The organism is Rhizobium sp. R635 (assembly GCF_002211285.1).
Taxonomy (GTDB): Bacteria; Pseudomonadota; Alphaproteobacteria; order Rhizobiales; family Rhizobiaceae; genus Rhizobium.
The window spans coordinates 1-112305 of record NZ_LOKX01000003.1 but is presented as its reverse complement, the minus strand read 5'-3'; the positions used below and the strand labels follow the sequence as shown (position 1 = coordinate 112305).

Annotated in this window: 112 protein-coding genes and 3 pseudogenes (1 of these 115 only partly in view); 45 read left to right on the top strand and 70 right to left on the bottom strand. The window is 61.6% G+C overall.

What is annotated here, in order from left to right; all coding sequences use genetic code 11:
• Positions 1-895, top strand: the 3' portion of a protein-coding gene (gene fumC, locus ATY78_RS04470) for a class II fumarate hydratase (RefSeq protein ID WP_088681140.1). It extends 497 nt beyond the left edge of the window; the window shows 895 of its 1392 coding nt (coding positions 498-1392); the start codon falls outside the window, past its left edge; the stop codon is at positions 893-895.
• A gap of 72 nt (positions 896-967) precedes the next feature.
• On the opposite strand, the gene ATY78_RS04465 is transcribed toward fumC, so the two are convergent.
• From ATY78_RS04465 to ATY78_RS04450, 4 genes are all read right to left on the bottom strand, one after another.
• The gene (locus tag ATY78_RS04465; RefSeq protein ID WP_088681139.1) at positions 968-1579 is read right to left on the bottom strand and encodes an ATP-dependent Clp protease proteolytic subunit; all 612 of its coding nucleotides are present in this window, start codon (positions 1577-1579) and stop codon (positions 968-970) included.
• 44 nt (positions 1580-1623) lie between these two features.
• Positions 1624-1983: an SRPBCC domain-containing protein gene (locus ATY78_RS04460; protein WP_088681138.1), complete on the bottom strand. Its 360-nt coding sequence runs from the start codon at positions 1981-1983 to the stop codon at positions 1624-1626.
• Positions 1980-2294 carry a metalloregulator ArsR/SmtB family transcription factor gene (locus ATY78_RS04455; protein WP_088681137.1) on the bottom strand — a complete coding sequence of 105 codons (315 nt, stop codon included), beginning with the start codon at positions 2292-2294 and terminating at the stop codon, positions 1980-1982. The genes ATY78_RS04460 and ATY78_RS04455 overlap by 4 nt, the downstream gene beginning before the upstream one ends.
• Before the next feature lie 116 nt (positions 2295-2410).
• Positions 2411-3238: a VCBS domain-containing protein gene (locus tag ATY78_RS04450; RefSeq protein ID WP_088681136.1), complete on the bottom strand. Its 828-nt coding sequence runs from the start codon at positions 3236-3238 to the stop codon at positions 2411-2413.
• Positions 3239-3495: 257 nt separating this feature from the next.
• Between ATY78_RS04450 and ATY78_RS04445 the strand changes: the two genes are divergently transcribed.
• On the top strand, positions 3496-5103 hold the full coding sequence (locus ATY78_RS04445; protein ID WP_088681135.1) for a fumarate hydratase: 1608 nt from the start codon (positions 3496-3498) through the stop codon (positions 5101-5103).
• Positions 5104-5387: 284 nt separating this feature from the next.
• Here ATY78_RS04445 and ATY78_RS28450 read toward each other — a convergent pair whose 3' ends face one another.
• Positions 5388-5552: a hypothetical protein gene (locus tag ATY78_RS28450; protein WP_190237387.1), complete on the bottom strand. Its 165-nt coding sequence runs from the start codon at positions 5550-5552 to the stop codon at positions 5388-5390.
• Positions 5553-5901: 349 nt separating this feature from the next.
• Between ATY78_RS28450 and ATY78_RS04440 the strand changes: the two genes are divergently transcribed.
• Positions 5902-6969 carry a GGDEF domain-containing protein gene (locus ATY78_RS04440; protein WP_088681134.1) on the top strand — a complete coding sequence of 356 codons (1068 nt, stop codon included), beginning with the start codon at positions 5902-5904 and terminating at the stop codon, positions 6967-6969.
• A gap of 53 nt (positions 6970-7022) precedes the next feature.
• Here ATY78_RS04440 and ATY78_RS04435 read toward each other — a convergent pair whose 3' ends face one another.
• Positions 7023-7634, bottom strand: a complete 612-nt coding sequence (locus ATY78_RS04435) for a pyridoxamine 5'-phosphate oxidase family protein (protein WP_088681133.1) — start codon at positions 7632-7634, stop codon at positions 7023-7025.
• A gap of 36 nt (positions 7635-7670) precedes the next feature.
• Complete coding sequence (locus tag ATY78_RS04430) at positions 7671-8645, bottom strand: alpha/beta fold hydrolase (RefSeq protein ID WP_088681132.1); 975 nt, start codon at positions 8643-8645, stop codon at positions 7671-7673.
• 47 nt (positions 8646-8692) lie between these two features.
• On the opposite strand from ATY78_RS04430, the gene ATY78_RS04425 reads away from it, so the two are divergent.
• The gene (locus tag ATY78_RS04425) at positions 8693-9160 is read left to right on the top strand and encodes a MarR family transcriptional regulator (protein WP_088681131.1); all 468 of its coding nucleotides are present in this window, start codon (positions 8693-8695) and stop codon (positions 9158-9160) included.
• Positions 9161-9163: 3 nt separating this feature from the next.
• On the opposite strand, the gene ATY78_RS04420 is transcribed toward ATY78_RS04425, so the two are convergent.
• Positions 9164-10354: a low temperature requirement protein A gene (locus ATY78_RS04420; protein WP_088681130.1), complete on the bottom strand. Its 1191-nt coding sequence runs from the start codon at positions 10352-10354 to the stop codon at positions 9164-9166.
• Between the two features lie 28 nt (positions 10355-10382).
• Positions 10383-10757, bottom strand: coding sequence for a DUF971 domain-containing protein (locus ATY78_RS04415; protein WP_088681129.1), 375 nt, complete (start codon positions 10755-10757; stop codon positions 10383-10385).
• A 176-nt stretch (positions 10758-10933) separates the two neighbouring features.
• Here ATY78_RS04415 and moaA point away from each other — a divergent pair, with 176 nt between their 5' ends.
• Positions 10934-11980, top strand: coding sequence for a GTP 3',8-cyclase MoaA (gene moaA, locus ATY78_RS04410; protein WP_088681128.1), 1047 nt, complete (start codon positions 10934-10936; stop codon positions 11978-11980).
• 365 nt (positions 11981-12345) lie between these two features.
• On the opposite strand, the gene ATY78_RS04405 is transcribed toward moaA, so the two are convergent.
• Positions 12346-13131, bottom strand: a complete 786-nt coding sequence (locus tag ATY78_RS04405) for a methyltransferase domain-containing protein (RefSeq protein WP_088681127.1) — start codon at positions 13129-13131, stop codon at positions 12346-12348.
• A 115-nt stretch (positions 13132-13246) separates the two neighbouring features.
• Here ATY78_RS04405 and ATY78_RS04400 point away from each other — a divergent pair, with 115 nt between their 5' ends.
• From ATY78_RS04400 to ATY78_RS04385, 4 genes are all read left to right on the top strand, one after another.
• Positions 13247-14383, top strand: coding sequence for an ABC transporter substrate-binding protein (locus tag ATY78_RS04400; protein WP_088681126.1), 1137 nt, complete (start codon positions 13247-13249; stop codon positions 14381-14383).
• A gap of 6 nt (positions 14384-14389) precedes the next feature.
• Positions 14390-15460 carry an iron ABC transporter permease gene (locus ATY78_RS04395; protein ID WP_088681125.1) on the top strand — a complete coding sequence of 357 codons (1071 nt, stop codon included), beginning with the start codon at positions 14390-14392 and terminating at the stop codon, positions 15458-15460.
• Positions 15454-16206 carry an ABC transporter ATP-binding protein gene (locus tag ATY78_RS04390; protein WP_088681124.1) on the top strand — a complete coding sequence of 251 codons (753 nt, stop codon included), beginning with the start codon at positions 15454-15456 and terminating at the stop codon, positions 16204-16206. Before ATY78_RS04395 ends, ATY78_RS04390 begins: the two co-directional genes overlap by 7 nt.
• 209 nt (positions 16207-16415) lie before the next feature.
• Positions 16416-19106 (top strand): S1 RNA-binding domain-containing protein, encoded by a 2691-nt coding sequence (locus ATY78_RS04385; protein WP_088681123.1) that lies wholly within the window; start codon positions 16416-16418, stop codon positions 19104-19106.
• A 325-nt stretch (positions 19107-19431) separates the two neighbouring features.
• On the opposite strand, the gene ATY78_RS04380 is transcribed toward ATY78_RS04385, so the two are convergent.
• The 4 genes from ATY78_RS04380 to ATY78_RS04365 all read right to left on the bottom strand — a co-directional run bounded on the left by ATY78_RS04380 (position 19432) and on the right by ATY78_RS04365 (position 23699).
• On the bottom strand, positions 19432-20382 hold the full coding sequence (locus ATY78_RS04380) for a sugar-binding transcriptional regulator (RefSeq protein WP_085737461.1): 951 nt from the start codon (positions 20380-20382) through the stop codon (positions 19432-19434).
• Positions 20383-20403: 21 nt separating this feature from the next.
• A complete protein-coding gene (locus tag ATY78_RS04375; RefSeq protein ID WP_088681122.1) occupies positions 20404-21870 on the bottom strand; it encodes an FGGY-family carbohydrate kinase in 1467 nt (488 codons plus the stop codon).
• Positions 21871-21933: 63 nt separating this feature from the next.
• Positions 21934-22890 (bottom strand): transketolase family protein, encoded by a 957-nt coding sequence (locus ATY78_RS04370; RefSeq protein ID WP_088681121.1) that lies wholly within the window; start codon positions 22888-22890, stop codon positions 21934-21936.
• The gene (locus tag ATY78_RS04365) at positions 22890-23699 is read right to left on the bottom strand and encodes a transketolase (protein ID WP_088681120.1); all 810 of its coding nucleotides are present in this window, start codon (positions 23697-23699) and stop codon (positions 22890-22892) included. Before ATY78_RS04365 ends, ATY78_RS04370 begins: the two co-directional genes overlap by 1 nt.
• A 211-nt stretch (positions 23700-23910) precedes the next feature.
• Here ATY78_RS04365 and ATY78_RS04360 point away from each other — a divergent pair, with 211 nt between their 5' ends.
• From ATY78_RS04360 to ATY78_RS04340, 5 genes are all read left to right on the top strand, one after another.
• On the top strand, positions 23911-24891 hold the full coding sequence (locus ATY78_RS04360) for an ABC transporter permease (protein WP_088681119.1): 981 nt from the start codon (positions 23911-23913) through the stop codon (positions 24889-24891).
• 104 nt (positions 24892-24995) lie between these two features.
• The gene (locus ATY78_RS04355; RefSeq protein ID WP_088681118.1) at positions 24996-25925 is read left to right on the top strand and encodes a sugar ABC transporter substrate-binding protein; all 930 of its coding nucleotides are present in this window, start codon (positions 24996-24998) and stop codon (positions 25923-25925) included.
• Between the two features lie 28 nt (positions 25926-25953).
• Positions 25954-27432, top strand: coding sequence for a sugar ABC transporter ATP-binding protein (locus ATY78_RS04350; protein ID WP_088681117.1), 1479 nt, complete (start codon positions 25954-25956; stop codon positions 27430-27432).
• A 22-nt stretch (positions 27433-27454) separates the two neighbouring features.
• Entirely contained in the window at positions 27455-28243 is a 789-nt protein-coding gene (locus ATY78_RS04345; RefSeq protein ID WP_088681116.1) for an SDR family oxidoreductase, read from the top strand.
• Between the two features lie 190 nt (positions 28244-28433).
• A complete protein-coding gene (locus ATY78_RS04340) occupies positions 28434-29216 on the top strand; it encodes a glucose 1-dehydrogenase (RefSeq protein WP_088681218.1) in 783 nt (260 codons plus the stop codon).
• Positions 29217-29525: 309 nt separating this feature from the next.
• Here the strand turns inward: ATY78_RS04340 and ATY78_RS04335 are convergent, their stop codons facing one another.
• Positions 29526-30293 carry an SDR family oxidoreductase gene (locus ATY78_RS04335; protein ID WP_088681115.1) on the bottom strand — a complete coding sequence of 256 codons (768 nt, stop codon included), beginning with the start codon at positions 30291-30293 and terminating at the stop codon, positions 29526-29528.
• A gap of 295 nt (positions 30294-30588) precedes the next feature.
• On the opposite strand from ATY78_RS04335, the gene ATY78_RS04330 reads away from it, so the two are divergent.
• Genes ATY78_RS04330 through mobB form a run of 3 tightly spaced genes read left to right on the top strand, consistent with a single transcriptional unit; the run spans position 30589 to position 32672 of the window.
• Positions 30589-31497, top strand: a complete 909-nt coding sequence (locus tag ATY78_RS04330; RefSeq protein ID WP_088681114.1) for a DMT family transporter — start codon at positions 30589-30591, stop codon at positions 31495-31497.
• Between the two features lie 21 nt (positions 31498-31518).
• Entirely contained in the window at positions 31519-32148 is a 630-nt protein-coding gene (gene mobA / locus ATY78_RS04325; RefSeq protein WP_088681217.1) for a molybdenum cofactor guanylyltransferase MobA, read from the top strand.
• Positions 32145-32672 carry a molybdopterin-guanine dinucleotide biosynthesis protein B gene (gene mobB, locus ATY78_RS04320; protein WP_088681113.1) on the top strand — a complete coding sequence of 176 codons (528 nt, stop codon included), beginning with the start codon at positions 32145-32147 and terminating at the stop codon, positions 32670-32672. The genes mobA and mobB overlap by 4 nt, the downstream gene beginning before the upstream one ends.
• Here mobB and ATY78_RS04315 read toward each other — a convergent pair.
• The 3 genes from ATY78_RS04315 to ATY78_RS04305 form a co-directional block, all read right to left on the bottom strand.
• Positions 32669-34678 carry a hybrid sensor histidine kinase/response regulator gene (locus tag ATY78_RS04315; protein WP_245313485.1) on the bottom strand — a complete coding sequence of 670 codons (2010 nt, stop codon included), beginning with the start codon at positions 34676-34678 and terminating at the stop codon, positions 32669-32671. The genes mobB and ATY78_RS04315 overlap by 4 nt on opposite strands.
• A 52-nt stretch (positions 34679-34730) precedes the next feature.
• Positions 34731-36242 carry an ATPase domain-containing protein gene (locus tag ATY78_RS04310; protein ID WP_088681111.1) on the bottom strand — a complete coding sequence of 504 codons (1512 nt, stop codon included), beginning with the start codon at positions 36240-36242 and terminating at the stop codon, positions 34731-34733.
• Positions 36243-36396: 154 nt separating this feature from the next.
• A complete protein-coding gene (locus ATY78_RS04305; protein WP_088681110.1) occupies positions 36397-37296 on the bottom strand; it encodes a LysR family transcriptional regulator in 900 nt (299 codons plus the stop codon).
• Positions 37297-37413: 117 nt separating this feature from the next.
• Here ATY78_RS04305 and ATY78_RS04300 point away from each other — a divergent pair, with 117 nt between their 5' ends.
• Positions 37414-37809 (top strand): cupin domain-containing protein, encoded by a 396-nt coding sequence (locus tag ATY78_RS04300; RefSeq protein WP_088681109.1) that lies wholly within the window; start codon positions 37414-37416, stop codon positions 37807-37809.
• 12 nt (positions 37810-37821) lie between these two features.
• Positions 37822-38810 (top strand): annotated as a pseudogene (locus ATY78_RS04295) (aldo/keto reductase).
• On the opposite strand, the gene ATY78_RS28955 reads toward ATY78_RS04295, so the two are convergent.
• From ATY78_RS28955 to ATY78_RS04275, 5 genes are all read right to left on the bottom strand, one after another.
• Positions 38800-38931 (bottom strand): hypothetical protein, encoded by a 132-nt coding sequence (locus ATY78_RS28955; RefSeq protein ID WP_280950431.1) that lies wholly within the window; start codon positions 38929-38931, stop codon positions 38800-38802. The pseudogene ATY78_RS04295 and the gene ATY78_RS28955 overlap by 11 nt on opposite strands.
• A gap of 69 nt (positions 38932-39000) precedes the next feature.
• Positions 39001-39417, bottom strand: a complete 417-nt coding sequence (locus ATY78_RS04290) for an organic hydroperoxide resistance protein (RefSeq protein ID WP_088681108.1) — start codon at positions 39415-39417, stop codon at positions 39001-39003.
• A 191-nt stretch (positions 39418-39608) separates the two neighbouring features.
• The gene (locus tag ATY78_RS04285; protein WP_088681107.1) at positions 39609-40931 is read right to left on the bottom strand and encodes a HAMP domain-containing sensor histidine kinase; all 1323 of its coding nucleotides are present in this window, start codon (positions 40929-40931) and stop codon (positions 39609-39611) included.
• Positions 40928-41668, bottom strand: coding sequence for a response regulator (locus ATY78_RS04280; protein WP_088681106.1), 741 nt, complete (start codon positions 41666-41668; stop codon positions 40928-40930). Before ATY78_RS04280 ends, ATY78_RS04285 begins: the two co-directional genes overlap by 4 nt.
• A 170-nt stretch (positions 41669-41838) precedes the next feature.
• Positions 41839-42891 carry an alpha/beta hydrolase gene (locus ATY78_RS04275; protein ID WP_088681105.1) on the bottom strand — a complete coding sequence of 351 codons (1053 nt, stop codon included), beginning with the start codon at positions 42889-42891 and terminating at the stop codon, positions 41839-41841.
• Between the two features lie 332 nt (positions 42892-43223).
• Between ATY78_RS04275 and ATY78_RS04270 the strand changes: the two are divergent.
• A pseudogene (locus ATY78_RS04270) lies at positions 43224-44531 on the top strand (cytochrome c biogenesis protein DipZ); the annotation flags it as partial.
• A gap of 172 nt (positions 44532-44703) precedes the next feature.
• Here ATY78_RS04270 and ATY78_RS04265 read toward each other — a convergent pair.
• Positions 44704-46872, bottom strand: a complete 2169-nt coding sequence (locus tag ATY78_RS04265; protein ID WP_088681104.1) for an OmpA family protein — start codon at positions 46870-46872, stop codon at positions 44704-44706.
• A 332-nt stretch (positions 46873-47204) separates the two neighbouring features.
• Between ATY78_RS04265 and ATY78_RS04260 the strand changes: the two genes are divergently transcribed.
• The 4 genes from ATY78_RS04260 (at position 47205) to ATY78_RS04245 (ending at position 50169) form a co-directional block, all read left to right on the top strand.
• Positions 47205-47978, top strand: coding sequence for a transporter substrate-binding domain-containing protein (locus ATY78_RS04260; RefSeq protein ID WP_088681103.1), 774 nt, complete (start codon positions 47205-47207; stop codon positions 47976-47978).
• A gap of 113 nt (positions 47979-48091) precedes the next feature.
• On the top strand, positions 48092-48898 hold the full coding sequence (locus ATY78_RS04255) for an ABC transporter permease (protein WP_088681102.1): 807 nt from the start codon (positions 48092-48094) through the stop codon (positions 48896-48898).
• Entirely contained in the window at positions 48895-49725 is an 831-nt protein-coding gene (locus ATY78_RS04250) for an ABC transporter permease (RefSeq protein ID WP_088681101.1), read from the top strand. Before ATY78_RS04255 ends, ATY78_RS04250 begins: the two co-directional genes overlap by 4 nt.
• 177 nt (positions 49726-49902) lie before the next feature.
• Positions 49903-50169 carry an usg protein gene (locus ATY78_RS04245; RefSeq protein WP_088681100.1) on the top strand — a complete coding sequence of 89 codons (267 nt, stop codon included), beginning with the start codon at positions 49903-49905 and terminating at the stop codon, positions 50167-50169.
• Here ATY78_RS04245 and ATY78_RS04240 read toward each other — a convergent pair whose 3' ends face one another.
• Positions 50170-50895 (bottom strand): DUF2270 domain-containing protein, encoded by a 726-nt coding sequence (locus ATY78_RS04240; protein ID WP_088681099.1) that lies wholly within the window; start codon positions 50893-50895, stop codon positions 50170-50172.
• A 114-nt stretch (positions 50896-51009) separates the two neighbouring features.
• Between ATY78_RS04240 and ATY78_RS04235 the strand changes: the two genes are divergently transcribed.
• The 4 genes from ATY78_RS04235 (at position 51010) to ATY78_RS04220 (ending at position 53428) form a co-directional block, all read left to right on the top strand.
• The gene (locus ATY78_RS04235; protein ID WP_088681098.1) at positions 51010-51828 is read left to right on the top strand and encodes a methyltransferase; all 819 of its coding nucleotides are present in this window, start codon (positions 51010-51012) and stop codon (positions 51826-51828) included.
• Positions 51829-51930: 102 nt separating this feature from the next.
• Positions 51931-52617 carry a glutathione S-transferase family protein gene (locus ATY78_RS04230; protein ID WP_088681097.1) on the top strand — a complete coding sequence of 229 codons (687 nt, stop codon included), beginning with the start codon at positions 51931-51933 and terminating at the stop codon, positions 52615-52617.
• On the top strand, positions 52614-52955 hold the full coding sequence (locus tag ATY78_RS04225; protein ID WP_088681096.1) for a metalloregulator ArsR/SmtB family transcription factor: 342 nt from the start codon (positions 52614-52616) through the stop codon (positions 52953-52955). The genes ATY78_RS04230 and ATY78_RS04225 overlap by 4 nt, the downstream gene beginning before the upstream one ends.
• A complete protein-coding gene (locus ATY78_RS04220) occupies positions 52952-53428 on the top strand; it encodes an SRPBCC family protein (protein ID WP_088681095.1) in 477 nt (158 codons plus the stop codon). Before ATY78_RS04225 ends, ATY78_RS04220 begins: the two co-directional genes overlap by 4 nt.
• Positions 53429-53439: 11 nt before the next feature.
• On the opposite strand, the gene ATY78_RS04215 is transcribed toward ATY78_RS04220, so the two are convergent.
• The 9 genes from ATY78_RS04215 to ATY78_RS04175 all read right to left on the bottom strand — a co-directional run bounded on the left by ATY78_RS04215 (position 53440) and on the right by ATY78_RS04175 (position 62150).
• Complete coding sequence (locus tag ATY78_RS04215) at positions 53440-53892, bottom strand: DUF1801 domain-containing protein (RefSeq protein ID WP_088681094.1); 453 nt, start codon at positions 53890-53892, stop codon at positions 53440-53442.
• Positions 53893-53927: 35 nt separating this feature from the next.
• The gene (locus ATY78_RS04210; RefSeq protein ID WP_088681093.1) at positions 53928-54398 is read right to left on the bottom strand and encodes a DUF1801 domain-containing protein; all 471 of its coding nucleotides are present in this window, start codon (positions 54396-54398) and stop codon (positions 53928-53930) included.
• Between the two features lie 11 nt (positions 54399-54409).
• Positions 54410-54631 (bottom strand): hypothetical protein, encoded by a 222-nt coding sequence (locus tag ATY78_RS04205; protein WP_088681092.1) that lies wholly within the window; start codon positions 54629-54631, stop codon positions 54410-54412.
• A 49-nt stretch (positions 54632-54680) separates the two neighbouring features.
• A complete protein-coding gene (locus ATY78_RS04200) occupies positions 54681-55091 on the bottom strand; it encodes an SRPBCC domain-containing protein (protein ID WP_088681091.1) in 411 nt (136 codons plus the stop codon).
• The gene (locus ATY78_RS04195; protein ID WP_088681090.1) at positions 55088-55411 is read right to left on the bottom strand and encodes a metalloregulator ArsR/SmtB family transcription factor; all 324 of its coding nucleotides are present in this window, start codon (positions 55409-55411) and stop codon (positions 55088-55090) included. Before ATY78_RS04195 ends, ATY78_RS04200 begins: the two co-directional genes overlap by 4 nt.
• A gap of 193 nt (positions 55412-55604) precedes the next feature.
• The gene (locus ATY78_RS04190; RefSeq protein WP_088681089.1) at positions 55605-58379 is read right to left on the bottom strand and encodes a hypothetical protein; all 2775 of its coding nucleotides are present in this window, start codon (positions 58377-58379) and stop codon (positions 55605-55607) included.
• Between the two features lie 4 nt (positions 58380-58383).
• Positions 58384-60066 (bottom strand): molecular chaperone HscC, encoded by a 1683-nt coding sequence (locus ATY78_RS04185; RefSeq protein ID WP_088681088.1) that lies wholly within the window; start codon positions 60064-60066, stop codon positions 58384-58386.
• A 293-nt stretch (positions 60067-60359) separates the two neighbouring features.
• Positions 60360-61535, bottom strand: a complete 1176-nt coding sequence (gene ssuD, locus ATY78_RS04180; RefSeq protein ID WP_088681087.1) for an FMNH2-dependent alkanesulfonate monooxygenase — start codon at positions 61533-61535, stop codon at positions 60360-60362.
• A gap of 243 nt (positions 61536-61778) precedes the next feature.
• Positions 61779-62150 (bottom strand): hypothetical protein, encoded by a 372-nt coding sequence (locus tag ATY78_RS04175; protein WP_088681086.1) that lies wholly within the window; start codon positions 62148-62150, stop codon positions 61779-61781.
• A 162-nt stretch (positions 62151-62312) separates the two neighbouring features.
• On the opposite strand from ATY78_RS04175, the gene ATY78_RS04170 reads away from it, so the two are divergent.
• Together ATY78_RS04170 and ATY78_RS04165 are read left to right on the top strand one after the other, a co-directional pair.
• Entirely contained in the window at positions 62313-63182 is an 870-nt protein-coding gene (locus ATY78_RS04170; protein ID WP_088681085.1) for an NAD(P)-dependent oxidoreductase, read from the top strand.
• A complete protein-coding gene (locus ATY78_RS04165) occupies positions 63179-63862 on the top strand; it encodes a DNA alkylation repair protein (RefSeq protein WP_088681084.1) in 684 nt (227 codons plus the stop codon). The genes ATY78_RS04170 and ATY78_RS04165 overlap by 4 nt, the downstream gene beginning before the upstream one ends.
• Positions 63863-63897: 35 nt before the next feature.
• On the opposite strand, the pseudogene ATY78_RS04160 reads toward ATY78_RS04165, so the two are convergent.
• The 5 genes and pseudogenes from ATY78_RS04160 to ATY78_RS04135 all read right to left on the bottom strand — a co-directional run.
• A pseudogene (locus ATY78_RS04160) lies at positions 63898-64188 on the bottom strand (LysR substrate-binding domain-containing protein); the annotation flags it as partial.
• A 285-nt stretch (positions 64189-64473) separates the two neighbouring features.
• Positions 64474-65496 (bottom strand): porin, encoded by a 1023-nt coding sequence (locus tag ATY78_RS04155; RefSeq protein WP_088681083.1) that lies wholly within the window; start codon positions 65494-65496, stop codon positions 64474-64476.
• A gap of 657 nt (positions 65497-66153) precedes the next feature.
• Entirely contained in the window at positions 66154-66642 is a 489-nt protein-coding gene (locus ATY78_RS04145) for an Lrp/AsnC family transcriptional regulator (protein WP_003540387.1), read from the bottom strand.
• A 69-nt stretch (positions 66643-66711) separates the two neighbouring features.
• The gene (locus ATY78_RS04140) at positions 66712-67344 is read right to left on the bottom strand and encodes a uracil-DNA glycosylase family protein (protein WP_088681082.1); all 633 of its coding nucleotides are present in this window, start codon (positions 67342-67344) and stop codon (positions 66712-66714) included.
• Between the two features lie 4 nt (positions 67345-67348).
• Positions 67349-67906, bottom strand: a complete 558-nt coding sequence (locus ATY78_RS04135; RefSeq protein WP_088681081.1) for a thermonuclease family protein — start codon at positions 67904-67906, stop codon at positions 67349-67351.
• A 106-nt stretch (positions 67907-68012) separates the two neighbouring features.
• Here ATY78_RS04135 and ATY78_RS04130 point away from each other — a divergent pair, with 106 nt between their 5' ends.
• Positions 68013-69548: a HAMP domain-containing sensor histidine kinase gene (locus tag ATY78_RS04130; protein WP_088681080.1), complete on the top strand. Its 1536-nt coding sequence runs from the start codon at positions 68013-68015 to the stop codon at positions 69546-69548.
• Between the two features lie 2 nt (positions 69549-69550).
• Here the strand turns inward: ATY78_RS04130 and ATY78_RS04125 are convergent, their stop codons facing one another.
• Both ATY78_RS04125 and cobT read right to left on the bottom strand, forming a co-directional pair.
• Entirely contained in the window at positions 69551-69934 is a 384-nt protein-coding gene (locus ATY78_RS04125; RefSeq protein WP_088681216.1) for a diacylglycerol kinase, read from the bottom strand.
• A 114-nt stretch (positions 69935-70048) separates the two neighbouring features.
• Positions 70049-71065, bottom strand: a complete 1017-nt coding sequence (gene cobT, locus ATY78_RS04120) for a nicotinate-nucleotide--dimethylbenzimidazole phosphoribosyltransferase (RefSeq protein ID WP_088681079.1) — start codon at positions 71063-71065, stop codon at positions 70049-70051.
• Positions 71066-71229: 164 nt separating this feature from the next.
• Between cobT and ATY78_RS04115 the strand changes: the two genes are divergently transcribed.
• The 3 genes from ATY78_RS04115 to ATY78_RS04105 are packed head-to-tail and all read left to right on the top strand — an operon-like array spanning position 71230 to position 72947.
• Positions 71230-72012: an adenosylcobinamide-GDP ribazoletransferase gene (locus tag ATY78_RS04115; protein WP_088681078.1), complete on the top strand. Its 783-nt coding sequence runs from the start codon at positions 71230-71232 to the stop codon at positions 72010-72012.
• Between the two features lie 18 nt (positions 72013-72030).
• Positions 72031-72249 carry a DUF1289 domain-containing protein gene (locus ATY78_RS04110; RefSeq protein ID WP_088681215.1) on the top strand — a complete coding sequence of 73 codons (219 nt, stop codon included), beginning with the start codon at positions 72031-72033 and terminating at the stop codon, positions 72247-72249.
• Positions 72246-72947, top strand: coding sequence for a TIGR02281 family clan AA aspartic protease (locus ATY78_RS04105; RefSeq protein ID WP_088681077.1), 702 nt, complete (start codon positions 72246-72248; stop codon positions 72945-72947). The genes ATY78_RS04110 and ATY78_RS04105 overlap by 4 nt, the downstream gene beginning before the upstream one ends.
• Before the next feature lie 2 nt (positions 72948-72949).
• Here ATY78_RS04105 and ATY78_RS04100 read toward each other — a convergent pair whose 3' ends face one another.
• Positions 72950-74221 (bottom strand): MFS transporter, encoded by a 1272-nt coding sequence (locus tag ATY78_RS04100; protein WP_088681076.1) that lies wholly within the window; start codon positions 74219-74221, stop codon positions 72950-72952.
• Positions 74222-74756: 535 nt separating this feature from the next.
• Between ATY78_RS04100 and ATY78_RS04095 the strand changes: the two genes are divergently transcribed.
• Entirely contained in the window at positions 74757-75194 is a 438-nt protein-coding gene (locus ATY78_RS04095; protein WP_088681214.1) for an EamA family transporter, read from the top strand.
• 6 nt (positions 75195-75200) lie between these two features.
• Here ATY78_RS04095 and ATY78_RS04090 read toward each other — a convergent pair whose 3' ends face one another.
• The 12 genes from ATY78_RS04090 to ATY78_RS04035 all read right to left on the bottom strand — a co-directional run bounded on the left by ATY78_RS04090 (position 75201) and on the right by ATY78_RS04035 (position 90377).
• On the bottom strand, positions 75201-75626 hold the full coding sequence (locus ATY78_RS04090) for a hypothetical protein (RefSeq protein ID WP_088681075.1): 426 nt from the start codon (positions 75624-75626) through the stop codon (positions 75201-75203).
• A 75-nt stretch (positions 75627-75701) separates the two neighbouring features.
• Positions 75702-76463 (bottom strand): ABC transporter permease, encoded by a 762-nt coding sequence (locus tag ATY78_RS04085; RefSeq protein WP_088681074.1) that lies wholly within the window; start codon positions 76461-76463, stop codon positions 75702-75704.
• Positions 76460-77386, bottom strand: coding sequence for an ABC transporter ATP-binding protein (locus ATY78_RS04080; RefSeq protein WP_088681073.1), 927 nt, complete (start codon positions 77384-77386; stop codon positions 76460-76462). The genes ATY78_RS04085 and ATY78_RS04080 overlap by 4 nt, the downstream gene beginning before the upstream one ends.
• Positions 77387-77888: 502 nt before the next feature.
• Positions 77889-79502, bottom strand: coding sequence for a glycoside hydrolase family 43 protein (locus tag ATY78_RS04075; protein ID WP_088681072.1), 1614 nt, complete (start codon positions 79500-79502; stop codon positions 77889-77891).
• 373 nt (positions 79503-79875) lie between these two features.
• Positions 79876-80907 carry an L-glyceraldehyde 3-phosphate reductase gene (gene mgrA, locus ATY78_RS04070; RefSeq protein ID WP_088681071.1) on the bottom strand — a complete coding sequence of 344 codons (1032 nt, stop codon included), beginning with the start codon at positions 80905-80907 and terminating at the stop codon, positions 79876-79878.
• A gap of 302 nt (positions 80908-81209) precedes the next feature.
• Positions 81210-82343, bottom strand: a complete 1134-nt coding sequence (locus ATY78_RS04065) for a Gfo/Idh/MocA family oxidoreductase (protein WP_088681070.1) — start codon at positions 82341-82343, stop codon at positions 81210-81212.
• Between the two features lie 8 nt (positions 82344-82351).
• Positions 82352-83113: a sugar phosphate isomerase/epimerase gene (locus tag ATY78_RS04060; protein WP_088681213.1), complete on the bottom strand. Its 762-nt coding sequence runs from the start codon at positions 83111-83113 to the stop codon at positions 82352-82354.
• A 42-nt stretch (positions 83114-83155) separates the two neighbouring features.
• Complete coding sequence (locus ATY78_RS04055) at positions 83156-85615, bottom strand: glycoside hydrolase family 2 protein (RefSeq protein ID WP_088681069.1); 2460 nt, start codon at positions 85613-85615, stop codon at positions 83156-83158.
• Between the two features lie 366 nt (positions 85616-85981).
• Complete coding sequence (locus ATY78_RS04050; protein ID WP_088681068.1) at positions 85982-87088, bottom strand: ABC transporter ATP-binding protein; 1107 nt, start codon at positions 87086-87088, stop codon at positions 85982-85984.
• Positions 87089-87092: 4 nt separating this feature from the next.
• Positions 87093-88025, bottom strand: coding sequence for a carbohydrate ABC transporter permease (locus tag ATY78_RS04045; RefSeq protein ID WP_088681212.1), 933 nt, complete (start codon positions 88023-88025; stop codon positions 87093-87095).
• A 4-nt stretch (positions 88026-88029) separates the two neighbouring features.
• On the bottom strand, positions 88030-88935 hold the full coding sequence (locus tag ATY78_RS04040; RefSeq protein ID WP_088681067.1) for a sugar ABC transporter permease: 906 nt from the start codon (positions 88933-88935) through the stop codon (positions 88030-88032).
• 206 nt (positions 88936-89141) lie between these two features.
• Positions 89142-90377: an ABC transporter substrate-binding protein gene (locus tag ATY78_RS04035; RefSeq protein WP_088681066.1), complete on the bottom strand. Its 1236-nt coding sequence runs from the start codon at positions 90375-90377 to the stop codon at positions 89142-89144.
• A 454-nt stretch (positions 90378-90831) separates the two neighbouring features.
• On the opposite strand from ATY78_RS04035, the gene ATY78_RS04030 reads away from it, so the two are divergent.
• The 4 genes from ATY78_RS04030 (at position 90832) to ATY78_RS04015 (ending at position 94629) form a co-directional block, all read left to right on the top strand.
• The gene (locus ATY78_RS04030) at positions 90832-91875 is read left to right on the top strand and encodes a LacI family transcriptional regulator (protein ID WP_088681065.1); all 1044 of its coding nucleotides are present in this window, start codon (positions 90832-90834) and stop codon (positions 91873-91875) included.
• 208 nt (positions 91876-92083) lie between these two features.
• Positions 92084-92782, top strand: a complete 699-nt coding sequence (locus ATY78_RS04025; protein ID WP_088681064.1) for a class I SAM-dependent methyltransferase — start codon at positions 92084-92086, stop codon at positions 92780-92782.
• A 124-nt stretch (positions 92783-92906) separates the two neighbouring features.
• The gene (locus ATY78_RS04020) at positions 92907-93521 is read left to right on the top strand and encodes a hypothetical protein (RefSeq protein ID WP_088681063.1); all 615 of its coding nucleotides are present in this window, start codon (positions 92907-92909) and stop codon (positions 93519-93521) included.
• Positions 93522-93552: 31 nt separating this feature from the next.
• Complete coding sequence (locus ATY78_RS04015; RefSeq protein WP_088681062.1) at positions 93553-94629, top strand: D-alanine--D-alanine ligase family protein; 1077 nt, start codon at positions 93553-93555, stop codon at positions 94627-94629.
• Between the two features lie 10 nt (positions 94630-94639).
• Here the strand turns inward: ATY78_RS04015 and ATY78_RS04010 are convergent, their stop codons facing one another.
• The 3 genes from ATY78_RS04010 to gndA form a co-directional block, all read right to left on the bottom strand.
• On the bottom strand, positions 94640-95257 hold the full coding sequence (locus ATY78_RS04010) for a class I SAM-dependent methyltransferase (RefSeq protein WP_088681061.1): 618 nt from the start codon (positions 95255-95257) through the stop codon (positions 94640-94642).
• A 98-nt stretch (positions 95258-95355) separates the two neighbouring features.
• Positions 95356-95865 carry a GNAT family N-acetyltransferase gene (locus ATY78_RS04005; RefSeq protein ID WP_088681060.1) on the bottom strand — a complete coding sequence of 170 codons (510 nt, stop codon included), beginning with the start codon at positions 95863-95865 and terminating at the stop codon, positions 95356-95358.
• Positions 95866-96144: 279 nt separating this feature from the next.
• Positions 96145-97596, bottom strand: coding sequence for an NADP-dependent phosphogluconate dehydrogenase (gene gndA / locus ATY78_RS04000; protein ID WP_190237386.1), 1452 nt, complete (start codon positions 97594-97596; stop codon positions 96145-96147).
• A gap of 203 nt (positions 97597-97799) precedes the next feature.
• On the opposite strand from gndA, the gene ATY78_RS03995 reads away from it, so the two are divergent.
• From ATY78_RS03995 to ATY78_RS03985, 3 genes are all read left to right on the top strand, one after another.
• Positions 97800-98591, top strand: coding sequence for a helix-turn-helix domain-containing protein (locus ATY78_RS03995; protein ID WP_088681058.1), 792 nt, complete (start codon positions 97800-97802; stop codon positions 98589-98591).
• 71 nt (positions 98592-98662) lie between these two features.
• Positions 98663-99061 (top strand): polyketide cyclase, encoded by a 399-nt coding sequence (locus tag ATY78_RS03990; RefSeq protein ID WP_088681057.1) that lies wholly within the window; start codon positions 98663-98665, stop codon positions 99059-99061.
• The gene (locus tag ATY78_RS03985) at positions 99062-99421 is read left to right on the top strand and encodes a VOC family protein (protein WP_011425727.1); all 360 of its coding nucleotides are present in this window, start codon (positions 99062-99064) and stop codon (positions 99419-99421) included.
• Positions 99422-99427: 6 nt separating this feature from the next.
• On the opposite strand, the gene ATY78_RS03980 is transcribed toward ATY78_RS03985, so the two are convergent.
• The gene (locus ATY78_RS03980; RefSeq protein WP_190237385.1) at positions 99428-100120 is read right to left on the bottom strand and encodes a PAS domain-containing protein; all 693 of its coding nucleotides are present in this window, start codon (positions 100118-100120) and stop codon (positions 99428-99430) included.
• Here ATY78_RS03980 and ATY78_RS28445 point away from each other — a divergent pair.
• Entirely contained in the window at positions 100022-100327 is a 306-nt protein-coding gene (locus ATY78_RS28445; protein ID WP_190237392.1) for a hypothetical protein, read from the top strand. The genes ATY78_RS03980 and ATY78_RS28445 overlap by 99 nt on opposite strands.
• Here the strand turns inward: ATY78_RS28445 and ATY78_RS03975 are convergent.
• The 6 genes from ATY78_RS03975 to ATY78_RS03950 all read right to left on the bottom strand — a co-directional run bounded on the left by ATY78_RS03975 (position 100305) and on the right by ATY78_RS03950 (position 105771).
• Positions 100305-101240, bottom strand: coding sequence for a lipid A biosynthesis lauroyl acyltransferase (locus ATY78_RS03975; protein ID WP_088681055.1), 936 nt, complete (start codon positions 101238-101240; stop codon positions 100305-100307). The two genes, ATY78_RS28445 and ATY78_RS03975, sit on opposite strands and share 23 nt — an antisense overlap.
• 6 nt (positions 101241-101246) lie before the next feature.
• Positions 101247-102275 carry a zinc-binding dehydrogenase gene (locus tag ATY78_RS03970; protein WP_085737525.1) on the bottom strand — a complete coding sequence of 343 codons (1029 nt, stop codon included), beginning with the start codon at positions 102273-102275 and terminating at the stop codon, positions 101247-101249.
• Between the two features lie 56 nt (positions 102276-102331).
• Positions 102332-103618: a beta-ketoacyl-ACP synthase gene (locus ATY78_RS03965; protein WP_088681054.1), complete on the bottom strand. Its 1287-nt coding sequence runs from the start codon at positions 103616-103618 to the stop codon at positions 102332-102334.
• An 11-nt stretch (positions 103619-103629) separates the two neighbouring features.
• Positions 103630-104835, bottom strand: a complete 1206-nt coding sequence (locus ATY78_RS03960) for a beta-ketoacyl-ACP synthase (protein WP_088681053.1) — start codon at positions 104833-104835, stop codon at positions 103630-103632.
• Complete coding sequence (locus tag ATY78_RS03955) at positions 104832-105314, bottom strand: 3-hydroxyacyl-ACP dehydratase FabZ family protein (protein ID WP_088681052.1); 483 nt, start codon at positions 105312-105314, stop codon at positions 104832-104834. Before ATY78_RS03955 ends, ATY78_RS03960 begins: the two co-directional genes overlap by 4 nt.
• Positions 105315-105492: 178 nt before the next feature.
• A complete protein-coding gene (locus ATY78_RS03950; protein WP_003540486.1) occupies positions 105493-105771 on the bottom strand; it encodes an acyl carrier protein in 279 nt (92 codons plus the stop codon).
• A 360-nt stretch (positions 105772-106131) separates the two neighbouring features.
• Between ATY78_RS03950 and ATY78_RS03945 the strand changes: the two genes are divergently transcribed.
• A complete protein-coding gene (locus tag ATY78_RS03945) occupies positions 106132-106851 on the top strand; it encodes a Crp/Fnr family transcriptional regulator (RefSeq protein WP_088681051.1) in 720 nt (239 codons plus the stop codon).
• Here ATY78_RS03945 and ATY78_RS03940 read toward each other — a convergent pair.
• The 6 genes from ATY78_RS03940 to cobA all read right to left on the bottom strand — a co-directional run bounded on the left by ATY78_RS03940 (position 106841) and on the right by cobA (position 111853).
• Positions 106841-107269 (bottom strand): L,D-transpeptidase, encoded by a 429-nt coding sequence (locus tag ATY78_RS03940; protein ID WP_088681050.1) that lies wholly within the window; start codon positions 107267-107269, stop codon positions 106841-106843. The two genes, ATY78_RS03945 and ATY78_RS03940, sit on opposite strands and share 11 nt — an antisense overlap.
• A gap of 135 nt (positions 107270-107404) precedes the next feature.
• Positions 107405-107605, bottom strand: a complete 201-nt coding sequence (locus tag ATY78_RS03935) for a hypothetical protein (RefSeq protein ID WP_088681049.1) — start codon at positions 107603-107605, stop codon at positions 107405-107407.
• An 87-nt stretch (positions 107606-107692) separates the two neighbouring features.
• Entirely contained in the window at positions 107693-108673 is a 981-nt protein-coding gene (gene cbiB / locus ATY78_RS03930; RefSeq protein WP_088681048.1) for an adenosylcobinamide-phosphate synthase CbiB, read from the bottom strand.
• Complete coding sequence (cobD, locus tag ATY78_RS03925) at positions 108670-109713, bottom strand: threonine-phosphate decarboxylase CobD (protein WP_088681047.1); 1044 nt, start codon at positions 109711-109713, stop codon at positions 108670-108672. Before cobD ends, cbiB begins: the two co-directional genes overlap by 4 nt.
• Positions 109710-111017 carry a cobyrinate a,c-diamide synthase gene (locus tag ATY78_RS03920; protein WP_088681046.1) on the bottom strand — a complete coding sequence of 436 codons (1308 nt, stop codon included), beginning with the start codon at positions 111015-111017 and terminating at the stop codon, positions 109710-109712. Before ATY78_RS03920 ends, cobD begins: the two co-directional genes overlap by 4 nt.
• A complete protein-coding gene (gene cobA / locus ATY78_RS03915) occupies positions 111014-111853 on the bottom strand; it encodes a uroporphyrinogen-III C-methyltransferase (RefSeq protein ID WP_088681045.1) in 840 nt (279 codons plus the stop codon). The genes ATY78_RS03920 and cobA overlap by 4 nt, the downstream gene beginning before the upstream one ends.
• A gap of 316 nt (positions 111854-112169) precedes the next feature.
• Here cobA and ATY78_RS03910 point away from each other — a divergent pair.
• Positions 112170-112305 (top strand): DUF4372 domain-containing protein (locus ATY78_RS03910; protein ID WP_141105620.1); only part of this gene is annotated, 136 nt, incomplete at its 3' end.

Here is a 112305-nt window from a genome sequence, read left to right as displayed (position 1 = left end):
TCTGCATGCCGCCCTCGACATGAAGGTCACCGAGTTCAGCCACATCATCAAGATCGGCCGCACGCACACGCAGGATGCGACGCCGCTGACGCTCGGCCAGGAATTTTCAGGCTATGCCGCCCAGGTCGGCTCATCAATCAAGCGCATCGAAATGACCCTGCCCGGCCTCTGCGAGCTCGCCCAGGGCGGAACCGCCGTCGGCACCGGCCTGAATGCGCCTGTCGGCTTTGCCGAGAAGGTCGCCGAAGAGATCGCTGGCATCACCGGCATGCCCTTCGTCAGCGCGCCGAACAAGTTCGAAGCGCTCGCCTCGCATGACAGCATGGTCTTTTCCCACGGCGCCATCAATGCGGCCGCTGCCGCCCTCTTCAAGATCGCCAACGACATCCGCCTGCTCGGCTCCGGCCCGCGCGCCGGCCTCGGCGAACTGGCGCTGCCGGAAAACGAACCCGGCTCCTCGATCATGCCCGGCAAGGTCAATCCGACCCAGTGCGAAGCACTGACGCAGGTTTGCATCCACATTTTCGGCAATCACGCCGCGCTGACCTTCGCCGACAGCCAGGGCCATTTCGAACTCAACGTCTATAATCCGATGATGGCCTATAATTTCCTGCAGTCGGTGCAGCTGCTCGCCGATGCCGCCGTCTCCTTCACCGACAATTGCGTCGTCGGCATCGAGGCCCGCGAGGACAACATCAAGGCCGGCCTCGAACGCTCGCTGATGCTGGTCACCGCTCTCGCCCCCAAGATCGGCTACGACGCCGCCGCCAAGATCGCCAAGACCGCCCACAAGAATGGCACGACGCTGAAGGAAGAGGCGCTGGCGAGCGGCCTAGTGACGTCGGAAGAGTATGACGCCATCGTGCGCCCGGAAACGATGATCGGGCCGAAGTAAGACACGCATCGCTGCGGCGCCCCTATGTGGCTGCTTACCCCTTGTGGGGAGGGCTTGGGGCGCCAGCAAGGCTTATAGGCTGCTCGTGTCCTCCCGAACCTTCAGAATACGGTCTATAAGACCCCATTCAAGCGCTTCCTCCGCCGTCATGAAGCGGTCGCGATCCATCCCACGCTCAAAGTCTTCGTAGGAACGTCCGCAATGCTCCGCGTAGAGCCGCGTCATGCGCTGCTTGGTCTTTAAAATTTCCTCGGCATGAATCAGCATGTCGGAAGCCTGCCCTTGAAAGCCGCCGGAGGGCTGGTGGATGAGGATACTGGCATTGGGCAATGCGGCTCTTTCGCCGGGTTCGCCTGCCATCAGCAGGAACGATCCCATCGAACGGGCCGTCCCCATGCAAAGTGTATGAACCGGCGCACGAATGAAGCGCATGGTATCGTACATGGCCAGACCGCTGGTCACGACACCGCCCGGCGAATTGATATAGAGGTTGATGGGCTTTGTGGGGTTTTCCGCTTCCAGAAACAGCAGTTGCGCGCAGACGAGCGCCGAAACGGTATCGTTCACCTCGCCATTGAGGAAGATGATCCGCTCGCGAAGAAGCCGGGAATAGATATCAAAGGATCGCTCCCCCCGGCTGGATTGTTCTATGACCATAGGGACGAGTTGCATCGCTTCGCGCATCGGCGACCTCCAGACTTCAGAATTTTAAGGGGAGGCTCGCCGTGTCAGGCGGCGAGCATGAGGGCGGGGCTGTTGCTGTTCGCCGGCACCCTTGCCCTTCCATCGAATCTTGCGTCCGTCAGTTCGTGGACGATCCGAAGGCAGGTGCCGCCAGTGGCATTCGGGGTGATCGTGAACGTCACGGTGCTTTCAAGGAAAGGCGGGGTATCGTCACGCAGCTTGTAGCGGACTTCCTGGCCGGGAGTGACGGTGATCGCATCGGGAACAGCCAATGCTTCCTTCGGCAGCCACCTTTCCCGAAGTTCGGGAATGGTGACGGCACGCCAGACCTTTTGCGGCGGATCGCCCAAGTCAAACTCCAACGCGACGCCGCTATCCCACTCCTTGGTCTTCCCTTCGTTCATTGATCCATATCCTTCAGCAAGACTTTGAGTGCTGTGATACGCTCCGGCCAATAGGCGCGGTATTTTGCGAGCCACTGGGCGATGAGAGCCAACCCATCGGGGTCGACTTCGTAATTCACGAAACGCCCCTGCCGTTCTTCCCTCACGAGCTTTGCGCTGCGCAGAACTGCGAGGTGTTGCGACATCGCCGGCTGGCTGATCTCCATGCCCTCGCGCAAGGCACTGGCGTTCATGCTCCCTGCCGCCAGCTTCTCAAAGATCGCACGGCGGGTCGGGTCTGCCAAAGCTCGGAAAAAGTCATTCTCGATCATGCGAACACATAAGCACACACTTATGCGATTCGCAAGCTATTTCGAGGGCAGCTTTCTGTTGCTGCGGAAATCCTGGGTTCGACGACTGACCTCAGCGCGGATGCGGCTGACCGAAATCAAACCAACAGCGATATATTGTCCATCACCACCGAATTGCCCATGAAGTCGAAACGGATTTCTTCGATGTCTTCGAGATTGACCTCGAGACTGGGGCCAATGACCTCGAGTTCCTGCTGATAGACAATCTGACCGTCGTTCAGGGCGGTGAGCGTCAGGTGAAAGGGCGATGCCGATAGTTCGGCGATCGAGACGCTCTGAAAGGTGAACTCCCCGCCATCGACCAATTTCAAGCTTACGGGCGCCGAACCTGGGGATAGAACGGTATCGCTGAAACCATCCTCGGTAATGGCGTCGACGCCCGGGATGGTATCATAGACGATGCCGTTCAGAAGCGTTACGTCGTGGCTGCCGTTCACCGAGAGCGCAAAGCCCCGATAATTGGGGAGAGAGAAATTATCCGCCCTCGATAAGACGCCCATATCGTCGAAATCCAGGACTTCGTGGTATTTTTCGTCTTCGTTGACGCCGTCGATCGCAAGCGTCAGCACGCCGAGGTCCGTACCTCCCGAGCCGTCGGACATCTTGTAACTCAGTTTTTCTATGAGCTGATCGTACTTCCCCAAATTCTTCACAACGTCGAGCGTGTAGTCCAGCTCATATGTGAAGTGACCGTCAGGTTTCACTTTGAAAGTTCCGTACTTGCCCTGAATGATCGTTTCGTGGTCAGGCCCATGTTTGGCGTCGATACGGACGCCATTAACGAAGCGAACATACATGTCCGCTCCCTCTGGATCGCTGGCAAGGCGCAGCAGATCGCCCCTGATCCAATCATGTTCGAAAAAAACGAGAAGGTCGTCGACAGCAGTTGGCTTTGCATTTGTCATTGGAAGCCCCGGCAGGTTAACGCTGCCGGGAATATGAACTGGCCTTGAACCAAAGGCAACCTGAAGTCGTCCCCATCGCGACAAATGTCGATTTCGCACATCTGTCACTCGCCTATTGCGTGTGACATGCCGCCTGCAAAATGTGACACATCATGGCCCCGACTGCAGACTCGGCCGCATCCCGATTGCATTTGCTTCGCAGCAGATTTAGACCGGTTCCAATCTAGCGACGCACGCCCAGCAGAAAGGTCACTTCGATGGCTGACGATCTCTTCCCCCTCGGCAAGGATGCCACCTCCTATCGCAAGATCAGCGGTGATTACGTCTCTGTCGACACCTTCAAGGGCCAGGAAATCCTGACCGTCGAGCCGGAAGGCATCCGTCTGCTTGCCGAAACCGCCTTTGCGGACATCAACCACCTGCTGCGCCCCGGCCATCTGAAGCAGCTCGCCTCGATCCTTGACGATCCCGAAGCGACCGATAACGACCGCTTCGTCGCCTACGATCTTCTGAAGAATGCCAATATCGCCGCCGGCGGCGTGCTGCCCATGTGCCAGGACACCGGCACTGCGATCATCATGGGCAAGAAGGGCCGCAGGGTCTGGACCGAGGGCGAGGATACGGCAGCGCTCTCCAAGGGCGTTCTCGACGCCTATGAGAAGAAGAACCTGCGCTATTCGCAGCTCGCGCCCATAAAAATGTTCGAGGAAAAGAACACCAAGAACAATCTGCCGGCGCAGATCGATATCTATGAGGAAGGCACCGACTCCTACGACTTCCTCTTCGTCGCCAAGGGCGGCGGCTCGGCCAACAAGACCTTCCTCTACCAGGGCACGCCCTCGCTTTTGACCCACGACCGGATGATCGATTTCCTTAAGGAGAAGATCCTGACGTTAGGGACGGCAGCCTGTCCCCCCTACCATCTGGCGATCGTCATCGGCGGCACCTCGGCCGAGATGAATCTGAAAACGGTCAAGCTCGCCTCGACGCGTTACCTCGACGAGCTGCCCACCGAAGGGTCCGAGAGCGGCCACGCCTTCCGCGACATCGAAATGGAAAAGGAAATTCACAAGCTGACGCAGCAGATGGGCGTCGGCGCCCAGTTCGGCGGCAAGTATTTCTGCCATGACGTCCGTGTCATCCGCCTGCCCCGCCACGGCGCTTCGCTGCCGATCGGCCTCGGCGTCTCCTGCTCCGCCGACCGCCAAGCCAAGGGCAAGATCACCCGCGACGGCATCTTCGTCGAGCAGCTCGAAACCGACCCGTCGAAATACATGCCCGAGATCGACGAGGCGAAACTGTCGGAATCGACCGTGCATATCGACCTCAACAAGCCGATGGCCGAAGTGCTCGCCGAACTCTCCAGGCATCCCGTCAAGACACGCCTTTCGCTGACCGGCACCATCATCGTCGCCCGCGACCTCGCCCATGCCAAGATTCGCGAACGGCTGGAAAAGGGCGAAGGCATGCCCGATTACCTGAAGAACCACCCGGTCTATTACGCCGGCCCCGCCAAGACGCCGGCCGGCTACGCTTCCGGTTCCTTCGGCCCGACGACGGCCGGCCGCATGGATAGTTACGTCGACCAGTTCCAGTCCTTCCGCGGCTCGATGGTGATGCTCGCCAAGGGCAACCGCTCGCGCGCCGTGCGCGAAGCTTGCAAGAAACATGGCGGTTTCTACCTCGGCTCGATCGGCGGCCCCGCCGCCCGCCTCGCCCAGGACTGCATCCGCAAAGTGGAAGTGTTCGAATATCCCGAGCTCGGCATGGAAGCGGTTTGGAAGATCGAAGTCGAAGACTTCCCCGCCTTCATCGTCATCGACGACAAGGGGAATGATTTCTTCCAGGAATTGAATTTGGGGTGATTGCCTGGTGTGGTCTTTGAAGGCAGATGAAGGGCAATCAACGGTTTGCCGTGCAGCCCCCTCATCCGACCCTTCGGGCCACCTTCTCCCCGCTGGGGAGAAGAGGGTGCAAGCCGCCGACCGTCGTTCCCTACCGTAAAGGTCTCAATGGGAGCGAGACGCTGCCACGAGTCCCTTCTCCCCTGCGGGGGTCCGTAGGACGGGCGAGACCCGTGGCTCGCCCCGGTCGATGCCGGCAGGCAGATGAGGGGGCCACACGGCACCCCCTTCCGATACCCGCACCATTACTGAATATCTGCAGCGCTCACCACCTCCCCATCATCCACTCTCGCCAGGATCTCCGTCCGGAATGCGCCGGCAAAGAGGCCGGTGTGCTCCAGCAGCAGAGCGCCGCCTGCGATGATGGTGAAAGCGAGGATGGCGAAAGAAATGGCACGGGACCTTTCCATGATCTCACGCCCCGGTTTTCTGGCAGCAGTCGGGTTTACCGCTGGAAATTATCATCCCGAAATATCCAGGCTGAAATAGGAGACGACCAAAACCGGATGTCGACAAGATGAATACGATCCCCAGCGAGAAAAAGAACTGTAAGTTTTTTATACACCGCTCCCGTACAACGGGTATGCACTGTCCCGTTCAAGATACGTTTTTCCATGGAAAATCATAGGCCTGCTTGAAGTATTGACCCGATGCGAAGTTGTCGTATGTAATCTTTGGTATATGTCGCTTTAATCTTTTCCCAAGAAATTTAAGCTAACAAATAAAATATTGCCTTCGAATATATGAGGAGTTCGCCGGATGAATACGGCTGTCGCGCCCAAGGTGCAGGTTCCCGATGTAGCGGGCCAGATCACCTATGCCATGCGTTCGATGGGCGTTGCGCCGATACCCCGCAATTACGAACTCTTCTACGAGGCCTATATCGGCTCCAATCCGGCGCTGACCCGCGAGCTCGCAGCTCTCGGCAGCCAGGCGACCCAGGCCGAACTAGACGCGCTCGGCGCGCAATATTTCACCAACAGCCCCGCCCGTGTCTTCGACGATGCCCATACGCGCATATCGGGCGAACTCGACGGCCTGCTGCGCATCCTGAGGCAGGAGCAAAGCTCGCTCGAAAGCTATACGAGGCTGCTCGGCGAGACCCATAAGCGCATCACCTCCAAGAGCAATGCCAGCGTCGAACTGATCGAAAGCGCCATAGAGCTTCTGAGCCAGGCGACCGGCGATACGATGGCGCACGGCGAGCGCACCGTCGAGGACGTCGTCCAGCGCTCGCAGGAGATGGACCAGGTCCGCAAGGAACTGGACGAATACAAGCGCATCGCCAACACCGACTCGCTGACGCGCCTTTCCAACCGCCGCGCCTTCGACGACCGCCTCTCCGCCGTCTTCAACAATCCCGGCATGCGGCCGGTGACGGCGCTTCTGCTCGCAGACATCGACAATTTCAAGAAGATCAACGACACATACGGCCATCCGGTCGGCGACAAGATCCTCGCCACCGTCGCCTCCGTCATCCGCAGCAATGTCCGGCGCGACGTCTTCGTCGCCCGTGCCGGCGGCGAGGAATTCGCGCTCATCATCGAGGGCAATACATCAGAGGAAGTGATGGCGATCGCCGAGCGCATCCGCCGCACGCTGGAAACAACGCCCTTCAAGAATTCCCGCACGCGGGTGAATTACGGCCCGGTCACCGTCTCGATCGGCGTCTGCATGGCCTCCAGCGCCGAGGATGCCGGCGAACTCTACAGCAAGACCGACATCGCGCTCTATGGCGCCAAGAATGCCGGGCGCAACTGCACCATTCTCTACGAGGACGGCATGCAGAAGGATTTCACCAAGAGCTGGCTGATCTACAAGGCCTGACGCCGCCAGGCCTCGCACGGCGTCGTATGCCGTCACCGCCAGGTGACGGCGGCTCACCACATCGTCTTCGCGGCCCGCCCTGGCCATTCCCGATCGTAGGTTTCCTGATCGAAATCGCCGACCGCCACCTTCAGCATCTGGCCCGGCGTCGGCAGCTTCGCCGGATCGGCAAAGTGCTCGGCATTCCAGAGCTCGGCCCGCATCACGGCGCGCGCGCATTGGAAATAGACCTCGTCGATCGAAATGACGATGACGGTGCGGGGATGTTTGCCGTCCATCTCGAAACTCGAAAGCAGCGCCTCGTCGTTCGAGACGACGCCGCGGCCGTTGATGCGCATCGTCGTATTCGAGCCGGGGATCAGGAACATCAGCGCAAGCCTCGGATCGCGCACGATGTTGGAGAGCGAATCGACCCGGTTGTTGCCGCGCCAGTCCGGCAGATGCAGCGTCTCGTCGTCGACGACGCGCACCACGCCGCCGAGATCGCCGCGCGGCGAACAATCGAGCCCTTCCGGCCCGACAGTCGCAAGCGCCGCGAACGGCGAGATCTCGATCATCTCGCGATAGAGCGGCGTCAGCCGCTTGGTCACCTTGTCGACAGAGGCCTGCGACAGGCCGGCGCCATAGATCGTATTGAGCTCTTCGATGCTGCTGATGATTTTCATGGGGCGTCCCGCCGCGGCTTGATATCGGGACGGACGCTACAATGCCGCGCGCCTCGCCGGAAGCTCAAAAAATGGAATGATCTCCGCATCTTTTTTGATGCTTTCGCCGGCTTCCTCGCCCGCGCCGCCTTCGAGAAAAGCCGCGATCGCGCCAAGCACGGGCGCCGCGCCGATGATGCGCCGGTGACCGAATCCGTTTGCCCAGAACAGCCGCACTCTATTTCCCGCCGCGCCGTAACGCCGGGCATGGGCCGCTGACACCTCTTTGTCGTCCTCGGCATGGATCACCAGAACCGGCCGGCCGATCGAGCCCGCCGTATTGCTCACATCGAAATCCCCGAGTCTCCGCCCAGTGACACGATGAACCTCATTCTCCAGCACGGCCTGGGCTACGGGGCGAAGGCCGACCATTCGGCCGAAATCGGTAAAGAGCCAGGCCATCTCGCTCGGCGCGCCGATCAGCACCAGTCGCTCGCCGGTAACAGGCGCCGAATCCGGGATCAGGCCCGCCGCCGAGACCATCAGCGCCGCGCCCCCGAAGGAATGGCCGATCGCCGCATCGAATACGCCGAAGCGCTCCCCTGCCGCCGCGATCGCCTCGACAGCAAGCCCCATATGCAGGAAGCGTCCGCCCGCGAGCCCATGGCCGGGAAAATCGAGCGCCACCACCTCGGCGCCCGTCGCCGCCAGCATCGAAACGAGATCGGCCATGTAGACGGCGCTCGAGCCCCAGCCATGCGTGACGAGATAGCGCTTACGCTCACCGATCGCTCCGCCGTTGAGGCGATAGGCATGGGCCTTGGCGCCGCCGGCAAGCCTGAGGACGAAGCGTTCGGCGCCGGCAAGCCGTGCCGCGCCCGCCGCATGCGCCGCCTTCGCTTTCTCGCCCTTCGGCCGCGGCGATGGTGTGCGGCAGAACAGCCGGAATGCCGCCCTGCCCGCCAGCCGCGGCGAAATCGCCTGCAGAACCCGGAATCCGAGACGGATGACCTCAAGCGCAAAATTTGCCATAGTGGGAATCCAAAAGACTGTTCAACACTGAACAATAAAGTACAACGATGAACAAAAATCAATCCCTACCCTGGGATCATCCGCGTTTTCGCAGCTGGATCGCGGTGGCTCGCGCCTGCCAGCTCATGCAGCAATCCCTGACCCGCTCGCTTGCCGATCTCGATATCAAGCCGCCGCATCTCGATATCCTGGTCAATCTCTACCGTTTCGAGGGCATCTCGCAGCAGGAGCTCGCGCGCAAGCTCCTCGTCGGCCGCTCCAATATGAGCATGCTGCTGCCGCAGATGGAACAACGCGGCCTGATCGAGCGGCGCGGCGACGAACGCGACAAGCGCGTGCTGCGCCTCTATCTCACCGGCGAAGGCCGCAAAGTGACCGAGGCGGCCATGGCGATCCAGACCGATCTCATCGAACGCACGCTCTCCGAGGAGCCGATCGAGCAATGCATGGCGACCGCCTCCTCGATGGAGCGAATCATCGCCGTGCTGCTGAAAGATCTGCGCGACGATGACTGATGATCAATGCAGTGACGGCGCCGCCGATGTGCCGCTCAGCGAGCGATATTCCCAGGCGGCGACGATGATCAGCACCAGCGTCGCCAGGATTCCCAGCAGATAGACCTCGACGAACGGGGCCACGAAGGCCAGCAGGACCACCAGCACGAGGCCGGCAAGATGCGACAGCGGCATCCGCCCGCTGGTCGCGCCCTTGAACCAGAGGTTGCCGATCAGGAACAGGCCGGAGCCGCCGAGCACCGCCGCAGCGATGCCGAGATCGCCCGTCTCGTGCGGATGCGAGAACATGAATTCGACCGCCACCGCATGCACGATGATGCCGGCCAAGATCGGGATATGCCCGTAGGTGAAGGCCTGCCGCGCCAAAGCTCCCGGCGTCTCCTCATGCTCGATGCGATGGGCGGCGCGCCCATGGCCGAAGCGGAAATAGAGCCACCACATGGCGACCGTGCCGATGAAAGCGGTCACGAAGACGAGGCTGGTAAGACCCGAGATCGGCAGCTCGGAAAAGGTGCGGCCGGAAACGAGGATCGCTTCGCCGAGGCAGATGATGACGAAGAGCGCGCAGCGCTCGGCCATATGAGCGCCGGAAACATCCCAGTCGCTCGGCGTCGAACGACCAAGGCCGGGCACTGCAAAACCCGCAGCCGGCCCGGCATATTCGATCACGAGTGCAATCACCCAGGCGATCAGCCGCGCCTCATGCTCCATGAGCCCGCCGGCGATCCAGAAGAAGGCGGCGACCACGAGCCAGGTGCTGATACGCATGAAATTCAGCGTATTGGCCCGGTCGACGCGCGTCATCGCATAGGTCGTAAACAGCGAGCGCCCGACCTGCATCGCCACATAGGCGCCGGCAAACAGCAGGCCCTTGTCGCCGAAAGCCTCGGGGATGGAAGCGGACAGCACCAGCCCGAGCATCATCAGCACCACGAGCATGCCGCGCACCGGCATCTTGTCGGGATCGAGCCAGTTCGTCACCCAGGCGGTGAAGATCCATACCCACCAGACGGCGAAGGTCATCAGCGCTGCTTCGGCCGCACCGAGCAGCGTATAATGGGCGGCGAGCGCATGCGAAAGCTGCGAGATCGAAAAGACGAAGACCAGATCGAAGAACAGCTCGAGGAAGGTCACCTTGCTGCCGGCGGCGCTGCCCTTGGCGCGCAGCCAGTTCTTTCTATTCGCTTTCGCCATGTGTCCCCCAATGGCTGTCTATTGAAATTCAGCGCGGTCTTTCCGCCGTGTCGCGGCTCATGCCCTTTTCCCGGAGCTCGTCCTCATAGGCGGAAAACAGCTCCGCGCCGCGTTCGCCGAGTTCACGCAGATAGGTCCAGGTGTAGATGCCGGTATCGTGCATGTCGTCGAAGCCGATTCTAACCGCGTAATTGCCGGTCGGCGTCATCGCGACGATCGCGACGTCGCGCTTGCCCGGCACCGTCACCTTCTGCCCCGGCCCATGCCCCTGCACCTCGGCGGAGGGCGACAGGACCCGAAGGAGTTCGGCCGAAAGATCGAAGCTCTGGCCGTCATTGAAGGTCACCACCAGCCGCTGCCGGTCTTTTGAAACGCGAAGTTCGCTCGGCCAGATATCGCTCATCTCTATCACCCTCTTTCCCTGGAGAAGTAGGCGCTCGGCATTTTCGAGGCAAGCGCAAATTAGCGTGTGCGAATTCTGTTTCCCTTGACGGGGCAATCACATATGCACAAATAGAGAGATAGCGCTTGAAAACAGGCAACGATCCCGTCTGGCGCGGGTCCGTTGCGGAGGAATTGGTGAATACGAGAGTCGGAACCATAGGCAACGCATCGCCGCTCACGGCGGATGCACATCCGATGATCGACCCTTTCGGCCGGGCGGTCACCTATCTCCGCGTCTCCGTCACCGACCGCTGCGATTTCCGCTGCACCTATTGCATGGCGGAGAATATGACCTTCCTGCCGAAGAAGGATCTCTTGACGCTGGAAGAGCTCGACCGTCTCTGTTCCGCCTTCATCGCCAAGGGCGTGCGTAAGATCAGGCTGACCGGCGGCGAGCCGCTGGTGCGCAAGAACATCATGTATCTGGTGCGCCAACTTGGCGAAAAGATCGGCTCCGGCCTCGACGAGCTAACGCTGACGACCAACGGCTCGCAGCTCGCGCGCCATGCCGCGGAACTCTATGACTGCGGCGTGCGCCGCATCAACGTCTCGCTCGATACGCTCGATCCCGATAAGTTCCGCAAGATCACCCGCTGGGGCGATTTCTCCAAGGTCATGGAAGGCATCGACGACGCCCAGAAGGCCGGCCTCAAGATCAAGCTCAACGCCGTAGCCCTCAAAGGTTTCAACGACGTGGAGATGCCCGAAATCCTGCGCTTCGCCCATGGCCGCGGCATGGACCTCACCGTCATCGAAACCATGCCGATGGGCGAGATCGAAGAGGACCGCACCGATCAATACCTGCCGCTCTCCGAGCTGCGCGCCGATCTCGGACGTCAGTTCACGCTCGCCGACATCGACTACCAGACCGGCGGCCCGGCGCGTTACGTCAAGGTCGAGGAAACCGGCGGCCGCCTCGGCTTCATCACGCCGCTGACCCATAATTTCTGCGAAAGCTGCAACCGCGTGCGCCTCACCTGCACCGGTACGCTCTATATGTGCCTCGGCCAAAACGACGCCGCCGATCTCCGCGCCGCGCTCCGCACCACCGAAGACGACGCCCTCCTCCACGCCGCCATCGACGAAGCCATCACCCGCAAGCCGAAAGGCCACGACTTCATCATCGACCGGACTCATAACCGGCCAGCGGTGGCGCGGCATATGAGTGTCACTGGTGGGTGATAAGTTGGTGAGGGCATGCCGTGCAGCGCCCTCACTCCTGTGACGAGCACAGGAATAACGGATGAGAGGGCGTGCCGTGCAGCCCCCTCATCTGCCTGCCGGCATCTTCTCCCCGCTGGGGAGAAGCGGGATCCTGGCAACGTCTCAGTTCCTAGAAACGTCTGAAGTAGAAAGAGAAGCAGGCGGCTTGTTCCCTCTTCTCCCCAGTGGGGAGAAGGTGGCCCGAAGGGTCGGATGAGGGGGCTGCACGGCACGCCGGTCATTGTTGCCCTGCGCTTACGCTCAGCGCATTCGCGGCTTTGCCGCTCACCCCCTCATCTGCCTGCCGGCATCTTCTCCCCGCTGGGGAGAAGGGAAAATCCCAATCACCCAGGCTTACGCGCACAAATCGCAAACCGCTCCTGCACCATCCGCTCCAGCCCACGCAGAAACGGCATCTTGCGCGCCTGCGCCCAATGGATATCCCCGAGCTTGCGGTCAACCACGATATCCGTAAAGCCCGCCTGACGGAGAAGATCGACCACAGCTTCGGCCGGCATCGCCTTGGCGAAATGCACGCGGGAGCGGATGTTCTGGTGCCGCGCCATCATCTCAGGCGACATGTGGCTCGCCGCCGGCTTGCCCGTGATTTTCGTCCAGAGCTTCTGCAGGCCCTTGACCCAGGTCTCCTTGCCCATATTGCCGTCGAGGATCAGCACCTTGCCGCCGGGCTTCAGCACCGCGAACCATTCCTTGAAGGCCGAAGCCGGATCTACCAGCGTCCAGACGAGATGGCGGTTGGTGATGACGTCGTAGCTGTCCCTCGGCTCCATCGTGTTTTCGGCATCTCCGGAAACGAAGCGGATATCGGTGCCGCGCTTCTTCGCCTTGGCGCGCGCCTGCGCCAGCATCGCATCCGACCAGTCCAACCCAGTCACCTTGAAGCCGACATCGTTCATCAGATGCGAGATGACGGCCGTGCCGCAGGCAAGATCGAGCGCCGCACGCCCTTGCCCCTCGCCGAGATGCTTTCGGATCAGCCGCTGCCAGCCCTTCCGCTCTTCTTCCGAAAAGATCTCATGGCCAACGCTCTGGTCGAAGGTGGCGGCCCGCTCCGACCAGAAGTCGCGGATTTCGTCGCGGATGGAGTAGTTCGTGTTCATGGAATTCATCGCAGGCACCCCGGCATGGCATCAGTTTGGAAACGCTCTAAAACATATAACTTGATTTAGAAAGTCATATTTCTTATGCCTGCGGACATTATTCAGACCTCAGGGGAATTTCCAGATGAATTTCGTGAAAATGCTCGCAGTTTCCGCTGCCGCGATTGCGAGCCTGATGCCGCTTTCGGCGCTCGCCCAATCCTTCACCATCAAGGATGTGGCGGGCCGCGAAGTGAGCTTCGACAAGCCGGTCGAGCGTGTGATCCTTGGGGAAGGCCGCATGCTCTACGCCGTCGCGCCGATCGAGAAGGAAGATCCCTTCGCCAAGATCGTCGGCTGGCGCAACGATCTCTGGACCACCGACAAGGACGGCTTCAACGCCTATGTCGAGAAGTTTCCCAAGGGCAAGGACCTGCCCTTCCTCGGCAACTTGACGGACGGCACGCTGCAGACCGAAACGGTCGTCAAGCTTCACCCGGACGTGCTGCTGCTGCCGATCGGCAACAAGACGGCGGCCGACGAGGTGAAGCTCGAGGAGATGCTGAACGGCATCGGCGTCAAGATCGTCTACATCGATTTCCGCGAGCATATTCTCGCCAACACCGAGCCGAGCCTGAAGATTCTCGGCAAGCTCTTCGGCCATGAGGACCGCGCCGAAGCCGTTGCCAGCTTCTGGAAGGAGCAGATGGCGCGCGTGACCGACAGACTGAAGGCGGCCAATCCGCCGGAGCCGAAGGTCTTCATGTATCGCGCCGCCGGTCTGGTGGAATGCTGCGGCACGTTCGGTCCGGATAATTTCGGCCTGATGGTCGATTTGGCCGGCGGCCACAATCTCGGCTCCGATTTCCTGCCGGGTTACACCGGCTCCATCAATGCCGAACAGGTCGTCGCTTCCAATCCCGAGGTCATCGTCGTCACCGGTTCCAACTGGAGCCAGACCAAGGACGCCAAGGATTTCGTGAATGTCGGCCCGAACGCCGCCGCCACCCTCGGCGACAGCCGCAAGGCGCTGATCACGCTGATGGAAAACCCGGCCTTCACCGGCTCCAAGGCGGTGGCCGGCGGCAACGTCCATGCGATCTGGCACCAGTTCTATACCAGCCCCTACCAGTTCGTCGCCGTCCAGCAGCTGGCGAAGTGGTTCCATCCGAACCTCTTTGCCGATCTCGACCCGGATGCCACCTTCAAGGAATTCCACGAGAAGTTCCTGCCGGTCGCCTATCAGCCGGGCTACTGGGTCGACGCCAAGGCGGGCAAGTAATCCGCGATGGCCGAGATCGCCGCCATATCGATCGAAGCCGAAGCCGGGCGGGAGCGCTACCGCGCCCTCGCCCGGCGCAAGCTCCTGATCCTTGCCGCCATGACGGCAGCACTCTGTCTGTCCTTTGCCGTCGATCTCGCCTGGGGACCGGCCCGCTACAGCCTCGGTGAGGTCGTAGCCGCCCTCCTCGACCCGTCCTCCGTTTCGGATCAGGTGCGGGCCGTCGTCTGGAATATCCGCATGCCGGTCGCCGTGATGGCGGTCGTCGTCGGCGCTTCGCTCTCCGTCGCCGGCGCGCAGATGCAGACGATCCTCGCCAATCCGCTCGCCAGCCCCTTCACGCTCGGCATCTCGGCCGCTGCAAGCTTCGGCGCGGCCCTTGCGATCGTCACCAGCGTTCCGCTTCTGCCGGTCGCGGCCGGCCTGCTGGTGCCGGTCAATGCCTTCATCATGGCGTTGATCGCCACCCTCTTCATCCATTTCATCTCCCAGGCCCGCGGCGTCTCGGTGCAGACGGTGGTGCTGCTCGGCATCGCCCTGGTCTTCACCTTCAATGCCGCCCTCGCCTTCCTGCAATATCTCGCCTCGGAACAGGCGCTGTCGGCCGTCGTCTTCTGGACGATGGGCAGCCTCACCAAGGCCACCTGGCCGAAGATCTGGGTGACGCTCGCCGTCCTGCTGGCAGCGTTGCCGCTCTTTGCCCGCAACGCCTGGGCGCTGACGGCCATCCGCCTCGGCGAGGACAAGGCGGCAAGCTTCGGCGTCAATGTCCGCCGCATCCGCCTGGAAACCATGCTCGTCGTCTCGCTGCTTGCCGCGGTCCCCGTAAGCTTCGTCGGCACGATCGGCTTTGTCGGCCTCGTCGGCCCACACATCGCGCGCATGATTCTCGGCGAGGACCAGCGCTTCTTCCTGCCGGGCTCGATCCTTTCCGGCGCATTGCTGCTCTCGCTGACCTCGATCGTCTCGAAGTCGATCGTCCCAGGCGTCGTCTTCCCGATCGGCATCATCACGGCGCTGGTCGGCGTGCCCTTCTTCTTCTCGCTCATCCTCTCGAACAGGAGCCGGTCATGGTAGCGCTTCAGTTGCAGTCGGTCGGCGCCTTTCACGGCCGCAAGCTTTTCGTCGAAGACGTAACGACGCCGGTGATGAAATCAGGCGAGGTCGTCGCCGTCATCGGCCCGAACGCCGCCGGCAAGTCGACGCTCTTCAAGCGCATCACCGGCCTGCTCAAAGGCCCCGGCCATGTCGTCGTCGAAGGCTCGAAGGCGAAGAACGCCATCAGCTACATGCCGCAGGATACGTCGGCCAATGCGGTGCTGACCGTCTACGAATCCATTCTCCTCGCCCGCAAGCAGGGCCAGTCCTGGGCCGTCGGCGACAGCGACCTGCGCTTCATCGACGAGATCATGAAGGCGCTGGATATCACCGCCATCGCCTTCCGCGATCTCGGCGCCCTCTCCGGCGGCCAGCGCCAACTCGTCTCGATCGCCCAGGCGCTCGTCCGCGAACCCGAAATCATGCTGATGGACGAACCCACAAGCGCCCTCGACCTCCACCGCCAGATCGAAGTCCTAGACTTCATGCGCCGCCAGGCCCGCGCCAAAGGCATGCTCGTCCTGATCGCCATCCACGACCTCAACCAGGCGCTTCGCTTCGCCGACAAGGTGCTGGTCATCGCCAACGGCCGAATGCGCGCCTGCGGCGCCCCGAGGGACGTGGTCACGGCGGAGATGCTGCGGGAAATCTACAGGGTCGAGGCCCGGGTGGAGAAATGCTCGATGGAGTATGATCATGTGATCGTGGATGGGACCGCGCATTGACCGTTAAAATGCAAACTCACGCTGGCGCGGATATTAGCAAACCCAAGCGAGAATCCGAAGCCATCGGACGGTGAACCGACTGCAGTTTCTCTTCCGGATCATTCTAAAAATTTGCTGCTGCAACGCATGGTTACAACACCGGGACATACAGGAGCTTGACAGCCGCCACACATTGTCAAAAGGTTGGACAACTACAAGTGGGGGAACAAATGATTTTCGAGCGCCCGACTGCGGAAGTACTTCATAACGAAAGTGATGTAGAACAAAAGCTACTTTATCCACTGCTCGCCGCTGATATGCCCACCGGCTTGGCTCACGATCCAGCAGATATTCACACCAAAGCCAATGTACGCAAATTCATAATCGGCAAGGGTTCCGATCAGAAGAGTTATTTTCCTGATTATATAATAGCACGAAGCGGGTTCCCAATAGTCGTCGCCGAGGCAAAGGCACCCGGCTCTGACTTGGGTGAAGCTTATCGTGAAGCACGTTTGTATGCGGCGGAATTAAATTCACAATTTGATTCCGGCGTGCAGCCAATCAGTAAATTGATTGCAACGGATGGGTTGTCGCTTCACGCCGGCCCGGCGGACCATGCCGAGCCTAAGTACGTTCTGCGTCTTGAAGATCTAGATATCTACAATGACACATTCGCAAAATTTGCAGCTGAATTCAGCGCCCATGCCGTCGATGCGGCATTTAGCTCCCTTCTACCGCTTGTCCGGACCAAACGCTTTTGGAAACCGCGAAAACTCGTAGGAGGAGTTGCTTTCCAGCGCGAAGAAGTCGGTATGAATTCGTTCGGCGCAACGATTTCAGCGGACTTCTCCCATATTTTCAATCCGCTCACCTTAGAAGACAGAAATTTCGTGGCTCGGCACGGCTATATTTCTTCAAAGCGACGCGAAAGGTATATTGAGCCGATCGACCGGATCATAAGGGCTTCCACCCCAGCATCCGAAACTCGCTCAAAGACCCTTGAGGACACTGCAGCACCTCTGGAAATTGTAAAGGTGTTACGCGGTTCAAGACAGCTCGAACATCAGGTAATGCTCATTGTCGGTAGCGCCGGCGCAGGTAAGACCACGTTTATTGATCACCTTCGTGAGAAAGCCTTGCCCGCTGACGTTCGCTTGAAAACAGTCTGGTTGCACATCGATATGAACCCCGCGCCGATCTCCCGAAGTGAGATATATGACTGGCTTAGAGGGCAGATTGTTGACAGCTGCAAAGCAGTCGATCCGCAGACTGACTTCGATGAGCTGGACACAATCAAAAATGTACACGCCGCCCAGGTGACTCAATTTCGCAAGGGTACCGGCCGACTGTACGAGGGAAACAAGGAAACCTGGAATATTAAACTAGCAGAACATCTTGAACACACGCTACGAGATAAGCATACAGTAGCCCAAAATCACACGGTTTACTGTTCCTCAAACCGCGGAAAGCTACTAATTATTGTACTTGATAACTGTGATAAGCGGCTTAGGGACGAGCAATTACTTATGTTCGAAGCTGCTCAATGGATACAACGCGAATTCAAGGCCCTTGTGGTTCTGCCTCTTAGAGAGGAGACGTATGATAATCATCATAGCGAACCTCCGTTGGATACTGCGTTAAAAGATCTGGTATTCCGCATCGAACCTCCCCTTTTTCAACGCATTTTGCAAAGTCGCGTCCAACTTGCCGTGAAAGCCAATAGTGCAGATGGAAAGAAGACCCTGCGATACGAATTACCGAATGGTATGCACGTTGATTACCCAGCTTCCGACCAAGCGTACTATTTATCCTCTATACTGCGATCAGTGTTTGAACATGACATGCATGTTAGGCGACTAATAGTTGGATTAGCTGGCCGCAACATGCGCAGAGCCATGGAAATATTTATAGAATTCTGCACAAGCGGTCATATCGGCGAGGATCACATCCTTAAGATGGTACAGAGCGAAGGGCAATATGTGTTGCCATTGAGCCTGGTAACGACAGTCCTTTTACGATCAAACCTACGCTTCTACGACAGCGACAGGGCTTATCTAAAGAACCTATACGCAGCTAGCGAACTTGATCAGCACCCGTCGTTCTTTGCCCGCCTTTTGATGTTAAAATGGCTTGATGAAAAATCAAACCAAATTGGTCCGCAACGTTTGAAGGGATATGTCAATGTGCGACAAATGCGAAGCGAACTCTCCCGCTTCGGTGTAGACCATACGGTATTCTTCAGAGAGTTGGAAACCCTGGCGCGGGGTTTTTGTATTCTTTCCGAAGACTTTCGAACGGCCAACCTTGCCGACGATGATCTAATTGCTCTGGCGCCGGCAGGCCGCGTACATCTACAGATCTGCAGCGATACCTACTACCTAGCCGCTATAGCTGAGGATACGTGGTTTAGAGATCAGGCTTTGGCGGAAGCAATCGCGGAGAGGATAAAAAACAGTTCTCAACACTATTCACCAAGAACAGCAATGCATAATGCTCGCGCCTGTTTGAATGAACTGGCTCACATACGTCAATCTGAAAGCAAGGCTTACAACGCGGTGTTTCAAGACAACAGATTTGACAACATGACAGATCTTACCAAAGCACAGACTACGTTGGGGGCATTCGAGCGTTCACTTGTCACCGGACCCTGGGTGGGCGCCGATACCAGGTACCCAGAAAATACTATTCATCAGGGTCGTGTCGTCAATCGGACTAGATATGGAGTCTTTGTTGATCTTGAACAGGGAGTTACGGGCCTTATCCATTCATCAAATATTCAAGGGGATCATTTTAACGCGTCCGAATACGCTATCGGCGCGGACATAAGGGTGAAGGTCCTTGATATAGACCATCTGGCTAGACGGATGTCTCTAGTCCATGCATCCGATGAGACGGCGTTAGAGAAATGCTGGGGGAAATAAATATGGGGCACAAGTTTTTGAGCCTGATTCTCGCCTCGTGTATGCCTTGAACGTAACCCTCCATCCCCCAACAAATCATGCCCAATAATAAACGAGGCAGCGTCGGTCGCTAGAAATACCGACAGCCCCACACCAGTGAGGTTGAATCGATCGCCTGCTGCCAGCGATCGTGCGGCATTTCCTAGGTTGGCACAGCACCATCACCACCGAAATCGCGGGAAATCTACAGAATCAAGGCCCGGGTGGAAGAAATGCACACCGGACCACGATCATGTGATCGTGGATGGCGCGGCACATTCAAGCCGGCAAAATCACCCCGTCCCCGTCAGTCGATCAACCGCTGCGCAGTAAACTTATCCGTCACAAGCATGTCGATCACCCCCACACGCAGCGCACCTGCGATCGCATCGGTCTTCTTGGCTCCGCCAGCCAGAGCAATCACCCGGTCCACCCGTTCGAGATCCTCGAGCGGCAGCCCAATGACCCGGTCGTCGAGAGGTGTCTTGACCGGCTTGCCGTTCTTATCGAAGAAGCGAAGCGAGATATCGCCGACGGCGCCCGCTTCCGCGAGGTCGGAGAGTTCGCGGGAGGAAAAGATGTTGCCCGAGCGGGCGAGAAGTTCGGATGGTTCGACGGCTCCGATGCCGACGATCGCGAGCGTTATGCTGCCGAAGAGGTCCATCGTTTCGCGCACGAACGGGTCGGCCTGCATCAGAAGTTTTGCCTCCCTCGATGTCGTCACGCCCTGCACGGGGAGCAGTTTCGGCTCGGCGCCGGTCAGCCGCGCAAGCCGCGTGGTCAGCTGTGTCGCATGCGTCTGCACCGAAGGATCGCCCATGCCGCCAAGGGTCTGGACGACGTATTTCACCTGAGCGCTCTTCGAAGGATGGATGTTCTCGACCATCTTGAAAATGGTCTGGCTCCAGCTCGAAACGCCGATGATCTCTCCTGGCGAAAGCGTCACCTCCAGGAGATGGGCCGCTGCCTCTCCGATACGGGCCATGATGGCACCGTCCCGGTCTTCCGTGCACTCGACGACGATCGCCTCCGGCAGACCGTATTTCTCGCGAAGCGCCCCCTCGAGCTCGCTATAGGTGCCGACGGGAGGGATCACGCTGGTTCTGACGATATCCTCAGCCTCGGCGCGCTTCAACATGCGCGACACCGTCGCCTGAGACAGTCGAAGGTGCTCCGCGATCTCCGCCTGTCGCCGCCCCTCTATGTGGTACATCTGGGCGACCCTTGAAATGAGGCGGAGTTCGTTGAGGCGAGTCATCGCTAATCCCAGAGTGAATTTTTATTCACCTTTAGCCTGTGTTTCGCGGGACGTCGAGCGGGCGAGCGCATCATTCCAGGTATCGAGAAGCACCACGCGATCCACGGACTGCGGCTCGATGGTCTCGGTGTTTCGCGGCAACTCCGCGACAATCTTGAGATCGCTCCACAAGCCGAGTGACAGCCCCGCCAGATAGGCAGCCCCCAGAGCCGACGCCTCGGGTGCTTCGCATTGGATCACGGGTTGTTCGATGAGGTTCGAGACACACTGCATCAGGAAGCGGTTCTGGCTCGGTCCGCCATCCACATAAAGCGCACCGAGTTCGCCGCCGCTCTGCGTCCGCATCGCCGCGATCACGTCATGCACCTGGAAGGCGATGGAATCGGTTACCGACCGAGCCATCTGCGCGCGTGTGGTATTGAAGTTGATCTGGGAGAACAGCGCGCGGGCATCGGCATTCCAGTAAGGGGCACCCAGTCCCACGAATGCCGGCACGAAGCCGGGGCCGCCCGGCTCGGCGCTCGCCGCAAGCTCGACGAGAGCTGCCACATCCGCAAGGCCGAGAATATCGGCCATCCAGGGAAGACTGGCGGCGCAAACGAGAATATTGCCTTCGAAGGCGAAAGTCGGCTTTCCCCCGAGACGCCATGCAACGGTGGTCGTGACGCCGTTGCGTGGGGGAATGAATTGCGAAAGCGTCGTCATGACTGAAGAGCCGGTCCCGAAAGTCACCTTGCCGTCGCCCGGCTTGAATGCCCCATGACCGAACAGGGCGGCGTGGCTGTCTCCGATCGCGGCCATGATAGGAGTACCGTCAGGCACCCCCGGCAATCCTTGCGTTCTGCCGAAATCGGCGGAGCTGTCGAGCACCTCGGGCAGCAGCGCGATATCGACGCCGAAAATCTCGCCGAGTTCCTCGCTCCATCTCTGCTCCCGGAGATCGAACAATTGGCTCCTGGCGGCATTCGAAGCGTCGCAGGCATGCCGGCGCCCGCCCGTCAGGCAGTGGACGAGCCAGCTGTCGATCGTTCCGAGCCGCACCGATCGCCCGGCCGGAATACGGTCGAGCAGCCAGCGGAATTTCGAACCTGGGAACATCGGGTCCAATGGCAGGCCGGTAAGCGCCTGCACCCGGTCAAGGCGACCTTCGGCAATGAGACGTTCGCAATCCTGCGCCGTTCGGCGGCACTGCCAGCTGACCACCGGCCCGAGCGCCTCCCCGGTATCGGCGTCCCAGGCGGTAACGGATTCGCGCTGGTTGGAAATGGCCACGGCCTCGATAACAACATCGGGGCCGGCCTTCAGGCAGGCGTCGACCGCTTCGCGGACCGATGCGTAGAGCCGGCGCGGATCTTGTTCGACCCAGCCCGGTTTGGGATAGGAGATGCCGACGGGCGCCGAACCCCTGCCGACGATTTCTCCCTTCTCGGAAACGAGAACTGCCTTTGAATTGGTCGTGCCCTGGTCGATTGCCAGAATTGCCCGCATTCTATCCTCCCCGGATCAGGTGACGGCCGAAACGGCAAAAGCGTATCAGCCGCCATGATCCCATTACTTGCGCTTGATCAGCGCCTGCGCGGCGTCGGCGATTGCGGACGGCGCCATCCCGAATTCGTCAAGCAGGAACTCTGCCGAACCTGTGGGGGCATACACGCCGGGAACGCCGAGACGCTTCATCGGCACCGGGGCATTGTCGACCACCACTTCGGCGACCGCCGAGCCGAGCCCGCCAAAGATCGAATGCTCTTCGGCTGTGACGATCGCTCCGGTTTCCCTGGCAGCAGTGATGATAGCCTCCTCGTCGATGGGACGAACCGTCGCAAGATTGAGCACTCTGGCATTGATACCGCGCTCAGCGAGGATTTCGGCCGCCTTCAGAATGCGATGGGTCAAAGTGCCGTTGGCGATGAGCGTGACGTCGGAACCCTGGCGAAGGAGATTCGCCTTGCCAAGTTCGAACCTATGGCCTTCCGGAAGCAGGTCCGGCACGCCGACCCGTGACAGGCGCAGGAAACACGGCCCGTCATAACTCGCAGCCCAGGCAACGGCAGCGGCGGTTTCGATGCGGTCACAAGGCGCAATGACCGGAAGATTGGGCAGAACCCGCGTCCAGGCGAAATCTTCGATCGAGTGATGGGTCGGGCCGAGTTCGCCATAGGCCATGCCGGAGGAGATGCCGACCAGCTTGACGTTGGCATTCGAATAGGAAATGTCGGCCTTGATCTGCTCCAGCGACCGCCCGGTGAGAAACGGAGCGGCGGCGCAGACGAATGGAAGCCGTCCGCCATTGGCGAGGCCCGCTCCGACGCCGACCATATTTTGCTCCGCGATGCCGACATTGACGAGGCGTTCGGGAAATTTCGACTTGAAGCCGCCAAGCTTGGAGGAACCGACGGAATCGTTGCAGACGGCGACGATCGTTTCGTTTTCAGCGGCCAGCCGCTCGAGCGTCGCGGCGAATGCGTCGCGGCAATCGTGGAGCTTGGGTGGGTTTACTGGGGCGTTCATCACAGTGCCTCCGACAATTCTGCCAATGCGATTTCGTATTGTTCTTTGCTCGGCACCTTATGATGCCATTCGACCCGGTCCTGCATGAACGAGATTCCATGGCCCTTGTTGGTATGGGCGACGATGCAATGCGGCCTTGCCCCCCGGTGTTCGAGCGCAGGAACGATTTCGCTCATCGTATTGCCGTTGATATCGGTGACTTCCCAATCGAAGGCTTCGAGCTTCGGGCGCAGCGGGGCGAGATCATTGGTTTCGGCCAGCGCCGCGCCCTGCTGAAACCTGTTGTGATCGATGACCAGCGTCAAGTTATCGAGCTTGAACTGGGCGGCCGCCATGATCGCTTCCCAGTTGGAACCCTCCTGCATCTCACCGTCGCCGGTGACGACATAGGTGTGAAATTTAGCACCCGAGAGCTTGGCCGCTTTCGCCATTCCGACTGCGACCGGAAGACCATGGCCGAGCGGCCCGGTATTCGTTTCGACGCCCGGAACCTTGTTGCAATTCGGATGCCCGTTCAGCCGCGAATGCGGCTGCAGGAAGGTGGAAATCTCCTCCTCCGGAATGAAGCCGCGTTTTGCGAGCGTCACATAGAGGGCGCATGCCGTATGCCCCTTTGACAGAACGAACCTATCGCGGTCGGGATGTTTGGGCTGATCCGGCCAGACTTTCAGCACACGAAAATAGAGCGCCGTCAAAATGTCGATGACCGACATCTCCCCGCCAATATGGCCGGCGCCCGCTTCAAAGACCGCCTGGAGATCGCGCAATCGGATCTCGCGGGCGATGCGCTCAAGTTCTGTCGTATCCATGGGCTCCTCGTGTGCATAAATATTCAATACTCAATATTTTTGCACAACAAACCGATTAGTCAAGCCCCTTAACGAGGCCGCTAAGAACATAGGCCGCCGGAAATCTTGTTGACAGCCGGAAAGCAAGTTGTTAATGAATTTTCCAGCAGGCATGAATATTTATTCTCGCCTGAACGAATATCGGATACAAGCCTAAGCATAGGGAGGAGCAATGGTGGCGCTCGATATCAATGAACACAGGCTTTCGTCCGGCGCCTGGCTCGGCAAGCTCAAGGGAGCTACCGGCCCGCTCGTGGGACTGCTTGCGCTCTGCGTCTTTCTGAGCCTCAGCACGGACACGTTTCTTTCGGTTCGAAACGGCCTCAACATCCTCGACCAGATCACCGTTCTCGGCATCATGGCTGTGGGAATGACCTTCGTCATCCTGATCGGCGGCATCGATCTCTCAGTCGGCTCGGCGCTCGCGCTGGCGATGATGGTCATGGGCTGGACCGCCAACGTCGCCGGCCTGCCCCTGCCCGTCGGCATCGTCTTTGCGCTGATCGCCTCGGCGGTATCAGGCCTGATCGTCGGGCTTCTGGTGACGCAGTTCAGGGTTCCGGCCTTTATCGCCACGCTTGCAATGATGTCGGCCGCCCGCGGCGTTGCGAACATGATCACCGACGGCCAGCAGATCGTCGGCTTCCCCGACTGGTTCATGATGCTGGCGATCGATCGCCATTTCGGCGTCATCACAGCCACGGTCTTTCTGATGCTTGCGGTGGTTCTTGCGGCCTGGCTTTTCCTGCACTTCCGATCCGAAGGGCGCATGCTCTATGCGGTGGGCGGAAACTCGGAAGTCGCGCGCCTCGCCGGCATCAACGTCCCGCTCGTGACGATCAGCGTCTATGTCGTGAGTGCCGTTCTTGCGGGGCTCGCGGGCGTCGTGCTCGCCGCCCGGCTGGATTCCGTCCAGCCGTCCAGTGGTCTCGGCTATGAGCTGGATACCATCGCCGCGGTCGTCATCGGCGGAACTTCCCTCTCCGGCGGCGCGGGCGGCATCGGCGGGACGCTGATCGGCGTTCTCATCATCGGCGTGCTTCGCAACGGCCTCAACCTTCTCAACGTCTCGCCGTTTCTTCAGCAGGTGATCATCGGCATCGTCATCGTGCTTGCGGTCGGCGCAGAAACCATTCGTCGGCGCCGCGCCTGACGCGCGCTGGCGGACCCGGAATTCCGCCCCGCAAGATCGGGGCGGATCAATAACCCAAGGGGGAGGACATACCCGAGGGTGCTATCAACAACGGAGGAACTACAATGAAAATTGCGCGCACCATGCTCGCGTCTGCTGCACTGCTCGGTCTCATGCTCGGCCCCGTACACGCGGCGGAACTGAAGAAGCTCGGCCTCGCCGTTGCCAACCTTCAGGCAAACTTCTTCAACCAGATCAAGCAATCGGTCGAGGCCGAAGCCAAGAAGCGCGGCATCGAAGTCATCACGGTCGACGCAAAGGGCGACGGACCGACGCAGGTCAACCAGATCCAGGATCTGCTGACCCAGAAAATCGACGCGCTGATCTACATCCCGGCAGGTGCGGCCGCTGCAAGCGTTCCGGTCAAGCTCGCGAAAAGCGCCGGCATCCCGGTCGTCAACGTCGACCGCAATGCCGAGGGAGCACCGGGCGATACGTTCCTTGCAACGGATTCCGTCGCCTCCGCCAAGGCCGTGTGCGACTACATCCTGAAGGAAGCCGGCGGCAAGGGTAAGATGGTCATCATCCATGGCCAGAAGGGCACGACGCCGGAAGTCGATCGCTCGAAGGGCTGCGGTGAATCCCTGAAGGCATATCCGGACGTGAAGGTCGTCGCCGAGCAGTTCTCCAACATCTGGAGCCAGGACGAAGGCTTCCAGATCATGCAGAACATGCTGCAGGCAAACCCGGACGTTTCGATCGTGTTCGCCCAGGCCGACGGTCTTGCACTCGGCGCCGCGCAGGCGATCAAGGTCGCCAATCCCTCGCAGAAGATCGTGGTCGGCGGCTTCGATGGCGACACCGCGGCTCTCGAAGCCCTCAGCAAGGGCGTCTTCAACGTCACGGCGACGCAGCAGACGCAGAAGATGGGCCGCGACGCGGTTGAAAATGCCGCTAAGCTTGTCGCCGGCGAAAAGGTGCCTCCGGTCCAGCTCATGGATGCCACGCTGACCACCAAGGAAAACGTGGCAGGCTTCATCGCCAACCATCCCTGATAACGTTGAGGTCTTGAGGAGGTGTGCCGTGACTGATCCCGTTCTTTCCCTGAGGGGCATATCCAAGTGGTATGGGCCGCTCCAGGTTCTGAAGGATGTCAGCCTGGACGTCTATCCCGGCGAAGTGGTTGCCCTTCTCGGTGAAAATGGAGCGGGCAAGTCAACGCTGTCGGGCATCATCGCCGGGTCCCGCACGCCCTCCGAAGGATCGATGACATGGCTGGGGCAGCCTTATGCCCCGGCCACCCCAAGGGAAGCGATCGACAAGGGTGTCGTCCTGATCCACCAGGAGCTACAGCTTCTGCCGCAGCTCTCGGTCGCCGAAAACGTCTTCATCGGACGCTGGCCGATGAAGAACGGCGTCGTCGACCGCGCCCAAATGGTTCGCCGGGCCCAGGATCAGCTCGCCCGCCTGAACCTTCACATACCCGCAACGCGGAAGGTCGCCGGCCTTTCCACGGCCAATCAGCAACTCATCGAAATCGCCAAGGCGCTGGCGCTCAACGCAAAGCTGCTGATCCTCGATGAGCCGACAGCCGCCCTTGGCGGCGCGGAGACGGAAGCTCTGTTCGAGCAGGTTCGCAAGCTTCGCTCGGAAGGCGTCGGCATCGTCTACATTTCCCACCGCATGGAAGAGATCAAGCAGATCACCGACCGCATCGTCGTTCTTCGCGACGGCGAGCGCGTGCAGGAATTTTCGGACAGCGCGACCCCGGTTCGAACGATCGTCGAGAGCATGGTCGGGCGCCCGCTTGACCGCCTGTTCCCCGCCCTGCCCGTTCCGACAGACCGTCCGGTGCTTCAGGTGTCCGGACTGAGCTCGCCGGACGACTCGTTCCGCGACGTCACCTTCGAGGTGCGGGCCGGAGAAATTCTCGGCATCGCCGGGCTGGTCGGCGCCGGCCGCACCGAACTGGTGCGGGCGATTTCGGGCGCAGATCCGATCAGTGCCGGTTCGATCAAGCTCGAAGGCGAGGAACTCAGGCTGCGCGATCCGGCGGACGCGATCGCCAGAGGTATCGTGATGGTTCCGGAAGACCGCAAGGAACAAGGCCTGATCGTCGGCCACCGGATCAGCGAGAACATTGTCTACGCCAATCTCGACAAGCTCGGCCGCGGCTGGATCACACCGCGCATCAAGCGCTCCTTTGCGGAAAAGGCAGTGGCCAAGTTCGGCGTCAAGGGCCGTGCCGAGCAGTACGCCTCGGACCTATCAGGCGGCAACCAGCAGAAGGTCGTGATCGCCAAATGGCTCATGCGCGATCCCAAGGTCGTCGTGCTCGACGAACCGACGAGAGGCATCGACGTCGGCGCCCGCGCCGGCATCTACGACATCATCGTCAATCTTGCCAAACAGGGCGTGGCGGTCATCGTCGTGAGCTCGGACCTCGAGGAAGTTCTCGGCGTCTCCAATCGCATTCTCGTGCTTGCGCAAGGCAAGCAGGCGGGGATCCTCAATCGTGACCAGGCCAATGACGTTTCGGTCATGGAACTGGCTACTATCTAAACAGACAGAGAAAGGAAGAGCGGTGTCCGACATCACTCTGAACGCCCCGAAGCTTTTCGATCTCAGCGGCCAAGTCGCCATCGTCACCGGCGCCGGAAGCGGCATCGGGCAGCGCATCGCCATCGGCCTTGCGCAATGCGGCGCCGACGTCGCCCTGCTCGACCGCCGGACCGACGACGGACTGGCGAGGACAGCCGAACATATAAGCGCGGCCGGCCGCCGCTCGATCGAGATCGCGGCCGACGTCACGAGCAAAACCTCCCTTGGAGATGCCGTGGCACGCACCGAAGCCGATCTTGGCGCGCTGACGCTCGCCGTCAACGCTGCCGGCATCGCCAACGCCAATCCGGCGGAGGAGATGGAGGAGGATCAGTATCAGACGCTGATGGATATCAACCTCAAAGGCATATTCCTCTCCTGCCAGGCCGAAGCCCGCGCCATGCTGAAAAATGGACGCGGCTCCATCGTCAACATCGCCTCCATGTCCGGCGTGATCGTCAACCGCGGGCTGAGCCAGGCGCATTACAACGCCTCCAAGGCGGGCGTCATCCATATGTCGAAGTCTCTAGCCATGGAGTGGGTCGGCCGCGGCATTCGCGTCAACACCATCTCCCCCGGATACACGGCAACGCCGATGAACACCCGTCCGGAGATGGTCCACCAGACCAAGCTCTTCGAAGAGCAGACGCCGATGCAGCGCATGGCGACGGTCGACGAGATGGTGGGGCCGGCCGTGTTCCTGCTGTCGAATGCGGCAAGTTTCGTGACCGGCGTCGATCTTCTCGTCGACGGCGGATTCTGCTGCTGGTGATGCCTGAGAAGGCTCATTGCCGGCCGCTGGAAAATGAACGGTCTCGCCTCCTCCCTGGCTGAGACCGAGGCGCAGAAGGGACTAACGGGCATGACGGCGTGCGATATCGCCGTCATGCCCGCCCTTCCCGCCGATCGAACGGGCGGTTGCGCCGCGATTGGCTGTTTATGTCAGGATACGAGGAAAGACCATGAAACGCTTTGAGCAAAAGACCGTCGTCATCACCGGGGGCAGCCGCGGCATCGGCGCTGCCATCGCCAGGCGCTTTGCCCGCGAAGGCGCCAATCTCGTCGTCTCGGCCAATGAGGACCTGGTCCACGGCGTTGCCGAACAGATCCGTGCTGAAGGCGGCAAGGCGATCTCCTTCATCGGCGACGTCACCGACAAGGCGAGCGTCATCGCGCTCTACGATGCGGCCGAACAGGAATTCGGCGCGGTCGACGTGTCGATCCAGAATGCCGGCGTCATCACCATCGCCCGCGTCGAGGACTTGACGGAGAACGAGTGGGACAAGGTCATGGCGGTCAATACCAAGGGCGTCTTCCTCTGCGCCCAGGAGGCCATTGCAAGAATGCGCAAACACAGGCGCGGCGGCCGCATCATCAACACCGCCTCCGGCCAGGCCCGCGACGGCTTCATCTACACCCCGCATTACGCCGCCTCGAAAATGGGCGTCGTCGGCATCACCCAAAGCCTGGCGAAGGAAGTCGCGACCGAAAACATCACCGTCAACGCCTTCTGCCCCGGCATCATCGAGACCGACATGTGGGCCTATAACGACCAGGCCTGGGGCAAGCTGCTCGGCAATTACGGCCCCGGCGAACTGATGAAGGAATGGGTCGAGGGCATCCCGATGAAACGCGCCGGCTCCGGCGAGGACGTCGCCGGCCTGGTGACTTTCCTCGCCAGCGACGACGCCGCTTACATCACCGGCCAGACGATCAATGTCGATGGCGGGTTGATTATGTCGTAGGCGGATGGAAGATTTGACCTGCAGCAGCCATATGCCTTTCGCTTGCCGCTCAAGGCGTTCGTCGCTAACGCTCCTCACCCCCCTCATCTGCCCTGCCGGGCATCTTCTCCCCGCTGGGAGAAGCGGAATCGTGGCAGCGCCTTGCTCCCTCTCGAATTTCAGCTGCCGGAATGACGGTCGTGCGGCTTGGTCCCTTCTCCCCAGCGGGGAGAAGATGCCGGCAGGCAGATGAGGGGGCCACACGGCACACCCTTCATTGCTTGGCTTGGGTGAACGAAAGCCAAGACAAAATGCGCCCCCTCACCAACCCTACGTCCGGCTGATCGAAACCCCACCATCCGCCAGCATCGCCGTCCCCGTCACGAAGCTCGACAGATCCGACGCCAGAAACAACGCCGCATTGGCGATCTCTTCCGGCTGCGCCATGCGTTTCAGCGCATGCAGTCCGTTGACGAAGGCAAGCACTTCCGCCGTCGCATCCGGCGCGTTGGTGATGCTGGCAGGCGTATCGGTGCCGCCGGGCAGAAGCGCGTTAACGCGAATGTTGCGCGAGGCCAGCTCGGCGGCGAGCACCTGCACGAAACCGATCAAGCCCGCCTTGCTCGCCGCATAAGCGCCCATGCCGGGCATGCCGGCGGTGTGGCCGACAAAGGTCGAGGTGAAGATCAGCGACCCACCGCCTTTTTCCATCGCCGCCGACTGGTGCTTGGCGCCGAGAAAGGAGGCCGTCAGATTGGTCTCGATCGTCTCGCGCCAACCCTCCACCGACAATCCGGCAACCGGCCCCATCTCACCAAGGGCGCCGGCATTGTTGAAGGCGATGTCGAGCCTGCCGAAACGCGAGACTGCTGTCTCGACCAGCCTTGCCTGCAGTGCCTCGTCCCTGACATCGCCGGCAACGGCGACGGCCTCTCCGCCCTCCGCCTCGATTTCGGCGACGACGGCATCGAGTGCATCCTGCCGCCGGCCGTTGATCACCACCTTCGCACCTTGCCGTGCAAAGACCTTCGCGGCTGCGCGGCCGATGCCCGAGCTTGCGCCGGTGACGATAGCGACCTTGTTTTTCAGAAGTGTCATGTCCGTTTCTCCTCAGTTGTTGAGGCATCTCAAATCTCAAACATCAGCCGATGCAGCCACCCGTTTCCCGCGCGCAAAAACAAAAGGCCCGATGGCAGATCGCCTCGGACGCATACGAAATGCCAGAATCACAAGATAAAACGGTCATTTGCCGTGGTTTTCACACGCGCACCTGCCGTTACGTCAGGAGCTTTGTGCGCCGCACCATCGATTTATCCCGGGTGTGACATTCATTCGATTCCCTTCATGTATCTTCCCGACTAAGAAGGGACGCACAGGTAAAGGGAATCTCTTCATGCCGCGGTCACGCAATACTGAGGGCGCCATCTATATGAGCTTGGCGATGGCCGGCTTTTCCTCCAGCGACGCACTCTCCAAATCGGTGATCGCCTATATGAATGCCGGCGAGATCATGTTTCTGCGCGGCCTCTTCACCAGCCTGCTCGTCTATCTGATCGCCCGGAAGATGGGCGCGCTGCGCTCCTGGCGCATCATACTGAAGCCGATCATCATCCTCAGGATCGTCTGCGAAATGTTCTCCGCCGTCACCTACATCACCGCGCTCGGCATGATGCCGATCGCCAATGCCTCGGCGATCCTGCAGTCGCTGCCGCTGGTCGTCACTTTCGGCGCCGCCCTCTTCTTCCGCGAACCTGTCGGCTGGCGGCGCTGGTCGGCGATCCTTGTCGGCCTCGTCGGGGTGATGATCATCATCCGCCCCGGCCCCGATGGATTCACCGCCGCCGCCTTGCTCTGCGTCGGCGCGGTGCTGACGACGGCCGGCCGCGATCTCGCCACCCGGTCGATCGACCCGGAGATTCCTTCGCTGATGATCACCGTCATCACCGCGACCTCCATCTCCTTCTTCGGCGCTTTGCTCATTCCGCTCCTCGGCGGCTGGCAGCCGGTCAGCTTTACATCGCTCGGCCATCTCCTGCTCGCCTCGGTGCTGGTGCTCGTCGGCTACCAGTCGGTCATCCTTGCCATGCGCACCGGAGAAATCTCCTTCGTGGCGCCTTTCCGCTATACGAGCCTGATCTTCTCCTCTCTGCTCGGCTTTTTCTTCTTCGCCGAAGTGCCGGACAGCTGGACGCTCCTGGGCGCTGCAATCGTCATCGCTTCCGGCCTCTATACGTTCTATCGTGAGGCCAAGCGCCACGTTGCGCCCATCGCGCAGGAATCCGAGCCGCGCGCGCCGGTGTGACGCAGGTTGAGAGGCAGGATGATGGCTGAGTTCCCGTTGGACAAATCCGGCATAGCGGGCGTCGTGCTCGCCGGCGGCCGCTCGCAGCGCATGGGCCGAGACAAGGCCCGCGTGATGCTCGGGCCCGAGAGCCTGCTCAGCCATGCGCTCGCCCGGCTCGCCCCGCAGGTGCTTTCCGTTGCCGTCAATGCCGATGCCGCCAGCGGGAATGTGCCTGTCGTTCCCGACCATATTGCCGGTAAAGCCGGGCCGATGGCCGGCATCCACGCGGCAATGGTTTATGCCGCCGGCCTTGCCTCGGTCACTCATGTCGTCACCGTCTCGGTGGATTGCCCGTTCTTCCCCGCCGATCTCGTCGCCCGGCTGGCGGCCGCAATCGAACGTCCGTCGCAGATCGCCATTGCCGCCTCCGAAGGCCGCAGCCACCCGGTCTTCGGTCTCTGGCCGCTGACACTCGCCGCCGATCTCGAAGCCTGGATCGCCACCGACGAAAAGCGCCGAGTGCGCGACTTCCTCTTGCGGCATGACGTTACGGAAGTGGCATTCCCGCTGCATCCGACCCGCGCCAGCCTGCTCGACCCTTTCTTCAACATCAACACGCCCGACGACCTCGCCGAGGCGGAACGCTGGCTGGAGGCCCTTCGCACATGACGGCACCAAAAGTCTTCGGCATCGCCGGCTGGAAGAACTCGGGCAAGACGGGCCTCGCCGTCCGGCTGGTGACCGAATTCACCCGCCGCGGCTACAGGATCTCGACGATCAAGCACGCCCATCATGATTTCGACATCGACAAGGTCGGCGCCGACAGCTACCGCCACCGCCAGGCCGGCGCCCACGAAGTCACCATCGTCTCCGGCACCCGCTACGCCATCATGCACGAATTGCGCGGCGCTCCCGAACCCGCCTTCGAGGAGATTCTCGCCCGGCTTGCCCCCTGCGATCTCGTCCTGATCGAGGGCTACAAGCGCGAGCCGATCCCGAAGATCGAGGCCCGCCGTCTCGAAGCGGCAAACCGCACGCCGCTCGCGCCGGATGATCCCCACATCGCAGCGATAGCGGCCGACCATCCCGTCACGGACACCGCCCTGCCCGTCTTCGACCTCGACGACACCACCGCCATCGCCGACTTCATCGCAGAGATCGTCGGTCTTGAGCCTCGGCTCGGAAACCACTAGCTGGCCGATTTGAGAGGCAGATCCGTCTCGCTCGCCAAGGCTTTGAGAATTTCCTTCGCAAGCTGGGCCTGGTTGTAGGGTTTTGCCAACCTCGGAAGATCGACCTCGGCGCCGGCAGGCAGATCGGCATAACCCGTTGCCAGCACGATCGGCAGCGCCGGCCGAATGGCCCGCACCGCCTGGGCGAGCTGCGCACCAGTCATGCCGGGCATCGAATAGTCGGTAATCATCACATCGAAATGCCCGCCGTTTCTGACCAGCTCCAGCGCCTGCGCGCCCGAATTTGCTTCAACGACCTCATGGCCGAGATCTTCGAGCATCTCGACGGAACTCATCGCAATCAAGGTATCGTCGTCGACCAGCAGGATCTTCAGCTTCGATGCGGCTTGCGCAAGGGGTAATTCGGTTTCGATAGGTTCTTCAGGACGCCGTTCGGTCGCGGGAAGCCACAATTCGGCAGTCGTTCCCACTCCGAGTTCGCTCGTCAGGCGAAGCGCGCCATTGAGCTGAACGGCAAGCCCATGGATCATCGACAGGCCCAGGCCGGTGCCCTTTCCGAGTTCCTTGGTCGAGAAGAAGGGATCGATGGCTTTCTTCAATGTCTGCGCGTCCATCCCGGTGCCGTTGTCGGTCACGCCGAGAACGAGGTAGGTACCCGCATCGAGATCGCGGCCGCTGCGGATGACCTGCTCTTCGCGCAGCGATATTGACAGAGCTCCTCCCTCCGGCATCGCATCGCGCGCATTGACGGCAAGGTTGAGCAGCGCCAGCTCGACCTGGTTGGCATCGACCAGCGCCGGCGGAAGCGACGGCGGAAACACCGTCTCGATGCTGACGGACGACCCGACCGAGCGGCGCAACAGATCGTGCATGCCGGAAACCAGCTCGGTCAGATCGACCGGCTTCACCTGCAAATCCTGCCGCCTGGCGAAAGCCAGGAGACGCTGCGTCAGGGCCGCCCCGCGGCGGGCGCCCTGAAGGGCGCCTTCGACCAGACGCGTCGCCTTCCGGTCTCCCGTCACATGCTTGCCGAGCAGTTCGAGATTTCCGAGAACGACCATTAGCAGATTGTTGAAATCATGTGCGACGCCGCCGGTCAGTTGGCCGATCGCTTCCATCTTCTGCGAATGGCGAAGCTGCTCCTCGGCCTTTTCACGTTGGGCAACCTCCTCGAGCAGGCTCTGATGGGCGGCATGGACCTCACTGGTGCGTTCCCTCACCCGCTCTTCGAGGCGCTCATTGAGCCGCCTGAGGTTCTCCTCGCTCGTCTTTCGCGCTGTGGTATCGGAGGAAACGCCGACGAGCTTTTTTGCCGAACCGTATCTGTCCGTATGGAGCTGCGCACGCACCTCTGCCCAATGCGGCGACCCGTCCGGCCAGATCGTCCGGTGTTCGATCGAATAGTCGCATCCGGTATCAAGCGTCCGGTTCAGGCTCGTTTCCACGAGGCCGCGATCATCGGGATGAATGCTCGCCGTCAGATCGTCATAAGAAAACTCTTCGTCCGGCCCTCGGCCGAAGATGGCCTTGCAGGTATCGGAGGCAAACAGCCTCATGGAAGATAATTCCAGCTCCCACGCACCGAGACGCCCCGCGGCAAGCGCCGTTTGCAGCCGCCGCTCCCCTTCGCTGAGCGCATCGAGCTGGCTACGCGCCTCGTATTGACGCAGACGTCCCTTTAATGCGGTCCGGGCGATACTGACGAACGAGGTCGCATGGAACGGCCGTTCGAGGAAGGTGACATTTCCGAGCACTTCGGAAAGCCTGGCGGCGGCCGGATTTCGTTCAGGCCCGCCGCCCCGCGTGGTGAGAACGATGAACGGTAGATCCGACCAGCTCGGTTGCGTAGAAACCCAGGCTGCGATCGGCTTCAAATCGCCCCAGCGAACCGCCTCTTCGGTCAGGACACAAAGCGCGATGTCATCGTCGAGCAACGCGGAGAACATCGGAAGGTCGGGCGCGGTGACCGATGTCAGACCGGCCTCCTGGACCAGGGAAATGGCCACCAGGGCATCACGGCCGGCGGGGGTGTAAAGCAGCGCCTTTGGTGTGCCGGAATTAGGAATCGCCGCCATCCCCGTCATTGCTCGACAGGAGCGGCGCTGTGTCTGAGACGAATTCCGGAACGCCGCGAAGCACGCCTTGGAACCCGACGAGAGGCTCTCCGAATGTCAGACCCGCACCGTCGATGCGATATTCCCGGATGGAGTTCTCATGAGAGCCGGTCCTCTTCTTGATCACCGAGACTGCCCGCCGCACCCTTCCCGCAGCCTCGAAGTAGCGCAGGAGAACGACAGTATCGGCGAGGTAGGTGACATCGACAGGCGCCTTCATGTCGCCGACCAGCCCGTGCTGAGCAACGGTCAGAAAGGTGTTTGCACCCTGCCTGTTCAGGTATTGCAGCAGCTCGTGCATATGGAGGATCAGGGAATTCTCGTCAGGCATCGAAGCCTGGTAGCCGTTGATGCTGTCGATGATCACCGTTTTGGCGCCGGACTTGTCGACGCAGTCCCGCACACGATGCGCGAATTCGCCCGGCGACAATTCAGCGGCGTCGAGCTGCTCGATGTGAACGAGACCTGCGTCTCTCATCGCTTCGAGATCCATTCCAAGCGCTCTTAGCCGCGCGAAAAGCAGCCCAAGCTCCTCGTCAAAGATAAAGGCCGCCGCCTTCTCGCCACGTGCGACCGCCGCTGCCAGGAACTGAAACGAAAAGGTGCTTTTGCCGGTCCCGGCAGGGCCGAGGATGAGGGTGCTGGAACCTCTCTCCAATCCGCCGCCGAGCAGGAGATCCAGTTTCGCAATACCGCTGGAAATTTCGTCGCGTAGGTAGTTCGATCTGTGTTCTGCGGCGACGAGCCTGGGAAAGACGACGACACCGCCGGTCTGGATGGTGAAATCGTGGTAGCCGCCGCGGAAGGCCTGGCCGCGATATTTGATGATTCTCAGGCGTCGCCGTTCGGAGCCGTAGCCGGGCGCCAGCTCTTCGAGATGAATGACCCCATGCACGACGCTGTGCACCGTCTTGTCGAGCACATCGGACGTCAGATCGTCGAGCAAGAGAACCGTCGCCCCTTGCCGCGCGAAATAATGCTTGAGGGCGAGAATCTGCCGGCGGTAACGCAGCGAGCTTTGCGCCAGCAACCTTATCTCCGACAGGCTGTCGAGGACCACCCGGCTTGGCTTGGTCCGCTCGAAAGCGGCAAAAATCTCTTTGGTGGTCTCCCCAAGTTCCAGGTCCGACGAATAAAGCAGGCTCTGCTGCTGATCGGAATCCAGCAGGCTTTCGGGAGGAACGACTTCGAAGACTTCGATATTGCCGTCGACGACCATGCCGTGCGACGCAGCACCAGCCCGCAATTCGCTCTCGGTTTCCGAGAGCGTGATGTAGAGCCCCCGCTCGCCAAGCCGCGCGCCTTCGATCAGGAATTGCAGCGCGATCGTGGTCTTGCCCGCTCCTGGATTCCCCTCCAGGAGAAACACATGGCCCGTGGAAAGACCGCCCGCCAGAATTGTGTCCAAACCGGACACTCCAGTCCGAGCTTTTGTGGCAGGCATAGCAGTATTCATTCATTGTTTCCTTCAGTTTTAATCTGAAGTAGCGGCGGCCGATAGAATGTCAAATCGCCCGCGCGGTATGATTTAGCGGGCTTCAAAGAGTTCTGGCAGTGTGCTTGGACAGGCCTCGGAGGAGATCTGCACAAGGTTGGCGACATCCGAAAAATCAGCCTCTATCCCGATGGCGAAGAGCATCGACGACGAGCGCGAAAGCGGCCGAGGCATGCCGGCGGCTCGGATAATAGAGGTGGTAACCCGGAAACGGCGCGCACCAGTCCCCCAGCACGCGCGCCAGCCGCCCGTCGGCGAGATACGCCTGCACGGCATCCTCCGGCATGTATGCCAGTCCCGCTCCGGCCAGCGCCGCGTTCAGCCGCAGCGTGATGTTGTTGAACACCAACTGTCCCTCGACGCGAACCTTCAGCTCGTGCCCGTCCTTCTCGAACTCCCACGCATAAATGCCGCCATAGGTCGGCAGGCGCAGGTTGATGCAGTTGTGGTCCATAAGATCCTGCGGCCTCAGCGGTTTCGGCCGTCTTTCGAAATAGGCGGGAGCGCCGACGACGGCCATGCGCATGTCAGGGCCGATGCGCACCACGATCATGTCCTTCGCCACCTGGTCCCCCAGCCGCACGCCCGCATCGTAGCCTTCGGCGACGATGTCGGTCAGGCCGTAATCGACGATGATCTCGACATTGATATCGGGATAATCAGGCAGAAGTTTTTCCAGGGCCGGCCAGAGCACCGCCTCCGCGGCATGCTCGCCGGCATTGATGCGGATGGTGCCTGCCGGCTTCTCGCGGAAGGCGCTGAGGGCCGCGAGTTCGGTCTCGATCTCGTCTATCCGCGGGCCGATGGTGGCGAGCAGGCGCTGACCCGCTTCCGTCGGCGAGACGCTGCGCGTCGTGCGCGTCAGCAATCGCAGCCCGAGCCGCTCCTCCAGCCCCCGGATGGTGTGGCTGAGCGCCGATTGCGATACGCCGAGCTTCCCCGCCGCCTTCGTAAAACTCTGCGCGCGGGCAACGGCTAGAAAGACGGTGAGATCATCAATGGTCGGGCGCGGCATTTATGAAACTTTCTCATAGGTCCTTGCCGGAGATACCATCTAATCCAGGCTAAAGCCACGCGCTACCTATCCTGGAACGCGGACGATCCTGTCCGAACGGCAGAGGGAAGCACGATCATGGAAATCAAACGAAACGGTTCGCAGCCTTCGGCCAGGGGGCCGGAAGACTGGTTTACCGGCAGGGTGCGCATCGACCCTCTGTTTTCCGTCACCGATGCCGCTCGCGCCGCCGGCGCCAGCGTCACCTTCGAGCCCGGCGCCCGCACCGCCTGGCACACGCATCCGCTCGGCCAGACGCTGATCGTCACGGCGGGCTGCGGCCGCGTCCAGCGCGAAGGCGGTCCCGTCGAGGAGATCCGCCCTGGCGACGTCGTCCGGTTCGCGCCGGGCGAGCGGCACTGGCACGGCGCGGCGCCGACGACCGCGATGACCCATATCGCCATCCAGGAACAACTCGACGGCAAGGTCGTCGACTGGATGGAGCATGTCACCGACACGGAATATCAAGGCTGAAAGGAAACGGCGATGCAGATACGTGAACTCGGAAAGAGCGGGCTTCAGGTCTCGGCCATCGGCCTCGGCTGCATGGGGCTGAGCTATGGTTACGGGCCGGCGACCGGCCTGCAGAAAGCGATCGCCTTGATACGGCAGGCTTTCGAACGCGGCGTGACCTTCTTCGACACAGCCGAAGCCTATGGCCCCTACAAGAACGAAGAGCTGTTGGGAGAAGCCTTGGCGCCATTCCGCAGCCAGGTGGTGATCGCCACCAAATTCGGCTTTGACTTCGACGCCAATGGCGGCCAGAGCGGCATGAACAGCCGGCCGGAACAGATCCGCGCCGTTGCCGATCAGGCGCTGAAACGCTTGAAGACCGACGTCATCGACCTGTTCTACCAGCACCGTGTCGATCCCGACGTTCCGATCGAGGATGTCGCAGGCACCGTCAAGGCGCTGATATCAGAAGGAAAGGTGAAGCATTTTGGCCTGTCGGAAGCAGCGCCCGGACGATCCGCCGCGCCCATGCCGTTCAGCCGGTCACGGCGCTGCAGAGCGAATATTCGCTCTGGTGGCGCGAACCCGAGCAGGACATCCTACCGGTGCTCGAAGAACTCGGCATCGGCTTCGTTCCATTCAGCCCGCTCGGCAAGGGCTTCCTCACCGGCGCGATCAGCGAGACGACCACCTTCGACAGCAAGGATTTCCGCAACATCGTGCCGCGCTTCTCGCCTGAGGCGCGAAGGGCCAACCAGGCCCTCGTCGATCTGCTTGCCGATATCGCCGCGCATAAGAAGGCCACCTCCGCTCAGATAGCTCTCGCCTGGCTGCTGGCCCGGAAGCCCTGGATCGTGCCGATCCCCGGCACCACCAAGCTTCATCGGCTGGAGGAAAACATCGGGGCTGCGCAAGTCGAACTCACGGCCGATGATCTCGCCAGCATCGAAAGCGCCCTCGCCACGATCACGGTCGAAGGCGACCGCTATCCCGCGCATCTGCAGGCAAGGGTCAATCGTTGATGTGAGAGGCGGCCGCCGTGACGAGCCCCGCCAGCGGCGAAGGCTCCTGCGAGCCCACGTCATAGATACAAGGGGCCGCGAAGACCGCCGCTCCCAGAATGCAGATGATCATCAATCTCATCAAATCCTCCATTGGCGAGGCCGGCGGCCTCGCCCTTGTGGTTCTACCTTCGGCGAGCCGCCGCACCGGTCAGGCGACGATCAAGTCGACATCAATATTGCCGCGTGTCGCCTTCGAGTAAGGGCAGGTCTGATGAGCCTCCTCGATGATCGCCTTCGCGACATTGGCCTCGATCCCCGGCATGCTGACTTTCAGCCGGGCCTGCAGGAAATAACCGCCATCGCCCGTTCCGAGATCGACCTCCGCGTCGACGGCAAGGTCTGCCGGCAGCTTGACCTTCTGATTGGCGGCGGCAAAGCCGATCGCGCCGATGAAGCAGGCCGACCAGCCGGCGGCAAAAAGCTGTTCGGGATTGGTGCCGGCGCGGTTGCTGCCGGGAGGCGACAGCTTGATGCTCAGTTCCCCATCATCGCTGTGTGAAGCGCCTTCGCGCCCGCCTGTGGTGTGGGTCTTGCCGGTATAAAGAACCTTCTCGATCTTGGTCATGAAACACTCCTTTGTTGCGTCGCTTGCTGCAACTGGGCCGCATCATGCGGCTGGGTTGACGGAGTGTGGTTTGACCGGCGGATGTATCGACGATGTTTCTAAAATTCTCCGAAATGTCACAGAATGTAGCGCCGGCCATTCCGTACATCTTGCCTTACAAATACCATGCGGTTTTCTCGCACGACGGAATGTCACCGAATGGTGATTTCCGCAGCCAGCCCGCCGCCGGCCCGATTGTAGAGCCTCAGCGATCCGCCGATCTTGGCCGTCAGCTGCTGGGCGATCGCCAGCCCGAGGCCGGTGCCGCCGGTCTCCCGGTTGCGGGATTGTTCGAGCCGGAAGAATGGCTGCATGGCCGCTTCCAGCATGTCGTCCGGAATTCCAGGCCCGCGATCCATGACGGTGACGACGAAGGCATTATCTGCGCCGCGCTCGACGCTGATCTCGGCGGCGCCGGCAAACTTCAAGGCATTGTCTATGAAATTCGACAGGATGCGGCGAAGGGCGTGCGGCTTGGTGAAGGCGGCGCCCTCGACCAGCCCGATCACCGTGACGGCCTTTCCCGTGTCCTGATAGTCGTAGGCTATGCTGTCGATGAACGAGGCGAGATCGATGCGGGCGTTCTTCTCCCCGCTGCCGTGGGCGCTGCGCGCATAGGCTATGCCGTCCTGGACGAGACGTTGGATCTCGGCGAGATCATGCACCAGCTTGTCCTTCTCGGGCGACTCGTCCGCCATGTCGGCGCGCAGCCGCATTCGGGTGATCGGCGTCTGCAGGTCGTGCGAGATCGCCGCCAATATCTGGACCCGCTCTTCGAGATAGTGGGCGATTCGCTCCCGCATCGCATTGAATGCCCTTGCCGCATGCGCGACCTCGCTCGGCCCGGCCTCGCTCAAACCGGGACCGTTCTTATCGGGATCGAGCGCATCGGCAGCGGCGGCAAGTTCGCCGAGCGGCCGGATCGCCTGGCGAACCGCAAACCAGGTGCAGAGAATGAGCAGCGCCATCTGGATCGCGAAGACATAGGGCAGCCATGCGGCGATCGGCATGACGCCCTTCGGCGTCACGTCGATCGTCAGGGGCGTTCCGTCGCTCAGCGCCAGGTGCGCCTGCAGCCGGTTCACCTCACCTGGAATACGTTCGATGCGGATCGGAAAGCGATGCCCGACGGCCGCCTCGATCTTTCCGGCGATCTCCCTGCCCTTGCCGGACGTGTCAGGTACACCAGCCAGGCCGGGCCCGAGCTCGAAACGGTAGTTGCCGCGGCTCAGCCAGTCCAGAAGGCCGCCGCGCTCCCCTGGCGGAAGCCGGTCGAGAACGGCAATCGAGGTTGCGACGTCGTTCTCCAGCGTGCCGAGCATCACCGCCTTGGCCGACATGTAGCGCTCCATGTAGAGAACGCTGAAGGAGAGCCCGTAAGCCAGGGCCAGACCGATAAACAGAATGAGAAAGATCCGCGATCGCAGCGTGCTCGGCCACATCAGGCCCGACAGGATGGGAATACCGGCTTTCATCGGCGCGGCTCCGAAATTTCGACCGGAACCGAGAAGACATAACCTTCGCTGCGCACCGTCTTGATGTAGCTCGGCTCGCGAGCATCGTCCCCCAGGCGCTGCCGCAGACGGCTGACGAGAAGATCGATCGAGCGATCGAAGAGCTCTGCATCGCGCCCCTGCGTCAGGCTCAGAAGCTGGTCGCGGTTGAGCACACGCTGCGGATGGTCGATGAAGACACGGAGCAGACGGTATTCGGCGCCGCTCAGCGCAATCGCGGTCCCCTCCTTGTCGAGAAGGTGACGCGCGACCGTATCGAGTCGCCAGTCGCCGAAGGTCAGCAATTGTCCGGCTTCGCTGATCTGCAGGTTCGGCGGCAGCATGCGCGTGCGCCGCAGCACCGCCTTGATGCGGGCGAGAAGCTCGCGTGCGGCGAAAGGCTTGGCGAGATAGTCGTCGGCGCCCATCTCCAGCCCGAGAATCCTGTCCATCTCGTCGGTACGGGCCGTCAGCATCAGGATCGGGATCGCCTTGTGCCGGCCGGCGCGCAATTCGCGGCACAGCACCAGCCCGTCATCGCCGGGCATCATCACGTCGAGCACGATCAGGTCGACGGCATTGGCTTCCAGAAAACTGCGCATCTGACGCCCATCCGCGGCAACGCTGGCCCTCAGGCCGTTCTTCTGCAGATAGCCCGAGACCAGCTCGCGGATTTCACGATCGTCGTCGACGACCAGGATGTGATCGACATGATCCATATTTGCCTATTCCTCAACGATCGAGGCCACGCCACCGCTTCGTTCGCATCGAGGCGCCGGACGCGACCTACGCATATTCCGCCGGCCCGGGCAACGAGCCTCGAGAGCACGATGCCGAAAAGTGTGAGCGGTTTTCGGACGACATCACGCTCTAACTGTTATAGCACCGATCAGAAGCGATCGACGTCGATGACCGCCTGGGCAAAGGCCTGCGGCGCCTCCTGCGGCAGGTTATGGCCGATGCCGCCGCCGATCGTGCGATGCTCGTATTTGCCGGAGAATTTTCCGGCATAGGCGGAAGGCTCCGGATGCGGCGCACCGTTTGCATCGCCTTCCATGGTGATCGTCGGCACCGAAATCATCGGCAGCGCGGCGAGCTTCCTCTCATAGGCATCGTACTTCGCCTCGCCTTCGGCAAGCCCCAGGCGCCAGCGGTAATTGTGGATGACGATCTCGACGTGGTCGGGATTGTCGAAGGCGGCAGCGGACCGGTCGAATGTCGCATCGTCGAAATTCCACTTCGGCGATGCCGTCTGCCAGATCAGCTTTGCGAAATCGTGCGTGTTGCTCTGATAGCCCAGGCGGCCGCGTTCGGTGGCGAAATAGAACTGATACCACCAGGCAAGTTCGGCCTTCGGCGGCAGCGGCTTCTGGTTGGCCTCCTGGCTGCCGATCAGGTAGCCGCTGACCGATACCATCGCCTTGCAGCGCTCCGGCCAGAGCGCGGCCATGATGTTGGCGGTCCGCCCGCCCCAGTCGTAACCGGCAATGACAGCCTTTTCGATCTTGAGCGCGTCCATCAGGGCGATCATATCGGCGGCAAGCGCCGAAGGCTGGCCGTTGCGCGGGGTCTTGTCATCGAGGAACCGTGTCGTGCCGTAGCCGCGCAGATAAGGCACGATCACCCTGTAGCCGGCAGAGGCAAGCAGCGGCGCGACATCGACGAAGCTATAGATGTCATAAGGCCAGCCGTGCAGCAGCAGCACGACCGGACCATCCGCCTTCCCCGCCTCGGCATAACCGATATCGAGCACATCGGTTTTGACCTGCTTCAGCGCTTCGAACGAGGTGTTGGTTCCGGCCGTCACGTCAGGCAGCCCTGCGCTGGACGACTGCGGCTGTTGGGCTGCGGCCGCGCCGGCCACGCCGAATTCGACGGCTGCAAGCGCGATTGCCGTCATGCCGAAGAAGCGGCGGCGGTGATGGTTGATTTGCTCTGACATCGGTCTCTCCTGTCGAATGGATCACGGCGTTCAGATGACGTCCGGCTTGTATCGCCCATATGTCGCAGGCTGCGGTTTTTGAATGCGAATGTAACCTCCGCCCGCCGAGATACATTCCGATACAAACGCGCTGCCTCGACAGGGCATCCGGCCTCTCCGGATAAGGCCGTTTGTATTCTTTTGTATCGCCCGCACTCAGCGCAATAGTTCGGTACATTTTCCCGTCGAACCAGACACATCGGGGATACCTCCGCCCGGCTATTTCCCAGCCGTTGCTGGTTCAGGCCCATCGCCGTCCAGAGCCCGATCAATCGGTTTCAAAGGAAACGATGATGACACTTCTGATCATTGCCTATCTCGGAGGCGTGCTGACTATTCTCAGCCCCTGCATCCTTCCCATCCTCCCCTTCGTTTTCGCCCGCGCCGGACAGCCCTTCGGCAAGAGCACGCTGCCGATGCTGGCCGGCATGGCCGCCACTTTCGCGCTCGTCGCGACGCTTGCCGCGGTCGGCGGCAGTTGGGCCATCCGCGCCAATGAATATGGCCGCCTGGCCGCGATCGTCCTGCTCGGGCTCTTCGGAGCGAGCCTGCTGTCGCCGCGCTTCGCAAGCACGCTGGCCCGCCCGATCGTCGATGTCGGCAACAATCTTCTGAACGCCGGCGGTGGCGGACGCACCGCGCCGACGGTCAGGAGCGCGCTCATGCTTGGCGTCGCCACCGGCCTGCTCTGGGCGCCTTGCGCCGGGCCGATCCTCGGCCTCGTTCTGACGGGCGCCGCACTTCAGGGTGCCAGCCTTCAGACGAGCTTCCTACTGATGGCCTATGCCGCCGGCACTGCAACCTCGCTGGCCGTGGCCTTGCTCGTCGGCGGAAGGATATTCGCCGCCATGAAGCGCTCTCTCGGTCTCGGCGACCGTATTCGCCAGGTACTAGGCGCGGCTGTCCTGGCAGGCGTCGCCGTCATCGCGCTCGGCCTCGACACCAGCCTGCTGTCCCGCATCTCCTATGCCAGCACCGCGTCTCTGGAACAGGCCGTGCTCGACCGGCTGCATGCAAAGCCGGCCGGCGCATCTTCCGAGATGGCAAGCAAAGATGCGATCGTCGCCGCGGCCGATGCGAAGAAACCCTTCCGCAGCGACTTGCCGATCGAAGGTTATGCGCCTTCGCTCGACGGCGCCGTCGAATGGCTGAATTCCAAGCCGCTCACGTCAGAGCAGCTGCGCGGCAAGGTCGTTCTCGTCGATTTCTGGACCTATTCCTGCATCAACTGCATTCGCACCATCCCCTATGTCAGGGCCTGGGCGGAGAAATACGCCGATCAGGGTCTCGTCGTGATCGGCGTCCACGCCCCGGAATTCGCCTTCGAGAAGAAGATCGACAACGTCAGGAGCGCGGTCGGCGACTTCAAGATCGGCTACCCCGTCGCGGTCGACAATGATTACAAAATCTGGCGCGCCTTCGAGAACAGCTATTGGCCTGCCGCCTATCTGATCGATGCCAAAGGCCAGATCCGCTACCATCATTTCGGAGAAGGTAACTACGGCAGGACCGAAAAGGCCATTCAGGAGCTGCTGCGCGAAGCCGGCAGCGAAATGAAGGCAAGCGCGCCGGTCGCCCCCGACGCCAAGGGCGCGGAAGCAGCCGCAGATTTTAGGAAGCCCTGAGCGGCAAAGACCGCGTGAGTTCCGGGACATCAATCACGTTGCGGCACTGACTATTCCAGTCGGGAACGTAAGGACAGGCGCCGTCAGAAAGAACAAAAGCCAAGAACGGCTGGAAGGCCCCTCCCTATACAAGGGAGGGGCAAGATCATTACTGCTTGGCAGCGACCGGGCGAACCAGCGGCGTGACGCGGCGGATGGTGACGCGGCGGTTTTCCTGTTCCGGGCCTGATGTATTGACCTTCAGGTAGCGCTCACCATAGCCCTGCGTCGCCAGGTTCTCCGGCGCGATGCCGTAGACGTCGGAGAGCACGTTGGCGACCGACTCCGCCCGCTGGTCGGAGAGGATCAGGTTGCTCTGGTCGGAGCCGACGGCATCCGTATGGCCTTCGATCAGGAAGGTTTCGCTCGGATCCTTCTCCAGCACCTGGTTGATCGCGTCGGCCACCTTGCGCAGCGTGCGCGCCTGGGTCATCGGGATGTCGGCGCTGCCGGTCGCGAAGGTGATCGTATCGAGATCGATGCGGCGCACCTTATCGCGGATACGGGCGGAATACTTCACCTCGTCAAGCGAATAGACACGTTCCACCTGCTCGACGGGCGGCTCCCTCAGGAACTCGTAATAGTCCCGGTCCGGATCGCTGCTGGTGTCGATGATGTAGTCGTTGAGCGGCACGCGCAGCCGCATCGGCGGCAGATCGGCGCCCGGATCCTCGAAATAGTCGCGATCCGGATCCTCGTAGAGATCGGGCGAATAGTAGAGCACATATTCGCGCCCGCGGGCATCAACGCGCGACCGCTGGATGATGTCGCCGTAGCGGTTGCGGATCGTGACGATCCGATAGCCCTCCGGCCGTGTGATCGTCTCGCGGTAGCGATCGCCCGACAGCTCCTCATAGGTCGGCCGTTCGCCGTCGCGCAGGAACCGCCTGTCGTCGTCGCTGCGCACGATCACCTGATTGTTGTACTGGATGATCACGCGGTTGTCGTCGGTACGGTCGTCGATGCGCGCACCGTCAGGCCGGGCAAACTGCGGACGCGTGTCGAGCCTGGTGCCCCTCTCGCTGGTCACGGCCTCGAGCTTGATCGCCGGCGCTGCAGCGGCGGCAGGCGCCTGCGCATCGGCATCCGAGGTCGGCACCTTCACCTCCTGGCTTTCGGCGCGCAGCTTGTCGCGGTCGCGGCGACCCTCCCGCCCCTTGCTGCGGTCGGCATCCTTGTCGCTGTCGAGCACGGCTGCACCGTTCTCGACCGGCAGCACGACGGTCTCGGTGCTCTTGGCCGGATCTTCGGCGATCTTCTTGCGGCGCTCCAGCTCCTCGGGAGAAACCTTTTCCGGCGCCGGAATGGCCTGCTGCACCTGCTGTCCGCCGCTGGCATCCGGCAGCGGCTGGGCCGTGTCGGTGGAGGGCGCAGCCGGCGTTTTGCCGGCAGGCTGCTCGCCAGCGGGCTGTTCGGCGGCAGGCTTTGCGGCCGTGCCGTCCGCCGGCTTTTCGGCGGGCGCAGCTTCCGGAGCGGCGGCCTTGTCTTCGGTTGCCTTCTCCGCAGGTGCCGCGGCCTGGCCCTTTTTCGGCTTCGGTTCGGCAGGTGCTTCGGCTGTGGGTTTTGCCTCCGGCTTGGCTTCGGGCTTGGCCTGTTCCTCCGCCGGCGTCACCGCCTCGGGAGCGGCGGTCTCGGTCTTGGCCTTGCCCTTATCCCGGCCCTGAGCCTTGTCCTGACCTTTTTCCCGCTTGCCGCCTTCCGGCTTGGCCTCTGGCTGGGCCTGTTCCGTCTCAGGCTGAGCCTCCTTGGCGGCCGGCTGCTGCTCGGGCGCCGGCTGAGCCTCCGGCTCGGCTTGCTCGGTCTGCTGCTTCTTCGGCTTTCTCGGCTTTTCCTGCGTTACCGGCTGCTGCTCTTCCTGCTGCGGCTCGGCCTCCGGCTGGGCTGCCTGCTTGGCTTTCCGCTGCGGCTTGCTTTCGGGCGCTGGCTCCTCCTTCGGCGCTTCGGCCTTCGGCGGTTCCGGCTCTGCCTTCGGTTCGGGCGCAGGCGCCTCTTTCCGCTCGGCCTTCGGCTTCTCGGCGGGCGCTTCCTTCGGCTGCTCGGCGGCAGGCGCCTGTTCGGCCGGGGCTTCCTCCTTCTGCTTGCGCTTCTTCTTCAGGAGTTCCTCCTCGGAGGGCGCGTCCTGCGCCACTTCGAAGCTGCCCTGTTCGATTTGCCGCACGGTCGCAGCCTCGGTCACGGCTCCGCGTGCGGCCGCCATTGCCGACGCCGGCTGCAAAGCCAGCGTAAGGGAAAGCAGCGGAAAAGCCGCGCTCGCGAACAATCTTGATTTCATGCCCATCGGGTTTCCTCTATCCTGTTTGAGCTTCCTGAAGGCCGACAGGCCCTGGTTCCGCCCCTAGCGTCGCATTGAGGCGAAACGGCGAAATGGCTAAGCGCCAGACCGCCGATTTGTTCCGGTTCTAGGAAGCCGGGGATTAACCTCACATGAATGTCGCAGTCCGGCGCCGTTCATCTCGCCTGCGGTTTGCGCGGCAAATCGCGCGGGAATTTCTGTTGCATTTCCATGAAAAAAAGTCTGATTATCGCCGCAAGGCGGTGCCCCGTCACCGTTGAACAGCAGCCGTCAGCCAAGAGAAAAAAGCGCGACGGCTACCAACAGAGAGGATCCTCATGCATATCTCCACTCGTTTCTTCGCGGCAGCCTCGATCGCGGCGATGTCTCTCTTTGCCGGCTCGGCCATGGCCGATGGCGAGAAGTATGTGATCGGCACCGATTCGACCTATCCGCCCTTCGAATTCGTCGATGCCAGCGGCACCATCCAGGGCTTCGACATCGACATCACCAAGGCGCTCTGCGCTGAGATGAAGGCCGAATGCTCCTTCGTCAGCACCGATTGGGACGGCATCATCCCGGCGCTCAACGCCAAGAAGTTCGACATGATCGTCTCTTCCATGTCGATCACGCCCGAGCGCCTCAAGCTCGTCGACTTCTCCAACAAGTACTACAACACCCCTCCGGCCATTGCCGTGCCGAAGGATTCGAAGATCACCGACGTTGCCGGCCTCAAGGGCAAGGTGATCGGCGCGCAGACTTCCACGACGCATGCCAACTACGCCGAGAAGCACCTCGCCGACACCGAGCTGAAGCTCTATCCGACGGCTGACGAATACAAGCTCGACGTTTCCAGCGGCCGTGTCGACGCCGTTATCGACGACGTCGTCGTTCTCTCCGAATGGGTCAAATCCGACGCCGGCGCCTGCTGCAAGATCCTGACGACCCTGCCGGTCGACAAGGAAATCAACGGCGAAGGCGCAGGCATCGCCATCCGCAAGGGCGATCCGCTGAAGGAAAAGCTCAACACGGCGATCGCCGCGATCCGCGCCAGCGGCGAGTACAAGAAGATCCAGGACAAGTACTTCGATTTCGACGTTTACGGCGATTGAGAAATTCGGTATCTGGCCGATCAAGCGAATGGCGGAAGGCTTGCTCTTCCGCCATTTTTGTTTGACAAAGGTGGCAAGATCAAAACGGCAAAAGCCGTGAGGGGAATTCTCGCATGGGCGGATTGTTTTCCGCGCTGGGCTCCTTCTGGAGCGCACTTGTGCACATTTTCGATCCGCTCTGCGGACCCGCCGGCATCTTCACCTGGTTGGGTCAGTCGACGATCCTTGCCTGTGGCGACACCGGCTGGGGCGATGAGATCGCCCTCGGGCTCCAGGTCACCGTATCGGTGGCGATCGTCACCCTGCCGATCGGCCTCGCCATCGGCTTCCTCGTGGCGCTCGGCCAGCAGTCGGAGGAAAAGCCGCTACGGCTGGCCGCCGGCATCTACACGACGATCTTTCGCGGCCTGCCCGAGCTTCTGACGCTCTTCATCATCTATTACGGCATGCAGATGCTGATCCAGTCTCTGCTGGAATTTGCCGGCTATGTCGGACCGCCGATCGAGATTAACGCCTTCCTTGCCGGCGTCATCGCGCTGTCTGTCGTCTTTTCCGCCTATTGCTCGGAAGTGCTGCTTTCGGCCTTCCGCGCTATTCCCAAGGGCCAATATGAGGCCGGAGACGCGCTCGGCCTGCATCGCGGCCGCACGCTGCGCCTGATCGTTCTGCCGCAACTCGTGCGCATTGCGCTCCCCGGCCTGACGAATCTCTGGATGGTACTGCTGAAGGACACATCCTACGTCTCGATCATCAGCCTTTCCGATATCCTGCGCCAGACGAACGTCGCCGTGCGCGTGACCAAGGAACCCTTCTTCTTCTACGGCATCGCCTGCTGTCTCTATCTGGTGCTCGCCATCCTCTCCTCCTTCCTGCTCGTCTATGTCGAGCGCTGGGCCAAGCGTTCGGAGGTCCGTCGATGAGCTACGCTGAAACATTGATCCCGCCGCAGCCCGCGCCCCGTGCGCGGGCGAAGCCGATGACCGCCGCGCGCCTCGCCGGCTATGTCTTCGTCGCATTTTGGGCCTTGCTGGCCGCGCTGCTGATCTTCACCGTCATCAATGGCTGGGATCTCGAGAAGTTCACCCGATATGGACCGCGTTACCTGCACGGCCTCTGGGTGACGCTCAGTCTCGTTGCCATTTCGGTGGTCTGCGGCGCCGTTCTGTCGCTGCCGCTTGCCATGGCGCGCCTGTCGAAAAACAGGCTGCTGAACTGGCTTTCCTATGGCTATATCTATTTCTTCCGCGGCACGCCGCTGCTCGCCCAGCTCTTCCTGGTCTATTACGGCCTCGGCGTGTTCCGCCTTCAGCTGGAAGCTGCCGGCCTCTGGTGGTTCTTCCGCGACGCCTGGTATTGCGGCCTGCTCGCCATGACGATCAACACCGCGGCCTATCAGGCGGAAATCCTGCGCGGCGCCATCGAAAGCGTCCCGCACGGCCAGCGCGAAGCAGCGGCCGCCCTCGGCATCCACAAGATCATTGCCTTTCGCAAGATCATCCTGCCACAGGCCTTCATCGTCGCGCTTCGCCCCTACGGCAACGAGATCATTCTGCTGATCAAGGGCTCGGCGGTCGTTGCCATCATCACCGTGCTCGACCTGATGGGCGAAACCCGCTACGCCTTCTCCCGCACTTTCGACTATCAGACCTATCTCTGGGCGGCGATCTTCTACCTCACCATCGTCGAGGCGCTGCGCCATCTCTGGGCCTGGATCGAGCGCCGCCTGACCCGGCATCTGAAACGGTGATGCGCAGCACCCTGGCGCAGCTTGGCAGCACTCATCCCACGATGCTGCCAAGTTATTGAAATAAAAAAGAATATTTCCTCCGCGATACATCTGTTAAGCTTCCGTTAACCACTCGCATGTTTCCATTTCACCTAGCGCTAATAAAGCGCGAGTGGGAACGAGAAGAAGCTGAATACGATGCACAAGGACATGGAAAAGCAACTGCAGGGTTACGGCCTGACGACCGCCCAGATCCTCTACCACCTGCCGGACCACCCGGCGATCCTGCAGACTTACGTCTGGCAGGACTATGACCTCGCCCCCGATTTTCCCGAGATGCGCGGTTTCCTGAAATTCTGGCAGGAAAAACTCGACGGGCCTCTGCATTCGGTCCGCTACGTCCACCGCAAGCTGATCTCGGCAACCGAGTGGCGGGCGCTGAAGGGCGAGTTCATCCTGCACTGATCAGACATGCGCCTCGCCATGGCCGAATTCGCCTTCGTCCCGGTCCGGACGCAGGGCGAAACAGAGGACGCCGACGTAGAAGGTGACGACGATCGAAATGACCGCGAGGCCGGGAAGCGGCCCGAGCACGGCATTGTCGATGACATAAGTCCATGACTGCGCCTGCAGCGCCGGCGCGCCCTCCGTCTGCAGTTTCGGCGTCGAGATCTTCAGGCACCATGCAAGAAGCAGGATGAAATACATCCAGCCGTAATTGCGTTTGAGCCGCCGGTGCATCGCTTCCCCATAGCTGAGAAGAAAGCGGGGATGACGCAGGCTGTTGGCGATCACCGCGGCCCATTCGCTGCCGGCCTTAGCGTCCGGCGCCATGATCTGCGCGAAATAACAGCGCTCGATCTGCCGGATTCGGGCGCGGTAGATATCGAAGAAGCGGTAGCGCCGCGCCTCGATCATCAGAAGCAGCGTCACCAGCATCATGCCGAACAACAGCACGCCATGATGTGAGGTCGGCGTCGACAGCGACACCGAAAGCAGCGCCGCCACCACGGTGATCGCCCAGTTGGACGTCCGGTCGATGCGGTCGCGCCAGCTCGTCATCCGTCCGAGTTCGCCGCGGTAATAATGGCTGAGCGAATTGGTGATCTCGCCCGGCGTCGTGGGCAGCAGCAAGGGGCGCTCACCCTCTGCCTCGCTTGCCAGGGGCACCCTGTCTTGCTCCGCTTTCATGGCATTTCCTCCCGTCGTCTTCTTTTTGGCCATTCTGCGCCTGTCGCCACGCCATTGCAAAACATCGAAAGCCGTCCTAGAGCCATGCCTGAAAACAGAAGGACATGAACCGCTATGGCAAAGAAGATCGACGAAGAAGCCCTTGGCGAGGCCTATAACCGCGCACTGGCGCTGGAAAAGGCCGGCGATGTCGATGCGGCGGTGGCGGCCTATGAGGAAGTCCTGGCGATCGATCCCGACGACCATGGTGGCGCTGCCGTGCGCATCGCCGCGATGGGCCGCGGCGAAACCCCGGTCAAGGCGCCCGACGCCTATGTCGAAACCCTGTTCGACCAGCATGCCGAGGTCTTCGAGGACGTGCTCGTCGAGCAGCTCGGCTATCACGTGCCGATGCTGGTGCGCCAGCGCCTGCAGGCGCTCGATCTCGGGCCTTTCAAGCGGCTGCTCGATCTCGGCTGCGGCACCGGCCTCACCGGCGGCACGCTGCGCGACCTGTGCGAGGATATGACCGGCATCGACATATCGGAGAAAATGGTCGAGATCGCCCATGAAAAGGATCTCTACGAGACGCTTTTCGTCGCCGAGGTCGAGGATTTCCTCGACGACAATGACGAGGACGCCTTCGACCTCATCACCGCCACCGACGTGCTGCCCTATCTCGGCGCGCTCGAGCCGCTGTTCTTCGGCGCCGCCGAAAACCTGACGCCGGGCGGGCTGTTCATCTTTTCCTCCGAAACCCTGCCCGAGGAGATGCTTGCCGGCCGCGCCTATATGGTCGGCGCGCACCAGCGTTTCGCCCATGCCGATGCCTATGTCCGGGAACGCCTGACGGCGACCGGTTTCGAACTCGTCGAGATTTCGGATATCAACGTGCGCATGGAAGACGGTCAGCCGACACCCGGCCATCTGGTGATCGCTCGATACATCGGCTGAGGGAATAGTTGCGCGACTAGCGAAGTATTTGTTGCGCGACGCCCTCCGACCTGATAGTTAGTCGTTCGGTAAAGTGTTTTACCGAATAGGAAAGGTCGCCGCATGTCGCTCGTGTTCTATGGGCATCCGCTCGCTTCCTTCTGCCACAAGGTTCTGATCGCGCTTTATGAAAACGCGACGCCCTTCGAAAATCGTCTCGTCGATCTTTCCGACGAGGCCTCGCGCGCCGATCTCTTCCGCTTCTGGCCAATCGGCAAGATGCCGCTGCTGAGGGATGAGGCGCGTGACAGCACCATTCCCGAAACGACGATCATCATCGAATATCTCGATCACTATTATCCCGGCCCCGTCCCCCTGCTGCCGCTGGAGATCGACCGGGCGCTGCAAGTCCGCCTCTGGGACCGCTTCTTCGATCATTATGTCCAGACGCCGATGCAGACGCTCGTCAGCCATCGCCGGCGTCCCGAGGGCACGGCGGACGAGATAGAGATGGCCGCTTGCAGGGCGACGCTCGCGACTGCCTATGCGATGATCGAAAAGCAGCTGGGCGAAAGCCCCTGGATAACCGGCGAGGCTTTCACCATGGCCGATTGCGCCGCGGGACCCGCCCTCTTCTATGCTGAGACGCTGGTCCCGTTTTCTGAGGAACAGCCGAAACTTCGCGCCTATTACGACAGGCTGCTGGCGCGCCCGTCCTTCGCAAGGGCGCTGGAAGAGGCCCGCCCCTATTTCAAGTTCTATCCCTATCATGACAGGCTGCCCGCCCGCTTCCGGGATGCGGCGGGATGATCGACGGCCAGGCGGATCTCGACCGCATGTTTCACGCGCTTTCCGATCGCAGCCGCCGCGGCATGATCGACCGGCTCGGCCGCGGGCCCGCCTCCGTTACGGAGCTCGCCGCGCCGCTCGCCGTCGCCCTGCCGACCGTGATGAAGCACCTCCAGGTGCTGGAGGAGAGCGGCCTCGTGCTTTCGGAAAAATCCGGCCGGGTGCGGACCTATCGCCTGCAGCAGGATGCACTCGCCGCCGTCGAGCGCTGGGTGGAGCAGCGAAAGGCCCGCTGGACCGCCGCCTTCGACAGGCTGGACCAATTCCTCGCCGATGAAACGGAGACCCTTCCAGAATGACGACACGCTCTGCCGAACATACCACCTTCGTCATCGAGCGCCGCCTGAAGGCGCCCGTCGCCCGCGTCTTCCGCGCCTGGTCGATGCCGGAATCCAAACGGCAATGGTTTGCCTGCCACGGCGAATGGGTGCCGCTGGAATACGCTCTCGATTTCCGTCCTGGCGGCGCGGAGAGGAACTATGTCGCCGACACCGATGGCCTTCTGCACGCCTATGACGCCCATTACATCGATATCGTGCCCGATACCCGCATCGTCTATGCCTATGAGATGAAACTCGGGCAAACCCGCATCTCCGCCTCGCTCGCTACCGTCACCTTCAAGGCCACCCCCGGCGGCACCAGAATGGTCTTCACCGAGCAGGTGGTCTTCCTCGACGGCTACCCCGACAACGGCGCCCGTCTCCAGGGCACCAAGATCGGCCTCGACAATCTCACGCTCTTCTTGGAGCGCGAGACGAGCGCGATTCATTAACGCACCAAGCCTCAGCGGCTTGATTTCTTCCGCGAGCCTCCCGGCTTCACTGAGGTATTCAGCGCCGCGGCAGCGCTGACGAGCGCCTTCAACGCCTCTTCATCGATCTCGTCGCCCTCATGAAAATCAATGGCGCGCCGGGTATTGCCTTCGAGGCTGGAGTTGAAAAGACCTTTGGGATCCTCCAGCGAGGCTCCCTTGGCAAAGGTCAGCTTGACCACGCTCTTGTAGGTCTCTCCGGTGCAGATGATGCCGGCGCGCTCCCACACCGGAACCCCACGCCACTTCCACTCCTCGACCACTTCGGGCTCAGCCTGCTTGATGAACTCTCGGACCCGGGCGAGCATTTCGCCGCGCCAATCCTTGAGCTCCTCAATCCTCGCATCGATCAATTGCGAGGGAGAGGCTCCCCCGTTTTCGACGCCTGTATCGGTCTTTTTCACGGTTGCCGTCGCTTTCTTCATGTCTATCGCTCTCTCCTCACTCGGCATCGACAGCCTCACATCCGTTCGCCGGGCAATCGGCTCGCCTGCTCGACCCAGGAGGCGATCTGCGCCTCATCGAACGGGTCGTCCTCGCGAATGTCGAGGTAGCGCACCTCCTTCTGCTTGGATGCACCCGGCGGCAGGGGATGCAGAGACGCCCCCTTGAAGAAGGCCACTTTGATGTATTTCGTGAAGCAATGGATGCCGAGGAACCAGCCCTGCCCTTCCATGCCATAGAAGGGCGAGTTCCATTTGACCGCCTTGGAGACTTCGGGCACCGTGCGGGTGATGAGCGCATCGAGGCGGCGCCCGATGTCGCTCTTCCAGCCCGGCATGGCCGCGATATAGGCCTGCACGGGCGCTTCGCCATAGCCTTTGGGGATCTGCGGATTGCCGCCCGAAAGAAGGGTTGGCTCCGCGGCGGCCGGCTTGGCGACGGTCTTTTTCGTGACCTTTTCCGCAGCCTTCGACGTTCTGCCCGCCATAGCGTTTCCTCCTATTCGCCGGTGGAGCCCATGTCGCGCCGCTTCGCAGCATAAGGCAGCACGAACAAGGTTAGACCGGTCGCAAGAAGCAGGCAGAGCGGCAGCAGCGCCAAGAGCCCCACCCAGACGGCCGACCTCCCCTGCACCATGGCGATGATATTGGCTATGACCGCCAGCGTAAAGGCAATGGACAGCCAACGGTGGATCTGCCGAAACCAGTTGTTCCAGTTCAACGAAACCTCCTTCTCGAAGAGGCAGCACGGGCTGCCATCGGCTACGGCCTCACTCCACCCGCGCCAACACCTGCTCCAGCTTTTCGAAGAATTGCGGCCAGCCGCTCCTGGCGCCCCCGTAGGCCTGCCGCTGATCCGACCGGAAGCCCGTCTGTTCCATGCGCAGATGCGTGCCCGTGCCCGTCGGGGTGAGCGTCCAGGTGACGATGGTTTCCAAGCCATAGGCGCCCCAGGTGTAGGCGAGCGTCCTGTTTGGCTCGACCTCAAGAACCCGGCAGTCGACGGAGCCCCAATCGGCGTTGAAATTGAAGCGATGGTCGACGACCGGCTTGAAGTCGCTCCTCATCAGCCACTCCTGGATCAGGTGCGGCTGGGTCAGCGCCCGCCAGATCTTTTCCGTGGGAAAAGGCATCTCCCTTTCGATGATGACGGAGCGCGTCTCGGTCGATAAGTCGGTCATTGATCCATCCTCTTCAGCAAATCTTCGAGAGCATCGAAACGGCTCTGCCAGAAGCCCGCCATCTCACTGGTCCAGTCGACCAACGGCGCAAGCGCCCCAAGCTGCGCGCTGTAATGCGTCTGCCGCCCTTCATGGCGGTCGCGCACCAGGCCCGCCTGCTTCAGGAGCCCGAGATGTTTCGAAACGACCGGCTGCGAGACCCCGGCATGCGCCGTCAGCGCCCCGACCGTCTTTTCCCCTTCCCGGCACAACCGCTCGAAAAGCGCCCGCCGGGTGGGATCGGCAAGCGTTCTGAAAAGCACGTCATGAGCGTCAGACATCTGGAATTCATACCTCGTCAGCTATGAATTAACGTATAGCCAGCGGGGTATGGATGAGTCAAGCATGAACACGCAGTAAGAAAACAATAGCCGTCGCAGGAGAAGATCTCGACACATCGCATCCACGGACAACGTATACCCTATCGGCTATATTTAGCTGCAAAATCTCTCCGGCACCGCAACCGGACTGAGATCAATGGCTGCTCTCTTCCAACGCTGTAAGTGACGAATGCAAACCGTCCGTGCCGCCAATCACGCACCATTGAGAGGTTTCGCGCGCCAGCAGAAAGTCTGCATTGGCCCGTTTTTCGTCGCCTGCTGCCCGAAGCGCCTCGCCCCGGCGAACGTAAAACTCGTTGCATTGCTTCGCTTTCAGCGCCCGATCGTACTCCAGAATCGCGTTGCGATACTCCCGCTTGTTGAGGAACCAGTTCCCGAGCAGAAAATGGGCATGCGAGATCACTCGGTTACGGGTAAAGCTGTACATAGCCTCTTGCGGGACAACAAACTGGAGAACCTCTCCTATGGTGTTCGGTTCGGCCTCCGTCAAATGATCCAGTTCATCATCGATGGCGTCGAACTGGTCATCCACCCGGCCGGACGGTAATTCAACCCCGGACACTCTTCCAGTTAGGGAAGCCATGCGATAGCACGCAGGTTCCGCGAGCGCGAGCCGTCCCAGCCTCTGCCAAAGATCGGTATTCGACGAAATGGCGGCGTCAGCCGGATTTGCCAGGGATTGGGCGAACACCTCGCGCATATGCAATCGATCCGTTTCGCTGCTTGCGTCAAGGCATAGGCGGGCAATATCGAAATAGCTCGAGCGCGCCAGTGCCGCATCCATACGAGAAAGGGCTGGCAAGTGAATTTCGGGCGCCGGCCGGTCGCCTTGCTCTTTGGAATAACGTGCAACGATGGTTTCATTCTGACTGTCCGCCGCCAGAGGCGGGCCGTTTGCCGCGTCATCGCCGATAACAGGCGCTTCATGTTCGCCAGCGGGAACCAGAGAAGTCGAATCGAACGGCCGCAGTGGCCCAATGTCGTAAAGCCTGTCGGCGGGAACTGTCAGCAGCCAATGGAACTGACTGGCGAGCTGAACGTCCCCATCAACAAAATTGCCGATCGCGTTCGCCAGGAATTTGCCGATCAGCAACCTTCGCATTCCCTCCGGGAAGGCATCCAGATTTGGACCGTCGCTGCGCGGCGGAATGGCGGCCCATACTGCTGCAATGGTTTGTGGGTCCTCCGCAAGGTTAAGGGTCAGCCTCCAGGCTGCAAGCGATCGCTCGATCTGCATGCGCGTTTCCGGCGTTGCCACACGATATGCATCGGCAAGGACGCGCAGTTTACGTTCACGCTCCGCCCCAACCGTTGCGATAGTGGAGCCGACCAACACTGGTTCCGAGCCTCGCAGCCAGCTCCCGCCGAGCAGTTGATCCTTTCGGCTGTGCAATTCCGCCAGCCATCCGCGTCTTTTGGTATCACGCACCAGAACGTCGGCACCCTTGCCGCGGTCGCTGAAATTTGTCCGCTCGGACTCGATGACGAAGTCGACCAGATCGAAGAGCTTACTGTCGGACAACCGGTCGTCGCTCGCAACACCATCGAGCGCGGAGACAACGATCTCGGAAACGACGGTCTCGACCGGCTTGTCCAGATCGCCCCTAAGCTGCCAGAAGGTCGAGATTGCGATCGGTATCGAAACAAGCACCATCAAGGACACTAGAATCTCGGCCATGAATATGGGGCGCTCATACTCGCGCCATTTATTGCGCAACGCGTCCGGCCTTGGTTTCCTTGACCAGAACCCAAGACGGTCGGCATACATCACCCGCTGCAGCGCGGCTCCGACCGCCAGTCGGTTGAGAAAGAATGCCATAGCGGCGCGGCCGCCGAGCAAAACAGGAATGGCTGCCAGGGCACACAGCTGGGCGATGTCGCTGGTCAACGAGAAGCCGCCCATGGCAATCGCGGCGAGAACCACGAGAAAAAGGCCGCCCTGCCAGGCCAATCCGGCAGATACCAACCGCGTCGTCGGAATGAACAAGGTTTTGAGATCAATGCGGAATGGCCAGCGACCGCGGTCGACCGCTTCTTTGTGGAATTCGACCAATTCGGCCGTTTCCAAGGCGAAAAGCCGGTCTTCTGCCGGGAAGACCGGCAGACCCGTGCGTGCGTCCATATAGGCGGCCCGCCCGGCCGCTCGCCGTTGCAATACGCTACGTGCCGATTGAGCATGCGCCAGCCACGAGAAGTAAATCATCGCGGCCTCTTGGCCGCAAAGATGCACGAGGCTGGCCGGACGCTCCGCAAATCTGCATTGCTGCTCGATTGCTTCAACGACAGCGGAAATGCCACGCCCTTTGGCAAATTCCCTTACTGTTTCCAGCCCTTGAAGTCCGATTTGCGGAAGAATCGATGGAAACTGCCGGCCGACGGCTTCGAGAAAAAGCTCGTGACGTTGCAGGCTCATATCCGCAGCTAGATTGAACAGCTCAATCCACGGCTGCGCTTCGTACTGCGCCGGATCAGTTCCCCAGGGGCGCTCTTTTTCCCGAGCCACAATTTCGTCCAGGCGCCCAAAGACCAAACTGTCCCGTCCGTCGTCAATCGGCTCGATCTCCGGCGAAAATTCCGTAGGATTTGCGGCCGGTGTCTCGGACGGCGGCATTTCGCCCGGCTTTTCCAATGTCAGCTTTTCATCCGAGCCATCGGCGATATCGGCCCTTGTCAGCATCGCAAGGTCGGCACCCTCTTCCAGTTCCTCCCCGTCATCGACGGTCAACGCCGGCAACTCGGCTGACGTCGCCCAGTTGAGCGCGGCTTCCTTGGCCCCGACCAGCCGCTGGAATCCTTCCGGATCCTCGTCAGGCCTGAAATCGCGCAGGCGCCGGGCATAGGCGCGTCGAATGTCGTTCTCATCCTGCGTCGGTGCGATCTGCAGGAGCGTCCAGCAAGTTTCAGCCATGGGATCAAAGAATTCTGCGTTCGAATTGGCTCAATGTTTCGGCAAATGCGCGGCGCACGCTGTCGAGATCGTGATTTGCCTGATCGTTCAGCGCGGTTTCGAATTGCAGGAGAAGCTGCGCAATATGCTCCCGCACCGGCCCCAGCGATTCGACGTACAGCCGTTCGGCCCTTGCGATCAGCGAGCGATTTTCCAGCTGATCGCGTGGCGCCAGCTTGATGGATGCCAGCGCAGCAAAGCTCTTGTCGAGCTCCTGGTCGCTGAGATTCGACTGGTTGCGGAAGACTTTCCGTTCTACGTGCCCCGTCGAGATCACCTTTACTTCGACCTCGAGCGCGCCGTTGATGTCATAGGTGAAGCGAACACCGACGGACTCCCTGCCCGCCGGCCCCGGCGGGACCGATACATTGACGGTGCCGATCCGCACGTTCTGCGAGGGACGCATATGCTCGCCCTGCAGCACCTCGATATTGACTTGCGTCTGCATGTTGGACGCCGTCCAATAGATATTTTCCCGGCTGATCGGCACCACGGCATTACGTTCGATGATCGGGGACAGAATGGCGCCATCAGGCGCCCTGGGGTCGAGAACGGAGGTCCCCAGGGTGAAGGGGCATACATCCGTCATGATGATTTCATCGAGGGCACCGCGGCGATGCTTGAGTCCGGCCTGTACCGCCGCACCGATCGCAATTGCCTGGTCCGGCCGCGCATGGATCAGCGGAAAGCGGCCGAAAAGCCTGGTGACCAGATTGCGCACGAGAGGCATTCGGGTGGCGCCGCCGACGAGGACGATCTGATCGATCTTGGCGATATCGATGCGGGCATCGCGAACGGCGCTTTCGATCGGTATCCGCATCCGCCTCAGCAGCGGCGCTGCCGCCTCCTCGAATGCGGCGCGGCTGAGTTCACCCGCGCATTTCGTCTGGCCGAGCGAAAAATCATAGGCGGCCTCGGTCTTCTCGGTCAGGGCGAACTTGAGCGTTTCGGCCTCGCGCAACAGCCGTGCCTGCTCGGCCGGCACGAGCTTTTCTTCCTTCAGCTCATGCCGCTTCACCAGAAGATCGGCGATCACGTCACGAAAATCATCGCCGCCCAGCAGGGAGTCGCCGGCCGAAGCCCGGATTTCCATCACGTTCTCGTATTTATGCAGAAGCGATACGTCAAATGTTCCGCCACCGAGATCGAGGATCAGAAAACAGCCGTCTCCGGCCGCCTCCAGCCCATGCGCCAGCGCCGCAGCGGTGGGCTCGTTGATCAGCCGCTCTACTTTCAGGCCGGCCAGCCGCGCCGCATCGAGCGTCGCCTTGCGCTGCGGATCGTTGAAATATGCCGGTACGGAAATCACGGCCTCGACGATCTCTTCACCGATGCTGGCCTCGACATCGTTCTTGAGCGACTTTAGCACCAGCGCCGACAATTCCTCGGCCCGCCAGGTCTTGCCGGCCAGCTGCGCACCGTTGGCGCTTCCCATCCAGCGCTTGAAGGAGGCGACGGAGCGCTCGGGATGCGTGATCAACCGATCGGCCGCCGCTCGCCCCACCAGCAATACGCCATCATCGGCAACGCTGACTGCCGATGGCGTCAAGGTTTCTCCCAGCGCATTGGCGACGAGTTCTGCGCCCTTTTCAGACCAGACAGCGACCAATGAGTTGGAAGTACCAAGATCAATACCGATAATTGCCATGTAAACCTCGGAGATGAATTAAGCAGGCGCTTCACCCTGCCTTACGACCATCCATCTCGAAGGCCGATCATCGGCGGAAAGTTGGATGGACGGAGCCGGCACGAAAACGCGTTTCGAATAACAGGGGTGGCATCTTTATGCATCTCATAGTTGAACGAAATTGAAACATCTTTCAGAAAGCCGATAAAAATTTATAAGTGCGCTGAATACAGCGGCCAGAGCGCGATACGGCAAAAAATGCCGGAAGCCGCAAGCGGCTTCCGGCGAGATCATGCTCTGTGTCTTGTTGGAGCTCAGGAGCCCGAGACAACTTTCAGGTTGCCGCCATGGCTGCCGCCGGCGAAGATCTGCTTGCGGCCGAACTCGTTGTTGAAGGCCAGGCGCTGCTGTTCGCGGGTGATGCCGAGCTCGGGGAAAAGCAGTTCGGCGACACGATAGGCCTCTTCGAGGTGCGGATAGCCGGAACCGATTACCGTATCGATGCCGAGCTCCTGATATTCGCGAAGGCGGGCGGCCACCGTCTTCGGCGAACCCACAAGCGCGGTGCCTGCACCGGCTCGGACCAGGCCGACGCCGGCCCAGAGGTTCGGCGAGACCTCGAGCTTGTCGCGGCGCCCGCCGTGAAGGGCGGCCATGCGCTTCTGGCCGACCGAGTCGGACTCGTGGACGAAGCGCTCCTGCGCCTCGCGGATCGTATCGTCGTCGAGATGGCGGATCAGCCGCTCGGCCGCCTCCCACGCTTCCTCGTCGGTTTCGCGCACGATGAAGTGCAGGCGGATTCCGAAACTCACCTCGCGGCCGCGCTCGGCGGCCGCCTTGCGGACCTTGGCCACCTTCTCGGCCACCTGCGCCGGCGGCTCGCCCCAGGTCAGGTACTTGTCGACGCGGCCGACAGAGAAATCGATGCCGGCATCCGACGAGCCGCCGAAATAAAGCGGCGGGCGCGGGTTCTGCACCGAGGGAAAGCCGAGGCGCGCATTCGTCGCCTTGATATATTTGCCGTCGAAGCTCGCCGTGCCCTTGTCCAGCAGTTCCTCGAAAACGGTGAAAAACTCTTCGGCATGGGCATAGCGCTCGTCATGCTCGAGATGGATACCGTCGCCGGCCAGCTCGGCCGGGCTGCCGCCGACGACGATGTTGAGCAGCAGGCGGCCGTTGGAAATGCGGTCGAGCGTCGTCGCAAGACGCGCGTAATAGGCAGGCGATGCCGTGCCCGGGCGGATCGCCACCAGGAACTGCAGCTTCTCAGTCTTGGCGGCTAGTGCAGCTGCCGTCACGAAGGATTCCTCGCACGCAACCCCGGTCGGCAGCAGCACGCCGGAATAGCCGAGCCGATCGACGGCCTGCGCGATCTGGGTGAGATAACCGATCTCGGGAGCACGGTTGAGATCGGAGGAACCGAGATAGGTGCCGTCCCCCGACGTCGGGATGAACCAGAGAAAATTGATGGGATCGGAGGTGGCTGTCATGGAAAACGGTCCTTTGCTGCGAAATTCGGAAGATCGGCTCGCGGTAAGCCGAGCCAGCCTGCAATCGCAGAAATACTGACATAGACTACAGATTATATCGACAATATCAATTTGCCATTGTCGTTCGCTTCGCGGAATAATTTTTCGCGTTTGATGTCATGAAGGCTCTCCCATGCCGCCTTGCGCAAAATTGCCCGGAATCGCCATTGGACGGAATTCCCTGCGCCCTCTCGCCCTACCCCGCTACCTCTCCCGGCGTTCGGCGGCCAGCCGCTCACGAATGAAGGCGGGACCGCCGGCGAGACGTTGCGCAAGCAGGCTCGCCGGATCGACCATGCGCCAATAGGGCGTCACCATCGAAAGGGGCTCGCCCTTCTCCAGCGCGCCGAAGGACAGTTCGGCAATCGCACGCAAATGCCGCTGCACCGTCACCGGACAGCAGGCGTCCGCTCCGTATTGGGCAGCGAGACGGCGGCGCAGAACGCCGGCTTCGGTGAGGACACCCTCAGGCGCCGATCGAATCTGCTCCGCGACCATCTGCTGGGATGGAATAAGCATCGCCTGCGTGCCGCTGCGGCCTTTGCGTCGCGGCTCGATCGTCGGAATTTCGCTCATGTCACGTCCCGGGAACATTATGCTTCCGTTCCCATTTAGGGCTCGGCCGAATTGCGACCAGCCTCTATGCGCCGATCGCAAGTTAGTCCGTTTCACGGCTTTTCTGCTTTCTCCGTTTCGGTTAATCCTCAGGGCCACTCACTCAGGATAAGGATAGGACATATGGCAAAAGTCGCGTTCATCGGTCTCGGCGTCATGGGCTTTCCCATGGCAGGCCATCTGAAGACGAAGGGCGGCCACGATGTCACCGTCTACAACAGAACGGCCGAGAAAGCTGCCGCCTGGGCCGAGAAATTCTCCGGCAAATCCGCCTCTACGCCAGCCGAAGCGGCGGCCGGCGCCGACTTCGTCTTCGTCTGCGTTGGCAATGACGACGATCTCCGCTCGGTGACATCAGGCGAGAACGGCGCTCTGCACGGCATGAAGCCGGGTTCTGTGCTGATCGATAACACCACCGCCAGCGCCGAGGTCGCCCGCGAGCTTTATGCCGCGGCAAAGGAAAAGGGTGTCGATTTCATCGACGCTCCGGTCTCCGGCGGTCAGGCCGGCGCCGAAAACGGCGTCCTCACTGTCATGTGCGGCGGCGACGAAGCCGTCTTCGAACGCGCCCGCCCGGTGATCGACGCCTATGCCCGCATGGTCGGCCTGATGGGGCCGGCCGGCTCCGGCCAGCTCACCAAGATGGTCAACCAGATCTGCATCGCTGGCCTCGTCCAGGGACTTTCCGAAGCGCTGCATTTCGGCAAGCGCGCCGGCCTCGATATCGAAAAGGTCGTCGAGGTGATCTCCAAGGGCGCGGCCGGCTCCTGGCAGATGGAAAACCGCCACAAGACCATGAATGCCGGCAAATATGATTTCGGCTTCGCGGTCGACTGGATGCGGAAAGATCTCGGCATCGTGCTGACCGAAGCCCGCAGCAACGGTGCCAAGCTGCCGGTCACTGCCCTCGTCGACCAGTTCTATGGCGATGTCCAGGCGATGGGCGGCAATCGCTGGGATACGTCCTCGCTGCTCGCCCGCCTGGAAAAATGATCGGCCCCTCCTCCAGCGCAGCGGAATTGATCGCGCATCTCGAAACGCTGCGCTCGGAGGAGAATGTCGCCGCCATGGCGCGTTTCGGCATCGCCACCGGCCGCGCGCTGGGCATCTCCAACCCCGATCTTCGGGCGGTGGCCAGGCAGGCGAAGAAGGACCATGTCAGGGCTATGGCGCTCTGGCGAAGCGACATCCGCGAAGCCCGCCTGCTCGCCCTTTATACGGCCGAACCCAAACGGTTGACGAAGGAAGAGGCCCGAAATTGGGCCGATGATTTCAACTCCTGGGAAATCGTCGATTGCGCCGCCGATCTCTTCGTCGAGGCTCGGCTGGACGAACTCATTTCGGAATTCGCCGACGACGAGCGCGAATTCGTTCGCCGCACCGCCTTCGCCATGATCGCGGGGGCCGCCGTTCACCGGAAGAAGGAGCCCGATGCGGCCATCCTCGCCCTGATGCCGCTGATCGAGGCTCATTCGGCCGATGCCCGCAATTTCGTGCGCAAGGCGGTCAACTGGTCGCTGCGCAGCATCGGCAAGCGCAACCACGCCTGCCACGCGCCGGCGCTTGCGCTCGCGAAGGCCCTGGCGGAAAGCCCCGATAAAACCGCGCGCTGGATCGGCAAGGATGCCGTCCGGGAACTCACCGGTGAAAAGCTGCTGGCGCGGCTGAGATAGACAGAGGCTTCAATGCCGAAATCTCCGCCTCCTCGTCAATGGTGCCTGGATTTTTCGACGAGGAAATCGATCGGCACCCGCACCGCCGGCGGCATCCCCCTGGCCGTGGTGAAGACGATGTAGAACTGGCTCTCCTCCGACTGCCATTCCGGCAGCACCCGTACCAGCTTGCCGGTCTGGAGGTCGCTCTCGCAGGCGCTTTCGAGCAGAAGCCCGAAACCGAGGCCGGCGCGGGCCGCATCGAGGATGGCGGTCATGCTACGGCAGGTGAGCCGAGGCTGATGCTGAATCACCCGTTTGGCGCCATCCGGACCGATCAGTTCCCAGCCGCACAGCGATGCAACGGCCGACCTGATTCGCTTCAAAATTGAAAAAGGCAACGTCGTGAAAAGGGCAGGCATGATGCCGACGTGCGATACGCCACGTGCCGGTTCGGCTCACCTGCCAAGGCTCCTCTGAAAGAAGCCTTCAAGACTGTTCGGCAAAAGCGCTGCAAGGACGGTCCGGCAGGGAAGACCGGACCCGTCCCCGTAGCTGATCGGAGGTCACTCGGATCAGAAACTGATTTGAAAATACTCCCGGTCCGAAAACCGGGAGCATCATTACGTCGATTAGAACGAACGCTGCAGGCGGAAGTAGCCCGAGGTGGAGTCGTCGCCATCATCCGGATCGAGGTACTGAACCGAAGCCTTGGCGTAGAAGTTGTCTACGATCTGGTAGTCGACCGTCAGACCGACCTTCCAGGCATCGCCGAGACCGTCGAAGTCATCCGGAACAACCTTGCCACCGCCGAAGTAGTTGCCGTAGTACTGAACGGCCGGGGTGATCTTCAGCTTGTCGGTTGCCTTGATGGCGTATTCGGCAGCAACTGCCCATTCAGCCGACGAGTAGTAGGAGTTCGGGCCGGAGGAGTATACGCCAGCGAGGCCGAGCGTGCCGGGGCCGATTTCAACCGTACCCATTGCGCGGACAGCGCCGTCTTCGTTGTCGACGTCATAGCCACCGGTGATCTGGTAGCTGAATGCGCCGGCAGTGCCGCCAACGCCGAAGGCAACGCCAACGTTGTTGGCTTCTTCGCCGACCTTGTAAACGCCGTCTTCCAGTTCGTCGACGCTGAGGCCAGCGTAGAAGTCGCCGCTTTCGTACTGATAGCGGATGGAGTTGTGCAGCGTTACGACGGAGCCGATGTCGTCGGTTTCACCCGAGAGGCCATCGTCCCACCAGCTGTAGAAGAGACCGGCGCGGAAGCCCGCGACGTCGAGGTAAGCGGAGTCGAGGATGGCTTCCTGGTCGGAGGCATTGTCAGCATTGAACTGCATGACGATGACGCCGGTCAGCGGACCATACTCGGTGTCGCTCTTGGCCGTGAACTGAACCTGACCGCGGGTAACTGCATCCCAGTCAGAATCGCCGCCGACGTCTTCGCCAACGTTAACCTGGAAACGGATGTAGCCTTCGATCTTGAGGCAGGTTTCGGTGCCCGGGATGTAGAAGTAGCCGGTGCCGTAAGCGTCGCAGACGCGAACATATTCAACCGGTTCCGGCTCAGCAGCAACGATAGCGTCAGCTGCAAGAACCGGCGTCGATGCAGCAAATGCTGCTGCTGATGCAAGCAAAACCATTCTGATGTTCATTTACCAATCCATTCCTTTGTCGATCGGGGCTGATTTCCTATCGGGTAGTCGATTTGAAGCCGGCCCAGTTTGAACAGCCATCTCGGCGTGCGGATCGATCGAACCGCCAAACCGTCATCCCATACCGGACTTAATCAAGCAATTCTCGGCATGCGCCAGATGGCCTCCGCCGGCCAACTTTCGCCGGCAACGTGATTTTTATACAACAATCTCAGGTATTTAAAGCTGAAAACGCACAAAACGGCTCCGCGACGGAAATCCTCCATCGCAAGCCGCAAACGTTAAGCCCCATCGTCCAATTCTCCACCGTCCGACCCCCGTCGAACACACTGGTGAAGCGCACAAATCTTACCGCCTGCTAATGAACACATACAAGGTGGCGGTTTAGAACATGGTGTCCTGATTTCGATACCAATGAGTCAAAATGATGACATAGCGCCCACCGGTTCCAATCAACATAGCCGGGCAATGGTTACCGGGCTATGTATTTTTCGCAATTTCGGCAGGATTCGAGCGTTTTTTCGCAATTCCTGTGGCTTTTAGCAGTCTGAGCCGCCCATTTTAGCCTCAGCCTCACCAGATCGCCGCATTTTCGCCCCTAACGAAAATGCGGCGTCCGAAGCCATTCACGAACGCTGAACTCGAAATCCGCCAGCCTCAGTCTTCGTTGGACTTGGCGTTATCGAGGATCATGTAGTCGAGCGGCAACTGAGTCGAATACTTGATCTGTTCCATCGCAAAGGCCGAGGAGACGTCACGAATCTCGATCTTGGCGATCATCCGTTTGTAGAAAGCATCATAAGCAGCAATGTCGGGCACGACGACTCGCAGGAGATAATCGACATCGCCGCTCATCCGGTAGAACTCGACCACTTCGGGGAATTCGGCGACCACCTCGGAAAAGCGCCGCAGCCATTCGATCGAGTGGGTGGCCGTGCGAATCGACACGAAAACGGTGACTTTGGTGTTGACCTTTTCCGGATCGAGGATGGCGACTCGGCGCTTGATGACGCCGTCTTCTTCCATCTTCTGGATGCGCCGCCAGCAAGGCGTCGTCGAAAGCCCCACTTTCTTGGCGAGATCAGCAACGGCAAGGGTCGAATCTTCTTGCAGAAGCCGCAGTATCTTTCGGTCGAGGCGGTCCATGCGTACAACAGTCCTTTCGAATTATTTTCTCTGTATATCTCGATTCCGGGCGACGAAAAGAATTTTGTTTCAGGAAAGCAGCATTTTTGTCCGTTCCCGCAAGACCGGCAGCAATTCTTCCTCGAACCAGGGATTGCGCTTCAGCCAGCCGCTGTTGCGCCAACTCGGATGCGGCAGCGGCAGCACGGCCGGCGACCGGCCGGAAAGAAGGCTGTCACGCCATGCCCGCACCGTCTCCGTCATATTGCCTCGTCTCTCCAGAGCCATATGCCAGGCCTGCGCATATTGGCCGATGACCAGCACCAGTTCGATCTGCGGCATGGCCGAGACGACCCTTTGCCGCCAGAACGGCGCGCATTCGCGGCGCGGCGGCAGATCCGAACCCTTGTCGTCGTAGCCCGGGAAGCAGAAACCCATCGGCACGATGGCGAATCGGTCGCGGTCGTAGAAGACCTCCCTGTCGACGCCGAGCCATGACCGCAACCGGTCGCCGGAGGCATCGTCGAAAGGCAACCCGCTCTCATGCACTCGAATCCCCGGCGCCTGCCCGGCGATCAGGATGCGTGCCCTCGACGAGATCACGGCCACCGGCCTGGGCTCGTGCGGCAGCCGATCTTCGGCGCCCTTTGCCGGTGTGTCACGACAGATGCGGCACAAGGCGATTTCCTGCCGCAGCGCCTCCAGCGCGGCCTCGTCGGTCATGGCTTCACTCCCATCCGGCAATCCGACCGATGAAGCGCAGGGCGTTGTCGAGACCGGAGCGCTGGCGGGCGTGATCGCGCACGTCGCGCGGCCGCTCGAACGTCCCGGCCCAGAGGCCCGCCTCCGCAGCCCTCGCCTCGGCCTCCTCCCCGCCATAATCGCCATAGGAGATGGCCATGCCGCTGCGTACCATGGCGGCATTGATGTCGCCGCCCGCGCCATTGCGGCAGACGACGAGCAGCCTGTCGTAGCGGTCGCGGCGACTGCCCTGGCACGAGGTTCCCGAAGCCCGCACCATCGCCTGCAGCGCCTCGCGCGCCGCACGCCCGCAGGCCCAGGCTTTCCCGGCCCTCTCGCAGCTCTGGTGGAGCTCCGGCGCATCGATGCCTTCGAGGCGCAAACGTTCTTCTCCCAATGTCAGGCTGTCGCCGTCGGCGGCGTGAAAGGCGCCCGCATGCTTGGTTCTTGCTGCGTCGTTGAACTTGGCGGCAATCAGCGCGATCAGCGCCAACAAGGCAAAAGTGGTCACGCCGTCGCGAATCAGCCGCAGGGCTCGTGTCACGCTTTCGCCTCCTTAAAAAACAAATCCTTGGCAAAGATGGCAAACATCTTCTTAAGAATTGTCGGTTAGGCTCTTATCCACCCTGGGATGAAGTTTCAACGTGCACATGAGTACCGGCGTAAGCACATCGACCGACAAGATTATCGTCGACAAGTCGCGTAGCCACCGCAACAAGGCCGTTTCCAAGGCCGTGCGGCAGACACGCGAACGTCTTCAGTCCGGTCATGCGTCCAATTCTTCCTTCGACCGCGATGTACTTAAAATGTATGTGGCATCCGCGCTGCAAGGCGCGACGATCATGCCGCTCTTCGTCGTCATCATCACTGCGCTTGGCGTTTATTTCACCCAGAACACGCAATTGCTCTTCTGGGCGCTGCTGACGCTTACCTGCCATGCCGGCAATATCTTGCTCGCGCGGCGCGCGCGCCGGCAGGAAATCACGTCGGAGAGCGCCCGCAGATGGCGCCGCCTGCTGCTCGCCGGCCAGTTCCTGCTCGGCTGCTGCTGGGCGGTCTTCGCGCTGCAAGGCTGCGACACCTGCGAACCGTCGAGCTTCATTCTCTATAAGGGCGCAACGCTGCTGATCGCGCTCTCCGTCACGGCGATGTCGAACTTCATGCTGACGCCCTCCGTGCTCGTCGCTTTCGCACCGGCGGTCGTGGCGCTCACCGTCAAGAGCGGCCTGTCGCGCGACCTGCTCGAAATCAGCCTGACCGCGGTCTTCACCACCACGGTCGTCTTCTTCAACTACATCAGCGACCGGCTCTTCCGGTCGAATCTCATGATCCTCTCCTACCAGTCGGAAAAGGACGATCTCATCGCCGAGCTCGAAGTAGCGAAGTCCATGTCGGACGAGGCCCGCCGTCGCGCCGAAGAGGCAAACCTCGCCAAATCCCGGTTCCTCGCCTCCATGTCGCACGAGCTTAGGACCCCGCTCAACGCCATCCTCGGCTTCTCCGAGGTGATGTCGGCCGAAGTGCTGGGGCCGCTCGCCAATCCGACCTATAAGGAATATGCCGGCGACATCCACCGCTCCGGCCAGCATCTGCTCGATCTCATCAACGAGATTCTCGACCTCTCGCGCATCGAAGCCGGCAAATACGAGCTGAGCGAGGAGGCGATCTCTCTGCTCGATATCACCGAGGATTGCATCGGCATGGTCCAGCTGCGCGCCCGCGCCAAGAACATTGCCATATCGGATCAGTTCGAACGGCAATTGCCGGCCATCTGGGCGGACGAGAAGTCGATGCGTCAGGTCGTGCTCAATCTTCTCTCCAACGCCGTCAAGTTCACGCCGCAGGGCGGCGAGATCCACGTCAAGGTCGGCTGGACGGCCGGCGGCGGTCAGTACATCTCGATCAAGGACAACGGCCCCGGCATTCCGGAAGACGAGATTCCGGTCGTGCTGTCGGCCTTCGGCCAGGGCTCGATCGCCATCAAGAGCGCCGAACAGGGTACCGGCCTCGGCCTGCCGATCGTCCAGGCGATTCTTGCCAAGCATGACGGGCAATTCCTGCTGAAATCGAAGCTGCGCGAGGGCACCGAGGTGATTGCCATCCTCCCCGCCAAGCGCGTGCTCCAGAGCCTGCCGGCGGTCGAAGAAGCCCAGGCCGTCGCCCGCAAGCGCAAGAGTTTCGCCTGAACTCAGTTGAAAAACAGATGCTTGCCGAGCACGTAGCCGAGATAGAGGCAGCAGGCGGCGATCATGCAGGTCACCGCGAAGGAGCCGAGATCCTTGGCATGTTTGCCGACGATCGAAATCTCCGGTGAAATCCGGTCGATCACTTCCTCGACGGCAGTGTTCATCGCCTCCATCGAAAACAGCCCGAGAAACAGAAGCACCGCGATGACGATCTCACCGGCGCTCGCCCCTACCAGCGCCAGCGACACGATCGAAACGATGAAAAACCCGAGTTCCTGGCGGAAGGCCGCCTCCTTCAGCACACGCAGGAAGCCCGCCCAGGAATAGCTCGCCGCGGCGAGGAAATGCCGAAATCCGGTCTGCTTCGTCACCGCGGGCTTCACCAAGATCGATCCCCAGAGCATGTCGCGCAAAAGTGTGCAGCGGTTTTGCGATAACGACATGCGTAAAACAAGGACTTAAAGCGCGGGCCAAGCGAATCTGAAAGATCGCGACGCGCGTTAATGCTTGTTGCTCACACCCGCCTGGGCAAAGGTCGCCATGCCCGAATGGCAGGCAGCGGCGGCCTTGACGATGCCGGCGGCGAGCGCCGCCCCGGTGCCTTCGCCGAGCCGCATGCCGAGCGCCAGAAGCGGCGTCTTGCCGAGCATCTCGATCGCGCGCAGGTGTCCGGGTTCGCTGGAAACATGGCCGATCAGGCAATGGTCGAGTGCGGATGGGTTGGCGGCTTTCAGGATCGCCGCCGCCGCGGTCGCGACATAGCCGTCGATCAGCACCGGGATGCGCTCCATGCGGGCGGCCAGGATGGCGCCGGCCATCGCGGCAATCTCGCGTCCGCCGAGCCGGCGCATGATCTCCAGGGGATCGTCGAGATGGTCGCTGTGCAGCTCCACCGCTTTTTCCACCGCCGCGATCTTGCGCTCCAGCATCTCGCCTTCCGAGCCGGTGCCTGGCCCCACCCAGTCGCGCGCCGAACCGCCGTAGAGCGCATAGTTGATCGCCGCCGCAATCGTCGTGTTGCCGATGCCCATCTCGCCGATGCAGAGCAGGTCGGTGCCGCCGGCGATCGCCTCCATGCCGAAGGCCATCGTCGCGGCGCAATCGCGCTCGGAAAGCGCTGCCTCTTCGGTAATGTCGCCGGTGGGATAATCGAGCGCCAGGTCGAAAACCTTCAGCCCGAGATCATAGGCCACGCAGATCTGGTTGATCGCCGCCCCGCCGGCCGCGAAATTCTCCACCATCTGCTGCGTCACCGCGGGCGGAAAGGGCGTAATGCCCTGCCTGGTGACGCCGTGATTGCCGGCGAAGATCGCCACCAGCGGCCGGTTGACGGCAGGTGTGCGGCCCGTCCAGGCGGCAAGCCAGAAAGCGATTTCCTCGAGCCGTCCGAGCGCGCCGGGCGGCTTGGTCAGTTGCGCGTCGCGTTCGCGCGCGGCCACCAGCGCTCGGGCATCCGGCCCCGGCAGGTCGCGAAGCAGAGTGCGGAAATCGTCGAACGGCAGGCCTGAAACGCTCATCTGTGCGGTTTTCCTATGAATCCGGGTATTCTTGTCTTTTCCACGCAAACCAACTTGTTTGCGTCGCGCAAATCAGCTTGTTTGCGGTGGCAACTCTCTTAAAGCGGGTGGACGACGCGAACAACTCCAAAAGCGCCCAGCGCCCTCCGGCGGAATGAAGCAGAATGAAGATCAAGGATCATGCGGTCGATACCGCCCGCGCCGTCGCCTTCTTGAGCCGCATTCCCATGCCGCAATCGCTGTTTGAAGGTTATGACGGCAGACTGGGCAGGCTGGTGCGCGCTTTCCCCTTCGCCGGTGTCCTCATCGGCGTCATCCCCGCCCTCGCCTTTCTCCTCCTTTTAAGCCTGCGATCAGATCCTCTGATGGCGGCTCTGATCACGCTTTCCGTCCAGGTCGTCGCAACAGGCGCGTTGCACGAGGATGGATTGGCCGATACGGCCGACGGCATCGGCGGCGGCAGGAGCCGTGAACACAGCCTTCTCATCATGAAGGACAGCCGGATCGGCACCTATGGCGCGATAGCGCTGATCCTCTCCTTCGCGATCCGCGCAGCCGCACTTTCCGCTATTGCCCGTGATTCCTCGGCATTCGCCGCAGCCCTTGCCATTCCCGCCGTCGCGGCTCTCAGCCGCGGCGCCATCGCCTGGCACTGGCAAAGGCTGCCGCCGGCAAAATCCGATGGCGTGGCCGCCTCGGCCAGCCAGCCGGACGAAGCGGCGATGCAGTTTGCGCTCACCGCAGCCGGCCTCCTCGCGGCGGTGCTGATCTGGCCGGCATTCGGCCTCAGGCCGCTCGTTGCAAGCCTCCTCGCCACCGGCATCGCAGGGCTTGCCTTCACCGCCTTCATTCGCCGCAAGCTCGGCGGCCACACCGGCGACACGCTCGGCGCGACCCAGCAGGTTTGCGAAATCGCCGCCATCTGCGCTCTTGCCACCGCTCTTTGAAACCCCGATATGTCACTCATGCAAACACCCTGCGTCCACGTCTGCTCCATGGTTTCAGGCTCCGGTTTTTGCGCCGGATGCGGCCGGACTCCTGAAGAGATCGGCGGCTGGATGGGCTATTCCGATGCCGAGCGGCGCCGGATCATGGCGCTGCTGCCGGCAAGGCTTTCAGGCGCCGTCATGGCGTCGAACCCGACGAAACCAGAACTCGCCGGCGGGCCGGAGCGGCCTTTATGATCCGTTTGATCCTCCTGTTCCTCGTGATCGGCATCGGCCTTGCCGTGCTGATCGTCAACAATGACAGCGGCCGCATCCTCGGCCTGCAGAGCGACGACTTCGGCCGCTTCATCTATCTGCTGCCGATCGCGCTGATGCTGTCGGCCGGCATCTGGGGAAGCCGGCGAAACGTCGGAGAAACGATGCGCCATATGATGATCTGGCTCGTCATCATCCTGGCGCTCGCAACCGTCTACCTCTACCGCCAGGAAGCGCTCGCCGTCGGCAACCGGCTGCTCGCCGGCCTCGTTCCCGGCCGCGCCGTCGTCGTCACGACGAGCGAAGGCGGCCAGGAAGTCATCCTGCACAAGCTGCTGAACGGCCATTTCGAAGCCGATGTCGGCGTCAACGGCCAGACCGTCGAAATGCTCGTCGATACCGGCGCCAGCATGGTGGCGCTCTCGCATGAAGATGCCGAAAGAATCGGCATCGACCTCTCCCGCCTCACCTATTCCATGACCGTCATGACCGCCAACGGCCGCAGCCGCGCCGCACCGATCACGCTCGATCAGGTCGCGATCGGCCCGATCGTCCGTAACAACGTCGCAGCCAGCGTCGCCGAGGACGGCCGCCTCGACCAGAGCCTGCTCGGCATGAGCTTCCTGGAAACCCTGGGCTCCATGCAGATGCAGACCGACGAACTCCGCCTGCGCGATTGAGATCACCAGCTTTCGGCAGGCTCTCCATCAGCAATGGAGTTTGCGGATCGGCGGTCGATAAAAGCTGCGAAAAGCGCTGCCGACAAGGCAAGCGAGGCCGATATCAGCAACATCAGGAAGAGCGTGGGAACTGCGCCTGCCTTCTCTAGAAACAGGCCGGCAATCGAAGCGATCAATGCACCGCCGGCAATCGACATCGCGGCGGCAAGGCCTGCTGCGGTTCCCGCGAGATGAGCGCGAACGGACATGACACCTAGATTGGCAGCAGGAAAGGTCAAGCCATTGCCGATGCCGATGAAGACGCATGGCCCGAAAAATGCCAGGACATGCGTGACGCCTGAGATCGAGAGAACCAGCCCTAACAACAGGCCCATGCACGTCGACAGGCGTGCGATGACGAGCGTCCTGCTCAGCGATTTCCGGGCGAATCGGGCGGCGAGATAGCTGCCGAAAATAAATCCGGCAGGCACCATCCCCATGAAGAAGCCGAGTTTCGCGCTTGATCCGCCAAGCGACGTGCCTACGGCCAAGGATGCGCCTCCGAGGAAGATATAGAGTGTGCCTGTGGAGCAGGCCATGCACGCGGCATAGGCCCAGAACCGCGCCGAACTCAGCAATTGCCCATAGGAGGCGAAGTAGTTGCCTCGCGGTCTCGTGGCGTGCCCCGAGGTTTCCTTCAACTCGCGCATGGAGATGGCGAGGATGGCGGCGCCAAGCAGGGCAAGCGTGACGAAGATCGCCCGCCATCCGAACATTTCGTCCAAAACGCCGCCGAAGGTAGGGCCAAGCATCGGCGCGATGGCCCATCCCATGGCGGCGTAACCGATCCTGTTGGCGGCCTGGCGTTCACCCGCCGTCTCCTTGATGACGACGAGGGCGACGCAGAAGCAGGCGGCGATCGAGGCCTGCATCACACGAAAGAAAAGGAAAATGCCGATATTGGGAGCAAGGGCGCAACCGATGGACGCGACGATGAAAATCGAGACGGCGATCAGCGCGACCGGCCGGCGCCCATATCGATCCGACATCGCGCCTGCGATGATTTCGGTCAGCGCATTGATGACCGCATAGCCCGCGATCGAGAGATTGACGAGCGCGAAATCGGCCTGGAAGGTGGCCGCGATCTTCGGCAGCGCCGGCAGATAAATATTGACCGGCAGCACCGAGAGCGCCGTCAGCAGGAGAAGGACTGTACGCCGTGGCGCAGCGGCTGAGGCCGTGGCCGTTTCCCCGGCCGTGCGGCCGGCAGTCTGAATGGAGTCGTCGCGTGTCATGGTCTTGCCCGTCTTGTCAGCGAGATTTTGTGGGGGAATCCGACGAGGCGAAGCGCACATTCAAGGCACAAAAAAAGCCCCGTCAGGAGCTTGATTTACCGCGCATGGGGCTGATCGCCGGATGGTTACACCATCCTGCCCATGCGCCCTATCACCACGACAAGAACCATTGCGATCTTCATGACCGCTACAGCTAGACGGAAACCCGGACCTCGTCAACGCTAGAGCAATTCCAGGAAAAGTGCGAAGCGGTTTTCTCAGGCAAAGCGCGAAGCGCTTTTGCCGGGAATTGCGTAAATCCAAAAGGTTAGAGCGGTTCTGCGCTTCCGTGAAAAGCTGAACCGCTCTAGGTTTCCAGCGCTGCGAATATCGCCCGATGCCGCTTTACGGCGGCGGCCCGATCTGTCACGTTCGAGAGCAACAACAAGACCACAAAGAGCAAAAAGAAACTCCTAGTCTGGTGGCACCCCGCATGTTCGACCGGCATTCGCTTGAAGCGAAGGCCTTGACCCATGGGTGCGACAGGAGTTTCGCGATGAATTCATTCTGGCCGATCGTCGTCGGCGGCATTCTGCCCGCCATGTTCTGGGGCATCACCGCCATCTTTCAGAAGCAGAGCGCCACGGCCGCGACCGGCTCCGCCGTTTATCTGATCGCATTCGGTTCGGCCTGTGCGCTCGCAGGCCTGATCGCCGCACTGATCTGGCGCCCCGCGCCCTGGACCGCCGAGGGCCTTGGTTTTGCCGCCACCGCAGGCGCCTGCTTCGCCACCGGCACCGGCCTCATCAGCTTCGCGCTCTTTGCTTACGGCGTCCCGGTCTCGAAACTCGCTCCGATCTGGAGCTGCAACGTGCTGGTGACGCTGGCAATCGCTGCCGTCTTTCTCGGCGAAGCGGCCGAACTGAACATGGTCAAGCTTGCCATAGGCACCCTCCTCATCCTGTCAGGCGCCCTGCTCGTCAGCAGTGCGTGAGCGTAGTCAATAAGAGATCAGAACTTCACCGATCCGCTGGCGCCGCCTTACAACCAGCAGAGTCGTGACACCAGAGTCAGCCTCACCCGACAAAATATTGACAGTAGCTCGCCGACCGGAGAATTCGATCCGCGATCGCGAGTTCTGAAATGAGCAAGGATTCGGCGAGCAATAAATGCTCAATTCACCATTCGCCCCTGAGCCCGAATACAATGTGATCGCAAGATTGATGGTGGGATCGCTTTGATCGGCGAGGCTGCAGGTACTGTCAGGAAGGCATGACACCTCAGCGGAAAAAGGCTCCTTTCCCTCGATCGCGACGGCATAGGTAACCTTGATGGGATGGGTGGCCTCCTCCGACAGACTCTGCTGCGGAGCTAGGCAGAAGATCGAGGCGATTGCAAAACATCCGAACACATTGCTGCCACCCATCCCGATTGCCCCATGAACCGACCAAACCTTGCCGAGCAATCTTGATGTTGAAATTACGGCTCCTTTAGGACCGCATCAGTTGCGCAGCCGATACCCCGTCCTGAAGATCCAGCCGAGCGTCCCCAAGCAAATCGCCAGGAACATCGTGATCATCGCCAGGCTGATCGCGGGATTGACGTCGGCGATCCCGTAAAAGCTCCAACGGAAGCCGCTGACGAGATAGAGAACCGGGTTGAAGTGGCTGACCGCCTGCCAGAAGGGCGGCAGCATGTTCACCGAATAGAAGCTGCCGCCAAGGAAGGTCAGCGGCGGCACGACCAGCATGGGAATGAGGTTCAGCTGCTCGAAATTGCCGGCCCAGATGCCGATCATGAAGCCGAACAGGCTGAAGGTGATCGCCGTCAGCAGGAAGAACACGACCATCATGAAGGGATGCTCGATCCTCACGTCCACGAAGAGATTGGCGGTGAGCAGGATGATGACACCGATGATGACGCCCTTGGTCGCCGCCGCCCCGACATAACCGAGCAGAATCTCCGTCATCGCCACGGGCGCGGAAAGCACCTCGTAAATCGTGCCGGTGAATTTCGGGAAATAGATGCCGAAGGAGCCGTTGCTGATGCACTGGCCGAGCAGCGTCAGCATGATCAGTCCAGGCGTGATGAAGGCGCCGTAGGACACGCCTTCCACTTCCTGAATGCGCGAACCGACCGCGGCCCCGAAGACGATGAAATAGAGCGAGGTCGAGATGACGGGCGAGATGACGCTCTGCAGCAGCGTGCGGCGCGTGCGCGCCATCTCGAAGAAATAGATCGATTTGACCGCCTCGAAGTTCATTTGCCCGCTCCTACCAGCGCCACGAAGATATCTTCGAGCGAGCTCTGCCGCGTCGAGAGATCCTTGAAATGAATATTGTTTTCGCCGAGCCGAGTCAGCAGCGTCGCGATGCTTTCCTGCTCGTTGTTTGCGTCGAAATCATAGGTCAGCCGGTTGCCGTCGGCTTCCAGCGTCAGTCCGTTGCCGGCAAAGCAGTCCGGCAGCCGCGCGAGCGGCTCGACGAGATCGAGGATGAGCTGCTTGCGGCCGAGCTTGGCCATCAGCGCCGCCTTGTCCTCGACGAGCAACAGCTCGCCGCCGTTGATGACGCCGACGCGGTCGGCGATCTCCTCGGCCTCCTCGATATAATGGGTGGTGAGGATGATGGTGACGCCGGAGGCGCGGAGCTCTTCGACGACATGCCACATGTCCTTGCGCAGCGTCACGTCGACGCCGGCCGTAGGCTCGTCGAGGAAAAGAATATCCGGCTCATGGGAAAGCGCCTTGGCGATCAGTACGCGCCGCTTCATGCCGCCCGAAAGCTGGCGCAGCATATTGTCCTTCTTGTCCCAGAGCGAAAGGGCGCGCAGCACTTTTTCGATATGGGCGGGATTGGCTTTCTTGCCGTGCAGCCCGCGGGAAAAGGTCACCGTATTGAACACGGTTTCGAACTGGTCGGTGGTCAGTTCCTGCGGCACCAGCCCGATCATCGAACGGGTGGCGCGGAAATCCTTGACGACATCGTGGCCGGCGACCAGCACTTGGCCGCCGCTCGGATTGGCGATGCCGCAGATGATCGAGATCAGCGTCGTCTTACCCGCGCCATTCGGCCCGAGCAGCGCCAGGATCTCGCCCTTTTCGACAGTGAGATTGATGCCTTTCAGGGCCTCGAAGCCATTGGCATAAGTCTTTGTGAGGTTCTGAACGGAAATAATGGGGGCCATGCAGGACTCTTGCGGATTCGGAAGTATTTCGGCCCGCTATATAGTTCGTCTGTGACGCTTTGACATCCTTCGGGAACGTGAACACTGCATTCACACAGCACCAACACCGTCATCAACGCCACAAGGTCACTGCACGGTGATACGACCTGAATAGCCGGCTTTCGGCTATCGCATCGATGGCCGATCCTGCTGTGAAAAGAAAAATATGGCCGGCTTGGAATGTCATCATCCGGTGATGTTCATGCCCGATAAGAGAGCCGAGGCAAGCACCGGCATCCGCCCGCCGCCCATTCCTTTGCGGTGCCGTCTTCCCGGCGTTCTCGTTGCGCCCTTTTCCGCTGCCTCGGCATGTAGTGAAAGTTATTGTCAGTCACCAAGTTCTTGGAACCGGCCAGTACCCCCTGTTCAGCCGCGTTCGTCTCAGCCGGCCTCTGCGCCGGCTTTTCTTTTTGCGAAACATGGGGGACATCGGTCGCGGGTGGAAGGCAGCAGACGCTACCCCTCACAACTCATCATAATTGAACCAGTCGAAATCAGCCGCCTTGCCCCGCCCAGACGTATCGAAGGCAAACACGCCGGCGAAGGCGCCGGTGAAGGAGCCGTGTTCCCCACGCCCGCCCTCGTCGGAAATCACGCCGGCGTCGAGAACCGGGCCGATCGGCTGCCAGGCGCCTTTGCCTTCGGTCTGCCAGAAGAACTGCAGGTCGTTCTCGCGGATCTCCATCGCAAGCTGGACGCGGCCCTCGGCGGGGATCGCCGCACCGCTTTCGGCGGGAAAGCTGAGGCGCCCGTTCGGATAGTCGCCGTTGCAGGAGAGGATCGTCACGCAGCGGCCGAGTGTTTCGTGCAGCGTCACGGCGACCGCGTGGAACTTGTGGCGGTTGTAGTAGTGCGTCAAACCCGCGACCTGCTGATAGGTGTCGGGCGAGAATTCGATCACGGTCTCGCAGCGGAAACTATGATGCTCCTGCCGGCGGGCGACCAGCGACTGCTCGAACCAGGAGCCGATGCTCTCGCGACCGATCAGACGCAGGTGGCCGGGACGGTCCGTCAGGTTGAAGATGCGCTGGGGCTCGGGCGTGCGCAGCCACTGGAAATCAGCCGGCAGCTTGCCTCCGTCGAAACTGTATTCGGTGCGCATCGGCTTCTCTATCGGCACGGCGCCGAAGAGGCCGGGCGCCTCGACATCGGGCACCGAGGTGCCGTTTTCCAGATAAAGCCAATCGTCGTCGCGCCAGGCGCATTTCTGCAGGCTCGTTTCGCGTCCCAGCGTGCAGCGCCGCTTCGGCGGCAGCGGCCGGCCGCAGAGATGGGTGTGATAGGCCTGCCCGTCGGGCGTCTCGACATATTGGCCGTGCCCTGCCCGCTGCAGCACCGCGCCCGGCTGATCCTTGGAGGTGATGAGATGCATGTTCGGATGCATCTCATAAGGCCCTTCGATGCTGCGTGAGCGCGCCATGGTGACGGCATGGTCGTATCCCGTGCCGCCTTCGGCGGTCGTGAGATAATACCAGCCGTTCCTCTTGAAGAGATGCGGCCCCTCGACGAGGCCGAGCGGGCTACCGGCGAAGATGTTGCGGATCGGGCCTTTCGGCGCCTTGGTCGCCGGGTCCCATTCCTGCAGCAGGATGCCGTCGAAGGCCGGTGATTTCGGCGAGCCGCCGAAGCTTTCGGTGCGGTGGTTCCACTGCATGTTGACGAACCATTTGCGGCCGTCATCGTCGTGAAAGAGCGAGGGATCGAAACCGGAGGAATTCACATAGACCGGCTCGGACCATTCGCCCTCGATCGAGGGAGAGGTCACGATGTAATTATGCGCATCCTTGAAATTACCGTCGAAACGCTTGACGTCGGTATAAACGAGCCAGAACTGCCCGTCTGCATAGGAAAGGCACGGCGCCCAGATGCCGCAGCTATCGGGATTGCCCCGCATGTCGAGCTGCGAGGCGCGCTCCAGCGGCCGGCGCACCAGCGTCCAGTTCACGAGATCCCTGGAATGGTGGATCTGCACGCCGGGATACCATTCGAAAGTCGAGGTCGCGATGTAATAATCGTCGCCGACGCGGCAGATCGACGGATCGGGATTGAACCCGGGCAGGATGGGATTGCGGATCATGAACGGGCTCCTCCGAGATTATAGTTGTGGTACGTACGTCAAATGCGGGGCGACCATGGCGCCAACTCTATGCTCGGCTTGAGCCGAGCGATGTCACAAAGATACGGCCAGGCGATACTCCGACAGACGAGAAAGGACGAAGGCGCTGCCGCTTGCCCCTTCTCCCCAGCGGGGTCCGAAGGACGGGTCGAGACCCGTGGCTCGACCCCGGTCAATGCCGGCAGGCAGATGAGGGGGCGAACGGTGAAGCCGCGAGTGCACTGAGCGCAAGCGAAGGCAAGCAATGGTGTGCCGCGTGGCCCCCTCATCCGACCCTTCGGGCCACCTTCTCCCCGCTGGGGAGAAGAGGGAGCAAGCAGCACTCCCACCTCTCTTAATCCCGCTCCGCCGACTTCGCCCAGAGATTGATATCCGCCTCCTTGGCATAGACATCGATCTCCTTCAGCTCCTCAGCCGAAAACTCGATATTATCCAGCGCCTTGACGCAATCGACGATCTGCGACGAGCGGCTGGCGCCGATCAGCGCCGAGGTCACGCGTCCGCCGCGCAGCACCCAGGCGATCGCCATCTGCGCCAGCGTCTGGCCGCGCCTTTCGGCAATCTCGTTGAGCTTCCTGATATTGTCGATGATCGAGGGGCGGATGAAATCGCGCTTCAGGAAATGGTTCTGCGCCGCGCGGCTGTCCTCGGGAATGCCGGCGAGATACTTCGTCGTCAGCATGCCCTGGGCAAGCGGCGAGAACACGATCGAGCCCATGCCGACATCGTCGAGCGCATCGAGCAGCCTGTCGTCCTCGACCCAGCGGTTGAGCATGGAATAGCTCGGCTGGTGGATCAGGCAGGGCGTGCCGAGTTCCCTGAGAATAGCGGCGGCTTCGCGGGTGCGCTGCGAATTATAGGAGGAGATGCCGACATAGAGCGCTCGGCCGGAGCGGACGATATGGTCGAGCGCGCCGCAGGTTTCCTCAAGCGGCGTGTCGGGGTCGAAACGGTGGGAATAGAAGATGTCGACATAGTCGAGACCCATGCGCTTCAGGCTCTGGTCGCAGGAGGCGATCAGGTACTTGCGGCTGCCCCATTCGCCATAGGGACCCGGCCACATATCGTAGCCGGCCTTCGACGAGATGATCAGTTCGTCGCGAAGCCCGGCAAATTCGGTGCGCAGGATCTCGCCGAAAGCGGTCTCGGCGCTGCCGGGAGGCGGTCCGTAATTGTTGGCGAGATCGAAATGGGTGATGCCGAGGTCGAAAGCCGTGCGGCACATGTCGATCTTGCGGTCATGCGGCGTGTCGCCGCCGAAATTGTGCCACAAGCCAAGGGAAACGGCCGGCAGCTTCAGGCCGGAACGGCCCGTGCGGTTATATTTCATCTTCGAATAACGGTCTGCGGCCGGTTGCCAGCTCATGAAACTCTCCTTGGATACAATGTCTTTGTAGTCATCATGTCAGGCACAGGCCCGAGCGTAACGGCACTATTGGAGCAAGCGCGCTGGCACGGCAAGCATACGGCGCACGCTCTCTATGACTGCGCGCGCCGACCTTCTTTGACGGCAGGCACTGCCTCCAACGTCGTCATGCTCGGCCTTGTGCCGAGCATCTGCTGCGCTCTCGGTAGATCCTCGGGACAAGCCCGAGGATGACGACGCTAACGTGGCGTCCTGAGGGTCAAAGTCTCGGGCCAAACGAGCCCCGAGACAATACCCCTCCGCTACCTCAACAGCGCCTGCGCCTCTTCGATGCCGAGCGCGGCCGGCTGGGTGCAGGTCGTCGTCAGATCGATGAACCGGCCCTCCTCGCCCGACTTCAGGATCGAGGTCATGACGTCGACGCCGTGCAGCGTGCGGTCGAGCGAACAGCGCGCGTCGCGGCCCTCGATCAGCGCCATCGCCATGTCGGCAAGGCCGGCCGTACGGTAGTTGGCGCGCGCCCCGTTCGGGTTTTCCTGGTTGATCTTGCCGAAGGGATGCTCCCAATCATCGAGCGGCTTGATGTCCTTGTCGCGGCCGCTCGCCTCGACAGTGCCGCCGAAGAAGTTCGGGTCCGGCACGTAGAGCGAGCCGTCGGTGCCGTAGAGTTCCATATTGGCATGGCGGTGCGACCACACATCCCAGCTCGCCGACAGCGTCACCGTGGCGCCGCTGACGAATTCGAGCAGCGCCTGGATCGTCGTCGGTGTCTTCACAGGGATGGTCTCGCCGTGGCGCGGCTGGCTGGTGATCGTGCGGGTCGCCGATGCCATCGAGGTCATGGCGCCGACACGCTTCACCGGGCCGATCAGGTTGATCAGGTTGGCGATGTAATAGGGCCCGAGATCGAGGATCGGGCCGCCGCCCGGCAGGAAGAAGAAGTCCGGGTTCGGATGCCACATCTCCATGCCAGGGCTCATGACATAGCAGGCGCCTGAAGTGACCCGGCCGATGCCGCCGTCGTCGATGAACTTGCGGGCAAGCTGATGCGCGCCGCCGAGGAAGGTGTCCGGCGCGCAGCCGACGGCAAGGCCCTTCGCCTTGGCGATGCGGCGAAGCTCCTCACCCTGCTCCAGCGTAAGGACCAGCGGCTTTTCCGAATAAACGTGTTTTCCGGCTTCGAGGATCGCCTTCGACACCGGAAAATGCGCGTCGGGGATGGTCAGGTTGACGACGACGTCGATCTCGTCATTGGCGAGAAGCGCGTCGATCGTCTGTGCCTTGACGCCATATTCCTTGGCGCGGGCCTCGGCGGCCTGCACGTTGATATCGGCGCAGGCCAGCACCTTCAGCCCCTTGAAGAGCGGTGCGAGCGAGAAGTAGGTGGTGGAGATGTTGCCGCATCCGATGATGCCGACGCCAAGTTCCCTGGTCATGATGTGCCTCAATAGGTCTGGAAGGATGCGATCGAGCGGGTGATCAGGCGATCGACATCGGCCGGATTGTCATGCTCGACGACATAGTGCTTGGTCTTGGTGGCCTTGAGGGCTGCGACGAGCTTTGCCCAAGGCAGAGTGCCATGGCCGACATCGGCCCAGCCATCCTCGTTCTTATTCTCGCCTGCCGGCGCAATGTCCTTGACGTGAGCCGAAGTGATGCGCGAGCCGAGCTTTTCGATCCATGCGAACGGATCGGCACCGCCACGAACGACCCAGGCGATATCGGCTTCCCAGGAAATGTCGGGCGCGCCTTCGAAAATGCGCTCGATCGGCAGCGAGCCGTCGGCGAGCTTGACGAATTCGAAGTCGTGGTTGTGCCAGCCGAATTCATAGCCGGCGTCCTTGTACGGCTTGCTCATTTCCTGCAGGCGCTTGCCGAATGCCAGCCAGCCGGCACCGTCGGTCGGGCGCTGATCGGCTGCCAGATGCGGCGCATAGATCGAGTCCATGCCGAGAGTTTTGGCAATGTTCAGCGACTTCTGGACTTCGCCGTCGAGGAAATCGGGGCTGAAGTGGCCGCTCGCCATCGTCAAGCCGTTCCTGTCGAGCTCTGCACGCAGGCTCTTCAGACCGGCATCGTCAAGATCGGCATAGATGCCGCCGAAACCTTCGACTTCCTGATAGCCTGATTTGCCGAGCTTTTCGAAGATCGCCGAATAAGGTTGGAAGTTACGGGCGCTGTAAAGCTGGAAACTCAATTTCGTCATCATTCCTCCTCGGGCCTCGTGCCCATTGAATTTCAGTCCAGATCAATCCGCGGACTGACAAGATTGCAGGTCGTAGAAGCGGAATTCCGGCAGCTTGCCGCGTTCGAGCGGATGTGCCGGGGTGAAGGTGATACGGCGGCTCTCGCCTGCTGCAAGATCGAAGGCATTGTCGGAATATTTGCCGTCCGTCTCGCTTTCGATCATCACGAAGAGCGCAAGTCCCCTGGCGGTGACGTTGATGTCGACAGCGCCGCTTGCCTCGACATATTCATGGGTGACGGTCAGGCCCGACGGCTCCAGCTCCAGCGCCTTATAGGTGCCGTTGACATAGTGCCCCTCGCCGCCCATGCCGTTCGAGGCGGTGAAATGCCAGGCAAGCAGCGTTCCCTCGGCAATCTCGGACACGTCGATGGTCGCGGCCGTCACCGCCGCATCCGGCGAACACATGGCCTGCACGTCTTTCAGGTGCTTCCGCTCGCCCTTCATCGTCAGAAGCGAGATCGAAAGGTCGACGCTGACGTCCGAAAGCGTGTCGTTGACGAGCGAGAAGCGGATCGTCTTGCCGTCTTCCGAGGGAATGGCGGCAACCGCCACCGGCTGGAAGAAGCGCTTGACGAGATAATGCATCGCCTTCCAGCGGCCGCCATAGTCGAGGCTGGACCAGGAGGCGACCGGCCACGTGTCGTTGAGCTGCCAGTAGATCGTGCCCATGCAGTGGGGTTTGAGCGAGCGCCAATATTCCACCGCCGTCTTGATCGCCAGCCCCTGCTGGATCTGGGAGAGATAGACGAAGTTCGGGAAATCCTTGGGAAAGCGGAAATAGCGGAACATCGTGCCGGCGATGCGCTCGTTGCCGCCGGCATTCTTCTGGTGCAGCTCCATGACCGGCGAAGCGACGTTCATGTCCTTCTCTTCGGCATAGGTCCTGATGACAGGCAGCGACGTATAGGACTGGAATCCGAATTCCGAGCAGAAGCGCGGGCGCACCGAACGGTAATTGTCGAAGGATTTGTTCTCGTGCCAGACCGACCAGTAATGCATGTCGCCGGAGCCATCGGCATGCCAGGCGTCGCCGAAATCGAGATAGCCCGAGGCCGGGCTCGACGGCCACCACAGCGCGCCGGGCAGCGCCTTCTTCACCGCCTGCTCGATCGTGCGGTTGAGGCGGTCGTAGGAGACGAGATAGCGGTCGCGGTCCTTGCGAGACTCCTCGAACCAGGTCAGCGCTCCCACAAGTTCGTTGTCGCCGCACCAGAGCGCGATCGAAGGATGTGAGCAGAGCCGGCGCACCTGGTAATCCACCTCGATCGCGACATTGTCGAGGAAGTCGTCGGTCGAGGGATAGAGGTTGCAGGCGAACATGAAGTCCTGCCAGACCAGGAGGCCCAGCCGGTCGCAGAGATCGTAGAAATGTTCCTGCTCGTAGAAGCCGCCGCCCCAGACGCGGATCATGTTCATGTTGGCGGCTTTCGCCGATTGCAGCAGATCCTCGGTCTTTTCAGGCGAAGACAGCGAATAGAGCGCGTCGGCCGGAATCCAGTTGGCGCCGCGGCAGAAGATCTCGCGGCCATTGACCTTGAAGGCGAAACGGCTGCCCGCCGCGTCCGGCGTGGTGATCAACTCGATGGTGCGCAGGCCGATCTGCTTCGTCACTTCCTCGTCGGATAGCTCGACGGAGAGCGTATAGAGCGCCTGCTCGCCGCTGCCGGAGGGCCACCAAAGACGCGGATTATCGATATGGAAGAGATGGTGGACATCGGTCTCGCCCTTGACGCCGACATCGAGACGGACACGCTCGCCGTCGAGATCGAAATAGACCTGTGCGATGCCGGGATGCTTGGCAAACAGGCTCGCCGTCACCATGAGATCGACCGAGCCGTCATTATTATGGACCTGGCGGGTGACGACATGTTCGATGCGCGCCGTCTCAAGCTTCTTCAGCGCGATCGTGCCATAGAGGCCGAACGGCGCGATGGCGATATTCCAGTCCCAGCCGAAATGGCATTGCGGCTTGCGCAGCATGTTGCCGTCGGGGATCGGTGAATTGCCGGTGCTGTAGGGAATGTAGAAAGGCTGCTGCTTCTGCCGCTCGGCGCCAATGGCGGGGTTGGAGGCAAAGACGATGCGGATGGAATTGTCGCCTGATTTCAGCATGCTGGACACATCAGGCCGGTAGCGCCGAAAGCTGTTGTCGGCTTCGAGCGCCAGGAAGCCGTTGACATAGACGCTGGCGACCGTGTCGAGATAGTCGACATCGAGATACCAGTCGCCCTCGACCTCCTGCAGCGTGAAGCTGCGCTCGACCGCCCATTCCCGCTCAGCGACCCACTGCACCTTCTCCTCGTTGCGGCCGAAATAAGGATCGGGGATCAGCCCTGCCCGATGCAGCGCCGTGTGCACGTCACCGGGCAAGGTGATGGCGCTCTTGATCTCACGATCGACGGAGGTGAGTTGCCACGAACCGGAAAGGTCGATGCTAGAGGGGGTCGATTGTTGCGTCACGATATCATTTCCGATTTTGAAAGGGGATGATCTTGAGAAGGAAGGGCGAAGGTGACTATTTCCCCGCCTTGTCGTTCGTCAGGGACGTTTCCTTCCCCTCACCCTTCGCCAGAGGCGCCCCACCTCTCCTCCCTCATTCCCTTCCTCGGGCTTTGCCCGAGGGATGTCACAGGAATCCAGTGCGCCCAGGTCCCTGGGCGCGGGAGACCCCTACGTGGTAAAGAGTCATTCACGGCGCAGACGCGCCGTGGCTGGATTCCTGTGACGAGCACAGGAATGAGGGAGGATGGGGCATCAGTCGAATTCATATTCAATTGCCTTGGAAGAGCAGGCGGCGCCATCTCCGACGTCACCCGCAAAATTCCCCTACAGACGCAGCTCACTATCCGCATCGAACACCGAAGCCAACGCCATGTCGAAGCTGAGTTTCACCTTGGCGCCGACGTTGAAGCGGCGTGCGCCGTTGACGCGTACCGACATGGTGTGACCGGCATGTTTCAGCCACAAAAGATTGTCGGCGCCCATCGGTTCCTCGATATCGACGGTGGCGTCATGTTCTTCGCCGCCGGCATTTTCGTTGACTTTGATGTGTTCGGGGCGGACGCCGAGCACCACCTTTCGGCCGGGCTGCAGCGTCTCGTTGGCATCGTAGGCGGCGAGCGAGAAAGTGACGCCGTTCGCCACGAAGGCGATGCCGTCGCCCGAGCTGACCAGCTCACCGCGCAGGAAATTCATCGACGGCGAGCCGATGAAACCGGCGACGAAGAGATTGCGCGGCCGGTTGTAGATCGTCGTCGGATCGTCGAGCTGCTGGATGATGCCGCTCTTCATGATGGCGATGCGGTCGGCAAGCGTCAGCGCCTCGATCTGGTCGTGGGTGACATAGATCATCGTATTCTTCAGCGACTGGTGCAGGCGCTTGATCTCGACGCGCAGTTCCGAGCGCAGCTTGGCGTCGAGATTGGACAGCGGCTCGTCGAACAGGAAGACGTCGACATCACGCACCAGCGCCCGGCCGATCGCCACGCGCTGGCGCTGGCCGCCTGATAGTTCGGCGGGCTTGCGCTTCAAAAGCGGCTGGATCTGCAGGATCTCGGCCGCGCGCGCCACGCGCTTGTCGATCTCGGCCTGCGGCACCTTGGCGACGCGAAGACCGAAGGAAAGGTTCTTCTCGACGCTCATCTGCGGATAAAGCGCATAGGACTGGAAGACCATGCCGATGCCGCGGTCCTTCGGCTCTTCCCAGGTGACGTTCTTGCCCTTGATGAAGATCTGCCCTTCCGAAGCGTCGAGCAGGCCGGCGATGCAGTTGAGCAAGGTCGACTTGCCGCAGCCGGACGAGCCGAGCAGCACGAGGAATTCGCCGTCGTTGATGTCGAGATTGAGATCCTTGAGCACGCTGACCGCGCCGAAGTTCAGCGACAGATCCTTGATGGAGACGCTCGAATTGGAGACAGTTGAATTCATGTTCATGTGATCACCCCTTCACTGCGCCGGCGGCGATGCCGCGAACGAAAAGCCGCCCGGAGACGAAATAGACGATCAGCGGCACCAGGCCGGTGAGGATCGTCGCTGCCATGTTGACGTTGTATTCCTTCACGCCCTGGACGGAATTGACGATGTTGTTGAGCTGCACGGTCATCGGATAGGTATCCGGCCGGGTGAAGACCACGCCGAACAGGAAGTCGTTCCAGATGCCCGTGACCTGCAGGATCATCGCCACGACGAAGATCGGCAGCGACATCGGCATCATGATCTGCAGGAAGATCTGCCAGAAGCCCGCCCCGTCGACACGCGCCGCCTTGAACAGTTCCTCCGGCAGCGACACGAAGTAGTTGCGGAACAGCAGCGTCAGGATCGGCATGCCGAAGATCGAATGCACGATGACGAGGCCGGTCAGCGTGCCGTAGATGCCGATTTCGCGCAGGATGATGACGATCGGATAGATCATCACCTGATAGGGAATGAAGGCGCCGATGATGAGGACCGAGAAGAAGAACTCGGAACCCTTGAAACGCCAGTTCGCCAGCGCATAACCATTGACCGAGGCGATGGCGATGGAAACGACGACCGACGGGACGGTGATGCGCACCGAATTCCAGAAGCCGCGCGAAAGACCGTCGCAATTGAGGCCCGTGCAGGCCGTCGCCCAGGCCTTCACCCAGGGTTCGAAGGTGATCTCCATCGGCGGCGAGAAAATGTTGCCGAGCCTGATTTCCGGCATTCCCTTGAGGGAGGTGACGACCATCACGTAAAGCGGGATCAGGTAATAGACGGCGGCCACGAAAAGCGTGCCGTAGATGATGATGTTGCGGCCGGAAACCACCGGCCGCGGCTTCGGTCCGGACGGACCGGAAACCGCCTTGCCTTCGAAGGGGGCGCCGCCGCCGTCGACTGATTTGAGAGCGATATTGTCAGACACGCTTGCGCCCTCCGCCGAATTCCAGATATGCCCAGGGAATGATGATGATGGCGACCGTGACGAGCATCATGGTCGAGGCGGCAAAGCCCTGGCCGAGATTCTGCGCCTGGAACATGTAGTCGTAGACGTATTTCGCCGGCACTTCCGACGAGATGCCGGGACCGCCGGATGTTTGCGCCACCACGAGATCGTAAACCTTGACGATGCCCGAAGCGATGATGACGATCGTCGTGATGAAGACCGGCCGCATCATCGGAATGACCACGAGCAGATAGGTCTTCCACATCGGAATGCCGTCGACGCGGGCAGCTTTCCAGATATCCTCGTCGATGCCGCGCAGGCCCGCGAGCATCAGGCACATGACGAGACCCGTGCCCTGCCAGAGCGCCGCGATCAGAATGCCGTAGATGACGATTTCAGGCGTATAGAGCGGATTGAAGGTGAAACCCGTCCAGCCGAGCGAGCGCACCACGGACTGCACGCCGAAATCCGGATTGAGAATCCACTGCCAGACAAGGCCGGTGACGATGAAGGACAGCGCGAAGGGATAGAGGAAGATCGTGCGGAAGGTGTTCTCGAACCGGATCTTCTGATCCATGAGAGCCGCCAGCAGGAACCCTATGACCAGGCTGAAGATCAACGACAGCACGCCGTAGATCGCCAGGTTCTCGATGGACACGACCCAGCGCGGGGCGGCCCAGAGACGCTCATATTGCTCGACGCCGGCGAAGCTCAATCGCGGCAGGAGCTTGGAATTGGTGAAGGAATAGAACACGGTCCAGATCGTGCCGCCGACGAAGATGACCATGGCGGTGAGGATCATGGGAATGGAGGCAATCTTCGAATTCAGATTGCGCAGCAATTTAAACGGCCGGCCGGCTTTCGCTTGACCTGTCATGCGTTTCCTCCTGAAGCGCACTCGCTTCGGTGATCGGGACGCCGCCTGAAAACGGTGCCCTTCCCGTCCCTATCGGCAACCCGCCCGCGGCCCGCGCATGCGCGCGCTCGCGTCCGGCTGCCGAAGCTCGCGCCGGGATCGGAGATCCGGCGGAGTCCGGCCCTGCGAAACGCAGGACCGGACCTGATGAGCCCGAGGACCGAGGATCAGTCGGCCGAAGAGATGATTTCGGTGAAACGCTTCTGGGCGTCTTCCGGCGTCATCGACGGATTGGCGAAGAATTCGGAGAAGAGATCTTCCTTCTGCTTCTGGCTGTCGGCCGAAAGCAGCTGGTCGGTCCCCTGGATCACGTTGCCCTTCGCCAGGATGTCGAGACCCTTCTTCATGCAATCGTTGGCGGCGGCGAGATCGACGTCGCCGCGCACCGGCAGCGAACCCTTCTTCAGGTTGAAGGCAACCTGGGTCTTGGGATCGAGCAGGGTCTTGGCAAGTACCGCCTGCGCCTTGGACTTCTCCTCGTCCTTCAAGAGCGGGAAGTAGAAGGCGTCGCCGCCGGTCGAGATGATTTCGTTGACGCCGAGGCCCGGCAGGCAGGTGTAGTCGGTGCCGGCCTTCTGGCCCGCGAGCGCGAACTCGCCCTGCGCCCAGTCGCCCATGATCTGGCCGCCGGCCTTGCCCGTGATGACGAGGTTGGTCGCCTGGTTCCAATCCTGGACGTTGCTGCCCTTGGACATGCGGCGGGCGTCGTCGGCGGCCTTGAAGACCTTGGCCATTTCAGGACCGGCGGCAGCTTCGGCGTCCTTGTCCTTGAAGACCTTGTTGAACGTATCCTTGCCGGCGATCGCGACCATCAGCACGTCGAAGGCGCCTGCGGCCTGCCACGGCTGACCGCCGACGGCGAGCGGGATGATGCCCGCCTTTTCGAGAGCCGGAGCAGCGGCGACGAACTCGTCCCAGTTCTTCGGAACTTCGACGCCGGCCTTCTTGAAGGCGGCGTTCGAAAGCCACAGCCACTGCCAGGAGTGGATGTTGACCGGAGCGCAGTAGATCTTGCCGTCGATCGTGCAGGAATCGAGCAGGCTCGACGGACGAATGATGTCCTTCCACTTCTCGGCGGTGGCGACATCGGTCAGGTCGCGCATCAGGCCGGCCTGGACGAGTTCCTCGGCCTGGCGGCCATGGTTGAACTGGGTGGCGCCCATCGGGTCGCCGCCGGTGATGCGGCTGATCATGATCGGGCGGGCGGTGCCGCCGGAACCGGCGATCGCACCGTCGACCCAATGGTTGCCGGTGGCGTCGAATGCCTTGGCCAGCTCGGCGACAGCCGCGGACTCGCCGCCGGATGTCCACCAATGCGTGACTTCGAGATCGGTGGCGCTGGCGGCACTGAGCGGAAGCGCTGCCGAAGCGGCAAGCATGGCCGCCATCATACGAATTTTCATGAGTTCTCCTCCCTCACTGAAACGTTGCCGGAAAAACTTAGATCAATCGATTTCCTCACGCAACTGTCCGCCTGTAAATTTTTCTTTAAAGATCCGGATTGCCACTTCTGAATGCTTCGAATGGCCTCGCCATGTCAGTTGAATCCGCGACCAGACAGGCGTTTTCGCATATGCGATATAGCTATATAATATTGAATATAAACGATAATTTTCTGATTTTATTTTTTAGCCGCATATCATGCCTTTCGCACTTGCAGAAAAATCGAGCCCGAACCGCCGATTCAACCTATGCGAATGATGCTGCGACGCACACAAGAAAAACCACTCGACATTTCTACTGTATCGTTACAGATTGAATTCCTTAGGGAGGCGCGATTTTGGCAGGCGACGGGCTTACGGCGTCTGAAAAAGCCTCTATAAGCGAGACCAATTCGCGTGAGGCAGGCCTACAGGGATGGAAAACAAGGGAAATTTCGGACAGGCTGCATCGACGGCGGTGACGCGCGAGCGCCCGACATTGAAGACGATCGCCTTCATGACCGGCCTCGGCGTGACCACCGTATCGCGCGCCTTGAAGGATGCACCCGATATCGGTGCTGAGACCAAGGAGCGGGTGCGCATGGTCGCCCGCCAGCTCGGCTACCAGCCGAACCGGGCGGGTGTGCGCCTGCGCACCGGCAAGACCAACGTCATCGCCCTCGTCCTCAGCATCGACGAGGAGATCATGGGCTTCTCGAGCCAGATGGTCTTCGGCATATCGGAAGTGCTGTCCGGCACGCCCTATCATATCGTCGTGACACCGCATTCGCACAGCAAGGACCCGATGCTGCCGGTGCGCTATATCCTCGAGACCGGCTCGGCCGACGGCGTCATCATCTCCCGCATCGAGCCGGACGATCCGCGCGTGCGGCTCCTGACCGAGCGCGGCATGCCCTTTGCCACGCATGGACGCACCGATGCCGGCCTCACACACCCGTTCCACGATTTCGACAACGAGGCCTTCGCCCATCAGGCGGTGGAGCGGCTCGTCAGGCGCGGCCGGCGGCGCATCGCCCTCTTACAGCCGCCGAGCAAGCTCACCTACTACGCCCATATCCGCATCGGCTTCCAGACCGGCCTGCATGATTACGGCGCCGAGGAAGTGCCCCTGCGCGTCAACACCGACGCGCCGCTCGCCGATATCCGTGATATCGTCGAAGTGATGATGCGCTCCGGCAATGCGCCCGACGGCATCGTCTGCTCGGCCGGCAGCGCGGCGATCGCCGTCAATGCCGGCATCGAGGCTGCCGGCAAGGCCCTCGGCCGCGATCTCGACATGGTCTCCAAGCAGTCAGTGCCGATCCTCAACTGGATCAGGCCTGAGATCATCACCGCCCAGGAAGACGTGCGCCAGGCCGGCCGCGAAATGGCCAAGGCCGTCATCGCCCGCATCGACGGCATCGAACCGGAACTGCTGCAGAGCATCAGCCAGCCGATCTGGCCGGAGAACGGCCGCTAGGAACATCCATTTCGTGCCCTGGAACGCGCCCGTGCGCCAGGAGCGGTGCGTCCTATCGCCTTGAATTCGCCCATGATCTTTTCCCGCAAGTAATGTCGCGCACATCGAAGCCGTAATCTATATCGCCCGCGATTGGCGATCAGATGTTGCCCACAGATACAATTCGTGAGTATTTTAGTAAATGTAGCGACAAAATCCGGGGGAGAAAATGCCATCACCTTGGGAAAGCGATGTCTTACTACATGCCGGGCCGGCATTTTTAGCAAAGCCGCACCCGAAAATTCTTGAGGTCGGCGGAGGATCACGCACCTACGTCTATGTCGAGGGAGCAGAATACACTGCCCTTGATATTTCCAGGGAGCAGCTCGACAAAAACAGATATGCGAGCGAGAAGATCCTGGGCGACGCCCAGACGATCGATTATGGAGCGCGGGTCTTCGATGCCTGCGTCTTCTGGGACGTGCTGGAGCATGTCGAAAGTCCGAAATCCGCGCTGTCGAAGGCGGCAAATACGCTGTCACCCGGAGGCGTCGTCGTGGTGAAGGGGCCGATATCGACCTCGATCAAGGGCATGGTCACGACCATGACGCCCCGCTGGGTGCATGTCCTGTTTTATCGCCACATCCTGAAACAGCCGAATGCCGGCAAGCCGGGCTACGCGCCTTTCCCGGTCGAACACTCCGTCGACGCATCCCACTCGGAAATCGCCGCAACCTTGCGGCAGCTCGGAATGGAGGTCGTCTTCGTCGGCGAGTATATATCGACCCATGTCGATGCATTGAAGAAGCGAATGCCGCCGCTCTACTGGCTGTACGAGTCAGCGGGATTCATTATCCGGCTAATTTCTGGACGGAAATGCGGAGGCCGCAAGACGGAATTTCTGATCGTCGCCAAGAATTCAGGCTGAAACGACGCATTCCCCTCGTAAGCTGACCAAACATGATCACCCCGGTTCGAAAGCGGCCCACTGGCTCGAAAAAGCCTTGATTGCCGGCCATCCCGCACAAGAGCCACGGGGGAATATCGATTAAATACAGCAAAGCGGCGTGCCCTATTTCAGTCAGTGGGAAACACCTGGGATGACGCTGCCGGTCGTTGCCGGGGGAACGCAGGCTCTGCTCGGCGATCCGCTCTGGCGCCATTCGGGAGCCGCGACGGTCGAGGAATATGCGCGCTGGGCCGTCAATGTCTGCGGCATGGCCTGCCTGAAGATGATCCTTGCGGCGCGCGGCGAGATCCATCCGACGCTGGAGCTTGCCCGCGCCTGCACTGGATATGGCGGTTACGTCGTCAACGAAATCGACGCCTCGATCAAGGGGCTGATCTACGCGCCCTTCGTCCGCTTCGTCGGCGACCGATTCGCGCTCGCCGCCGAGACGATCACCGCCGTTCAGGCATCGGCTATCCCCGATCTCCTGTCAAAGCGGCGCTTCTTCATCGCCTCGGTGCATCCGTCGATCCGCTGGCCGGAGCAGGAACCGCCGGCAAAGGGCGGGCATCTGGTGCTGGTGACGGCAGCCTCGCCGGAGACGATCCGCTTCCACAATCCATCCGGCCATGACCCGGCAAGCCAGGCGGATGTCACGCTGCCGCTTGCCGTCTTCGATCGCTTCTTCGCCAATCGCGGCATTTCCATCGACGGCTGACCTTTTCAACACGAGATCATCAGGAGGTTCCATGACCCCTTCCCCAAACAGATTACGCATCGCCGTGCTCTTCGGCGGCCGCTCGGCCGAGCATGAGGTTTCCATCCTTTCGGCGACCAATGTCATGGGCGCGCTCGATCCGGAAAAATACGACGCCGTTCCCGTCTTCATCACCCGGGAAGGACAATGGCTGCTCGCCAGCGTCGGGGACGGCGCGTTGGCCACGCCTTCATCGGGCACGGAGCTCTGCCTCGTGCCCGGCGGAAAAGGCCGCATGCTGGCGATCCCTACCCATGGTGCGCCGCATGAACTGCCGAGGATCGACATCCTGTTTCCCGTGCTGCACGGCCCGCATGGCGAAGACGGATCGGTGCAGGGCGCGGCCGAGGTGGCCCGCGTGCCGCTCGTCGGCTGCGGCATCCTTGGGTCCGCAGCGGCCCTCGACAAGGATATCGCCAAGCGTCTGCTTAGGGCGGCCGGGCTGCCGGTGGCGCGCGCCGTGACGATCCATGAGGGTGCGGCCCCTTCGCTTGCCGCCCTCGAAGGCGAACTCGGCCTGCCGCTCTTCATCAAGCCGGCGCGGCAGGGCTCATCCGTCGGCGTCGCCAAGGTCCATGCCAGCCAGGAATTCGCGGCAGCCCTTGCCGGAGGCTTCCGCCACGACCGCACACTGCTCGCCGAGGAATTCGTCGCCGGCCGGGAGATCGAGTTCAGCGTGCTGGAGGATGCGGCGGGCGAACTCTTCGTTTCCCGGCCGGGCGAGATCGTGCCGGCGGAAAGCCACGGCTTCTACAATTACGACGCCAAATATGTCGATGAGAACGGCGCGGCGCTGAAAGTCCCGGCCGACCTACCGCCGGAGGTCGAGGCCGCCATGCGCGACATGGCCGCCAAAGCCTTCCGCGCCGTCGGCTGCGACGGCATGGCCCGCGTCGACTTTTTCCTGACGTCGGACATGCGCTTCGTCATCAACGAGCTCAACACCATTCCCGGCTTCACCGATATCAGCATGTATTCCAAGGCGATGGCCGCAAGCGGCATCAGCTATCCCGAAATCATAGACCGGCTGGTAGAGCACGGCATGGCGCGTGCCGGTCGCGACGCTTGAGACGGAGGGTTTAGCGTCGTCTAAACACGCACCACTGAAATGACTGCCGGCCGCCGCCGGGCGTCGTGTGCTCCTCGCGCCATTCGCGTTCCAATGCAAAGGCCGGGCCGAATTCCGCCGCCAGCGCGGCGGCGTCGTAACGCTGGACCGGCAAGCCGCTGCACCGCTCCGGCCCGTCAGGTGCGAAGGTCGCGACGATCACGACGCCGCCTGGCGCCGTGCCGGCTTCCAGGGCGCGGCGATAGGCGAGCCGCTGCTCCGGCTCGGTGAGGAAGTGAAAGACGGCGCGGTCGTGCCATACGTCGTAGCGGCGCTCCGGTCTCCATACGGTGACATCGGCCACCATCCATGCGACCTGGGCGGCCTCCCCCCGCAGCCGCGCCTTGGCGACGTCAAGTGCCGGCGCAGCAATATCGAGAACGGTAAGGTCGGACCAGCCGCGCTCGACGAGACGGTCGACAAGGCTCGACGCGCCGCCGCCGACATCGATCAGCGCGGCAGTGGCCGGAAGATGCAGATCGTCAAGCGCCCGCAAGGATGGCTCCGGCGTCGGCTGATACCAGCTGACGCTGTCAGCGGCTTTCGTGCGGTAGACCTCGTCCCAATGTTCCCGCTTCGCGTCCGTCATCCGCTATCCCCATCGCTTGCAGCGTCCGATCCTGATTTATCGATATGTAGGGATTGAGACGTCCGTCACCAACCGCTCCGCGGCCCGCGAGCCCGGACTCAGGACGGGAGGTGGCGATAGACGAGATCGGCAGGATCGGTTCGGGGCGCTGCGGGATCGAGACGCGCACCCAGCCGTTCCGCAACGGCGATCGAGGCAGCGTTGCCGGGCGCGATATAGCTGACGAGCGACGATACTTTAAGCGTCGCGAAGGCCCAATCGCGCAGGGCGGAGGCCGCTTCGGTCGCATAGCCGCGTCCCTCATGTCCCTCGTAGACGAACCAGCCCAGCTCCTTTTCCGGAAAGAGCGGCCCATGATTGATCCCCACTTGACCGACGCATTCGCCCGTTTCGGCCAGATCGATCATCAGCGCCCCATGCCCGAAAAGCTGCCAGAGAGCGATGTCGTGGCAGAACATCCCCCACGCCGCCCGCAGCTCGAACGGGCCGCCCATTCCGGCAGAGCGTGGCGAGGCCATCATACCGGCATAAGCGGCGAAATCATCGATATCAGGCATGCGGAGCACAAGGCGCCCGGTCCGGATGGTGATCACGCCCGTTTCGGACATGTCGTCGCCTTTCTGCGGGGGTTGGAACGGAACTCTAGCTTCCAAACGCCGGAGCGGTTCGCTCAGCGCCAACCGCTCAAGGAACCCGCGACGTCATCCTCGGCCCAGTGCCGAGGATCTACGCACGTCCAATTAAGCATCTGAAAATAAATGTTTTCCTGTCAAACAACTGTCGTGATCAGATGCTCGGCACAAGGCCGAGCATGACGGAGGAGACTTTGTCACTAACTGAGCCCGGCGCAACGGCCGGGCTTCTCCTCGATCTCTTCTCCGCAAACCTCAGAAGGTCGCCGCGCCGCTGCCCCAGGGGCCGTGGTGGAAATCCTTGCCATCCAGACGGTCGAAACCGTGGGCGCCGAAGAAGTCGCGCTGGGCCTGGATGAGGTTGGCCGTGCCCCTGCCCTGGCGGTAGGCGTCGAAATAGGTGAGCGCCGAGGTCAGCGCCGGCACCGGCAGGCCGGCGGAGACCGCAGCCGTGACGACGCGGCGAAGCGCCGGGATCGATTCCTTGACCATTTCGGAGAAGGCGGGCGTGACGATCAGGTTGGCGGCATCGGGAGCCTTGGTGAAGGCCGAGGTGATCTCGTCGAGGAACTGCGAGCGGATGATGCAGCCTGCGCGCCAGATACGGGCGATCGTCGGCATCGGCAGCGACCAGTTGAACTCGCGCGAGGCTTCCGCCATCACCGCGAAGCCCTGTGCGTAGGCGCCGATCTTGGCGGCAAACAGCGCCAGTTCCAGATCCTTGTTGAGCTCGGAGCCGTAAGAGATCGGGAAGGACGCAGCCTGCGTGCCGAAGATCTTTTCGGCAGCTTCGCGCTCAGATTTCATCGAGGAGAGGCTGCGGGCGGCGACAGCGGCTTCGATCGCCGTTGCCGGAATGCCCATGTTCTGCGCCTCGATCGCCGACCATTTGCCGGTACCCTTCTGGCCCGCCTTGTCGAGGATCATGTCAACCATCGGCCCGCCGGAGACGGGGTCGTTGGCGGCAAGCACCTTCTCGGAGATCTCGATCAGGTAGGAGTTCAGCCGGCCCTTGTTCCACTCGCCGAAGATGCCGGAGATGTCCGAAGCGCTCTTGCCGAGGCCGTCGCGCAGGATGCCGTAGATTTCGGCGATCATCTGCATGTCGGCATATTCGATGCCGTTATGGATGGTCTTGACGAAATGGCCGGCGCCGTCATTGCCGAGCCAGGCGACGCAGGGCTCGTCATTGTAGCGGGCGGCAATCGAGGTCAGCACCTTCTCGACGCGCTTCCAGGATTCCTCGGTGCCGCCGACCATGATCGACGGGCCATGGCGCGCACCTTCTTCGCCGCCTGATACACCCATGCCGATGAAGGTGAGATCGGTGTTCTTGAGGCGGTCGAAGCGGGCGACGGTGTCGCGGAAATTGGCGTTGCCGGCATCGATCATGATGTCGCCCTTGGACAGATGCGGGCGCAGCGCTTCCATCTGCTGGTCGACGGCCTCACCGGCCTTGATCATGATGATGATCGGACGCGGCGGGCGGATCGCATCGACGAATTCTTCGATGGTCTTGCAGGGAATGATCTGCTTTTTCAGATCGCCGGCGCTTTCGTAAAATTCGTCGGTTTTCTCAGGCGTGCGGTTGAACACCGCAATTTTATTGCCTTTCTCCGCGATGTTGAGCGCCAGGTTGGAGCCCATGACCGCAAGACCGATCAGTCCGATTTCTGCCTTTTCCACGACAAACCTCCGATGTGTCATTTGGACCGGTGTTGTGGCACTGTCTTGGTCAAACGGCAAGTCTCGCAAGGGTCTAATCGGTTCGCAAAGCCCATGAAATGCAGCTTTGTTTTTCCGACTTGTCCGACAACCTGCCATTTAACGCCGATCCGCAAGCCGCATCTTTCACCGGCCTGCCGGCAAGGCCTAACTCATGTTATCATGCGGAGCTCGGGAGATATCGCTTGGTATCGAAAAGACCAAAAGACATGGCGCTGCTTGCGGCCCGCGCCGGCCGCTACCACGAATATGCGCCGCCGCCCGCCTTGCGGCGCCATTTCAGCCGCCTCTGGTCGCACAGGCTGAACGACGGGCCGCCGGCGACGGTGGCGATCGTACCGGATGGTTATTGTGATCTTCTCTGGATCGACGGCAGGCTTGAGGTCGCCGGCCCCGACAGGACAGCCGCCTTTCCCGTGATAGGGCCTGGCGCGACCGTCATCGGCGCACGTTTTGCGCCGGGTGCTGCGGCATCCTGGCTGAAGACGCCGCTCTCGGCGCTGGTCGGCCTCTCCGTGCCGCTTGCCGATATCGGCCGGAAGGAGACGAGCGAATTCGAGGCGCGGCTCCGGGATTGCCCGGAGCCCACGGCCGCCGTAGCGCTCTTCGGCCGCCTGCTTGAAGAGGCCGCGCGCCATGAGGAGGAGCCTGACCGGGACGCCGCCGTGATCTTCGCCGCTGCCGACAGCGGCCGCCCTGCCCCCGGCCTGCCAGACCGGCTCGGCATCAGCGAAAGGCAGCTGCGCCGCCGCTGCCACCATCATTTCGGCTATGGCGCAAAGACGCTGGAACGCATCCGCCGGTTCCAACGTTTCCTCGACGTCTGCCGCAAGGCGGGCACGATGCCGCTCGCCCGCATCGCGCTCGAAGCAGGTTTTGCCGACCAGGCCCACATGACGCGCGAGGTCGCAGAACTCTCGACGCTGACGCCTGCGATCATCCTCGACCAGCTCGGCATGCGGGAAAGATCCGGCTGACCGTTTTGTTCAAGACAGCACCGGCTGGCCTTATTATTTCAGGGAAACCAAAATGCGAGGACCTTCAAGCCATGGCGACGATGCCTGCAAAAATCATCCACCGATCGATCGAACGCGACTGGCGCGACGTCTACGATTTCGCCGGCAAGCCGGAAAACATGCCGCTCTGGGCCTCCGGCCTTGCGACCGGCTTCGAGCCCGACGGCGCCGACTGGATTGCCCATGGTCCTCTCGGCACCATCAAGGTGAGCTTCGTGCCCAGCAATGAATTCGGCGTGATCGATCATACGGTGACGATCGAATCCGGGCTCAGGGTTTATAATGCGCTGCGCATCGTGCCGAACGGCGACGGCTGCGAGGTCATGTTCACGCTGCTGCGCCTGCCCGGCATGACCGACGCGCAATTTGCCGCCGATGCCGCGCATATCGAGAAAGACCTCGCCATGCTGAAAGCCCTGATGGAGAGATAGATGGCCGAAAACTCAGAACACAACGACCGCCGCATCGATTATGTCGAATTCAACGTCTCCGACATCGCCGCCGCAAAAGCCTTTTACGGCTCGGCCTTCGGCTGGCGTTTCACCGATTACGGCCCGAACTACTGCGAATTCGACGATGGGCGGCTGAAGGGCGGCTTCACCGATTTCGGCCCCGTGCGGCCGGGCGGCCCGCTGGTCGTCGTCTACGCCAGGGATCTGGAAGAGGTGCTGACCTCGGTCGAACGGGCCGGCGGCACGATCTGCCGGCCGATCACCGATTTTCCCGGCGGCCGCCGTTTCCATTTCCTCGACCGCGATGGCTACGAGCTCGCCGTCTGGGCAACTGCCTAAGTTGGATCATCGATCCATCACGATCAAAGCGCCGATTACCGTGCCGCCCGCGTCGCGCAGCGGCGACATGCGACAGCGTATTTGCCGCGATGCGCCGCCGCCGGCCGAACGCTCATAGGTATAGTCGATCTCCTCGCCGGCAAAACACGCGTCCAGCTTTTGCTTGGCGCATGCGGCAAAACGTTCCTCGCCGATGAATTCGGATAGATGGTGCCCGATGAGTTCCATCGGCTTCCTGTTGAGATAGGCGCTGTTTGCCGCATTGGAATAGAGGTAGCGGTAGTCCCTGGTCAGCACCGCGATCCGGTCCGGCAGGCTTTCGAGGATCGCCGCGTTGAGGAACTGGCCGTTGTCGGTGTCGGGCACATAGGCTGCCGGCGGCTCGATGCGCGCGTCCTGCGGCGAAGGCACCCGCCAGTCGGGCGCATGCGTGCCGAAATAGCGGTCGAGCAGGTAAGAAAGCACCGCCGTATGTTCCCGGACGCTGGCGCTGTCGTCGGCATCCTGAGCGACAAGCTGGCTCACGAACTGCAGTTGCATGTAGACTTCGAGAAGATTGCCTGCCCGGCAGGCCAGGATCGCCTCGACCAGCGGCTCGACATGCCGATCGAGCGACATGACGCGCTGATCGTCACCCCGGCGGATGGCTTCCTCTATTTGCGCACAACGCAAGGAAAAGGCTCGAAAAAGCTCCAGCAAGACGCCTCCCACTCCCATTGTCCCAAGTGGCGTGTCCAAATTGATGTGGCTGCATTTCCCCAAAAAATGCGCCTTAAGGTAGATATTATTCGCGCTTTGGTGGTGACGGCTAACACGAAGTTTACTCCGTTTCAATCCAAGAGCACCTGCCGCTTTTCACCGCTGATAAATCAGGGTGTGCTTTTCAAAGCGCGAGCGTCTTCTTGATTTGCCAGCGGTCGTGATACCAGAGCCATTGTTCGGGATATTCCCGCACCCAGCCTTCCACCTTGTCGTTGAGCAATTGAGCGGCCGCCGGCAGGTCGAGATTGCCTTTGGCATCGCGAGGCATCTCCAGCCGAGGTTCGATTTCCAGCCGGTAGCGATTCCCCGGCAGGCGGATGCAGCGCGCCGGATAGACTTCGCAATCGAACTGGCGCACCAGCTTCGGCAGCAGCGGATTGGTCTTCACATCAAGCCCGAAGAAGGTGCCCTTCAGCCCCTTGCCGAATTTCTGGTCGACCAGCACGCCCACCCCCTGGCCCGCTTCCAGCTGGCGCGCGAGCGCGAAGGAGGAGCCGGCATGCGAGGGCACCAGCTTGCCCATGCGCGCGCTGCGGAAGTCGAACACCTTCTTGGCGACATACGGGTTGTTCGGCGGCCGGAAGAGCACGGTCACGGTCATGCCGAAGGCGGCGGCTGCCACCGGCAGCAGCTCGAAATTGGCGGTATGGCCGGTGAAGACGATGAAGGGGCGCGGATTGTCACGCAGGTCGAGGAAGATGGGAATGCCCGACACCTCCACCCTGCCCGGCTCGGTCCGCTCGGGATCGAAATCGAACAGCTGATCGAGGAAGACGTATTCCGCCGCGAGCCGGCCCATGTTTCCCCAGCTGGCGAGCGCGATTTCCTCGATCTCCGCCTCGCTCTTCTCAGGGAAGGCGTTGCGCAGATTGGTAAGCATGAGCTTGTGGCGGCGTGTCCGCCGGCCGAGGCGGCGCATCATCCGGTCGGCGAAGCGGATCGCGCCATCGGCCGGAAACAGCTTCAGCACGTTCAGGAAGCCGAACATCACCTGCGCCACCAGCCATTGCTGGAAATTCCTGAGCGCCAGAACGATCCGGGTGATGATCAGCTTCACGTGGGCTCAATCCATCTTCAGGATGATCTTGCCGAAGATCTGGCGCGATTCCATCCGCTCCAGCGCCCGGTCGATGTCGTCGAAGCCGACCTCGGTGTCGATGACGGGATGGACGAGCCCGCGGCCCATCTTCTGCATGGCGTCCGCCATGTTTTCCATGCGGCAGCCGAAGGAGCCGAAGAGCTTCAATTGCTGCTGGAACAGCATCATCAGGTTCATCTCTGTCGAAACGCCGGAGGTCGAGCCGCAGGTGACGAGGCGCCCGCCGCGCTTCATGCAGAGCATCGAGCCCGCCCAGGTGTCCTTGCCCACATGTTCGAAGACGACGTCGACGCCCTTCTTCTTGGTGAGCTTGCGCACCACGCCTTCGAAGCGGTCGGTGCGGTAGTTGATGACGTGATCGGCGCCGAGCGCCTTCGCCTTCTCGATCTTGTCGTCGGAACCGACCGTGGTGATGACGGTGCAGCCGATCTTCTTGGCAAGCTGGATCGCCGCCGTGCCGATGCCGGAGCCGCCAGCATGGACGAGGATCGTCTCGCCGGGCTCGAGCTTGGCATTGTCGAACAGCATGTGCTCGACCGTGCCGAAGGTGACGGGCGCCAGCGCCGCCCCGATCGCATCCACGCCGGGAGGCGCGGGAACGAGCAGGCGCGCCGGCAGGTTCACCTTCTCCTGCGCGAAACCGTCAAGATGGAAGCCGTGCACGCCGGAGACGTGTTCGCAGAGATTGTCGCGGCCTTCGCGGCACGGGCGGCAGAGGCCGCAGGTGCGCGCGCCGTAGATCGAGACCAGTTGGCCCGGCAGCACATTGGCGACACCCGGCCCGATCGCTTCCACGACGCCGGAGGCTTCCGCGCCGATGACGAGCGGCATCTTGCGCTTGGCGAACGCCATGCCGCGCCAGCCCCAGACATCGATATGGTTGAGCGCCACCGCCTTGACGCGCAGCGTCACCTCGCCCGCGGCGGGAGCGTCGGGTTCCGGCAGGTCGGTGATCTCAAGCTTGCGGTCGTCGATCAGTTGCAAAGCGCGCATGGCAAAATCCCTCGCCTCGAAGGCGTTCGTCTCGTCTTGAAATTGTCGGGAACCGCTTAAGCCGGTTCGAGCGCCATGACAAGGCTGGCATTCTGCCCGCCGAAGCCGAAGGAGTTGGAAAGCACGGCCGAAACCTGGGCTTCCCGCTTCTTGTTCGGCACGACATCGAGCACGATCGACGGATCGGGATTGTTGTAGTTGATCGTCGGTGGCAGCGTGCCGGTCAGCATCGTCTGCAGCGAGAACACCGCCTCGACCGCACCGGCCGCCGTCAGCGTATGGCCGATCATCGACTTGTTCGACGAAACCGGAATGCCGACGAGCCGCTCGCCGAAGACCGCAGACATCGCGCCATATTCCATCTTGTCGTTCTCGGGCGTCGAGGTGCCGTGCGCATTGATGTAGCCGATGCCGCTCTCGTCGATGCCGGCATCGGCAAGGGCCGCGCGGATCGTCGAGATCGCCGGGCCGCCGTCCGGCGACGACCGGGTGCGGTGGAAGCTGTCGGCCTTGTCGCCGGCGCCCTTCATGATGCCGAGCACCTTGGCGCCGCGGGCAATTGCCGATTCCAGCGATTCCAGCACCAGCGTCGCCGCGCCCTCGGCGATGACGAAGCCGTCGCGATCCTTGCTGAACGGCTTGGAGGCCTTCGTCGGCGGATCGTTCTGCGTCGAAAGCGCCGACAGAAGCGAGAAGCGGATCAGCGCTTCGGCGCTGAGCGACCCATCGGTCGCAACCGTCAGTGCGCGATCGGTGCGGCCCTGGCGGATCGCCTCGATGCCGAGCTGGATCGCGGTAACACCGGAAGCGCAGGCCGTCGACAGCGTCACCGGAAGGCCGCGCGTGCCGAACCGGTCGGCAAGGCGCTCGGAAATCGCGCCGAACAGCGCCGCCTCGTGGAAGGCCGGGTCCGGGCGCTGGCGCAGCGCCGTCAGGAAACGCTCATAGGCATCGCCCGGATGATCGGCGGCCGGCGAGCGATCGGCAAGCTCGAAACGGGCGCTCCATTCGGGTTCGATCGGCGGCGCGGCAAGGAACAGCGGACCGTTGAAATCGCCCGACAGACCGGCATCGGCGAGCGCCTCGATGGTCGTCTCGCGCGCAAAGGCATAGGAACGCTCGACGGCGTTCGGCACCGGAATGTCGATGAAATCGACAGTGCCGGCGATCCGCGTCGAAAGGCCCTCTGTGGGAAAGCGGTTGATCGCGTGGATGCCCGAGGTGCCGGAGGAAAGGGCCGCCCAATTGTCCTTCAGGCCCTGGCCGAGCGAGGTGATGATGCCCATGCCCGTCACTGCGACGATCGGCCGGCCGAGATGATCCCTGTAAGCGGAAGCTGTCATAATCTCTCTCCTCACGCCTCTGCGGAAAGAACGGCGACGCCCTCGCCGCGCTGGTGTCCGACCGTCGTGACGACAGCCGCCTTCGTGCCCGCCTTCATCGGCGCTTCATGGGCGGCGTCGAAGGGCGGAACCTTGGCCTTGGCATCGATGGCAAGGGCTGCGAGCGCCAGCCCCAGCGGGAAATGCGCCTCGATCGTGTGACCGGAAATCCCGCCGAAGCCGCGGATCGCGGCACCCGGAAGCTGATGCTCCAGCACCGCCTTTTCCCGGGCGGCGATCTCGTGCATGCCGGTCGAGCCGGAGAAGATCGCCGTGCTCTCTGGCGGCAGGTCGGCGGCAGGCTTCAGCAGCCGCTCCATCCGCACTTCGAAATTGCCGGCCGCGCGATTGCCGCGGTCGCCTTCCACCGCGCTGATCGTCGCATAGATATGCGCGCCGCGCTCCTGCGCATGCTTGCGCGATTCCAGCACCAGGAAGACGCCGGCCGAACCGGTGATCATGCCGCCGCCCTCGAGGCCCGAGCGCGACCAGAGCGGCGCCCATTCGCCGCGCGTATGCGCGCCGATCGCTTCGGTGAGCAGAATCATGTCGGGGCGTTCGGCGGCAAAGGCGCCACCGACCAGCGCATGGGTGGATTCGCCGGACCGGATGCGCCAGAAGGCCGTCTCGACGGCAGAAACGCCGGATGCTTCCTCGCCCATGAAGGTGCGCGAGGAGCCGGTGACCTTGTGAACGATGGAAATATTGCCGGCCAGCAGGTTGGAAAGCTGCGCCAGGAACAGCGTCGGCCTCAGTTCCGTCGTCAGCTTCTCGTTGAGCAGCAGCTCGCGGTCGTTGCGCTTCAGTCCCTCGTCGACGATCAGCGTGTCGACGTTGATGTCGCGCTCGCCGCCGCCGGCCGCCACGATCATGTCCATCGTGCCGCAGGCTTCGATATTGTCCTTGAAGCCGGCATCGTCGAGCGCGAGACCGGCGGCGAAGACGCCGATGCGCTGCCAGTTTTCCATCTGGCGCTGGTCGCCGCGCTTGGCGATCTGCTGCGACCAGTCGATTTCGGGCAGCGGATGCACCGGATAGGGCTTGAATTTCTCGGTCTCGACGATCGCCGTCGGCGCGCTTTCGGCCGAAAGCAGCGCGATATGCGCATCCTTGCCGACGCCTTGACAGGTGACGATGCCGACGCCTGAAATGACGACGTCGTTTGCAGCCTTGCTCATCCAACCACTCCCTGCGCCGCGATCGCTTCGAGAAGCCCGACCTCGCCGGCGCGTTTTTTCACGATATCGCCGAGCGGAACCTCGCTGAAAGGCATGGTGCGCAGTTTCAGCTGCGCATCGCAGACCTTCTTGCCGCCGCTGGTGATCTTGGCCTTCGTAACCGCGAAACCCGAACCGTCATGCTCCAGCACCGCCTCGATGTCGAGCACGGCTTCCGGCTCGACGAAGGTGCGCATCTTGGCGCCGTCGACCGACATCAGGAAGGGCATGGCGGCAAAATCGGTGGCGGCAAGCACCAGCATGCCGGAGGCCTGCGCCATGGTTTCGATCAAGAGCACGCCGGGAACGAGCGGCATGCCGGGAAAATGGCCCTCGAAGACCGGGCTCTTGGCCGGCACGACGGATCGCGCGTTGAGCACGCCCTTCTTCAGGTCCACCGCTTCGACGCGGTCAATCATCTGGAAATATTCCAGCAGCATTCGGATCCTCCGGCCCGCCAGGCCAGATCCGCCCGCCGGTGACGCCTACTTAGAGCAATTCCAGGAAAAGTGCGAAGCGGTTTTCCGTCCGGAAGTGCGAATCTGAACTGATCTAGGAACGAAACCGCCCGGCCGCCATATCAAGGGCGGCAGGGCGTTCAAAAAAGACTGTTATGTCTCAGGCCTTGGCTGCTTTGAGCTCGTCGATCTTGGCGCAGAGGTTCTTCAGCACGAAATATTCTTCGGTGGAAACCTTGCCCTCGTTGACTTCCTGCGTCCACTTTTCGAGCGGGATCTTGATGCCGAATTCCTTGTCGATCGCAAAGACGATGTCGAGGAAATCGAGGCTGTCGATACCGAGGTCGTCGATCGTATGGCTCTCCGGCGTGATCGTGGCGCGATCGATCTCGCTGGTTTCTGCAATAATGTCGGCAACTTTGTCGAATGTAGCGGTCACGCGCTGTACCTCATGAAATGACGATTTAAACCCCCTCATAGGCAAATCCTTTTCAAAAGCCAATGCTTTCGTCCCGGCGTCGCGGCAATTTGCCGGTCGGGTGTTGCCTAAACAGCAATGGAAACCAGCCTTTGAAAGGCGCGGCCTGGCGCCAGAGCGAAGGAGCGTTCCGCCGCCAAGGCGAAGAGCCGCCCGAATCAAGCCGGCGAAAGCAGCCGGAACCCCGAAGATTGGCATCGGAACTTTGATCTGAATCAAATAGTCCTCCCGGCCATTTGATAATCATCAAGCCACGCCGGAATCCCCGATTGTGGCCCAGTCGGTCAGGCACGCCCCGGGGGATGTTGAAAGGACCAGGACATGGATGTCGCAAGCAGTGAGGTTTTCGAGGCCGCCATTCCCCTCGCCTGCCGCTCCTGCCAGGCGCGGCACGGCGTCGTCTGCGGCGCCTTGTCGAACAGCCAGTTGAAGGAACTCAACCGCCACTCCCTGCGCCGCAAGGTCGAGGCCGGTTCAGAGATCATCGCGCAAGGGTCGGAAAGCTCCTTTTACTCGAACATCATGCGCGGCGTGGTGAAGCTCTGCAAGGTGATGCCGGACGGACGCCAGCAGATCGTCGGCCTGCAATTCGCCCCCGATTTCGTCGGCAGGCCCTTCGTGCGCGAAAGCACGCTGTCGGCCGAGGCTGCGACCGATGCCGAAATCTGCGTCTTCCCCCGCAACCTGCTCGACCGAATGATCGCCGAGACGCCGGAACTCCAGCGCAACCTGCACGACCAGGCGCTGAGGGAGCTGGACGCTGCGCGCGAATGGATGCTGACGCTCGGCCGGCGCACGGCGGAAGAGAAGGTCGCAAGCCTGCTTTACCTCATCGCCACTCATGCCGAACCGCAGACGGCAACGAGCACCGCCTTCGACCTGCCGCTGTCACGCGCCGAAATCGCCGATTTCCTCGGGCTGACGATCGAAACCGTTAGCCGCCAGATGACAAAGCTGCGCAGGAGCGGCGTCATCCACATCGGGAATTCCCGGCATATCGTCGTGCCCGATATGGACGCGTTGGAAAAGATTACCGCGTGATGACCACGCGGGTATTGGAAAGCCCGGCTTGGCGCGCCAGCGAGAAGAACTGCGCCGCATTATCGGGATGCAGGCGAACGCAGCCGTGCGAGGCCGGCGTGCCCAGGCGCTTCAGATCGAAGGTGGCGTGAACGGCATAACCGCCGTTAAAGAACACGGCGTAGGGCATCGGCGCGTTGTCGTATTTGCGCGAACGGTGATCGCGCGACAGCCACTTGGCGCTCCAGGAACCGGTCGGCGTGACATAGCCGCGGCGCGCGGTCGAAACCTTCCAGCGATACTTGACGAAGCCGTTCTCGGTGACGGTCATCGTCTGCTTGTCGATGCTGATCTTGGCGACCAATGTTGCCGCTTCGGCAGCAACGGGAGAAAACTGCAGCAATAAACTGGCGGCCGCAGCCGCTAAAATCGTCCTCATGATAGCCCCTCTTCCAACCCGCGCAGTTTAATTGCGCCCTCATGGTAGAGAGACTACGACGATACTTATTATTTAGCTTTAACCCGAATGGTAATCACAATTCTAACAAGCCAAGCGGGAATTGAACCCCCGCGCCTACTGGAGCTTGGGCGCAGCGGCAGGCCGCTTGAGCTGCTGATAGGCCTTGTTCATTCTCTCGCGGATCGAGGCCATCGTGCCGAGATTATGCCCGCAGGCCGCACATTTGATGATGTCGGTCTCCCGGATCTCCGGCCGCTCGAACTTCATCTTGGTGCTCTTGCACTTCGGGCACGGTAATTCAACTTGAACTGTCATTGCTGTCTTTCCGGTCTGATATGAGGCGTTTCGCATAAACCTTTGCGGCTGATGTGTCCACCGGGGCGTTCATGCCGTGGGACAACCCTAAAGAAAACACAAAAACAACCCGAACGTCACCCCCGCCAGCACCATGCAGCTCGCATGAAACACCGATACGCCGTCCTCGATGTCACGCAATGTCGCAACGTCCCGACCGGCATTGTTGATCATCGGCTCGGCGACGATGACGCCGCCATAGACGCGGGGGCCGGCGAGCTGGACGTTGAGGGCGCCGGCCATGGCAGCTTCCGGCCGGCCGGAATTCGGCGAGCGGTGCAGCCCGCCGTCGCGCATCGCGACCCGGACCGCTTCGCGGCTGGCGCTCGTACCACGACGGAGCCAGGCGCCGGCGGCGATCAGCAGGATGGAGATCCGGGCGGCCGGCCAGTTGGCGAGATCGTCGAGCCGGGCGGCGGCCCAGCCGAAATCGAGATATTTCTCGGACTTGTGGCCGATCATCGAATCCGCCGTGTTCAGCATCTTGTAGGCAAGCAGCCCCGGCAGGCCGAAGACGGCATACCAGAGCGCCGGCGCCACAACGCCGTCGGAGAAATTTTCCGCCAGGCTTTCGATCGCCGCGCGGCAGACGGCCGGCTCATCCAGCGTTTCGGGATCGCGCCCGACGATGCGGGAAACGGCTGCCCGCCCGCCGGCAAGCCCTTCGCCGCGAAGCGCGGCCGCAACCGCGCCCACGTGATCGGCGAGGCTTTTCTGCGCCAGGAAGATCGCCACCAGCCCGGTTTCGAGCAGAATGCCAACAACGCCGAAGAGCGCGAAGAACCGGTCGAAGACGAAGCCTGCGGCAACCGCCACCAGAAGCAGCGCCAGTATGGCGGCGACACCGTTCATCCGGCGCTGCGAGCCCGTCAGGCCGGCATTGTTGAGCTGCCGGTCGGCAAAGGAGATCGCCTCGCCGAACAGGACGACGGGGTGCGGCAGCCGCGACCACAGCCATTGCGGATCGCCGACGATCCGGTCGAGCAGCAATGCCAGGAGCAGCACGAGAAGGTTTTCGTCGATCATCATAGCTCAAAACTCTGAAGGGCTTCAGTAAGCCGCCTGTCCGCCGCCGCATCGGGGGTCAGCCCGAAACGCAGCCAGTCCGGCGCATAATCGAACTTGCGGACGAGAATATGATGGCGGCAGAGATGCGTGTAAATGTCGCCCGCCCTGATATCGGCGACGAGGGTAAACAACGCCGTCCCCCCGGCGATCCGCAAGCCTGCCCCGGCCAGCACCGCATGCAGTCCGGCACTGCGCTCCGCGATGCGGCCGCGGACCGTGGAAACATCCTGCCGCAACAGCGAATCGGCCAGCGACAGCGCCGGGCCTGAGACCGCCCAGGGTCCCAGCCATTCCTCAAAACGCTCGAGAATGTCGCCGCGCGCAATCACGAAACCGAGCCGCAGGCCGGCAAGCCCGAAGAACTTGCCGAAGGAGCGGAAAATCACCAGATTGGAAAGCTCTTCTGCGCGGCGTGCGAGACTGAGCGCCGGATCGGCATCGCCGAAAGCCTCGTCGACGACGAGCAGTCCGCCAGCCGATTTCATCCTGTCGTGCAGCGCGATCAGCGCATCGGCCGGCCAAACGCGCCCATCGGGATTGTTCGGATTGACGACGACCGCAAGTCGGTGGCCAGCCCCGATTGCCGCGACATCGCTGACGGCATCGACGGCAAAACCGGCCGAAGCGAAGGCGCGCGCATATTCACCGTAGGTCGGAAACACCACGGCGACTTTGTCGTCCGTCACGGCGACTTTGTCGTCCGTCACCGTAGCCTGCCTACCCCCGTGAAGCAGCCGCGGCAGCAGCTGGATCACCGATTGCGTGCCGGGCACCGGCAGGGGCAGGATTTCGCCGCTGCCGTAATAGTCGCGCGCGGCGCGCCTTGCCGCTTCGACGAGGTGCCTGTCCGGCAGGCGGTGCCAGGCTGCCGCCGGTATTTCAGGCAAAGCGACAGGACACGGGTTGATCCCCGTGGAAAGGTCGAGCCAGTCCTGGGGCCTGCCGCCGAAGGCGGCGGCAGCGGCGGTGATGCCGCCGCCATGGGCGATCGGCGCGCTCACGCGGCGGCTCTCGCAAGGTCGATCAGATGCATGTAGGAGCCTGCCACCTGCCCGCGCCTCAGCCCGGCGACACCGAGATCGGCTCCCAGCGCATCCCGCACCTGAAACAGCCGCTCGCCCTCGCCTTCGGAGACGACGGTGGAATAGTGGAATTCATGGGCCGTCATCGGCCGCTGGAAGATCGCGCCGTCGAGCGGCGTGACTCGGCGATAGCCGAGATGGCGCTTGCGTTCGGCATAGCTGGTGACGACGGGCAGCAAACCGAGCATTTCATGGCGTTTGCCCTCGGAATCAACCAGTCCCTCACCCAGCACCATGTAACCACCGCACTCGCCATAGATCCTGATGCCGCGCGCCGCCGCATCGAGAAGACCGGCGCGAAAATTCTGTGCCGCGGCCAGCCGCCCGGCATGCAGTTCGGGATAACCGCCCGGCAGATAGATCGCATCGGCATCGGCGGCAGGCCGCTCATCGGCAAGCGGCGAGAAGAAGGAGATCGCAGCCCCCCGGCGGCGCCAGCCGAGCAGCATATGCTCATAGGAAAAGGCAAAGGCGATGTCGCGCGCCACCGCGATACGGCTGCCGAGCGGCATCAGCCGGTCGATATTGGCGGCCGATGGCTGGTTGAGCCCCTGCCGTGCGATGCGCAGCAGGAATTCGAAATTGCATTCCTCGGAGACGGCATCGGCCGCATGGTCGATGAAATTTTCGAGCGTCGCATGTTCCCCGGCCTGGACGAGCCCGAGATGGCGCTCCGGCAGGGAAAGCGCCTTGTCGGCCCCAATCACGGCGACGACGGGCATGCGGATCGCGTCCAGCGCATGGCGCAGCATCGCCTCGTGCCGGTCGCTGCCGACCTTGTTCAGGATGACGCCGGCGACGCGGACATCGGCACGGAAGCCGGCAAAGCCTGATACCAGCGGCGCCACGGATTGCGACATGCGCGAGGCATCGACGACGAGCACGACGGAAAGGCCGAGCTGGGCGGCAAGATCGGCCGCCGTCCCCTTGCCGTCGGCCGCGCCGTCGAAAAGTCCCATCATCGCCTCGACGACGAGAATACGGTCGCCGGAACGGTGAAGCGCGGCATTGGCCGAGATCAGCTCCGGGCGCATCGCCCACGGGTCGAAATTCAGGCAGGGCGTGCCGCTTGCCGCCGCATGGAAGGCGGGATCGATATAGTCGGGGCCGGCCTTACCGGGCGCGACCGAGACGCCGCGGCGGCGAAGCGCCCTCAACAGCCCGAGCGTCACCGTCGTCTTGCCGGCGCCGGAGGAAGGGGCTGCGATCAGGAGGCCGCTCATATCAGCACCTTGCCGGAACGGCCAAACGGATCGGGCTGCAAACGCCTGCCCGCCAGGGCGCCGAGCCAATCGAGCGAGGCGCGCAGCCGCACCACCTCGCCGACCACGACGATCGCCGGCGGCTCCAGCCCGGAGGCGGCAACGGCAGCAACCGCTTCGCCAAGCGTCGTCTCCAGCACCTGCTGCGCGCCGGTCGCCGCATTGCAGACGAAAGCCACGGGCTCGGATGGCGAACGGCCCGACGCGATCAGATTGGCGCTGATCTGGGCGATATGTTTCATCGCCATATATATGACGATCACGGGCGAACCCTTGCCGATCGCTTCCCAGTCGATCCTGTCCGGCACGATGCCGGAGGAATCATGGCCGGTGAGAAAAGTCACCGCATGATTGATCTCGCGATGCGTCACCGGAATGCCGGCATAAGCAAGCCCGCCGATGCCGGCGGTAATGCCCGGCACGATGCGGAACGGGATATTGTGTTCTACCAGCGTCAGCGCCTCTTCCCCGCCGCGCCCGAAGACGAAGGGATCGCCGCCCTTCAGCCGCAGCACCCGCTTGCCGGCGCACGCCAGTTCCACCAGGCGCAACGAAATATCCCGCTGCTTGGCCGAAGGCTTGCCGCCGCGTTTGCCGGCATATTCGAGTTCGGCGCCGGGGCGCGCGAGCCTCAGACAGTCCTCATTCACCAGCGCGTCATGGACGATCACATCGGCCTCGGCCAGTCCCTTGGCAGCCAAGAGCGTCAGCAGGCCCGGATCGCCCGGACCGGCCCCGACGAGCCAGACGCTGCCCGGCTCCAAGGCCGGCAAATGGGAGAATGCGCTATTCAACATTTTGTTGATCTAGGCCCAGCAAGGGCCAAGGTCAACGCCGCCCGCGCCACCTCACTCGAAGTTGCTGAGATGACGCTGAATCACTTTGCGAGGCAGCGGATTCGATCTCGCAGGAAAGCGGCGCAACAATATGAATATATTATAATATTACCAAAACAGCGACCACCCGCCGTAAGCCTCGCCCCTTCCTCGACGTCATCCTCGGCCTTGTGCCACTGCTGTCCGGTTTAAATTTGGTGGACAAGGCGCACGGTGTTGATTCTACTCGTATTCGGATGTTTGGCGACAATCCCGGACACGAAAGAGGGGCAACACCGTGCGGCATGAGAATAGCGTCTTTCATGATCTGTTGAAGCGGATTCCTTGGACGGCTTTCGAAAGACTTGTGGAGGAGCATCAGGCCGACAAGCATGTGCGGCGGCTGTCGACGAAGAGCCAACTGGTCGCACTGC

Bases quoted from the DNA above. Each gene is read 5' to 3' on its own strand.
- ATY78_RS04005 (WP_088681060.1), bottom strand. From the start codon at position 95,865: ATGTCCGAAACGGGCGTGATCACCATCCGGACCGGGCGCCTTGTGCTC.
- ATY78_RS04290 (WP_088681108.1), bottom strand. From the start codon at position 39,417: ATGACCAAGATCGAGAAGGTTCTTTATACCGGCAAGACCCACACCACA.
- ATY78_RS04035 (WP_088681066.1), bottom strand. From the start codon at position 90,377: ATGAAAATTCGTATGATGGCGGCCATGCTTGCCGCTTCGGCAGCGCTT.
- ATY78_RS04250 (WP_088681101.1), top strand. From the start codon at position 48,895: ATGAGCTACGCTGAAACATTGATCCCGCCGCAGCCCGCGCCCCGTGCG.
- ATY78_RS04285 (WP_088681107.1), bottom strand. From the start codon at position 40,931: ATGAAAGCCGGTATTCCCATCCTGTCGGGCCTGATGTGGCCGAGCACG.
- ATY78_RS04395 (WP_088681125.1), top strand. From the start codon at position 14,390: ATGGCCGAGATCGCCGCCATATCGATCGAAGCCGAAGCCGGGCGGGAG.
- cobT (WP_088681079.1), bottom strand. From the start codon at position 71,065: ATGAGCGTTTCAGGCCTGCCGTTCGACGATTTCCGCACTCTGCTTCGC.
- ATY78_RS04185 (WP_088681088.1), bottom strand. From the start codon at position 60,066: ATGGCAATTATCGGTATTGATCTTGGTACTTCCAACTCATTGGTCGCT.
- ATY78_RS03990 (WP_088681057.1), top strand. From the start codon at position 98,663: ATGGCGACGATGCCTGCAAAAATCATCCACCGATCGATCGAACGCGAC.
- ATY78_RS04130 (WP_088681080.1), top strand. From the start codon at position 68,013: ATGAGTACCGGCGTAAGCACATCGACCGACAAGATTATCGTCGACAAG.
- ATY78_RS04385 (WP_088681123.1), top strand. From the start codon at position 16,416: ATGATTTTCGAGCGCCCGACTGCGGAAGTACTTCATAACGAAAGTGAT.
- ATY78_RS04245 (WP_088681100.1), top strand. From the start codon at position 49,903: ATGCACAAGGACATGGAAAAGCAACTGCAGGGTTACGGCCTGACGACC.
- ATY78_RS04010 (WP_088681061.1), bottom strand. From the start codon at position 95,257: ATGACGGACGCGAAGCGGGAACATTGGGACGAGGTCTACCGCACGAAA.
- ATY78_RS04390 (WP_088681124.1), top strand. From the start codon at position 15,454: ATGGTAGCGCTTCAGTTGCAGTCGGTCGGCGCCTTTCACGGCCGCAAG.
- ATY78_RS04190 (WP_088681089.1), bottom strand. From the start codon at position 58,379: ATGGCTGAAACTTGCTGGACGCTCCTGCAGATCGCACCGACGCAGGAT.
- ATY78_RS04065 (WP_088681070.1), bottom strand. From the start codon at position 82,343: ATGACCAGGGAACTTGGCGTCGGCATCATCGGATGCGGCAACATCTCC.
- ATY78_RS04200 (WP_088681091.1), bottom strand. From the start codon at position 55,091: ATGACCGACTTATCGACCGAGACGCGCTCCGTCATCATCGAAAGGGAG.
- ATY78_RS04415 (WP_088681129.1), bottom strand. From the start codon at position 10,757: ATGAGCGATATCTGGCCGAGCGAACTTCGCGTTTCAAAAGACCGGCAG.
- ATY78_RS04305 (WP_088681110.1), bottom strand. From the start codon at position 37,296: ATGCCGCGCCCGACCATTGATGATCTCACCGTCTTTCTAGCCGTTGCC.
- ATY78_RS04420 (WP_088681130.1), bottom strand. From the start codon at position 10,354: ATGGCGAAAGCGAATAGAAAGAACTGGCTGCGCGCCAAGGGCAGCGCC.
- ATY78_RS04235 (WP_088681098.1), top strand. From the start codon at position 51,010: ATGGCAAAGAAGATCGACGAAGAAGCCCTTGGCGAGGCCTATAACCGC.
- ATY78_RS04400 (WP_088681126.1), top strand. From the start codon at position 13,247: ATGAATTTCGTGAAAATGCTCGCAGTTTCCGCTGCCGCGATTGCGAGC.
- cobA (WP_088681045.1), bottom strand. From the start codon at position 111,853: ATGTTGAATAGCGCATTCTCCCATTTGCCGGCCTTGGAGCCGGGCAGC.
- ATY78_RS04465 (WP_088681139.1), bottom strand. From the start codon at position 1,579: ATGCGCGAAGCGATGCAACTCGTCCCTATGGTCATAGAACAATCCAGC.
- ATY78_RS04105 (WP_088681077.1), top strand. From the start codon at position 72,246: ATGATCCGTTTGATCCTCCTGTTCCTCGTGATCGGCATCGGCCTTGCC.
- ATY78_RS28955 (WP_280950431.1), bottom strand. From the start codon at position 38,931: ATGAGATTGATGATCATCTGCATTCTGGGAGCGGCGGTCTTCGCGGCC.
- ATY78_RS04260 (WP_088681103.1), top strand. From the start codon at position 47,205: ATGCATATCTCCACTCGTTTCTTCGCGGCAGCCTCGATCGCGGCGATG.
- ATY78_RS04030 (WP_088681065.1), top strand. From the start codon at position 90,832: ATGGAAAACAAGGGAAATTTCGGACAGGCTGCATCGACGGCGGTGACG.
- ATY78_RS04275 (WP_088681105.1), bottom strand. From the start codon at position 42,891: ATGTCAGAGCAAATCAACCATCACCGCCGCCGCTTCTTCGGCATGACG.
- ATY78_RS04170 (WP_088681085.1), top strand. From the start codon at position 62,313: ATGGCAAAAGTCGCGTTCATCGGTCTCGGCGTCATGGGCTTTCCCATG.
- ATY78_RS04425 (WP_088681131.1), top strand. From the start codon at position 8,693: ATGAACAAAAATCAATCCCTACCCTGGGATCATCCGCGTTTTCGCAGC.
- ATY78_RS04340 (WP_088681218.1), top strand. From the start codon at position 28,434: ATGAAACGCTTTGAGCAAAAGACCGTCGTCATCACCGGGGGCAGCCGC.
- ATY78_RS04060 (WP_088681213.1), bottom strand. From the start codon at position 83,113: ATGACGAAATTGAGTTTCCAGCTTTACAGCGCCCGTAACTTCCAACCT.
- ATY78_RS04430 (WP_088681132.1), bottom strand. From the start codon at position 8,645: ATGGCAAATTTTGCGCTTGAGGTCATCCGTCTCGGATTCCGGGTTCTG.
- ATY78_RS04405 (WP_088681127.1), bottom strand. From the start codon at position 13,131: ATGAATTCCATGAACACGAACTACTCCATCCGCGACGAAATCCGCGAC.
- ATY78_RS03965 (WP_088681054.1), bottom strand. From the start codon at position 103,618: ATGACAGCTTCCGCTTACAGGGATCATCTCGGCCGGCCGATCGTCGCA.
- ATY78_RS03970 (WP_085737525.1), bottom strand. From the start codon at position 102,275: ATGCGCGCTTTGCAACTGATCGACGACCGCAAGCTTGAGATCACCGAC.
- ATY78_RS04455 (WP_088681137.1), bottom strand. From the start codon at position 2,294: ATGATCGAGAATGACTTTTTCCGAGCTTTGGCAGACCCGACCCGCCGT.
- ATY78_RS04175 (WP_088681086.1), bottom strand. From the start codon at position 62,150: ATGAGCGAAATTCCGACGATCGAGCCGCGACGCAAAGGCCGCAGCGGC.
- ATY78_RS04215 (WP_088681094.1), bottom strand. From the start codon at position 53,892: ATGAAGAAAGCGACGGCAACCGTGAAAAAGACCGATACAGGCGTCGAA.
- ATY78_RS04090 (WP_088681075.1), bottom strand. From the start codon at position 75,626: ATGGGTGGCAGCAATGTGTTCGGATGTTTTGCAATCGCCTCGATCTTC.
- ATY78_RS04360 (WP_088681119.1), top strand. From the start codon at position 23,911: ATGGTGGCGCTCGATATCAATGAACACAGGCTTTCGTCCGGCGCCTGG.
- ATY78_RS04015 (WP_088681062.1), top strand. From the start codon at position 93,553: ATGACCCCTTCCCCAAACAGATTACGCATCGCCGTGCTCTTCGGCGGC.
- ATY78_RS04100 (WP_088681076.1), bottom strand. From the start codon at position 74,221: ATGACACGCGACGACTCCATTCAGACTGCCGGCCGCACGGCCGGGGAA.
- ATY78_RS04040 (WP_088681067.1), bottom strand. From the start codon at position 88,935: ATGACAGGTCAAGCGAAAGCCGGCCGGCCGTTTAAATTGCTGCGCAAT.
- ATY78_RS03960 (WP_088681053.1), bottom strand. From the start codon at position 104,835: ATGAGCAAGGCTGCAAACGACGTCGTCATTTCAGGCGTCGGCATCGTC.
- ATY78_RS04155 (WP_088681083.1), bottom strand. From the start codon at position 65,496: ATGAACATCAGAATGGTTTTGCTTGCATCAGCAGCAGCATTTGCTGCA.
- ATY78_RS03940 (WP_088681050.1), bottom strand. From the start codon at position 107,269: ATGAGGACGATTTTAGCGGCTGCGGCCGCCAGTTTATTGCTGCAGTTT.
- gndA (WP_190237386.1), bottom strand. From the start codon at position 97,596: ATGACACATCGGAGGTTTGTCGTGGAAAAGGCAGAAATCGGACTGATC.
- ATY78_RS03935 (WP_088681049.1), bottom strand. From the start codon at position 107,605: ATGACAGTTCAAGTTGAATTACCGTGCCCGAAGTGCAAGAGCACCAAG.
- ATY78_RS04440 (WP_088681134.1), top strand. From the start codon at position 5,902: ATGAATACGGCTGTCGCGCCCAAGGTGCAGGTTCCCGATGTAGCGGGC.
- ATY78_RS03945 (WP_088681051.1), top strand. From the start codon at position 106,132: ATGGATGTCGCAAGCAGTGAGGTTTTCGAGGCCGCCATTCCCCTCGCC.
- ATY78_RS04115 (WP_088681078.1), top strand. From the start codon at position 71,230: ATGAAGATCAAGGATCATGCGGTCGATACCGCCCGCGCCGTCGCCTTC.
- ATY78_RS04370 (WP_088681121.1), bottom strand. From the start codon at position 22,890: ATGAACGCCCCAGTAAACCCACCCAAGCTCCACGATTGCCGCGACGCA.
- ATY78_RS04265 (WP_088681104.1), bottom strand. From the start codon at position 46,872: ATGGGCATGAAATCAAGATTGTTCGCGAGCGCGGCTTTTCCGCTGCTT.
- ATY78_RS04110 (WP_088681215.1), top strand. From the start codon at position 72,031: ATGCAAACACCCTGCGTCCACGTCTGCTCCATGGTTTCAGGCTCCGGT.
- ATY78_RS04310 (WP_088681111.1), bottom strand. From the start codon at position 36,242: ATGAATACTGCTATGCCTGCCACAAAAGCTCGGACTGGAGTGTCCGGT.
- mgrA (WP_088681071.1), bottom strand. From the start codon at position 80,907: ATGAGCTGGCAACCGGCCGCAGACCGTTATTCGAAGATGAAATATAAC.
- ATY78_RS04075 (WP_088681072.1), bottom strand. From the start codon at position 79,502: ATGATCCGCAATCCCATCCTGCCCGGGTTCAATCCCGATCCGTCGATC.
- ATY78_RS04085 (WP_088681074.1), bottom strand. From the start codon at position 76,463: ATGAACTTCGAGGCGGTCAAATCGATCTATTTCTTCGAGATGGCGCGC.
- ATY78_RS04095 (WP_088681214.1), top strand. From the start codon at position 74,757: ATGAATTCATTCTGGCCGATCGTCGTCGGCGGCATTCTGCCCGCCATG.
- ssuD (WP_088681087.1), bottom strand. From the start codon at position 61,535: ATGACAGCCACCTCCGATCCCATCAATTTTCTCTGGTTCATCCCGACG.
- ATY78_RS04145 (WP_003540387.1), bottom strand. From the start codon at position 66,642: ATGGACCGCCTCGACCGAAAGATACTGCGGCTTCTGCAAGAAGATTCG.
- ATY78_RS28450 (WP_190237387.1), bottom strand. From the start codon at position 5,552: ATGGAAAGGTCCCGTGCCATTTCTTTCGCCATCCTCGCTTTCACCATC.
- ATY78_RS04195 (WP_088681090.1), bottom strand. From the start codon at position 55,411: ATGTCTGACGCTCATGACGTGCTTTTCAGAACGCTTGCCGATCCCACC.
- ATY78_RS04255 (WP_088681102.1), top strand. From the start codon at position 48,092: ATGGGCGGATTGTTTTCCGCGCTGGGCTCCTTCTGGAGCGCACTTGTG.
- ATY78_RS04280 (WP_088681106.1), bottom strand. From the start codon at position 41,668: ATGGATCATGTCGATCACATCCTGGTCGTCGACGACGATCGTGAAATC.
- mobB (WP_088681113.1), top strand. From the start codon at position 32,145: ATGACGGCACCAAAAGTCTTCGGCATCGCCGGCTGGAAGAACTCGGGC.
- ATY78_RS04450 (WP_088681136.1), bottom strand. From the start codon at position 3,238: ATGACAAATGCAAAGCCAACTGCTGTCGACGACCTTCTCGTTTTTTTC.
- ATY78_RS04230 (WP_088681097.1), top strand. From the start codon at position 51,931: ATGTCGCTCGTGTTCTATGGGCATCCGCTCGCTTCCTTCTGCCACAAG.
- ATY78_RS04300 (WP_088681109.1), top strand. From the start codon at position 37,414: ATGGAAATCAAACGAAACGGTTCGCAGCCTTCGGCCAGGGGGCCGGAA.
- ATY78_RS04435 (WP_088681133.1), bottom strand. From the start codon at position 7,634: ATGAAAATCATCAGCAGCATCGAAGAGCTCAATACGATCTATGGCGCC.
- ATY78_RS03955 (WP_088681052.1), bottom strand. From the start codon at position 105,314: ATGCTGCTGGAATATTTCCAGATGATTGACCGCGTCGAAGCGGTGGAC.
- ATY78_RS04080 (WP_088681073.1), bottom strand. From the start codon at position 77,386: ATGGCCCCCATTATTTCCGTTCAGAACCTCACAAAGACTTATGCCAAT.
- ATY78_RS04460 (WP_088681138.1), bottom strand. From the start codon at position 1,983: ATGAACGAAGGGAAGACCAAGGAGTGGGATAGCGGCGTCGCGTTGGAG.
- ATY78_RS04050 (WP_088681068.1), bottom strand. From the start codon at position 87,088: ATGAACATGAATTCAACTGTCTCCAATTCGAGCGTCTCCATCAAGGAT.
- ATY78_RS03920 (WP_088681046.1), bottom strand. From the start codon at position 111,017: ATGAGCGGCCTCCTGATCGCAGCCCCTTCCTCCGGCGCCGGCAAGACG.
- ATY78_RS04380 (WP_085737461.1), bottom strand. From the start codon at position 20,382: ATGACTCGCCTCAACGAACTCCGCCTCATTTCAAGGGTCGCCCAGATG.
- ATY78_RS04335 (WP_088681115.1), bottom strand. From the start codon at position 30,293: ATGACACTTCTGAAAAACAAGGTCGCTATCGTCACCGGCGCAAGCTCG.
- ATY78_RS28445 (WP_190237392.1), top strand. From the start codon at position 100,022: ATGCCGATCGAGCGACATGACGCGCTGATCGTCACCCCGGCGGATGGC.
- ATY78_RS04355 (WP_088681118.1), top strand. From the start codon at position 24,996: ATGAAAATTGCGCGCACCATGCTCGCGTCTGCTGCACTGCTCGGTCTC.
- ATY78_RS04240 (WP_088681099.1), bottom strand. From the start codon at position 50,895: ATGAAAGCGGAGCAAGACAGGGTGCCCCTGGCAAGCGAGGCAGAGGGT.
- ATY78_RS04225 (WP_088681096.1), top strand. From the start codon at position 52,614: ATGATCGACGGCCAGGCGGATCTCGACCGCATGTTTCACGCGCTTTCC.
- ATY78_RS04210 (WP_088681093.1), bottom strand. From the start codon at position 54,398: ATGGCGGGCAGAACGTCGAAGGCTGCGGAAAAGGTCACGAAAAAGACC.
- cbiB (WP_088681048.1), bottom strand. From the start codon at position 108,673: ATGATGATCGACGAAAACCTTCTCGTGCTGCTCCTGGCATTGCTGCTC.
- ATY78_RS04165 (WP_088681084.1), top strand. From the start codon at position 63,179: ATGATCGGCCCCTCCTCCAGCGCAGCGGAATTGATCGCGCATCTCGAA.
- ATY78_RS03985 (WP_011425727.1), top strand. From the start codon at position 99,062: ATGGCCGAAAACTCAGAACACAACGACCGCCGCATCGATTATGTCGAA.
- mobA (WP_088681217.1), top strand. From the start codon at position 31,519: ATGGCTGAGTTCCCGTTGGACAAATCCGGCATAGCGGGCGTCGTGCTC.
- ATY78_RS04445 (WP_088681135.1), top strand. From the start codon at position 3,496: ATGGCTGACGATCTCTTCCCCCTCGGCAAGGATGCCACCTCCTATCGC.
- ATY78_RS04140 (WP_088681082.1), bottom strand. From the start codon at position 67,344: ATGACCGACGAGGCCGCGCTGGAGGCGCTGCGGCAGGAAATCGCCTTG.
- ATY78_RS04025 (WP_088681064.1), top strand. From the start codon at position 92,084: ATGCCATCACCTTGGGAAAGCGATGTCTTACTACATGCCGGGCCGGCA.
- ATY78_RS04330 (WP_088681114.1), top strand. From the start codon at position 30,589: ATGCCGCGGTCACGCAATACTGAGGGCGCCATCTATATGAGCTTGGCG.
- ATY78_RS04375 (WP_088681122.1), bottom strand. From the start codon at position 21,870: ATGCGGGCAATTCTGGCAATCGACCAGGGCACGACCAATTCAAAGGCA.
- ATY78_RS04365 (WP_088681120.1), bottom strand. From the start codon at position 23,699: ATGGATACGACAGAACTTGAGCGCATCGCCCGCGAGATCCGATTGCGC.
- ATY78_RS04220 (WP_088681095.1), top strand. From the start codon at position 52,952: ATGACGACACGCTCTGCCGAACATACCACCTTCGTCATCGAGCGCCGC.